Consider the following 113,779-nt stretch of genomic DNA (forward strand, 5'->3'; position numbering starts at 1 on the left):
GTGTCCCAGTCACCATCCATGTAGGCTTCTGCCGCCCCCACCGTGCCGCCCAGGGCGAAACGCCGCCAGGCCCGGGGGCGGTGGATGTGCAGGGTGACACAGCGTTCGTCACCCTGGCCAAGCTGCTGTTGCTGTGCTTGCTCGACGAGGGTCAAGCGCCCGCCTTTCAGGCTGGCCAGCTGCGGGATCAGGCGTGCTCGGCACCAGCGTGAAAGCCGGTCTTCCTTGCCCGAAAGTCGGGGAGTCTCAAGGGTACGGGGCGAATTCACGGGGGTGTCTCCTCATGCGTGGGACGGGAATACCAGGGGATGCGTTTCAGCCATAGACGCAGTGCCTCGAAATGGATGCCGGCCAGAGTCTTCAGCGGCATGCCGGGATGCCGTGCCAGGGTCGCCAGCAGGTGCCGGCGGGTGGCCGGCATGGCGCTCAGCGACAGCGTCGCGTCGAAATGTCGCCGGGCGTCCTGCAGGATGTCCATGTGCAGCTCCAGTGCCTCGCCGGGCGTGTTGAAGCGCCACTGATACTCCATTTCCATGGGCAGAAAGGGCGAAACGTGCATGGCCTTGAGAAAGGCCGCGCGGTGACCATGACGCTCCGGGTTCACGCGACACGCATAGTGCGTGCGTTCCCCCCAGGGGGTGTTGGTCACCTCGCCCAGGACGGCGCATAGCCGGTCCTCGGCATCGTAGGCGTAGTACAGCGAGATCGGGTTGAAGCCCACTCCCAGGGTGCGCAGTTGCGTCAGCAGGCAGATACGTCCCTCGGGTGCCTCGCCGAGCTGGCGCTGCAGCTCGGCGCGCACGGCCTCCTTCAGGCAGGGGGTCTCCGGCGACAGGTAGTCTGCGCGACGGAAGCGCACCAGCGCCGGCCGGCGGGCGCTGAAGCCGGGCACGCCATCGAAGAGCTCGGGCAGCTCGTCCAGGTCCAGCCAGGCCATCCACAGCCGATAGCGAAAGGCGTGATAGCGGGGCGTGAAGCGCCGGTGCTGCAGCCAGCCACGGTAGAGGCACGAGCGCGGCCGGGTCAGCATGGCGAGGTCTCCGCGGCGGGTTCCTCGGCGCCCAGCGCCCTGGCCACGCGCAGGGCGCTCCAGACGCCATCCTCATGGAAGCCGTTGCGCCAGTAGGCACCACAGTAATGGGTCAGGCCCCGGGGGCCGGAAATCTCCGCATGACGTTGCTGGGCGGCCTGACCGGCCAGCGTGAAGCGCGGGTGCGCGTAGCGATACTGCCCCAGGATGGTCTCGGGGACCATGGCGTCATCATCGTTGAGCGTCACGCACAGTGTCTTTGGGGCCTGAAGACGCTGGAGGATATTCATGTTGTAGGTGACCGAGGCACGCGCCTCACGACCCCGGCCATCCAGGCGATAGTTCCAGCCCGCCCAGGCGCGCGGCCGACGCGGCAGCAGGCGCGTATCGGTATGCAGGACCACGCTGTTGTCCTGATAGGGCAGGGCCCCGAGGATCTCGCGTTCGGCGTCGCTGGGGTCTTCCAGCACGGCCAGCGCCTGGTCGGCATGGCAGGCCAGCACCACCTGGTCGAAGTGCTGGCGACCCGCGGCCGTGCGCACCTCGGCCTGCTCGGCATGGCGCCTGACTCCCAGCACCGGTGTGTCGAGATGGATGCGCTCGGCATAGGGCGCGGTCAGGGCCGGGATGTAGGCGCGTGAGCCACCGACGATGGTGTACCACTGAGGGCGCTGGGTGACCGACAGCAGGCCATGGTGATGAAAGAAGCGCACGAAGAAGCGCAGCGGAAACTGGCGCAGGTCCTCGATGCTGGCCGACCAGATCGCTGCCCCCATGGGCAGCAAGTAGCGGTCCTGAAAGGCCTGCCCATAGCCACGCGCATCGAGGTACTCGCCGAGGGTTAGGTTCTCGGCCAGGCGCTGCTCGCTCAGCTCGCGGGTGGCTTCGCGGTTGAAGCGCAGGATGTCGCGCAGCAGCCCCAGGAAGGACGGCTTGAACAGGTTGCGGCGCTGGGCGAAGAGTGACGTCAGGGTATGGCCGTTGTACTCGAAGTCGCGCCGGGTCTCGTGTACCGAGAAGCTCATCTCGGTGGGCTGGGACTCGACCCCCAGGGCCGCGAGCAGCCGCTGGAAGTGAGGGTAGGTGCGATCATTGAAGACGATGAAGCCGGTGTCGACCGCATACGGCTGGCCCTCGAGGGTCACATCGACGGTCGCGGTGTGGCCGCCCAGCCGCGGGCCGGCCTCGAACAGCGTGACCCGGTGGCGCTGTGACAGATACCAGGCGGCCGCCATGCCGGCGATGCCGCTGCCGATGACCGCGATACGCTGACCGGGTCGCGTGGCGTCGGCGGACGTCATGACGTGGTCTCTCCTGTGGTGTTCTGCCGGCTCATGCGGCGTCCCAGCCGAAAGCGCAGCCCGGGGGGCAGGATGCCCAGGAGTTTCAGCATCAGGGTGAAACGGCGCGGGAAGTGAATGTCCAGTCGGCGTGCCGCCAGGCCGCGCAGGATGGCGTCGGCCGCGGTCTCGGTATCGATGCGCATGGGCATGGCAAAGTCGTTGCGATCGGTCAGCGGTGTCTTCACGAAGCCGGGGTGAATGATGCTGACGCCGATACCCTCCTGGTCCAGATCGAGTCGCAGCGACTCGAGGAAATGGCTCAGGGCCGCCTTGGACGCCCCGTAGGCCTCGGCGCGCGGCAGCGGCAGGTAGGCAGCGGCACTCGAGGTGGCCGCCAGCAGGGGCTGGCCGCCCTCGGCTCGGGCCTGTCGCAGCAGGGGCAGCGCGGCCTCGATACCGTAGAGGGTGCCGGTGAAGTTGGTGGTGAAGACGCGCTCGATCAGGGCCGTGTCGAAGTCCCGAGCCTCCAGGTACTCGCAGGTACCGGCATTGAACAGCGCCATGTCGAGGCCGCCGAAGTGGGCGCGGATCTGCTCGGCGGCCTCCAGCAGGGCGGCCCGGTCGGTGATGTCGACCGGCAGGATCAGCGCATTGTCGCGCCCCTCGGCCAGCTCCGCCAGATCCTCCTGGCGGCGGGCGCTCAGGGCGACACGATGCCCCTGGTCGAGCAGCCGCCGGGCCAGGCTGAGGCCGATCCCGGAGGTGGCGCCGGTCAACCAGATGCGTTGTGTCTGTGGCAGTGACCCCATAGTAGTCTCCCGAGGCGGAATTTATTGGCAATTCTGCAGTTACGTCCCGGCCGCGCCCTGGGTTTCATGCCGCGGCACGCTGCTTCAGGCGGCGGATGACCCGCCCCAGAATCGGTAACTGCTCATAAAGTAGCTCACCGGCATCGAAATAATCCCGGTGGTCACAGACCTTGTCGGATCCATCCGCGGCGAAAGTCAGTCGTGAACAGCCCTCCACCCTGTAGGATTTGCCCCCGGCCAGCCGTGGATGCGCCACCGACATGGTCCACACCACGAACGCCTGCTCCTGCTGACGCAGCCCCTGGTGAAAGGTGAAGTGGCACTGGCTGACGTTGGCGTACAGCGCATCGAAATACGCCTGCAGCGAGTCGAGGCCAGTGACCTGATGCAGGGGGTCGCGAAAGCACACGTCGTCGGTGTAGATCTCGCCCAGCCTGTCGGTGCTCGCCTTGTCCAGTTCATGGTAGACATCACAGAAGCGGCGAAGTGACATGTCCTGCAGCATGGAATACCTCCCTTGTTGCCCGCGAGCGTTCAGGCACTCAGGTTCTTGAAGGCGTCGAGTGCCCGAGCCCGAGCCGCACGATGCTCGACTAGCTGAGCGGGATAGCCTGCGGCCTTACGCTGCTGGGCCGAGGGTTCATGGCGCGCCTGGGCCGGTAGAGCAGCCAGCTCCGGCACCCAGTGGGCAATGAAGCGTCCGTCCGGGTCGAAGCGCCGGGACTGGGTCGTCGGGTTGAAGATGCGAAAGTAGGGCACCGCATCGGTACCCGTCGAGGCCGCCCACTGCCAGCCCCCATTGTTGGCCGCGAATTCGCCGTCCACCAGGTGCTGCATGAAGAAGGCCTCGCCTCGGCGCCAGTCGATCAGCAGGTGCTTGGCAAGAAACATGGCCGTGACCATGCGCAAGCGGTTGTGCATCCAGCCGGTGTGACGCAGTTGACGCATGGCGGCATCCACCAGGGGGTAGCCGGTGCGGCCTTCCTGCCAGGCCTTAAGGCTCTCGTCGTCCGACCGCCAGGGCAGGGCTTCGGTATGTGGCTGAAAGGCATGATGCCGGCATACCTCGGGAAAGCCGACGGCCACATGCTGATAGAACTCGCGCCATATCAGTTCGTTGACCCAGGCCACCAGACCGGCATCGCCCTCGGCCAGCCGCCCGTCATTCTCGGCGAGCACCGCCTGCATGCACTGCCGATAGGAGATCATGCCCAGCGCCAGGTAAGGCGACAGCGTGCTGGTCCCCTTCACGGCGGGAAAATCGCGCTGCTCGACATAGTGACGCCCGCGGAAGCGCAGGAATCGCTCCAGTCGGTCGCCCGCCGCCTCTTCACCGGCTGGCCATTCCTCGGCGGCCGCCGGCGCATCCTGCCAGGCCGGGGCCTCGGGGGGCGGGTCCGTCGCCACGGGAAATGCCTGTTGCGGAGCCGGGGCGTCGCGCAGGGTCAGGCGCTCGCCGCTGAGCTGGCGATGCCAGGCCTTGGCGAAGGGCGTGAACACCTTGTAGTAGTCGCCCCCGCCGGTCAGCAGTTCACCGGGCGCGTAGGCCACCGCATCATGATGGCCGATGGCCGTCAGGCCGGCTTCGTCGAAGGCCCGGGTGACACGGGCATCGCGTCGCGCCTCGTTCCAGGGATACTCGCGGTTGAAATGCAGGCGCTTTGCGCCGACCTCGCGGGCGATGTCCAGCAGCGTCTGCGGCACCTCGGTGTCATCCTCCAGGTCGCGGTGCAGCAGGGGAATATTCAGCCCCTGAAGCGTCTCGCGCAGCGCCAGGACGCCGCGATGCCAGAAGTCCAGCTTGTTGTCACCATGGCCATGCTGGCGCCACTGCCCCGGGGTGCGCAGGAAAACGGCCACCGCCGGGCCTTCCCGAGCGGCCTGTGCCAGGGCCGTGTTGTCGTGTACGCGCAGGTCGCTGCGAAACCAGATCAGGCTTGGTGTCATGCGGGCTCCGGGAGTCGGTTGTCGAGTGAAGGGAGCATCAGCGCGGGGCATCCGCCGTGGGTGGCCTGTCGACCAACAGCGCTTCCAGCCGGCCGATGGCCTCGGCCAGCTGGTCACCCAGCGAGATGACGTGCCGGTTGTCGATGTCGTTAGCACGGATGCGGGCCACCGGGCCGCACAGGGCCAGCGGTGCATCCAGCTGCTCGGCCAGGCGGGGCAGCTGGTGCTTGATCAAATCGGACTTTTCGGCCTTGCCGCTGGTCATCACGATCAGGTCGATGCCCAGTCGCTCGGCGGCCAGGTTCATACCCCGGGGCGGCAGCGGCGCATCCAGCAAATGCACGCGGTGGCCCTGCTCGCTGGCCAGCAGAGCGATGAGCAGCCCCCAGAGCGGGCTGTCGGCGTCCGGCAGAGAGGTCACAAGCACCTGGCGCGGCCCCGCCTGGGGATTGGCGTGGTACAGCCGTGTGCCGATCCGGGTCCGCAGGAAGGCCTCCAGTACCCGGCGCTGCAGCGCCATGCCCTGGTGCTCGTCGGCGCTTTCCTCCAGCGCCTCGACGACCGGCTGCCAGAGCCGTTCAATGCACACCCGAGCGGGGTACAAGGCCAGCACCTGGTTGAACAATGCATCCAGGCGCGGGCTGTCCAGCGCCTCGATGGCCGCCATCAATTGCTCACGCTGATGGGCCCAGTCATCCGTCTCGGGGCCAGGACGCGCCGTGAGCTCTGGCTTGTCGAGCAGCTCGCGCACCTGGCTGACGGGGACCCCACGATTCAGCCACTGCAGGATGGCCTCTACGCGTTCGATATCCTCGCGGGCATACAGGCGGTGTCCCTTGGGGGTTCGGTGCGGCCGCAGCAGGCCATAGCGACGCTCCCAGGCGCGCAGGGTGACGGAGTTGACGCCGGTGAGTCGCGATACCTCGCGAATCGGGTAGCGTGGCGTATCACCGGGGAGATTCGCCTTTTGACTCATGATGGCCTCATGATGGGGGGCTGGAGGGGCGAGCGCTTCAGGCCAATTGTTGTACAGCGCTGAGGCATTGTACAACTCGTGTCTCAACGCTGCACTCAGCGGGCATCATGCTCGGCGATCACCCCCGCCAGCGCCTCGATGAAGGCCGGGTGCTCGCCCACCGGGTCCAGCAGGTCAAGCTTGACATCGGGATGCTGGGCGCTCATGGCCTCCACCTTGGCGGGCACGTCCTTGCGTAGATGGCGGCCGGCGGCAAAGAATAAGGGCAGGATCTCGACATGCTCGAAGCCTTCCGCGGCGAGCTGGGCCACCGTGTCTTCCAGCGAGGGATCGCAGAGCTCCATGTAGGCCAGGTGTAGAGGCTGGCCCAGGCGTTCGGCCGAGGCCTGGTGGATGCGCTCGAAGGGCTCGCGCCAGCGCGGGTCGCTCGATCCGTGAGCCATCAATATCAGCGCCTTCTTCATCATGCGGTCTCCAGAGAGTAGTGTGGCCGGAATACATTCAGGGTGCGATCAAGCTTTTGCCATGCAGACTAGCAAAGGTGTATAACCGTTGTATAACACAGCTCCATCAAGGAGAACTTCATGCGTGTATTGATCACCGGCGGAAGCGGGTTCGTGGGCCAGGCCCTGTGTCCGCTACTCAAGGAGCAGGGGCATCGCCCGATGGTGGTGTCGCGCTCCCCCGAGCCCGCACGGGCCGTGCTGCCCAGTGGCACGGACATTCGGCGCTCGGCGCTGGATTTCGTCGATACCCCGCCGGATGCCATCGTCAACCTGGCCGGCGAGTCGATCGCCGGCAAGCGCTGGAGCGAGGCCCAGAAGGAACGCCTGGTGAACTCGCGGGTCGAGACGACCCATGAACTGGTCAGACTCTGCGAGCAGCTCTCGCACACCGGCCATGCCCCCGACGTGATGGTATCCGCCTCGGCCATGGGGTATTACGGGGATCAGGGGGACCAGGAGGTCGACGAGGATACGACACCGCATGACGAGTTTGCCCACCGCCTGTGTCAGCGCTGGGAAGAGGCTGCCCAGGGGGTTACCGAGTTCGGCGCCCGGCTGGCGATTCTGCGCATCGGGCTGGTGCTCGACAAGGACGGAGGCACCCTGAAGAAAATGCTGCCGGCCTTCCGTTTGGGGCTGGGCGGACGACTGGGGCACGGCGAGCAGTTCATGCCCTGGGTACACCGCCACGACCTGGTGCGCATGATCGTCTTCCTGCTCGACGGCGACCAACATACGGGTGCCTTCAACGGCAGTGCGCCGCATCCGGTGACCAATGCCGAGTTCACTCACCAGCTGGCACAGCACCTCAAGCGCCCCGCCCTGATGCCGGTGCCCTCCAGAGTGCTGGAGGTGATGCTCGGCGAGATGTCGCGCCTGCTGCTGACCGGCGCCGACATGCTACCGCGTCGCCTCGAGCAGGCAGGCTTCGAGTTCACCTACCCGACCCTCGACAAGGCGCTGGACGATATCCTCGGCAGTTCCTGAGAGGGCGCCCGCGCTCAGCCGGGCCAGCGCGAGCGCCCCGGGCGGTCGGGCTAGCGGGCGTTCTGATCCACGGTGACAATCACCCGCACGGCGTCGAGGCGTAGCCGTGTGCCCTCGATGGCCGCTTCCAGGGTCTCGCGTTCGTGGCGCAGTGAGCTCAGCTCATCCTCGCGCACCGAAGGGTTGCGCCGTGCCAGGGCTTCCAGGCGCGCCAGCTCGGCGTCGAGCGTGTTGCCCATGCGCTGCCGGGCGGCCTCGACGATGCCCGGCAGTTCGCGCTCGGCTTCCTGCTCGGCGCTGTCGAGCAGCTCCCGCAGCTGACCATGGCGGCTCTTGATCAGGTCGCGTGCGGCCGCCTTCTTGACCTTCTGCAGGTTCTTCGAGAGCCCGGTGAAGGAAATCCTGTCGGTGAGGTTGGCGCCGGATTCATCCAGCAGCACGCGCACCGCGGTGGGCGGCATGAAGCGGTTGAGGTGCAGTCGCCGCGGGGCCGGGCAGTGGGTGCGAAAGACCAGCTCGACCATCAGGCGGCCGGCCGGGATGGACGGGTGCCGGAGCAGCGCCAAGGCCGTGTTGCCCATCGACCCCTCGAGAATGCGCGCCATCATCTCGCGGGTCAGCGGGTGCTCCCAGGTCAACTGCTGAACGTCGTCCCTGGCCAGGGCTCGCGCCCGGGAAAAGGTGGCCGTGAAGCCTTCCTCGCCCTTCACCAGCCCCGGCAGGCCGTCCAGCATGTGCGGGCTGGGGCTCAGCAATTGCAGGTCGCCGCCCAGGTCCTGGCTGTCGACCCCGAAGATGTCCAGTGCCTGGTCGATATAGCGCCGCAGGGCACGGTCGTTATCCAGTCCGTGGATGGCCTCGGCGACCGCCTCGGCACGTTCGGGGCGGCAGGCGTTGAGCTCCAGCAGGCGATTGCGGCCGGCGTCGCGCTCGGCCAGGCGCGCCTCGAAGAAGCGACGCGTTTCGTCGGTGATTTCATCCAGTGCGGTGTCATCCAGCAGAGCGTCCGCCAGGTCATCGCCGAAGGCGGCGTAGAGATCGCTGCCCAGGCCGTGCGGGGCGCTGAAGGCATCCATGCCTTCACGATACCAGCGCAGCAGGCGCTCGCCCGGGCTGTCCGAAAACACCGGTACATGCAGCTCGATCGGGTGACGCTGGCCGATACGGTCGAGGCGGCCGATGCGCTGCTCCAGCTGGTCAGGGTGCAGGGGCAGGTCGAACATCACCAGATGATGGCAGAACTGGAAATTGCGACCCTCCGAGCCGATTTCCGAACATACCAGTACCTGACAGCCGTCTTCCTCGTCGGCAAAGGCTGCGGCGGCACGGTCGCGTTCCAGCAGGGTCAGCCCCTCGTGAAAGACCGGCGCATGCAGTCCGCCCAGCACCCGCAGGGCTTCCGACAGGCCGGCGGCGGTGTCGCGGTCATGGGCGATCACCAGCAGCTTGTCGTTGCCCAGCTCGGTCAGGCGCTCGAGCAGCCAGGTCACGCGTGGGTCGATCTGCCACCAGGGCTCGGCATTCAGCGGGTCGTCGGCCATGGCCTGGTACATGAGATCGAGATAGATCAGCACCTCGGGGTGGTCCAGCCCGCTCTCGATGAGCAGCTCGTCCAGGTAGTCCTCGTCACGCTCCAGTCGACGCAGCACGCGGCGATAGGCGGCGGGAGGCTCGAGGCGCTCGACATGCAGGCGCCGTTCGGGGAAGCCGCCGACATGGCGCCGGCTGTTGCGGAACATGACGCGCCCTGTGCCGTGACGGTCGAGCAACTGGTCGCGCAGCTGATCGCGGGCGGCATCGCGCTCGGCGCTGCCCTGCTGTGCGTCGGCCAGGGTGTCGAGCAGGGCCTGGCTGTCATCCTCGTCGATCACGGCCGCCACGCGAGGCTTGTCTTCGGGGTGGTCGGGCAGGCGCTCCAGGGCGTCGATGGCCTCGGCGACCTCCACGTAGTGAAGCTCTTCTTCCTGAAAGTCGGCCAGGCTGTGATAGCGGTCCGGGTCGAGCAGGCGCAGTCGAGAGAAGTGGCTCTGCTGGCCCATCTGTTCGGGCGTGGCGGTGAGCAGCAGCATGCCGGGCACATGGGCGGCGAGGCGCTCGACACAGGCATAGCCGGGCCCCACGCGCTCGTCTGACCACTCCAGGTGGTGGGCCTCATCGACGATCAGCATGTCCCAGTCGCAGGCCTCGGCCTGCCCCTGACGGTGAGGGTCGGCAAACAGCCAGTCCTGGCTGGCCAGGATCAACTGGCCGGCTTCGAAGGGATTGGCATTGCCGTGGGCCTCGCACTGCTGTTCATCGAGCAGGGTCACCTCCAGCGAGAAGCGCCTCAGCAGCTCGACCAGCCATTGGTGGGTCAGGCTGTCCGGGACCAGGATGAGGGCGCGCTCGGCCCGCCCGGTGAGCAGCAGGCGATGCAGGATCAGGCCCGCTTCGATGGTCTTGCCCAGGCCGACCTCATCGGCCAGCAGGACCCGCGGCGAGCTGCGGCGAGCGACCTCGTCGGCGATGTAGAGCTGATGAGGCACCAGGTCGATGCGCGGACCGGCCAGACCCAGCGCCGGGTTCTGCTCGATGCGATGATAATGGTGCAGAGTGCGGTAGCGCAGGTCGAACCAGTCATTGCGGTCCACCTGACCGGTCATCAGGCGATCGCGGGCCTGGTCGAACTTCATGCTGTCGGCCAGCTTGGCCTCGGGCAGCTCGCAGGGTTCCCCCGCGGCATCCTCGCCGATATAGGTGATCAGTCCCCCGATTTCCTTGCTGTCATCGACGATCATCTGCCAGCCCTCGGTGGACTGGATACGATCGCCACTGCCGAATACCACCCGGGTCAGCGGGGCCTGTCGGCTGCTGTAGGTGCGGGTTTCCTGGCTGGCGCCGAACAGCACGGTCACGCTACGGTTGTCGCAATTGAGGATGGTGCCCAGGCCGAGTTCGGCCTCGCCGTCGCTGATCCAGCGTTGGCCGGGAGAGAAGTCGCTCATGATGCCTCGGGATGCTAGAGATCGTGTCTTGGGAAGCGCTGATTAAATCGCCGAGCATAGTGAAGCGCGAGGCGCACGGAGCGCAGAAAGCGAGGCATAACAATTGGTTAGGCGAGCTTTCGAGCGCCGCGTAACGAAGCGATTTGCATGCGCAGGCATTTAAGCAGTGTTTCCCTTGCGTCACGGCCGGGACAGGGGCCGCGAGATACAGGGCGCGGTATCTTACAGCAAAGCGGGGCGCGGCTTAAGCCTTTTGCCGGCCTAGTCGTCGGCCAGCCAGCGGTTGAGGATGGCCGGGGTCAGCTCGCCGACATGCTGGGTCACGGCCCGGCCCTGGTCATCGAACAGCAGGGTCATCGGCAGACCCTGGGCATCGCTCTGCACCATCAGCGACTGGCGGGGGTCGAGCAGGGCATGTTCGAACGCCAGCCCCTGTTCATCCAGGTAGCGCACTACGGGCATCAGGTCCTCGCCCTGATTGACCACCACCACGCTGACGTCCTCGCGCTGGTCGGCCTCCTGCAGCAACGGCATCTCGCGCCGGCAGGGCGGGCACCAAGTGGCCCACAGATTGACCACCACATGCTCGTTGCGTATCGCGGCCAGTTCGACCGTCTCGCCCTGCAGGTTCTCGAGACTGAGCGCGGGTAGCTGGCGCAGCGCCAAGCCGCCACCCAGCGGCGCCCAGGCCATCAGCGCCAGCCAAAGCAGGGCGGTGCCGAGGATCAGGCCGCTGGCGCCCAGCAGAGCCGCCAGCCGGTCGCGCAGCGCCCACAGGGTCCAGGCCAGCCCCGCCAGCAGGCCGATCACGCCGTGAAAGCCGGGAAGCCAGAGCTTGATGATATCCCAGGGCGCCTGGGCATAGGCCTCCAGGTTCAGGGCCACATGGCCCAGGTGCGCCGCCACCAGCCAGACGATGATCAGGCCATTGAACCAGCGTACATGGCGCTGGCGGGGCAGGCCCAGCAGAAAGACGCTGAGCGCGAGCAACAGCAGTGTCACGGCGAGCGTGTAGAGACGGGGTAAGGGGACCAGTACGGGCCCCAGGGCAATGGCATCCATGGGTGACTTGGATTCCGTGGCAAGGGTCGGCGCGGTGCGCCTGACCGGTTACACTTGGCGCATTCGTTCGCCAAGCCTACTGCCGGTGGGCGGTTCTGTCATCCTGCAGGAGCCTTCATGGCCAAAGATGCCTTCGACACCCTTCGCGCCCTGGCCATCGCCAGCCAGGCGATCGGTTTCATTCTCATCATCACCCTGGAAACCGTGATGGACGACGCGGCGCGCCCCTGGCAGGGCTGGACCCTGGCCGCCATGATCGTGGTGGCTCTGGGCATTGCCCTGGCGCGCCTGTATCGCCGTAACCGGGCGCGCAAGCAACGCGACCAGGCCTGAGACCATGGCGGCTCGGGCCCTCCGGGCCGCCAGGACGGTCAGTCTCGCCCCTTACTGATCCCAGTCCGGGGCAATGCTCGGGTTGGCGATGCGCTCGCCACGATCCAGGGTTGCGATCTCGGCCATCTCCCGGTCGCTCAGGGTGATATCCAGAGCCTCGATGTTGCGCTTGAGGTTGGCTTCCCGGGTGGATGACGGGAAGGTCACGATGCCCAGCTGGTTCAACCAGGCAATGGCGATCTGTGCCGGGGTGGCGTCGTGCGCGGTAGCGATTTCCTGCAGGGTGGGGTCCTCCATGACCTTTCCCACGGCCAGCGGCATGAACGCCGAAACGGCGATATCGTGGCTCTGGCAGTGGGCGACCAGGTTGCGGTTCTGCAGAAAGGGATGCACTTCGATCTGGTTGGTCAGCAGCGTATCCGGGCCCAGGATGTCCAGCGCCTGGTCGATCTGCGCCCGGGTGAAGTTCGAAACGCCGATATGCCGGGTCTTGCCGTCCTTTTGAACGTCGCTCAGCGCCAGCAGATAATCCTCCATGGGCACTGCGTCGTCCGGTGAAGGCCAGTGAATCAACAGCAGGTCAACCTGCATCATGCGCAACCGCGCCAGGCTCTCCTCCACACTCGCCTTGAGGTCATCCGGACGCAACCGGTCATGCCAGACCTTGGTGGTCACGAAGATCTCTTCGCGGGGGACGTCACTTTCGGCAATGGCCGCGCCGATATCGGCTTCGTTGCCGTAGAACTGGGCGGTATCGATATGGCGATAACCCAGCTTGAGGGCGGTGTGAATCATCTGTTTCACGGTGTCACCCTCCAGCCGGAAGGTGCCTAGGCCGGGGTTGGGCATAGTGGGAACTGGGCTCATGTTGGCTCCGTGCTGAGCGACTGTACTGGCGTTATAAGGGGCGTGACGGGACGGACCGGCGATCGGTCCGATCCTGCGCACAGGCCGGTTGTTTTTCACCAATTTTGCGCTTTCGTGGCAGACAGGTCGAGAGGTCGTGATACGCATGACGCTGGCCTCAATCGACCAGGCGGTCCAGCTCCTCGAGGAAGCTCTCCAGCACCAGGTTGGGTGGCGCCCCCTTGCGGGTGATGGCGCTGTAATGCGTCAGGTACTGCCAGTGGCGGGGATTCAGGGCCCGCATGCGCCCCTCGCCCACCCAGCGTTCGGCATAGTGGGTCGGTAGATAGCCGAGGTAACGGCCGGAAAGAATGAGAAAAGCGATGCCCTCACGGTCGGTGGCCGAAGCAGCGGCCTTCAGGGGCTCATGCATGGTCTTGATCTCGGGGGTCTGAGCATAAGCGGGCAGCACAGCGTCGTGCTCGGCCAGCTGCCCGGCGGTCACCCGTCGGGCATGGAAAAGCGGGTGCCCGACCGCGCAGTAGAGTCGCGACTGCTCGGCGTAGAGCGAGCGGTAATGCAGTCCGGGCAGGGGTTTGAGGCGGGGAATCACGCCGGTGTGCAGACGGCCGTCGAGCACCGCCAGCTCGATGTCGTTGGGCGGAATCATGCGGATATTCAGGTGCACATCCGGCCCGCGCGCCTTGAGGGCACTCAGGGCATCGGTAATCAGCATCTCAGGCATGGTCACCAGGTTGTCGGTGATGCCTATGTTCAGCTCGCCCTTGAGGCGGGCATGCAGGCTATTGATCCGGGTACGAAACTCTTCCGCCGCGGCGAGCAGTTGCAGGGTGGCTTCATAGGCCTCGGCGCCCTCTTCGGTCAGCGCAAAGCCGCTGCGCCCGCGCTGGCAGAGCCGCAGACCGAGCCGCGTTTCCAGGTCGTTCATGGCCATGCTGATGGCAGCGCGGCTGATGTTCAGCTCCACTTCGGCCGCGGAGAAACCGCCGCACTCCACCACCTTGCGATAGATGCGCAGCAGGCGCAGGTCGCTGTCGCTGACCGGCCCCGTCAGCGGTGCGGGACGTCGAGACATGGTGGCGCTCCTGTCGATGCAGCGGGGCGATGAGCCCGCAGCGCGGGCCTTTTTCCGGGAAAGTTAAGCGGAAGCTTACGCGAGATTCAGTATATCGACATTTACTGGCTTGTGGGGCCTGCTAGCTTGAAGGCACCACGCCATGTCCATCACGCCCGGAGGGCCGACATGTCAGCTCAAGGTTCCGCTCTGGCCGGCCTCAGTGCCGAGCAGCTCGATGCCTACTGGATGCCCTACACCGGCAACCGACAGTTCAAGCGCGACCCACGCCTCATCGTCGGCGCCGAGGGGGCCTATCTCCAGGACGCCAACGGGCGACGCATCTTCGACGGCCTCTCCGGCCTCTGGACCTGCGGCGCCGGCCACTGTCGCCCGGAGATCACCGAGGCCGTCAGCCGCCAGCTGGGCGAGCTCGACTATTCACCGGCCTTCCAGTTCGGCCACCCCCGGGCCTTCGAGCTGGCGCACCGCCTGCGCGAGCTGATGCCGGAGGATCTGAACCATACCTTCTTCACCGGCTCCGGCTCGGAGAGTGCCGATACCTCGCTGAAGATCGCGCGGGCCTACTGGCGCAAGCAGGGCAAGCCGGGCAAGACCAAGTTGATCGGCCGCGCCCGGGGCTATCACGGGGTGAATTTCGGCGGCATCAGCCTGGGCGGTATCGGCGCCAACCGCAGTCTCTTCGGCCAGGGCGTGGATGCCGACCACCTGCCCCACACCCTGCTCAAGGACAACGCCTTCAGCCGAGGCATGCCCGAACGCGGCGTGGAGACGGCCGACGAACTGCTCGAGCTGATCGCCCTGCACGATGCCTCGAACATCGCCGCGGTGATCGTCGAGCCGCTGGCCGGCTCCACCGGCGTCATCCCGCCGCCCGTCGGCTATCTGCAGCGCCTGCGCGAGATCTGCGACCAGCACGACATCCTGCTGATCTTCGATGAAGTCATCACCGGCTTTGGCCGCATGGGCGCGATGACCGGCGCCGAGGCGTTCGGCGTGGTGCCGGATATCCTCAACGTGGCCAAGCAGTTGACCAATGGCGCCGTGCCCATGGGCGCTGTCGTGGTGCGCGAGGGCATCTATCGGACCTTCATGGAGCAGGGTGGCCCCGACTACATGCTCGAGCTGCCCCACGGCTATACCTACTCGGGTCACCCGGTGGCCTGTGCCGCCGCCATGGCCGCGCTGGACGTGCTGGAGAACGACCGCCTGATCGAGCGGGTGCGCGAGATGAGCCCGATCTTCGAGGCGGCGCTGCACAGCCTCAGGGGCTCGCCGCATGTCAGCGACATCCGCAACTACGGCCTTGCCGGCGCCCTGCAGATCGCGCCCTATTCCGGCGAACCGGCACGACGTCCCTTCGAGATCGCCATGAAGTGCTGGGAGAAAGGCTTCTATGTGCGCTACGGCGGCGACACCATCCAGCTCGGCCTGCCGTTCATCGTCGAGCGCGAGGAAATCGACCGGCTCATCAACGCACTGGGCGACGCGCTCGCGGAGCAGGGTTGAATCAGGCGACGCCTGTCGAGATGCGCTGCTCCCTGCCACTGGGCGATGAGCTTACCCGTCGACAAGCCTACGCGAGGGCGCTGTGAACCCTTCCATGGGCGCTACTTTTGCCATCCATGGCAAAAGACCCTCGCTTCGCCTCGTCCCCGGCGCTCATCTTGCTTACTCCTTACTCCTTACTCCTTACTCCTTACTCCTTACTCCTTACTCCTTACTTATAACGAGGTACCCCATGACCAAACTCGGCCATCTGATCAACGGCTCACGCGTCGCCGGCGAAGGGCGCACCCAGGATATCTTCAATCCCTCCACCGGCGAGGTCGGCAGCCGGGTGAGCCTGGCCGGCAAGGCCACCGTCGAGGGCGCCATCGCCGCCGCCGAAGCCGCCTTCCCGGCCTGGCGCGATACACCCCCCGCCAGGCGCGCCCGGGTGATGTTCAACTTCAAGCAACTGCTGGAACAGCACGCCGACGAGATCGCTCGCCTGATCGGCCTGGAGTACGGCAAGATCGTTCACGACGCCAAGGGCGAGCTGCAGGGCATGGGTTGATGGTCCCCAGATAGCGAAAAACCTCGATGAAGCTCACCGAGGTTTGGACGCCGACCGGGCACTCCCAGTCCATTTACCTGAACCTTGGGCCAGCCGGCTTTCAAAGTCAACGTATCTTCAAGCTGGCTCATTATGCTGGGGCTGTTTGATCAGCACCTTTAGTTCCACCACGCAGCGGGGGGTATCGGCGCAGACAGATTCGACGCGGGTCGGGTTGGACTCGAAAGATGGCGCCTGAGCATCACCCTAACTTTGAAGCGGAGTGATGGTATCAGTCATTGTCCTGCGCGCCGGCACCGGCGCCGTCCCGCGAGGCGTCGGTGGCTTCCACCAGCATGCGGCTGGCCAGGTGCTTGAGGCGGGCCCACACGGCTTCATCCACCTCGATGCCTTCCGTCAGGGACTGGTTGCGGCTGGCCAGCAGGGTGGATTCGTCGTGGTGGGCCAGCAGGTCGTAGCGGTAGTCGGAGCGCATGGCCGGCAGCAGGTCGACGTGGTTGGCCATGACAATGGTGATGGCATTGTTGGGCTCGTTTTCCTCCGGGATCTCCTGCACGGCATAGACGCGGATCTCCGGGACCGAGCTGTTGGCGCGAAAGCCGACGACCTGCTCGGTCAGCGGTTGCTGGGCGTTGCGCCAGAAGGCGGTGACGTTCATGCCGCGGCCGGCGAGTCGGGCCAGGTAGCCCATGATCAGTTGGCGGTTGTGGCAGTGGCGTACCTTGATGACCGCCAGGCCGCGGGCGCGGGCCTTGGCAAAGCCGAGCTCCAGGGCCAGGGTGGAGCTGCGCAGCACGCTCTGGCCATGGCCGTCGATGACCGCCAGGTCGCCGTCCTGGTAGAGCACGCTGGGCAGGTCGTCGGGGTCATCCTCGAGCAGGAAGTCGAGGCCACGACTCAGGGCGGCCAGGCCGCCGAGGCCGAAACACTGCATCCAGGCGACCATGTCTGCCGCATCGGCGGCGTCACCCTCCTCGAAGCCCATGCCGATGAAGGCCTTGAGACACAGGCCCTGCAGCTCGTTGTAGGATGCTTTCATGATGGTTTCCCTGCAGAGTGGTGTATTCATTCATGGGCCCGTCTCAGCGGGCCTTGGCGGACTCTTCCGGTAACTCGGGTTCCAGCGGGAAGCTCCAGTCATCGAAGTCCTGGAGGTCGTGGGGCTCGGCATTCAGCTCCTCGACCAGCGGGGCGCCCTGAAACAGCGTGATGCGCACCCAGCGGTCCGACTTGGGGTCGAAGCGACTGGCGCCGAAGAACGACAGCTTGGTGCGCAGCAGGTGCATGGGTTTCATGTCGCGATGCCAGAGGTTGGCGCGAATTTCGCCGTAGGCAGTATCCACCATGGTCTGGATGCGTCGCACGATGTCCTTGTGGCGCGGGTGCGCGATCAGGAACTCGACCACCAGGGCGCGCGGATTGGCCTCGAGGAACTCGCTCAGCACGCCATGGGTGTGCTGGACCCGCGGGGCAATGGCCAGATGCAGCTCCTTCTCGGCACCCGGCTCCCGGTCGCGCACGCCCAGCCGCGGCTCTTCCTTCTCCACCGAGCGATACCAGAACCAGTAGCGGGCTTCCGGGGTCGTGAAGTCCTCGTTCAGGGCCCAGTCGTAGTGGGTCTCGATCAACTGCTTGAGACGCACCAGGGGCATGTCCGGGGTCATTTCCAGGCGCTCGATGACACCCATCTGGTCTTCCAGGTAGTCGACCCGCTCGGGGTAGAGCTCGATCAGCAGGGTGTGGATCAGCTCCTGGGCCTCGAGCGGCAGGGTGCGGGTGCTCCAGGCCGTCAGCTGCTGCCAGAGATCCTCCTCCAACGGCATTTCTTCCAGCCAGGCAATGACCTCGGGCAGGGCCGCCACGGTCTGCGCGTTGCGTTCCCCCTGTTCGATGTCTTCGCTGACCGTCTGCTCGAGGTGCTGCATGGCGCGTCGCGTCAGTGTCAGCAGGCGCTGGCGCCGGTCTTCATCGGGGGCCTGACGCAGCGCGGCCACCAGGGCGCTTTCACGACAGGTGACCCATTGCTGGATCAACTGCGGGTGATTGATCAGGAAGGGCGCCATGCCGAGCCCGGTGGAGTTGCCGATGCCCAGATAACGCCGCAGTTCGCGGGCCAGTGGCACGGCGTCAGCGGGGTTCTGGTGACAGGCAATATGCTCGACCTGCTCGATGGAGAAATGGCGCAGCAGATAGACCGCCATCATCTGCGCTGAGAAGGGGCGGTGAAAGTCGGCATTGTTCTGCAGGCGCACGAAGTCGGCGATGCCGAACTTGCCATTGCCGTAGACGGCGGTGGTTCGGTAGAGGTAGCCGACCCGGGTGATCTGGCCAGGGTCCGGCTGGTGGCCGCCGGACAGGGCCTCGACGAAGTGCGCGAAATTGCGCAGGCTGCGATTGGCGCGCGACAGCACCAGCAGGCGCGGGTGCTGCCGGCCGGCTTCCTGCAGGGGCACATTGGCGGCCATCTGCTCGAGCAGCCCGTCGTCGACATCGCCTTCCACCAGGCCGAAGGTCACGTCCCAGGCCTGGGCGATGACCCGGTCGGAGCGCTGCTCCGGCTCCAGATGCTGGGAGAAGATCACCCCGTGGTAACGGCCCTGGGGCGTCTGCAGGCGGTAGATGGCCACGCCATGGCCCCCGGCATCCAGGTCGAAACGCGCACAGCTCACCTGCCAGCGCTGGCGCGCCATCTGGCGCACCAGGCTACGCACGAAGCTGAGTCGACTGGCATGCAGGCTGCCCAGGCGCTCGAGCGTCATCGCTTCATCGGCAGGGCGCAGCGCCACCGGGGTGGCGCCGACCGTGGTGACATCAAGCATGGTCATGGTCCAGTACGCGTCGAGCGGAAAGGCCCTGGGCGCGAGCCATGGCATAGGCGGCCTGCGGGCCGGTCCACAGCGATGGCAGCAGCACCAGCGAGACGGGAATGGCGGTCAGCACGATGAACTGCTGCAGCACGCTGATCTGGCCGGACCCCATGTACAACAGGATGCCCGCCATGAGCGCCATGGCAATGCCCCAGAAGGCGCGCACCAGGGCGTTGGGTTCATCATGCCCGGAGCCCACCACGGCAATCGCATAGCTCATCGAGTCGCCGGTGGTGGCCACGAAGATGGTGGTCAGCAGCAGAATCGCGAGTGCCATCACCGTGCCGCCGGGCAGGGCCTGGGCCACGGTCAGGGTGGCCACGTCGAACTGGAAGTTGTTCAGGGCCTCGGTGAGGTCGATGGCGCCGGTGAGCTGATAGTGAATTCCCGAGCCGCCCAGCAGGGTGAACCAGACCGTGGTGGCGATCGGCGCCATGACGGCGACGGCGAGGATCATCTGGCGGATGGTGCGGCCACGCGAGATGCGCGCCACGAAGATGGCCATCAGCGGGCCATAGCCGATGAACCAGGCGAAGAAGAAGACCGTCCACCACTGCATCCACCAGGCCGGCGCGGTCTCGGCGGTCATGGTGCCCATGGTGAAGAAAGACGTCAGATAGGTGCCGAAGCCCTGGGTGAAGGCGTTGGTCAGAAAGAGGGTGGGGCCGAACACGAAGATGACTGCGGCGATGGCCAGGGCCAGGAAGACATTGAAGCGGCTGAGGATCTGGATGCCGCGCTGAATGCCGGTCATCGCCGAGGTGACATAGACGGCAGCCAGGGCCGCCAGCACGATCAACTGGGTGGCGAAGCCTTCCGGCATGCCGAACAGGTCATGCAGGCCGAAGCTGACCTGGGTGGCCAGAAAGCCGATGGGGCCGACGGTGCCGGCGACCACGGCGATCACGCACAGGGCATCGACCACACCACCGAACCAGCCGCTCATGATGCGTTCGCCCAGCACCGGGTAGAGCAGGGTGCGCGGCTGCAGCGGCTGCCCCTTGTCATAATGGGCATGCGCCAGCACCACCGCGGTCAGCGAGCCGAGCACGGCCCAGGCCAGAAAGCCCCAGTGCATGAACGACTGGGCCAGGGCGCCGGCGACGGCCTCGGGGGTGCCGGCCTCGGTGGAGAAGGCCGGCGGCGTGACCACGAAGTGATAGACCGGCTCACCGGCGGCGAAGAAGACGCCACCGCCGGCCAGCAAGGTACACATGATGATCGAGAGCCACTTGAAGGTGCTCAGCTCGGGCTTGTCGAGATTGCCGATCTTGGCGCTGGCCGCCGGCGCGAAGGCCACGCCCATGGCCACGAAGAAGGTGATCAGCAGCAGCAACTGGAAGTAGGCGCCCAGGGTACGCGCCGTCCAGGCGAAGCCGTTGCTGATGGCGTCGGCGACCATCTTGATGTCATACAGGGACAGGCCGACAAACAGCAGAATGAAGCCGATGCTCAGCGTCAGCACGACAGGGTCGCCCAGGCGGCGCTGCGCGCTGGACGAGGCATGAGAGTTGGCGTTTTGTTGTGTCATGGTTCCAGCCTTTTGCTGTGGGGCCCGTGGCCCTTGTTGTTGTCAGTCAAGCTGTGGTCCGTCGATCAGGTGCCGGGCCCTGGCCCGTCGTCAGGCCGCGACCTCCCTTGAGGCGGGCACTGCGGCATTCTTCAGCAGCGCCAGCCAGTTCTGCCCCATGATGCGATCGATCGATGCCTCGTCGAAGCCGCGCCGGCGCAGTCCGTCGATCAGATTGGGGAAGTCGCGATTGTCGCGCAGCCAAGCCAGCGGCTCGGGCCAGCCGGCGTTGTGCTGGCTGCCTTCGCCGTAGTCCATGTCGCGCGACCAGCGGCCGTTGCGCATCCACTCCAGCACCGAGGTGGGTTGTCCCTGGCACAGGTCGGTACCGATGCCCAAGTGCTTGATGCCCATCAGGTCGGCGGTGCGCGCGATCATGTCGCAATAGTCCTCGAGGCTGCAGTCCGGCCCGTTCTTCAGGTGGAAGGGGTAGGCCGAAAAGCCGAGCAGGCCGCCCGACTCGGCAATCGCCGCGAGCACCCGGTCCGACTTGTTGCGCTTGGCGTCGCGAAAGAAGCTCGGGTTGGCATGCGAGATGATGACCGGTTGCTCGGAGAGCTCCACGGCCTCCAGGGTCGAGCGTTCGGCACTGTGCGACATGTCGATGATCATGCCCACGCGGTTCATCTCGCGGATGACCTGGCGGCCGAAGCGGGTGATGCCGCTGTCGTCACTCTCGTAGCAGCCACAGGCCAGCAGGCTCTGGTTGTTGTAGGTCAGCTGCATGATCAGCAGCCCCAGGTCGCGCATCAGCGCGACCATGTCGATGTCGTCCTCGATGGGCGAGCAGTTCTGGGCGCCGAAGAAGATGCCCACCTTGCCCGCCTGGCGCGCCCGATCGATATCAGCGGCCTCGCGGACCGGCATGATGAGGTCACCATGCGCCTCGAAGCGGCGATTCCATTCGCCCATGCGCAGCAGGGTTTCCCGAATGTTCTCGTGGTACACCAGGGTGGCGTGGACGGCATCCACACCGCCCTCGCGCATCTGCTCGAAAATTTCCCGCGACCAGTTGGAGTACTGCAGGCCGTCGATGATCAGTCTTTCCTGCGACATGGTGACCTCCTCGGCGCGGTTCACTGCAGCTTGACGTAGCTGGTCTTGACCACGGTGTAGAACTCGCGGGCATAGCGACCCTGCTCGCGGGGGCCGAAGCTGGAGTTCTTGCGACCGCCGAAGGGCACATGGTAATCCGTGCCGGCGGTGGCCAGGTTGACCATCACGCAGCCGGTCTCGGCGCGCGCCTTGAAGTCATTGGCCAGCTTGAGGGAGTCGGTGATGATGCCTGCGGTCAGGCCGAACTGGGTGTCATTCAGGGTGTTGATGGCCTCTTCGTAATCGCGCACCTTGATCACGCAGGCGATCGGCCCGAAGACTTCCTCGCGGTTGACTGCCATGTCATTGGTGGTGCCGGTGAACAGGGTCGGCGCCATGAAGTAGCCGTCGGTGGCACACTCCACGCGCTCGCCACCGAAGGCCAGGTGGGCGCCTTCCTCGCGGGCATGCGCCACCCATGCCAGGTTCGACTCCAGCTGGCGGGCATCCACCGCCGGACCCATCTGTACGCCGTCTTCCAGCGCATGGCCGACGCGAATGGTCTGCAGCTTGGCGACCAGCTTCTCAACGAAGGCATCATGCACCGCCTCGGTGACGATCAGCCGCGAGGAGGCCGTGCACTTCTGCCCGGTGCCGGAATAGGCGCCGGCATAGGCGGCTTCCACGGCCAGGTCCAGGTCGGCGTCGTCGGCCACGATCAGGGCATTCTTGGAGCCCATCTCCAGCTGGCACTTGACCAGGTTGCCGGCGGTGGCGGCGGCCACGCGGCGGCCCACGTCCAGCGAGCCGGTGAAGCTCAGGGCGTGGATGTCGGGGCTGGAGATCAGGGCATCGCCGACGCTGCTGCCGGCGCCCATCAGCAGGTTGAAGGTGCCGGCGGGCAGTGCCTGGCGGCTGATGATCTCGGTCAGCGCCCAGGCGCTGGCCGGCACCAGGTTGGCGGGCTTGAAGATCACCGCGTTGCCGAACGCCAGGGCCGGCGCGATCTTCCACACGGCGGTGGCCATGGGGAAGTTCCAGGGGCTGATGATGCCCACGATGCCCACTGGCTCGCGGCGGGTATCCACCTCGATGCCCGGGCGCACGGAGTCGACCCGCTCGTCGATCTGGCGCAGCACCTCGGCCGCGTAGTAATGGAAGAACTGGCCGGAGCGATAGACTTCCCCGACGCCCTCGGCCAGCGCCTTGCCTTCCTCGCGGGCCAGCAGGCGACCCAGTTCATCCTTGCGTGCGATCAGCTCGTCGCCGATGGCCATCAGCACGCTGTAGCGCTGTTCCAGCCCGCTGTGGCGCCACTCGGCCAGCCCCTGGCGGGCCGCCTGAATGGCCTCGCCGACCTGGTCACTGGTGGCCTGTGCGTACTGGCCGATGACGTCGCTGGTGTCGGACGGGTTGATGTTGGCGATGCTGTCCTGGCCTTCAACCCAGGTGCCGTTGATGTAGAGAGCGTGAAGGTGAGACATGGAATTCTCCTTTGGACGTTGCCGATATGCTAGGCAAGCGTTCAGTATAAGAATAATCAATAATAAAAATTTTATGATAAGGCCTGTTTACCACGTGAGGACGCCATGCTGCCCGAGCTCAAGATCCAGCCCCTGCGCTATGTCCTGGCGATTGTCGACGAGGGCGGCTTTCATGCCGCGGCCCGCCAGTTGCATCGCACCCAGCCGGCGATTTCCATGGCGGTCCGCGAGCTCGAGCGCCAACTCGGCGAGCCCCTCTTCGAGAAGGGCGGCAAGGCCGCGCTGACGCCCTTCGGCACCTACTGCCTGCCGCGGTTTCGCGAACTGATCACCCAGCATGACCGCCTGAGCCGCGAGCTGGCCGCTCAGGTGCACCAGCAGGCCGGGCATGTCGACATGGCGGCCGTGCCCTCGGTGGCCAGCCGCCTGATGCCGCATTTGCTCAATGACTTCACGCAGCGCCATCCTGCCCTGCGGGTCAGTCTGCAGGACGGCAATGCCGACTTCGTGCGCCAATTGGTGGTCAGCGGCGATGTCGAGCTGGGCCTGACCAGCCTCTGGCAGAGCGAGGCCGAGCTTTCCTTCACGCCGCTGATGCGCGACACGGTCGGCGTGGTCTGCCGCGATGACCATGTCCTGGCCAGTCGCCGGCAGGTGAACTGGGAGGCCCTGCAGGGCCAGGTGCTGATTCGCAACGGCACCTCGCGGCTGCTCGAGGGCACCGTGGCGGAGCCTCTGCTGCAGCAGAGCGCCTTCGATATCTCCAACATGATCTCGCTGACCGCCATGCTGGTGGCCGGGATCGGCGTGACCACCCTGCCGCGCCTGGCCTTCGCCGAGGAATACGAGCGCCTGCGTTTCATCCCCCTGGCGAACCCCCGCGTCGAGCGCGAGATCGGCCTGCTGCGCATGAGCCAGCGCAGCCTTTCGCCGGCCGCCAAGGCCATGGAAAGCTTCATCATCGAAGAGCTGGCCTCGACCGGCGAGGTATAGCGCATTGGCAGCGCCGGCCGTTTACACCAGCGACATCAGGGCGGTCGCCAGCAGGTCGGGGTCGTAGCGCGAGGCCGTGGCGTCCTTGACCAGCCTGGTATCGATCAGGGTGATGCCCCGTTCGGCCAGGAAGTCGGCGGACAGCGAGCCGGTGTAGTCACCGTGGCGGCTGTCGAGAAGCACGAAGTTCAGCAGGTCATGGGCCGGACAGTCCGCGCCGGCGTCGCGGCGCAGGGTCTCGAGCAGGATGGTGATCTGCTGCGCCAGGTCGATGCCGGTCAGCTCCGGGTCGGGGCTCGAGTTGGGAATGAACACCTTGGGGCAGGGCGTGGCCTGAATGGCCCGCCCGACGCCCCCGGGCAGCAGGTTGGCCAGCAGGCTGGAGTAGAAGCTGCCCGGTGGGTAGCAGATCAGCTCCGCCGAGGCGATAAGCTGCTGGTTCTTGGGGCGCAGCCGGGCGCTGACGGGAACGTCCTCATCGCGGCTGGCGGAGAGTGCCAGGCGGGCGATGGGCGATGTCAGCGGGGCGACCTCCTTGCCGGTGATGCGATGCTGGCCGATCACCCGGCGACCATCCGCCAGGGTCACCGCCAGGTGATAGTCCTTGTTGACCACGGCGCGCACCGTGCCGCGCACATGCACCAGCTTGGAGAACAGGAAGATGATCTGGTCGAGCTGCTGGTGGTTGTTCAGGTAGCCACCGGCGAGGATCAGGTTGCCGATGCTGGCGCCACGCAGGTCGAAGCCCTCGGGCATGGCCTCGCGGAAGAAGCCGAGCTGATTGCAGATCAGCCGCCGCATGGGGTTGGAGATGTTTGCCGTTAGGGAATGGCAGCCGGCCACCAGTTCGTCCAGGGTGGCCAGCAGCGTGGCCGGGCTGGCCTCCGCGGGAAGGCGATGGGTGAATAGCCGATAGACCTCCGGGTGGCCGAGGATCGAATCATCGGCCAGTGCCATCAGCCGGCTGCGCAGGTCGCCGATGGCCGGCATGGCGAAGGCCTCGCGCAGCTTGGCCGAGCTGCCGCCGGAATCGAAGGGCGTGACCAGGTGAATGGAGTTGTGAGTGTAATGCTGTAGCCGCCGCGACAGCCCGTTGAGCGCCGACCCGCCGCTGAAGAAGAGAATTGGCGGGCCCAGCTCGGGGGCCTTCTGGTAGCGCTTAACACGCAGCGCATCGGGAATCTGCGCGGTGCGCGTGACACGGATTGCGGTCATGCCATCGACCCTTTTCTCGATAGTCTCCTGATCGACAGAGTGCCTTTTTTGGCCGGGCTTGTCGCCCTTGTCGGCTCCCGGCCGGGCCGGCCGCGCCGGGTCTTAACGGAAATGTCATCGAAACTGTGGCAAGCTTTTGCCTGTTAAAGACCGAGTATGCCGAGTATGGCCGAACTGATTCCCGGCGTGCGCAACACGGCCAGAGCAGTGATTGTGCGCGATTCCCATCTGCTGCTGTTGCAAAAGCAGGGCGGCCTCCATGCTCTGCCGGGCGGTGGCCAGGAGACCGGCGAAAGCCTGCTCGAGGCCCTGCAGCGCGAATGTCGCGAGGAAATCGGCGGCGAGGTATTGGCCCCCGAGCTGCTGGGCGTCAGCGATTATTTCAAGCTCAAGCAGAGCGACCCGCCCACCCGGCGCCACCAGGTGGACTTCCTGTTCCGCTGCCGGGTAGCGGCCGACTATGTGCCCCGCAATGGCCCCAGCCCCGACAAGCGCCAGACCGGTGTCGCCTGGCTGCCGGTAACCTCGCTGGCGGACGTTCGCTTCTCGCCGGCTCATCTGGGCGAGGTGCTGCCGGATCTGCTGACCAGCGAGCGGGCCACGCCATTCTACCTGGGCGAGTTTCATGACCGCGCGACTGCCTGACAGCCTGCAGGACAACCTGCGTTTCCTGTGTGTCGAGGTCGACTCGCAACTGGCCAATCTGCAGGCCTTCCTGGAAGCGCCGAGCGCCGCTATTGCCCGGCGGGTTTCCGACCGCGATGGCTATGCCCGCAACCTCAAGATGCGCATTCACGCCGAGTGCGTGCGCCTGCTGTCGCGCAAGAAGACCAGCGAGGCCCGGCGGCGCATCCTGCGCAGCCTGGAAATGATGGCCACTGATCTCGACCGTCTGACTGAGCTTGGCCGCGCCAGCATCCGTCAGCTCGGCGGCGTGGACGATCTCTCGGCGTTGTCGCCGGCCGCCTTCGGCGCCATGATCGAGCTGGTGCGCTCGGGCATCGGCCAGACCGAGTCGGCCCTGATCGCCGCCGACACCCAGCGTGCTCTGGAAGTCGGGCGTCTGCAGGAGAAGCTGCAGAAGCGCGCCCGCAAGCGCATCGACGAGGACGTAGCGGCCCTCAAACAGCCCGGCAACAACACCGAGGACCTGACGCGGGCGCTGTTCGTGGCCCAGATCAGCCAGCAGATGGGGGATGTGCTGGGCCATCTCAGTGAAGTCATCATCTCGGCCAATCTCGGCCAGTCGGTGAACTTCGAGCGCTACTATTCCCTGCAGTCGCTTGTCGAGGAGCTGGCGACCGGCGAGGGCGATGACTTCAGCCTGGCGCCCATCGCCGAGACGCGTTCCGGCAGCAGTATCTCGGGCATCTCGAGCGGCGATGACGACGACTATGTGGCGGTCTTCAAGGATGGCCAGAAGCGCAAGGTCAAGGAAGAGCGCCAGGGCGTCGAGAGCTGGCACGAGATCTATCCGGGCCTGGCGCCGAAGATTCTCTCCTACCAGAAACGCGGGCAGTCCGCGGCTCTGCTCATCGAGCATCTGCCGGGCCTGACCTTCGAGAACATCCTTCTCAATGAGTCCCCCGAACTGCTCGATGAAGCCCTCAAGCGCCTGACCCGAACGCTCAAGTCGGTGTGGCGCGAGACCCGAACCGCTCAGTCGGTGGCGGCGTGCTACATGCAGCAGCTCGAGAAGCGGCTCGACGAGGTCTACAAGATTCACCCGGAATTCAGGAGCAGTGGCGCTTCGCTGTGCGGCGTCGAGCTGCTGGCCTTCGATGACCTGGTCACGCAAGCCAAGCACCGTGAGGCCGCTCTGCCGGCGCCGTTTTCGGTGTATATTCACGGCGACTTCAACGTCGACAACATCATCTATGACCCCCTGGAGCGGCGCATCAACTTCATCGACCTGCATCGCTCCAGCTACATGGATTACGTGCAGGATGTTTCGGTGTTCATGGTCTCCAACTACCGCCTGCAGATCCGCGATGCCCCGCTGCGTCAGCGCATCATGGGCCTGGCCCGGGAGTTCTATCGCGTGGCGCGTCGCTACGCCGTCAGCCAGGGCGACACCACCTTCGAGCTGCGGCTGGCGCTGGGGCTGGCGCGCTCTTTCGCCACCTCGACACGTTTCATCCTCGACCCGTCACTGGCCAACGCCATGTTCCTGCGTGCCCGCTATCTGCTCGAGCGGGTGCTGGCGGCCGACCTCGACAAGGCGGACCGTTTCCGACTGCCCCTGAAGGAGATTTTCGTTGACTGAACCCAGAATCGGCGTTGTGGGGATTCCCGGCAAGTGGTCCACGGAAGTGCTGGCCGATGCCATCGAGCAGCGCACCGGATTTCGCGCGGTGATCGACCTGCAGGGCGTCAGCCTCGACCTGGCAAGCGGCCGTCTCGAGCATGCCGGCCGGGATATCGGCGAGCTGGATGCGCTGATCGTCAAGAAGATCAGCGCCGACTACAGCCCGGCGACACTGGATCGCCTGGAGCTGCTGCGCATGGCCGAGGCGCGTGGCGTGCGCGTGTTCAGCAGGCCGGAGAAGATGCGCGGCCTGATCAATCGCCTGGATGGCACCCTGACGCTGCGCCAGGCCGGCATCCCCATGCCCGAGACGCTGGTCACCGAGGACATCGACAGCGCTTGCCGCGCCGTAAAGCGCTATGGCGAGGCGGTGTTCAAGCCGCTGTTCTCCACCAAGGCGCGAGGCATGAGCGTGATTACCGCGGATCAGCCCGAAGAGAGGCTAAGGGCGGAAGTGGCGGCCTTTCAGCGCGACAACCCCATGATGTACCTGCAGCGCCGGATGGAGCTGCCCGGTCGCGATCTGGGCATGGTGTTCGCCGGTGGCTGCTATCTCGGCACCTATGCGCGGGTGCCGCAGGCTGGCGCGAGCTGGAACACCACCATCCACAGCGGCGGGCGCTACGAGGCCTTCACCCCGGACGCCGCGCTCATCGACCTGGCCACCCGCGCCCAGGCGCCGTTCGGGCTGGACTTCACCACCGTGGACGTGGCGGAGCCCCCCGAGGGCCCGGTTGTCTTCGAGGTCTCGGCCTTCGGCGGCTTCCGAGGCGCCCTGGAAGGCGCGGGCATCGATGCCGCCGGCGCCTACCTCGACCATGTGCTGAGCCGGCTATGAGCGTGCCGCACGCCAGCCCGGCGCGATATGCCGAGATACTGCGCGGCGAGGCGCGCCTGCTCGAGACCCCGCTGGTGCTGGCCATGGGCGACTGCAGCCTGCGCCTGCGCAGCAACTCGCCGGCCATGCTCGAGCGCCTGGCCGAGTACTTTGCGCACTACCAGTGCGACGCCGCCGAGGTGGGGCGGGAGTGTCTCGACATCGAGATCATCGAGGGGGCACCACCGGCCTTGGCGGTCGACTTCATCGACTGGTCGCGGGAGCCCGGCAAGCATGGGCGCAAGGACAGCTACCATGACCTGCCGGGCGGGCGTCTGGTGCGCAAGGTGCGCACCGGCCTGGTCTTCCTGCAGAGCGCCGAGCAGCGCATCGCCGCCGGCCCCTGCCTGGCGCATGACAACCAGGTGATCAACTTCATCCTCGCCCAGACCATGAACCATCTGCAGCAGCGCGGCTGGCAGGTCTGTCATGCCGCCGCGCTGGTGGGCGCCGGCGGGGCGGTGGCCATCGCCGGCTTCTCCGGCGGCGGCAAGTCGACCGCCATGCTGCACGCCATGGACACCCCCGAAGCGCGCTTTCTGACCAATGACCGGCTCTTCATCAAGCGCCGGGGCGCGACCCTGCAGGCTGTGGGCGTGCCCAAGCAGCCGCGCATCAACCCCGGCACCGCCCTGCACAATCCCCGCCTGGTGGAGCTGCTGCCCGCGGCGCGTCGAGCGGCCCTGCAGGCGCTGCCCAGCGCCGAGCTGTGGTCGCTGGAGGAGAAGTACGATGTGCCCGTGGCCGATATCTACGGCCCGGAGCGCCTCGTCTCGCGAGCGCCGCTGGGGGCCCTGGTCATCCTCGACTGGCAGCGCGACGCGGCGCAGCCGCTGACCATGACGCGCATCGACCCGCGGCAGCACTCCGAGCTGCTGGCCGCCGTCATGAAGTCGCCGGGGCCCTTCTATCAGGCACCGGACGGCAACTTCCAGGCCGATGGCGAGACGCTCGATGCCGGGCCCTATCAGGACCTGCTGGCGACGACACCCGTCTACGCTGTCAGGGGTGGCGTTGATTTTGCCGCCCTCGTCGAACATCATCTCAAGCCCTTGATGGAGCGCCCGGCATGACACGCGAACTCCTCCTGCTGCGCCACGGCAAGTCCGACTGGTCGAAGCCCGTCAGTGATTTCCAGCGCCCGCTGAAAAAGCGCGGCAAACGCGGTGCCCAGCGCATCGGCGACTGGCTGGCCGAGCATGAGTGTGTGCCTCAGCGCATACTCAGCTCGCCCGCCGAGCGGGCACGCGCCACCGCCGAGAAGTGTGCCAAGGCCATGGGGCTCGGCGTGGATGAGGTGACCGTCGAGCCCAGCCTCTACGAAGCCGATGCGGAGGAGCTGGCGCGCCTGGTTGCCGCCAGCGGCGACGAGATAGAGCGGCTGATGGTGGTGGGCCACAACCCGGCACTGGAAGAGTTTGCCGACTGGCTGCTGCCCGAGCCGCTGCCCGAGGGCGAGGACGGCAAGCGCCTGCCCACCGCCACCCTGGTGCGAGTGGCGGTGGAGGGCGGCAGGTCATCCCTGACCGCCGGCCATGCCCGGCTGCTGGAAGTGCAGCGGGCCAGGACCCTGCCCGAAGGCTTCGTCTTTTCCACGCCTCACGGCATCGAGCGGCGGCCACGGCCAGCCTACTACTACACCCAGTCCGCCGTGATGCCGTTTCGTTGGCGCGACGGTCGGCTCGAGATACTGTTGATCGGCTCCAGCAGCAACCGCCACTGGAGCCTGCCCAAGGGCATCGTCGAGCCCGGCCTGAGCGCGGCGCAATCGGCCCTCAAGGAAGCGCTCGAGGAAGCCGGCATCAGCGGCGAGATCCTCGAGGTGACGCCCGGCCATTACCCGCATGCCAAGTGGGGCGCCCGCTGTGGGGTGACGCTGTTCGCCATGCGCGTCACCGACGAGCTCCCGGAGCACGAGCGCGAAGAGCCGCAGCGCGCCCGCCGCTGGGTGTCTGCCGAGCAGGCCGCGGAGCATCTGCAGCAGCCGGCCCTGGCCGTTGAGCTGTACGCGCTGATCGAGCGACTCCAGGCCGAGGGGCCGGCATGACGCGTCCGCCACGCACCATTGCGGCGCTGATCCGGCATGGTGACTACCATCAGTTGCCGGACACGCCCAGCGCCCACCAACCCTTCCCGCTGAGCGAACTCGGCCGACGCCAGTCACGTGCGGCCGGTGAACGGCTGGGCAGCCTGCTGCAGGGTGAGGGCTGGCATCTCGCCGAGGAGGTGGATGCCTCCGAGCTGTTGCGTGCCTGGCAGACCGCCGCCTACTTGTGCGACGGCCTGGTGGCGACCACCCGTCATCTGCGCATCGCGTCCTTCATGGCGCTGGCCGAACGCGGCCTGGGCACGGCCGCCAACCTGAGCGCCGAACAGATCCATCAGGTCGTGGCCGCCGATCCGCGCTGCGGGGAGCTGCCCGAGGACTGGAAGTCGAGCCCGCACTTCTGCCTGCCGCTGCCGGGCGCCGAGTCCCTGACGATGGCCGGCGAACGCGTCGCCCGACACCTTGAGACGCGCATGCAGGCGCTGGCCGAGGAGGTCTCGCGGGATACCGTCAAGCTGTTCGTCGGCCATGGCGCGGCCTTTCGTCATGCCGCTCATCATCTGGGCGTGCTGGCCGCCGAGGATATTCCCCGCCTGAGCATGTATCACGCCGCTCCGGTGCTGGTGGAGCGCCTGACGGATGGCCGCTGGCAGCGCATCGCCGGGCACTGGAAGGTACGTCAGCGTGATGAAGGGCACGTCGACTGAGCCGCCTGCCCCGGGAGTTTTCATCCCCTCGTCATCCGGGTGCAATACGCTGCCCAGTTGGACCCATTTCGCGTTTTCCGGAGCCCGCGCATGGCGAAAGGCAAGGCCAGCAGGAAGGTCGACAGGAAGGCTGAAAAAAAGGCCGGCAAGAAGGCAGCGGCCGCGGTCGAGCGCCGGCTTTCACGGCATCTGCCGCGCTACCGGAGTGGTGACGACCTGTCGCATCCCCTGCCGGCCCGGGCGGAGGCCTGGACGCCCGATGGCGCGCCGGCTCGCCTCCAGCAGACCCTGGCCGGCAACGCTGCGAGCTGGCCTAAGCGGCGCGTCTTCTTCATCTCCGACCCGCATGCCGACGCCGAGGCCTTCGAGGCCTCGCTGGTGGCCAGTGGCGGTGTCAGCAAGACCGGCTCCGGGCTCGGCGACTTCACCCTCACCGGGCCGGGCCGCAAGGGGCGTTTCATCATCGGCGGCGACTGCCTCGACAAGGGGCCCAGCAACCTGGCCATGCTGCGCAGCCTGCAGCAACTCATCGACAGCGGTGCCCGGGTCACCCTGCTCGCCGGCAACCACGACATGCGGCTGCTGATGGGCCTGATGGCGCTGGAACGGCTACGCTCGCCGCGCACCGAACACCTCTTCGTGCGCATGGGCCACAAGGTCATCCCCTTGCTGCAGGAGGTCCATGCCGAGTACCTGGACGACCGGGCCGACGCGCTTTCCGGGATTCCCTCGAACAAGGTCTGCCGGCGTCGTCTGTTCCCCCGCGACTCCTGGTTCGAGACCTTTCCGGCGCAGGCCGAGAGCGTCATGCCCGAAGGGGCCATCGACAAGGAGCTGGCCCGCCTGCGCAAGAAGGTCGGCCACTTCGAGGCCGCCTGCAGCAGGGCCGGCCTTTCGCTGCGTCAGGTCTACGCGGCCGCCCTCAAGCTGCGCGAGCTCTTTCTGCATCCCAAGGGCGAGTTCGCCTGGTTCTTCCAGCGCATGTGCCTGGCCCATCGCGAAGGCGCCTTTCTGTTCGTGCATGCCGGCCTCGATGACCGGGTCGCCGGGATCATCGCCACGGAAGGCGTGGCAGGGCTCAACCGGCGATTCGACAGGGCCCTGGTGGAAGACCCCTGTGGCTTCTACTACGGCGCCCTGGCCAATACCCTGCGTACCAAGTACCGCCGGGTCGACTTTCCGCTGACCGAGCCCGGGGTGGCGAGCCTGCACAAGCAGGGCCTGCATGTGGTGGTGCATGGCCACATCAACCTCACCCGCGGCCAGCAATGGCGGGTGCGCTCCGGCATGCTGCACCTCGACGGCGATATCACCCTGGACCGCCACTCACGCCGCAAGGAGGGCCTGAGTGGCCCGGGCATGGGCGCTACCCTCATTCATCCGGCGGGGCAGGTGATCGCCATCAGCAGCGATTACCCGCATGCCCGGGTCTTCGACCCGGCGCACGAGCTCGCCGCCGCCCCTCGGGCGTCGTCCCCCAAGTCAAAGGCTGCATCGTCATGAAGACCGAAAAGAACCTCTTCCGGCACGAATCCCTGCAGAGCATCAAGGGCGCCCAGGACATCCTCAAGGCCATCACCAAGGGGCTGGCCAAGGGCGTGCTGTCCTTCTCCGATGACCACGGCGAGATCCGCCTGGCACCCAGGGGGCTTTTGCACCTCAAGGTCACGGCCCGCAAGGAAGACGACTACCACCGGCTGGACATCCGCCTTTCCTGGCAGGCCAACAACGGCGCCTCGAAGAAGTCCAATCTGCAGATCAGCCATGACGAGTGACGGGGCCGCCCTCAGCCTTTGAGCCATGGTGACATCTTGCACTTAGCCGGTCTTGAATATCGGGGGTCAGGGGTAGTGTTGGCGAGCGTGGACCACGGACGCGTTCTCGATGATCGCGTCGGCTCTGGCCATGACGTGGTCATGGGGCTGCCCCTGTCCCGGGTTATCGAGGCTGTGCTGGACCTTGGCTCGAAACCAACGATCATGGCGGTCGGCCTGCTCCTGGGTCGCGAACTCCGAGACGCTCGGGTCTAGTTGGTCGCTCATGAGCTCGTTTCCTTGGTTGCTACCAGTCTAGGGAACCGGTAACGACCGAGACGGTCATCAAAACATTTGACCAGTTTGCGGCCCAGAAAGACCCCGATACATTCGCCGTCGTGGTGCTCGACAATGCCCGCATGCATCGCTCTAAGGCCTTCAGACGAAAGGTTGTGGAGTGGAGGTCGCATCGTGTGCACCTGGTCTATATATCGTCTTACTCGCCGGAGTTGAACCTGCTTAAGATTCTGTGGCGGAAGATGAAGTACGCATGGCTACCGCTGAGTGCCTATCTCTCGTTTGATCGCCTCTGTATCGAGGCCTATCGCCTACTTGGTGGTTACGGAGCTGATCAAGCGATTAATTTTAATAAGCACTTAGTTGCCAGTATGACAGCGATTTTGCTCGGGACAAGACGTTTGCTGACATACTTAACCAAAAAAGACTTAATCTAATAATTCTCTTTCCATGAAAAAGCATTAATCCATTAATTTACAAAAATTTATACAGGGCTTTTATTCTGCATGCTAAGCTTCTGCTGCTCTTAAAGGGTATTTGGTAAACTTCTTTTCATTAGAGAGCACGCATGGAATGCAACCGCCAGCCCCGATTGGCAGCGAAAAGTGGCTGGAACTCCACCCCAGATCTTTTAAGGTATTTATGATGCGCATTAAAGCGATTACCTCAAGCGTTATGGCCTTCGGCCTGATGGCCAGTGCTTCTACCATGGCCGCCGGCACCGGCACGGTTCACTTCGAAGGTGAAATTACCAGCAGTACCTGCGAAGTCGTCACCGGTGATCAGAACAAGACAGTTACCCTGCCGACTGTTTCCACCAACACTCTGTCTGCTGATAACGACACGGCCGGCCTGACACCGTTCACCATCAGCCTGGAAAACTGCAGTGTGGAAACCGACCAGGGCGTTAGCGCCTATTTTGAGCCGGGTGCCAACGTCGACCTGAACACTGGCCGTCTGCTCAACGCCTCCGGTGATGCAACCAACGTTCAGATCGGTCTGCTGAGCGGCTCTCAGGAAGAAATCACCATTGGCGCCATTGGCAGCAACGGCCTGCAGGACGGTGCCGAGTGGTACAACGTCGAGGGTAATGCGGCGACCATGAACTACTTCGCCCAATACCACGCCACCGGCGGCGCCGCGACTGCGGGTAGCGTCAGCACCAGCGTCGACTTCACCGTCACTTACGAGTGATGGCGATGGTCCGGGGCGTCATGCCCCGGACCTGTTTGAACGCAAAATTGCCTCCCACCAGCCTCGGATGAAGAGATGAAGCGTCTTTTTGTTGCGTTAATGACCGCATCAACCCTATGGACGGGCATCGGCATGGCCCAGGCCAGTGTGGTGATCGGTGGAACGCGTGTGGTCTACCCCTCAGAGGATCGTGAAGTGTCGGTTCAGCTGCAAAACGCAGGCGACACACCGTCACTCGTTCAGGCCTGGGTGGACAGCGGCAACCCCGATGTCAGCCCTGACGAAAGTCAGGCTCCCTTTGTGATTCAGCCGCCCATCTCCCGCATCGAGCCCGACCAGGGCCAGGTGCTGCGTATCTCATATACCGGCGCGGCGAATCTGCCGAATGACCGCGAATCGGTCTTCTGGCTCAACGTGCTGGACGTACCGCCCAATCCTGAATCGATGGAGGGCGAAGCGCCGCAGAACTTCCTGCAGCTCGCCATACGTTCACGCATCAAATTGTTCTACCGCCCCGAAGGCCTGGAAGGCAGTGCTCGCCAGGCAGCGGAGCAGGTTGAGTGGACGCTGAGTGGTGGCAACGTCCTGCGTGCTCACAACACCTCGGCGTATCACGTCACCATGACACAGTTGACGCTCGCCAACGGTATCAACGTCCCCATTTCGGCGGGCGAAGGCATGTTAGAACCCAACGAAACACGCACCTTTGAACTGCCTGGCAATGCCCATGGCAGCATTCGCGAACTGCGCATGACCACCATTAATGACTATGGGGCACGGGTCGAGCAGGACGTCACACTTTCCCGGTAAATCGCGCGCTTTGCTGCCAGGGCCGGCGGCGCACATGCACCGATTGGAACCATGACTATTACAGGGTGGGTCGCATGGATAAGCGACAATTAATCGCTTGCTGCACAGGGTGCTCTCTCGCACTTCTGCCGATCGCCACGCTGGCACAGGCCAACGCCAATGTCACGGTACCTTCGTCAGACTCGGCATCCGAGCCACGTAGGTCCGATATACCCGGCAACACCACTACTTCGTCTACCAGCAGTGGCCAGGAAGTGTCGTTCAACAGTGGTCTGCTGCGAGGCGGCGCGCGTGGTGCCGATTTATCACGCTTTGCCACGGGCAACCCGGTCATGGCGGGAGACTATTCTCTCGACGTCTACATGAACAACAACTGGCAGGGCCGCCAGCAGTTCACCTTTCGCGCTACCGAAAGTCATGGCGATGCCGAGACCTGCTTTACACTGGAAGACCTCGCCAATCTCGGCGTGGACACAGCCTCTCTCGACACCGAGAACCAGACGGACGCCTGTCTAAGCATTGACGAGTGGATACCCCAGGCGTCTCTCGAGGTCGACACCAGCAATCTGCGCCTCGACCTGAGCGTTCCGCAAACTCATGTTCAACGCCGCGCCAGGGGTTATGTGGATCCTTCATTGTGGGAGCCCGGCATCAACGCCGGCTTTCTGAACTATAATTTCAATGCGCGCCACACCGAGACCGATCAGGCAGGCGGCTCCACCCTGGCCACCGACTCGGCGTACCTGAGCCTGAACACCGGCATCAATATCGGCGCCTGGCAGTTTCGTCACAATTCGACGGTCACCCAGCAAGACAACCAGGACCGCAACTGGGATTCACAGAACACCTACCTGCGTCGTCCGCTGCCCTCGCTGGAAAGCGAGCTGCTGATGGGTGACAGTTACACCACCGGTGATGTCTACGATGCCATCGGCTTCCGGGGCGCGAAGCTATCCTCCGACAGCCGCATGCTGCCCGACTCCCGACAAGGTTATGCGCCCACGGTTCGAGGCACGGCACAGACCAATGCCATTGTGGAAGTGCGTCAGAACGGCCAACTGATCTATCAGACCTCGGTGGCACCCGGCCCCTTTGTGATTGACGACCTCTACCCGTCCGGTTACGGCGGCGATCTGGAGGTCACCATCGTCGAGGCCGATGGCACCGAGCGCACCTTCACCGTGCCCTTTGCCTCCGTGCCGCAGATGCTGCGTCCCGGCACGAAACGCTACAGCGTGACAGCTGGCAAGGTGCGCAGCGGTACCGGTGAAGAGGAGCCATGGTTTACCCGTGGCACCTATCGCTATGGCATCAGCAACAACCTGACTGGCTATACGGGTGTCACCGTCGGCGAATCCTATCAATCCGTACTCGGCGGCCTGGCCCTCAGCACCCCGATCGGGGCATTCTCGGCCGATGTCACGCACTCACGCGCCTATTTCGAGCGCTATGACGACGTACAGGGCGAAAGCTACAAGATCAGCTACAGCAAACGCCTGGCAGACCTAGGCACCAATTTCACCCTGGCCGCCTACCGCTACTCGACCGCCGGCTACCTGTCTCTGGAAAACGCCGTTAATTCACTGGAGTACGAAAACGACGGTGGCAGCTTTGATGACCTGCGCCGCCAGAAAAGCCAGTTCCAGCTGACATTGAACCAAAATCTCGGCGAGGACATGGGTAATCTGTACATCACGGGCTCCACGCGGAACTACTGGAACGTCGATGGCAAGGTCAATCAGTACCAGGTTGGCTACAACAACCGCTACGAGCGGATTAATTACGGCATTTCGGCACTCAAGACCGAAGACCAGTTCGGCGACACCGACACCCAGTGGACACTGGACCTTTCCATGCCGCTCGACAATATGCCGGGACGCCCCAGCTTGAGTGCCTCGACCTCGACGCGCAATGGCGATTACGACAGCAGCCGTATCGGCCTGGCGGGTAACGCCGGCGTGGATGGCAATGTTACCTACAACCTGTCGGTCAGCGACAATGCTCAAGCCGGTTCTTCCGGTCAGTTCAGTGGCGAATACAGCTCGCCCTATGCCTCTTTCCGTGGCTCCTACAGCCAGGGCAACGACTTCCGGCAGGTAGGCGTCGGCATGTCCGGCGGCATGGTCGCCCACAGCGGTGGCGTGACACTGACGCCTCAGCCAGGGGAAACCATGGTCCTCGTGGAAGCGCCCGAAGCCAAGGGCGCCAGGGTCACCAACTCGGTCGGCGTGCGTGTCGACGGCAACGGCTACGCCGTGGTGCCCTACGTGACTCCCTATCGCCTGAATGCCGTGCAGCTCGACCCCAATGGCATGGACAAGAACGTCGACCTGCTGGCCAGCAGCAAGAAGGTTGCCCCCTATGCAGGCGCCATTGCCCGACTCAGCTTTGAAACGAAATCCGGTCGGGCGCTGCTGATCAAGACCACCGACGCCAACGGACAACCGCTTCCCTTCGGTGCCGATGTGAACAATGAGGATCAGCAGCCTGTGGGCTTTGTGGGGCAAGGCGGTCGTATCTATCTGCGCACCGAGCAGACGTCAGGTACCCTGAACGTCTCGCTGGCCGACGGCGAAAGCTGCTCGGTAGACTACCGAGTTCCCGAGACCACTCAATCCCGGAACAATGCCGCAGCCATCACGCATCTGGAGGCACGTTGTGACTAAGCGATTCAACCTGAAGCGAGTGATGGGCCAGTCAGCCATGCTCTTGACACTGACAGCACTGCCTACACTTGGCTGGGCAGGCTGCTACATCAACAGTGGCTTGAATCCCCAGCGTATCGACATGAATGTGGGTCGCGTCATTGTCCCCGCAGATGCGCAGATCGGGGATGTATTGGCCGAAAAAAACTTTCCCATCTATCGCACCAATGAGATTGGTGGCTGCAATGGATCTGGTTATCTGTACGGCGAAATACTGCAGGGGCAGCAGAGCCAGTTCAGCGATGTTTACACCACCAGCATCCAGGGGATAGGTGTGCGGCTGGCACGCGAGATTGTCGACCTGGGACTCATAACGTATTACCCCCATAGCTTAAGGCGTGACAACTCTCGCCTGTACTTGGGCTCGGGCCAGTTTACCGTAGAAGTCATCAAGACTGGCCAGCAAACAGGCTCCGGCCCCATTGCACCCGGCCAGTACACCACTTATTACGCCGGCGACACGGGGCGTTCCAGGCCAATCCTGACCTCCTATCTCAGCGCCAATGCCATCACCGTGATTTCACCCACCTGCAACATCGAGGCGGGCTCCAGGAACATCCCCGTCAACTTCGGTCAGATTTCCACCACCGAATTTGCGGGTATCGGAACGACCAACAGAGAACGTAACTTCGAGATTGGCATGCAATGCAGCGGTCCCAATGTGGGTCAGGCCTATCTCGACCTCGGCTTCGACTATACGCCGGACAACAACGCCCCAGCGGGCGTCATCCAGATAGAGGGCGGCAGCGAAGCGGCCAGTGGTGTCGGTATTCAGTTGATCAACCGCAACGACAACAGCCCAGTCGAAAACGGTGAATCCGTGCGCGTCGGCACCCTGACACCCGGCTCCTACCGCATGACGCTACCGATGATGGCCCGCTACTACCAGACCGCTCAGACAGTTGAACCCGGCCAGGTCAACGCCACCGCCGCATTCACCATCGAATATCAATAAATCATCGCTCAAAATGCCGTGTGGTTACTGGATATCAGCCATTTAAGGGGTTCTTCGTCACATCATGTGGATTTGGCTTGATCCAGCAGGCGTCCTACGGGGCTACCAATCAGGTAGATCATCGCGATGAAGTTGGCTTCGTTCCGGTAGCCACGTGCGCGTGACCGAGCTGCTTGGAATAAGCCATTCATACCTTCCAGCCGCGCGTTGGTCAGCCTCGTTATCCAGCGCCTCACGACCTGCTCGGCATGCCGTTCAAGCGTGGCCAGGGCCTTCCCTATGGGCTTGAGCAGTGGCTGATCGGTGATCGCCTCCCGCATCACCCTTGAGGTAGTTCGTGATACGCCAGCGGGCAGCACGCGGTGTCGAGGCCTGCTGGATCCACCGCAGCTTCTCCTTCATCACCCAGGCATCGGCAGCGGCACCCCGATCGGCCACCAGCTCTTGGAGAGCGGCCAGTTGCTTGGCCGTCAGGTTGCCGTTATCCAGTCTCTTCAAGACGGCCCAGCGCAGCGCCTTGGGATACCCTTTCTCACGGCGCTCTCTTCTTGCGGACTTCGTCCAGCGCCTTGGTGAAGGTTTGCACAATGTGGAACCAGTCGACCGTCACCTCAGCGTTGGGCTGGTGCTCGGCCACCCCGCTCAGGAACGCCTGTGACATGTCGCAGACCACCTCGACCACGTTGTCCGGGTCACCACCATACTCCGCCAGAAAGACGCTGAAGGCCTTGATGGCGGCCTTGCCATGGCCGGGAACGGAGAAGACCACCGGCGCTTGCTTGCGCTGCATGTCGAGAAATACCGTGACATATCGCTGGCCACGCCGAGAAGCGGTCTCATCCACGCCGACAGTGGCCACGCTGGCCAGGTCCAGCTCACCCAACATCCGTCCCACGTAGTGGTGCATGATGCGCCACAGCCGCTTGTCGGAGATCTCTAGTTGTGATCTCTCGGTAGGTTGTTCATCCGGAGCCTACCCGGGAAACTGGGGGTGCGAACCAAACCAACCTCCAGGAGGTCCAGATGAACACCCATAAGAATGCCCGTCTTACTCCGCATGGTCGAGCCCTACTGGCCGCTCGTGTGATCGATGAAGGGTTACGCCCAAGAGAGGTGGCTCAAGCTCAGGGTGTCAGTGTGAGAACGGTCTACAAGTGGGTGCGTCGCTTTCGCCAAGAAGGCCACACGGGCCTTCAGGACCGTATGTCACGCCCAGCACGAAGCCCCTTTGCGACCGACGCGACTACCGTGGACCAGATCATTGAACGCCGTCAGCAGCGCTAGACCTACCGCTAGATTGCCCAGGCGCAGGGGATCGGCCAGAGCACAGTGGCGCGTATTCTCAAGCGCAAGGCGTTGAAACGATTGGCTGCCCTGTCCCCGGCCAGGCCCGACAACCCTACGAACATGATGCTCCCGGGGACCTTTTGCATCTGGACATCAAGAAACTGAGTTGCTTCGAGCGACCGGGGCATCGTGTGACGGGTAATCGCCAACAGAGCACGCCTGGCGCGGGATGGGAGTATATCCATGTAGCCACTCGCGAGTGGCCTTCAGTAGCGTTCACCCGGACGAGAAGAGTTGGAGCGCTTGCATGGCTCTGCTGCAGGCGATGCGCTACTACAGCCTTGGCATCCGTTTCACCCGGGTACTCACCGACCACGGCGCCTGCTATCGCTCCCGTCGCTTTCGGCGTCTGTGCCGACGGCTGAAGCTGAAACACCGCCGGACCAAGCCGTACAGCCCACGAACCAAAGGTAAAGCGGAGCGATTCATCCAGACGGCGCTTGGCGAGTGGGCCTATGCGCGATCATATGCAAGCTCGTATCAGCGCGGCAGACACCTGCCTGCCTGGCTTCATCAGTACAACTGGCACCGCCCGCATGCCAGTCTCGATTACCATCCTCCAGTTAGCCGGCTGGGCCTTTCCGTGAACAATCTGGTGGGTTTAAACACCTAGAAGCGCGCCAACGAAAAACGGCCACCGCTCGTTTGAGCTAAGTGGCCGTTTTTACGGAATTCTTGGTCGGAGTAGCAGGATTCGAACCTACGACCTCTGCCTCCCGAAAGCAAAACTCCCAGATTCACCCATCCATCCATAGACAAGTAAGCCCCCGATATAAAGGCATTTATTGCCTATCCCTTGTCTACACTTGTCTATACCTATCCGTGATTATATACTCCAAACGTGGTTACTGTAGTGGTAACAGCCTGGAGTCATCCATGATTACGACCGACCGCCAAATCCAAGCCCTCAAGCCCAGCAGGCGTGTTTACTGGCAAGGCGTCCAATCACCCCACGGTGGTGGCCTGGCCATTCGCGTAAGCACTGGCGGGAGCCGGAGCTGGTACGTTCGTTATCGCCATGATGGCAAGCAAGATGCCGTGAACATCGGCACCTTCCCCACCATGAGGCTCAAGGAAGCGCGGGATAAACACGAGGAAGTGCGCCGCCTGCTGGCTGATGGATTGAACCCCAAGGCCGTGCAACGCTCCCGGCAAGCGGCCAACACTGCCGCTTGGGACATGAGCACGCTGTTTTCCAAATGGATCGCCAGCTACGCCAAGACACCCTCGACCCGCACCAAACGCCCGCCCAGCCAGCGTGTCGTCGAGCAGACGACCTGGCGCTGGCATTACTACCTACAAGGGCGCATTGGTCGCCTGCTGGTGGCCCATGTGGACGCCAAAACCATCAAGGGCACCGTGTCGGAAGTTGCCGACCAGCAAAGCCGAGAGCAGGCCCGCAAGTGTCTGAGCATGCTGCGAGCCATGCTCGACCACGCCGAAGCCAAGGGGCATATAACGGACAATCCCGCCCAGGGCATCCAGCCATCCAAGATCGGAGCCACCAAAGGAGCATCACGGGATCGAACGCTCGACCTGGCAGAGCTTCGCCGCCTATGGGTGGCCCTGGATGACTCCAATCTGTCAGCCGTGGCCGTGGCCGCCATCAAGCTGCTGATCCTCACCGGCCAACGCCGTGGCGAGCTACTGCTGGCCAAGTGGAATGACATAGACCTGGACGCCGGTATCTGGACGCTCCCGGAAGCCAACACAAAGCCCGGTCGAGCGCATACCGTCTATCTGAGCGACGCCGCCCTGGAGATTCTTCGATCCCTCGACCGGCACGGGGAGCATGTCTTCCCTGGCCGAAAAGCGGGGCAGCCCATCGGGGCGCAAAGCATCACCACGGCCATCCTTCGCCTACAGGGACGCAAGACCAGCCAGCGGGACGACAGCGCCCCGTTGGCCGATATGACGCCTTTCCACGTGCATGACCTGCGCCGGAGCTTCGCCACTGGCTTGGGCGAACACAACGCCGCCCAGCCGCATGTCATCGAGCGGATGCTGAACCATACCCCTGATGACGCCCTGGTAGCCGTGTATCAGCGGCAAAGCTATGCCGAGGAGCAACGCCTGGCCTGGCAGGCATGGGGCAAGCTGATCGACAGCCAGGTAGCGCGTGAGCCTCAGAACGTCATCCCGATGGGTGGCAAAAACAAAAATCGGAGCGCGTAGGGTGGCGGAAGTGGCGGATATGGCGGAAAACGCTCAACGGCGGGGCTTATGGCTGGCGGAAGTGGTGGCGGAAAATGGCGGAAGTGGCGGAAACCCGCCAGCGGCGGAGCAATACGCGCCAGCACGCCACCCCAGGACAGCACCGCCGCCAGCCCTACCAGCTTTTTCCCGGCGTTGCATTTCATCGCATTCCATTGCATTCCGTCGCAAGTTATCGACCAGCACTGCTAATAAGGGATTGATTGTGTTTGGGCAGGATTGGCGAGGATTTGCCAGGCATAGCGGCCTGAAAAGATGTTTAGCAATTTGGTAAAGATTGGCGATACGAAAGCGTATAAAGTTTCGGCACCAAAACGCCGCAACCACGGCGGTTGTAGCCGATTGTGTGTATAGAAAACTATCACCATGAGGGTAAATTGTTGAGGAACATTGGCGAGCTTTCCCTTTACAAGCAATGCTTGTGAACCATGCGTTCACGCATATTCGTATGGGCAAACCCATAGGCTGGCCTATATTATCAGTACTGCTATTACGCGGATTTTTTGGTAAATGACCTTGCGCGATGGCGGTAGCCTGAATTAGGCTAGTGTGGACGCTGATCGACAGCGCATAAAAATGCCCCGACCGGATGGCCAGGGCATTGAAGGAGGGGGGAGAGCAAGGCTCGCGGTCGCCAAACTTTGATCCTTGCTTCCCCTGATCACAAATCCCAGCCATGGGAGGCTGGATGACGCTCGTAGAATGGTCAGACAAGCGGAAACATCACACTCAGCCCTGCAAGGCCCTGCTTTGTACCCGTTATCTGCCGTTCTCTTGTGGCGTCTGTGGTTATGCATCACTGCATACCCACAAGGGGATACTAGCCTTTAAGCACGCTTAAACGCAAACTCAGTTATCCCTTGCCCCGCCTCCCATGCTGCTGGCCCGTGTATTAAGGACAGAGCATGTCTGATACTCCCCGCACGATCCTGACCGAAAAGGAAGCCGCCGAGCTTCTACGGATCAAGCCCGCCACACTCCGCCAGTCCCGCTGGAATGGAAAGCTGGCCGGATTACCCGCTCCCAAGTACCTAACTATTGGCCGAAACATCCGCTACCGCCAAGCCGACCTCGATGCGTGGCTCGACTCTGCCGCCGAGGAGGTTTGCCCATGATCCTCACCAAAGCCCAACTTGCCTACCTGACCATGATCCTCGCGCCCTATCGCGCCGAGCCGATCACCCGCCCAACCATCGAGATCGCCGTTCGTATGGCGAAGGAGCTGGCCCAATGAACGCCGAGGATCGCCGCCACCTGAACCGTGCCGCCTTCCATGGCGACGCTCAATGCATGGAGAAAGCCTCGGTTGCCATACATGGCATCGCCGAAGCCCTGCGAGCCGAGGAGGTGAAGAACAGCGTCTTCACTCGTAGCGCCTTACTGGCCGCCTTGGAGATCGTCGCCGCCGACCTTGAGAACCGTGGCGAGTATGTCCGCGAGCATGTGATCGAGGAGGACGCCGACCATGGATAACCCAACCGAACGCGAGCTTGAACGCCTGGCTGCTGACATCCGCGACGACCTGGCGCGTGCTCAGTACATGGGCAAGGCCACCGTCGGCACATGGATGCTGGAAGTCTACGAACAGCGTATTGAACGGCTGCTGAAGGAGCAGCGGGAGGCGAGCGAATGAGTGTGCAAACGAGAGCGCCCACGCTTGGGGGAGCATGGGCAGCGAGGAAGGCGCTAGGGGATCAACTGGATGTTTCGGCCAAGCTGGCTGATCAAATTTTAGCCGCTACTGGCTTGCGCGTCACCCCTGCTCAGGATGGCCAGATTCACCGGCATGACCACCCCGACGGGAAGCGTGGAAACAAGCGTGTCTGGCTGGTGTGTCGCCACAACGTAGCCGTGTGGGGCGATTGGGGCACGGGCGAACAGAACACCGTCTTTCCCGACGGCCAGCAAGACCCCGAGGCCGCCCGACAGGCCCGACAGGAAGCCGAACGCGCCAGCCGTGAGCGTCAGGCCGAGGTAGAGCGCGAAAGGGCTCATGTTGCCCGACAGTGCCGCCATGAATGGCCCGGCCTCCCTGCTGCTGATCCCGCCCATCCATACCTGGTGAAGAAGGGCATACCGCCGCTGGCACTGCGCCAGGACGGCGGCAAGCTGATCGTGCCGCTGTATCACGAGCTGATCCTGGCCAACTTCCAGACCATCGGCCCGGACGGCTCCAAACGCTTCCGCACCGGAGGCCGGAAGAAAGGCGCCTACTATCCCGTCGGCGGCTTGCGCCCTGGCGTCCCGCTGCTGGTCTGCGAAGGCGTCGCCACTGGCCACACCCTGCATCAAGCCACGGGCTACCCGGTCGCCTGCGCGATGGATGCAGGCAACCTGCTGCCGGTGGCTCGATCCCTTCGCGCCCGTCACCCCGACCTGGCCATCATCGTGGCCGCTGACAACGATCATCGTACCGATGGGAACCCCGGCATCACGGCAGGCAGGGCAGCGGCCAGCGCCGTTGGCGGTCGATGCGTGTGGCCTGAGTTTCCCCAGGGAGCCGAGGGCACCGACTGGAATGACCTGGCGGCAATCGGCGGGGAGGTGAGTCTATGAATACCGCACCCAACCTCCGCCCCGTGCAAAGCCAGATCGAGGATGCCCACCGGCAGCTTGCCGAGGAAGGCCCCACCAGAGGAAAGCGTATCGACCTGTCACCTGAGCCATTGCCCGAACGCGCCGAAGCGCCAGCTTACCCCCTCGATGCCCTTGGCTCGATTCTCGGGGATGCCGCCAAGCGCCTGGCGCATCACGTCCAAGCGCCGGAGGGCATGGCGGGCCAATCCGTGCTGGCGGCTGCATCGCTGGCCATGCAAGCACACTGCGATGTGCAACGCGGCTCGATAGGCACCGGCCCGGTATCGCTGTTCGCCATCACGGTCGCCAAATCGGGGGAACGGAAGACCGCCCTCGACAAGCTGGCGCTGGCCCCTATTCGAGAATACGAACAGGAGCTACGCGAGGCGGAAGGCGCTGAACAGGCCGAGTACAAGGCGAACCTCAAGGCGTGGGAGATGCAACGCGCCAGCATCGAGAATAAATACAAGCCGAAAGGCAAGGAGGCTATATCGGACGCCGACCGCAAGCGTCTGAGTGAGGAGCTTGCGCGGCTTGATCGGGAGATGCCGACACCACCGCCCAGGCCAACCGTCACCTTCGAGGAGCCAACCGCCGAAGGCGTTTATCGACACTTCGCGGAAGGGCGCCCCACGGCGGGCCTGTTCAGTGGTGAAGGGATCGGTTTTTTCGGAGGCCACGGAATGCGGGAGGAAAATCGAGGCCGGATCATCGCCATGCTATCGAAGCTATGGGATGGCGACCCAATCACCCGCACCCGAGGGGCCAGCGGGGAGTCGGGCATCCTGGCAGGCCGCCGGTTATCCGCACACCTGATGATGCAGCCGGTCGTCGCCACGGAAGTGCTATCCGACCCACTGCTGCAAGGCCAAGGCTTTCTGGCGCGTTTCCTGGTGGTACAGGAGCCAAGCATGGTCGGCACGCGGCTGTTAAAGGGACGCGACCTGAGCCAAGGGGCCAGGAATGATCCGGATATCGGTCGATACTGGAGCACCCTGTCCGAGCTGATACGCAAGCCCCTCGATACCGATGAGCGTACCGGGGAACTGCAACTGCGTACTGCCAAGATCGAGGGAAAGGCGTTCGACGCCTGGTGCCAGCTTCACGACGGCATCGAGTCTCAACTCGGGCAGGGTGGTCAACTCGACGGTATCCAGGAAGCTGCCAGCAAAGCCGCCGAGAACGCCGCCAGGATTGCTGCTGTATTGGCGACGGTGGAAGGCTTCGATCACCCGCAAGTGGAGCATGTCGAGCGTGCTGGCCGCCTGATCGGGTATTACCTCGAAAGCATGCACGCCCGCGCCGATGAGGCCCAACAGGATCAACAGGCCATGGCCGCGCGTGACCTGCTGGAGTGGATACAGCATAACGGTGGTGAGATCACAGCCGACGACTTCAACCGGCTGCACCGTGACTACCGAAGCGCCAGAAAGGCTCGATCATTGCTGAGTTTCCTGGTCGATGCAGGCCACCTGGAAATCAGTGCCAGCAACCAACACGGCAAGCCACGTGCCTGGCGGGAGGTGCAAGCATGCTCGACCTAATCGAACAGGGCCGCCGCTTGTGGGAAGCCGATACCCCGGCTGAAATCGTGGATACACCCCAGCCAGAGGAGCAAAGTCTGGCGCGTGAGCAACAGGAACGAGAGCAAAGTGGCGGAAATCCGCCACTCCCGCCACTTATCCGCCACATTCCCGCCACCGATAAAGCCCGTGGTTGTGGGAAATCCGCCACTCCCGCCATTTCCGCCAGCCCCCTCGCTGACATTGAAACGATCATCCAGGCGCTGACAGTGCAGGTAGGCCGCCAGCTTGGGGATGACGTGATCCATGCCATGCGTCAAGCCATGGGGCCGATGGATCGAGCATCACGCGCTGACCTGGCCGCCCGCATCGACGATGCACTGGCGACGGCTGAGACGGATCAACAGGGCCGGGAGAAGGTGCTGGCGCTGGTAGGGGGAGGGAAGCCCCAGGGAGCCAATCACAGCGCCACAACACGCCCTGGCTGGCTGGAATGGATGGCCGATCAATGCCCGCTGGCACCGGAGGACAAGGCGCATATCCAGAGCGGCTTATCCCGTGTGCATCCCCGCATGCAACAACGCCTTGCAGAGCGATACGTCCAGACCTGGCGGGAGGCTGCCGAACAGGAGCCAAGCCCGCCGAAGCGGGAGAATGCAGGCAGGCGAGCGGCCAACCTGTTCATTACCCGCCTGCTGGCCGACGCCAGCATCCAGCCCTGATCACCACGTCGAGAACAGGCCCGTTGCGGCGGGCCTTGCCCTGTTCAGAACAGACATAGAACAGGCGACCGAATAGAGGCATTCACAATGACGACGATCACCCGCGCCAGCATCACCGAAGCCGCCGAGCAGGGCCGTGGCATTGGCCACCTGACGCCCGGCCAGACATGGGCCGCCCATCGCCTCGCCTTGCCGCCAGAACGCCTGGAGAAGCCGCTGGCCGCCCATATTGCCGCCCTGCTGGAGAACATCGAGCGCATGGCCAGCCGTCGATTCTTCGATGGCGTGGCACCAGACGATGCCGAGACGATGATTCACCGGGCGCACGATGAGGACCACCCGATGTTTCTACGCGCCCCCATCCTGGAAACGCTACAAGAGGGAATGGAGACGTTTTTTCCGGGCCTGAAGCCATCAGGCGTCGATGAGAACGGCAAGCCGCTGTTCCACCTGGCTGATGTAGCGCAAGCCCTGGACACCAGCGAGGAGGCGTTGCTGGCCCATGCTGAGGCGGAAGGGATAGCCGACCAGCTACGCACCACACCACCCAACCCGCTGCATTGATTCTGATGGCCCTGGCACCTGCTGGGGCCGAGAATTTACCGACTATAAAAGGGGCCTGAGCATGGATGACGCATTGCCGACCATCGACCTCGATACGCCTTTGGAGCTGGATACCACGCTCCCAGAAATCGACCTCGACACTCCGGTAGAACTGGATATGACACTACCCGATATAGACCTGGAGCCGCCCAGCATCGACCTGGTGTTGCCGACCACTGGCAGGGAGAGTGAAGACGATGAGCCATAACCCGAGACGCCTGGCCGATCCCGTGCGCCTGATCGTGAGCGTGGAGCGTGACCTGGTGGAAGCCGTCGATACCCTGATGGAGCAAACCCAGCACCATCGGCACTGCAACCGTGCCGAGTTTATCCGCCTGGCCATCGAGCGGGAGCTGGCGCGGTGCCGGGATGCCGCACGCCGCCAGTGATAGCCAATGGGGCCGCTACGGCCCCACATTCGCGATGCAGACGGAACAGCTTATTTCTGAATATCCAGCGGCGGAAGCTCTTGCACGATCCGCATGGTTTCCAGGCTGACGGTGACGATGCGCTGGAACAGCTTTAGCGGGTAGGCGGGGTCGCCCATGGTTTCGACGGCGTAGTCGTTGGCGTCGTTGACGATGCCGCTTTTCTTGTCTTCCTTGACGCGCTGCCGCTCCATCACCCACTCCAGCGCTGGTTTGCCGTTGACGACGTAATCATAGGCTTCCAACGGCACGCCTTTCAGGGTGATCAGGTCGTTGTATTTGACGACCGTCTTGTCCTTTTCCTTGCCCTTCTTACCGAACTTCCACGGCTTATCGACGCGCAGCTCGTAAGGCGTCAGCTCGGCGAGGCCGCGACCACCAGAAACCTCGATCTCCAGCTCATGGGGCGTCACTGCTTCGAAATCGACATGCAGATCAGCCAGTTTACGCCCGGCATCAGAGAAGTGGCGGAAAGCTTCATAAGTGCTGACACGCGGGATGCGTGGCAACTGGACCGAAAGATTGTTCTGGTAGCGCTCACGGTACTCCGGCGAATGCAGCAAGCCATAGATGTAATAGAAAACATCTTCCTTGCTGATGGCCTGATCCGGATAGGCACTCTGAAAATGCGCCAGCCCCTCATCGGTGATGCCATCCTCAGCCGTGTAGCCGTCAGGTGAATCATTTTCATCACTGAAGAGGTCGTCACGCCCCTGGGATGCTGCTGGCTCGAAGACCTTGAGAGGAAAAACCTGGCTGGTATCCATAAAATGGAGGTTAGGAACAGAGTCAGCCATCAGTGTCGAAAAATCTGCTCCAGCACCAATGCCAGTGACAGAGATCACCCGATTGCTTGCCTCCGGCGTCGGGAAGAGCCTTTGCATTTGGTAGGTGCGGTTGTTGAAGAAGTTGCTGAAGTAAAGGTATGAACTGGTGAATGGGCGATAAATGCTTTTAACGATAGTGCCATCTTCAAAGTTTCCGTAGCGACCACGTTCAATGCCAACTTTTTGAGCATGGTCCCAACTGATCTGGGTGGGGTCGGTGTCGATAAAGTCGTTGACCTTGAGGCCAGCGTTTTTCCCACCGGCTGCCGCGTAGCGATCGACTTCGCTGTTATAGAAGTCAATCATGCCTCGCATGTTGTCTTTGACCTTGGCTGGGGAGGCGTTGTAGCACCAGGCATCACGATTGGTTTTGACACCCTGCGAGTAATTCCTGAAGAGCTGTGTTTCGTCTTTATTCTTCTTGTCCCCCATCAGGATGAAGTCATTGAAGCTATCATCCCGCTGGTTCAGCCAGTCGCCATACTCGTTCGACTCGACAGTGATCCAGCCATGGGCCTGCTCGATGCCCTTGAGGCTGCGCAGGTGGGTGATGGTTTTCAGCTTTTCTTCACGGCTCAGGTAGTCACCGATGTCGTAGAAGTAGATCTTGCCCTGTGCAGCAGACTGTGGATTCTTGACGAATAGCGTGATGGCAATCGGTGCGCGACTGCCCGAGCCGAAGATCTTCCCGCCTTCTTTGCGAGACTGTTCGCCGCTGGTTCGCTGGTTCCCACGCAAGTGGAAGACATAGAGGCTGCTAAACTCTTCGGCCAGGCACTGGCGCAGGCCATCCATGGCATTGCCGTCCAGCCAGCCCGCATTGGTGACATAGGCCATCACACCGCCATCCTTGCCCAACCGGTCACTACCCCAACGGATAGCGCGAATATAACTGTCATAAAGCGAATTTTTCAGCGTTGCGTTGGAGCGGTCTGCGTAGGATTCGCGAATAGAGCCATCAAGCCGGGGATAACCGATATTGGCGTTATTATCGTTGGCACTGTCCTGGCCGGACGAATAGGGGGGGTTGCCCATGATGACGCGGATGTCCAAGGCCTTCTGGCGCTTTCGGCGTTCCGAGTTATCTTCCAGCAGCCCGGCAATCTGGTCATCGCTTTCATACATCTGGAAGGTATCGGTCAGGCAGATGCCTTCGAAGGGCTCGTATTCGCCCTCATTCAGCTCGTGGTATACCGCTTCGATATTGATGGCGGCGATGTAATAAGCCAACAGGACGATTTCATTGGCATGAATTTCATGACGGTACTTGTGCGCCAGCTCATTGGAGCGTATCAGCCCTGATTGCAGCAGCCGGGTGATGAAGGTGCCCGTGCCCGTGAAGGGGTCGATGATGTGCACCCCCTGGTTGCCCAGTGTCTGGCCAAACTCCTGCTGGAGCACGTCATTCACCGAGTGGAGCATGAAATCCACGACGGCAGGGGGCGTGTAGACGATGCCCAGGCGTTCGGTCAGCCGCGGGAAGGCGCCTCGGAAGAACTTGTCGTAAAGCTCACTGATCAGGCGTTGCTTACCTTCGGATGATTGCACGCCCTCGGCACGACGCCGGACGCTTTCATAGAACTTGGCCAGGGAGTCGGACTCCTTAGCCAGGTTATGCTCGTCCAGGGCGTCGAGCACCTTCTGGATGCCCTGCGAAACAGGGTTGTTATGTGTGAACTCATGGCCCTCGAACAGAGCCTCGAAGACCGGGCGGGTAATGAGGTGCTGGGCCAGCATCTCGATCGCTTCGGTTTCACTAATGGCCTCGTTGAGGTCGTCACGCAGCTCGTTCAGGAAGGCATCGAATGCCTGGCGGGCCGCTCCCTGGTCATCGGCCAGCGTGGTCTCGATTCGGATGATATGGCGGCGGGCAATGTCGGCGATATCGCCGGCCCAGTCTTCCCAATAGTCGCGTGTGCCGCATTTCTTGACGATGCGGGCGATGATGGCCTTGCTGACTTCTTCATTGAAGTTGATGCCGAACTGCTCTTGGATCTGGCCCGTTTCGTCATTATCCGGGGTTGGGTCAGTACCACCATGTCCGCCAATATCGGCACGATCTGATGAGCCGCTGGATCGGGTGGGCAAGCTGTCGCTGACCTGGGTGATGGCATCCAGTTCCTGATTGACCCCGATGATCTCCAGGTTGTCGGACACGTCTTCGCCGAGACCGGCGCGGTTGATCGTGGCATCCATGCGCTCATCGTGAGCACGCAGGGCATTGAGAATCTGCCAGACGACTTTGTAGCGCTCGTTATCATTCAACGCTTCTTCAGGCGTCACACCGTGAGGCACGCCGATGGGCAGAATGACGTAGCCCATTTGCTTGTCGGGCGCCCGGCGCATGACTCGTCCCACCGACTGCACCACGTCGATGGTGGAACGCCGGGGATGCAGAAACATGATGGCATCGAGCGCCGGTACATCCACGCCTTCGGAAAGGCAGCGGGCATTGCTGAGGATGCGGCACTCGTTGCTTTCGCTGTCACCCTTGAGCCAATCCAGCAGTTGATTCCGCGAGCTGGCATCATAGGTGCCATCAACGTGCTGCACCTCGCAGCTCAGGGGCAATGGCTGATCGCCAAAGCTGTGCTGGTGATACTCCTCGATAACCGGGGTGAACTGGTCGGCCATCAGCTTGGAGGACTTGATATCGCGGCAGAAGGCTAGTGCGCGGCGCATGGGGTTTTCGTCGCGCAACCCGGCACCTTCCTTCATCAGCGCCTTGTAACAGCCAACTATTCGAGACGCATCATCCAGCTTGAGTTCATTTTCTTCCGATAGCAGGGTCTGCACACCGCCGCTGACCAGGGTTTCGTCCATGGCCAGTACGATGACCCGATAATCGGTCAGCAGGTTGTTTTCAACTGCCCAGGCGAAGCCACGATGGAACAGCATCTTGCCGAACAGGGATTCATCATCCATGTCGCACAGCGCGGCACCATGCTCGTCGGCCTTGCTGCGTGCCTGCTCACCAAAGATGCGCGGCGTGGCCGTCATATAGAGGCGCTTGCGACCTGCCACATGGGCATTGTTGTGAATGCGCACGAAGTTAGATTCATCTTCCTTCGCTAGCGTCACGCCGGTCGTGCGGTGGGCTTCATCGCAAATGATCAGGTCGAACTCGGGCAGCCCATGGCCCTGGGCATCGCTGACCGCCTGGATCGACTGATAGGTCGCGAAGACGACTGTCATGGCCTCCGGCGCTTCCGGTGAGGCTTCTCGCGCCAGCGCATCGGCACGGGTGGTCGCCGGAAAGGTCAGGTCATGTTGCTGGAGGTCGGCCACATCATCCGATTTACGCTTGCCGACATGGCTATCCGAGCACACGGCGAAGGAGCGCAGCTCGACTTCAGCATCCTGGCTCCATTCCGTCACTGTCTGGGACATCAACGCCAGCGAAGGCACCATGAACAGCACCCGCTTGCCCTGGCCCGCCAGTTTCTCGGCAATACGCAGGCTGGTGAAGGTCTTGCCGGTACCACAGGCCATGATGAGCTTTCCGCGATCCGCCGTGGCCAGTCCCTTTTCGACTCCTTCTAGTGCTTCCTGTTGGTCAGGGCGCAGGGTCTTGCGCGAGCGCAGCGTCACCTTCCCGGACTGGGCGAACAGCGACCAGTCGATACGGCTTTCCTGGAGGTCACGCAGGCCGATACGGCGAGTGGGAATATACTGATCGGCATCACCAAGCAAAGCCGTGACATTGTGGCTGGGGGCCACATCGGTGGTGTCGATGATCAAGCGCTCAACGAAAGGCGAACGGCCCGAGGCGCTGATGAAGGAGTCGATATCGCCGCGTTGCAGCCGGTGGGAGCGGCTATAGAACTTGCACTGGATAGCGCAGTAGTGGTCCTCGGTACCCCGGATGCGCGCCACCAGGTCGATGCCCGTGTCCTGGGCCGACGCTTCGCTACCGACATGCTCAACCCAATCGGCATAGGCCCATACTTGGTCATACTGCTGACGCTGCACGTCATCGTGCTCTATCCAGGCCTGTACCAGCTCCTCGAAGTAGGTTCCGAGTTCACGCGGGGTACGGGCATGCTGGCGATAGCGGTCCAGCAGGTCATGAAGGTCGGCACTCATGGCGATACTCTTGGCAGTCGAGCAAATGGATGGGGCAAGCCTACCAAAGCGAAGCTATATCAGCACTGGCCGTTATGAAGGGGCACGAGACTCTGATGATTTTGATGGTCCCTAAAAGGGCTGGCGCTTCGAACGCCGGCTTCCTCCCCTACTTATTCCTACCTTGCCCGGCACGCCTATGCCGGGCTGATGCCACGCTACTCCCCCTGCATGGCCAGTCTGATGATTTTCGGAACAGTACGCGCACGCGCATGGTGGACAGAGTGGACGCGGCGGACGGCCAGTGCAGTCGTGAAGGTTTTTTCCCGGTCACTAAGCGCGTGTGGCTGGCCTTGGTGGCAGCGTGACTTCCCGTGACCACCTGCCCCGGCCAACCGATGCTAAGGAATGCTAAGGTTCAATCTTATGTTTTCTAAGGTTCGCGAGATCGGTGTGCACTGGTGCGCAGGTAAAGGTGCGAAGCCCGGATGCGTGACGATCGATGTTTCCACCGGAACCCCTCATGGTTATGTTATTGACGGGGCCTGCGGGCCCCTCACCACACAGGGAACTGATAAGGACCAATAATGCGATACCTAACTGCCATGATCATCGCAAGCGCCTTTCTTTCGGGGTGCGCCAATCAACAGACCATGAGCCGCGACGACTTCATCACCACGACGCAGCGCACGTATGACGGAGTAAGCGAGCGCGAGTTCTACAAAGCCGCCGAGGCGGTGTTCAAGCTGTCGGACGAGGACGATACAGACTTCGCCTACCCAGGTGAGCACGCCATGATCGTTGAACACGACTGGTCGCTCTATATGGTCCTGGCGGCAGCCAGGGGCACGCATACTTGGCAGATCAAGACCGAGCCTTCCGATACGGACCTGACAGCCAACGCCTATGTCTCCATGCAGGCAGCCAATATGACAGGAATGCCGACTGGAGGCGGTGGTGCATCGGTGATGACCTCACCTTCCATGCAGAACATGGTCAACACGCCTGCAATCTATGAGCTGTTCTGGGCCCGCATAGACTACCTTCTCGACAAAAGCCAGGACTGGCCAACATGCGAGGACTGGGAAGCGAAGGTGGACCGCGGCGAAACCTACGGCACTCTCGACCCGCTATGCGTGGCCATGAACACCGACGACCTGCTGCCGGAAGACATGCGGTAGCTCTACCCTGCTGAACGAAGGTTTCTTTGCACGTTAGCCAGTGGGTTTAGGTTATGACAGCGCGTCAGAAAGGCACCGTCGAATCGTACCGGAAGCTTCCAGCCGGGAAGCTGAACCGTGAGGGCGCGCTGACACCTGGCCACCAGTGCGAATGGGGCTGGTGGAACCGTGACGGTGAGCACACGTCGTCCATATCGCTAGCGTGCATTGATCGGGAGACGCTGCGTCTTAGCTACAACTGCGCTGGTGAGGCATACGACTACAGCGTGGGGGTGGAGTGGCTGCCTTGCCACATGGGTGGCGAACGGGCCATGTTCCGCTGCCCATGCTGTGGCAAGCGGTGCGCCAAGCTGCTGGCTGACAGGGTCTTCGCCTGCCGATCTTGTGTCGGCGTCAACTACTCGTCCCAGCAGCGTGCGAAGCGTGACGCCGCCCTGGATCAATCGTGGAAGCTGCGCAGCAGGCTGGGCTGTGATCACGGGATGCTGGATACTCCCGCCCCCCTGCATACCCAAGCCGAAGTGGATGCGGTGCCATACCCACCGAACACTGATCCAACGCATCGAGCGTTACGACCAGATGGCTCTGGAGGGGTTAGAGCAACAGCTCCGCCAGATGTTTGGCGAAGCCGGCCCGCTTTGATGGTTTTCTGAGGTACGCACCCGGTACGCACCCGGTACGCAGGAAAGGTGCGCAGTCTGTTAGCAAATGTCAGCACCGATGCAGGGCGGAAATCCGCCACTTCCGCCAGTCCCCTCGCTGGTATTGAGCAGCGGATAAGCTGCGGAAATCCGCAACTTATCCGCAACGTCTCCGCAAGCCCCCTCGCTGACAAACGCCAGCATGTAGTCAAATGCTGACATGAAGAGCGCCGGGCAGCGCCATGCGCCCCATGCGGTAGGTTCTTCCAGCCAGCCGAGGAGTGGTCACGGGGGACGGCAGCCGCGGAATTCGACAAATTTTCGGCAACTCATGGTCGTCAGCAGCACCCGCCATAAACCCGCATGGTTGAGCGGTTTCGTGGTGCCGAAGGTGGCGAATCCCCACCCCGCAATCATCGGCACCTGGATCGGCACCGCCAGCCTGAATACCTCGCCAGGGTGGTCGCTGTTCGCCCTGGTTTGGCTGGTGACTCGATGCCATGTCAGCCGCTTCAAATCCCCGCCCAATAAGCCCCAAAAACGCAGAAAAAAGGGCTATAATGTGCCCTGAGCTGTATTTATGTACAGGTGATTGAGATGACACCAAGAGGCAAGCAAGCCACGCCGACACGAGAGCGCCGAACAGAACTCTATCGGTTGCTGAACGAGATGGCGGCAGAGGGAGACACGCAGGCCGCTGGCTGGCTGCTGTTACTGCATGAGATTCGACAAGCGAGAGAGGTACTGAACCGATGAGCGCACAAGACTGGCATTCATGGCTTGAGCAGTTGGAGCAGACACAGCAAGCGGTCAGGGCCGCGAGCCCGCAAGAAGCTGGGAAGGAAGCAGATCGCTGTCTTCTGGGCGCCCAGGCCGCCACACGTAAAGCGGCGGAGGCCATTGGGGCTGCATGTTCTACCGATCCAGAGGGTGGTGAGCGCCGGACTATCCGCAACACCCTGAACGCCCGCATCAATGAAGTCCCGCGCCGGGATCGCACCAAGATGCACGCGCAGAACGTCAATATCTGGCGTCAGCACCTGGACAGCATCGACGAAAAGGAGGAGGCATTGGCCGACGCCCTGGAAGTGCTTCAGGAAGCCCGAGCAGCCCGCCAGGAAGCGGAAAGCCAGCTATCCCAAGTCCAGAAGCAGCAACCGAAAGCCAGCCACTCGGCACTCGATGCTATCGCTTCTGAGATCCAGGAAGCCGAGGGGGAGCAGGACCGCATTCAGAATGCCCTGGCGTCGATGGGCGATGATGATGGTGCTGCCAGGCTCGCAGAACAGGAAGCCGAGGAGGCACGGGCCAAGCTGGATGACCTGGAAGCGTCAGCGGCGCTTGGGTCACAAGACGACGAAGGCCAGAAAGCGGCATCAACAGCCCTGGCGAGGGCCAGGAAGAAGGCAGAGCAGGCCCGGCAGGATGCGCAACGTCAGGAATCTGCCCAGCGTGGCCTCGAGCGCAGGCTGGCAGAAGTCAGCGACCGCGTGGATTCGCTCCAGAAGGTTCATGATGCGGTGGCAGAACGGGTCTATATGGCCGACCTGGAGAAAGCCGAGCGCCGCCTGATGGACATTCTGCAAGGTGCCGAGCTTCAGGATGCTTTGGCCTCGATCAACGGGATTCGCGAGAAACTGACCCCAGTGATGGATGGAAGCTTCGGACGTGCTGAGCTTGAGGTGAAGATGCCAGTCTTTTACGCCCTGGCCGATGCCAATCGCTGGAGCCAAGAAAAGATCGAACTCCAGTAGGCCCACCGCTTCCGGGTGCCGGGGCTGTAGTTGGCCGCCCCGGCTGCGCGAAGCTGGCGCGTGAAAGTGGCCACCTGCTGAAGTACCACCGAAAAGCGGGATTCCCCCGCATTTCCGAAAAGGTGCAGATTCCCATGTTTTCCCGGCACCATCCTGCTGCTGGGGAGTGGCTGACCGCAAAACGCAACGCAAAACGCAACGCTATCTTGTGACCCTCTTAAAGAGGGCCAGTCGGCAGAGTGTCTTTCAGGGACGCTGTTCCGGGCCACCCAGCGGGCTGAAGCCCAGCCGGTCGAACTGACCGCCTCGATGCGACGATCATCGCAACGCCTGCCAAGTGTATTTCCAAAACGCAGATGGCCAGCGTCAGCGAGGGTCACACAATCTGTGGCAACCGCCACGCCCAGGCCCGCATTGACCTCGCCACTGGCGGCGTTCGCTACCAAATGTGAGCCATGGCCACATTTACCCTGCTGGCTGGGGTGGGCGCACTGTTCGCGTCACCAACCTCGATAGCTAAAATCTATCTATTACAAATTTCTGATAGCTGTTTCACTCGTTTGCCCTGGCCTAGAAAAGCACCTTCGAGGAGCCGAGTCTTGCAGCGAGTGATTACCAGAGTGGTTACAAATGGCGGGGCAGCAATAGAAAAGGGCCTGCGATTGCTCGCAAGCCCTTGATATTCCTGGTCGGAGTAGCAGGATTCGAACCTACGACCTCTGCCTCCCGAAGGCAGCGCTCTACCAAGCTGAGCTATACTCCGTTTTTTGCATTTGCGGGCCTTGTGGCCGACAACGGATGCGTATTATACGTTTTTTGGGGCTGTGTGCAAGCCCCTGTTGCGCTGTGGTGCCTCTGCGGCGGGGTCAGGTCTGACGGTCGACGGCCTGTCGGGCGAGCATGGCCATGCGGTCGCGGTACTCGGAGGGCGGCAGCTTGTCGAGCTCGGCGAGGGCCTTGTCGGCCATGTCGTCGGCGCGGCGCTGGGTATAGTCCAGTGCGCCGGTCTCGTGCACGATGCCGAGCACTTCGTCGAGCCGCTCGAGGCCGCCCTGGCGGATCGCTTGGCGAATCATCTTGGCCTGTTCGGGTGTGCCGGTGGCCATGGCCTGGATCAGCGGCAGGGTGGGCTTGCCTTCGGCGAGGTCGTCGCCGACGTTCTTGCCCATGGCTGTGGCGTCGCCGCGGTAGTCTAGGAGGTCGTCGACGAGCTGAAAGGCCAGCCCCAGGTAGCGGCCATAGGCCTGCAGGGCGGCTTCCTGTTCGGGGGTGGCGTCGGCAATCAGGGCGCCGCAGTGGGAGGCCGCTTCGAAGAGCATGGCGGTCTTGCCCTGGATGGTCTCGAAGTAGGCGGCTTCGTCCACGTTCGGGTTGCCCACATTGGTCAGTTGCTGGACCTCGCCTTCGGCGATGGTGCAGGTGGCGGCGGAGAGCACTTCCATAATGCGCATGGAGCCGACGCCGACCATCATCTGGAAGGAGCGCGAGTAGAGGAAGTCGCCCACCAGCACTGAGGGGGCGTTGCCCCAGGCGTCGTTGGCGGTGGCGCGGCCGCGGCGCAGGTGTGACTCATCGACTACGTCGTCATGCAGCAGTGTGGAGGTGTGCATGAACTCGATTAGGGTGGCCAGGCTGATGTGCTTGTCGCCTTCATAGTCCAGGGCGCGCGCTGCCAGCAGGACCAGCAGGGGCCGCATGCGCTTGCCGCCGCTGTCGACGATGTACTGGGCGATGGCCTCGACCAGCGGGATGCGCGAGGCGAGCTGGGTCTGGATGGTGCGATTGACGGCGTCGAAGTCTTCGGCGACCACCGCGTGGATGGGCGTGTCGGGCGTACTGAGAGGTGTCGGCGCGGTGGTGGCGGGCATGAGGGCAATATTCGTGGCAGTACGATGAGAGGGGGGATGACAGGCCGCGCTGGCAGGCGGCATGATCCATTGAGTGTCATGCTATGGCCCCCCCTGTGGGGCGTCAAGCGTGCCCGTTCGAGGTCGCTGGGTCCAGCGCTCAGGGCAGTTGAAGGCGGGCGTTTTCATCGTTATAATCCGCGACCCACTCATCTCGCTCCCTGTCAGATGGTACCGGAACGGGTGCCACTCGAAGCAGGCCGACGAAGAGCCAACCCCTGATGAGTCCTGGAGAGAGATATGTACGCAGTTATCAAGAGCGGTGGCAAGCAGTACCGCGTTCAGGAAGGCCAGACGCTCAAGCTCGAGAAGCTAGAAGTGCCGACCGGCGACACCATCGAGTTCGATGATGTCCTGCTGGTGGGCAACGATGACGACGTCACGGTCGGTGCGCCGAACGTCGACGGTGCCAAGGTGTCGGCCGAGGTCGTGTCTCACGGCCGTGGTGACAAGATCAAGATCATCAAGTTCCGTCGCCGCAAGCACAGCATGACGCGCAAGGGCCACCGCCAGTGGTTCACTGAAGTCAAGATCACCGGGATCTCCGCGTAAGCGGTCCATCCCCTGCAAGAGCGAGGTATTTGCAATGGCTCACAAGAAGGCAGCGGGTTCTACCCGTAACGGTCGCGACAGCGAATCGAAGCGCCTTGGCGTCAAGCTCTTTGGCGGCCAGGCAGCAGTTCCGGGCAACATCATCGTCCGTCAGCGTGGCACCAAGTTCCACGCCGGCGCGGGCGTCGGTATCGGCAAGGACCACACCCTGTTCGCGCTGGACGAGGGTCACGTCAAGTTCGAGACCAAGGGTCCGAAGAACCGCAAGTTCGTGAGCATCGTCTCTGCCTGAGGCGACGCGGACTTCTGGGAGTCGGCCGGGCCGGGTGTCGCGATGCGTCAGGCAATGCCCTGATGATGCACACTAAGTCTTTGCCGGCTCTCCGCAGGAAGGCCCCGCCACGGCGGGGCCTTCTTGTATCATGGCGACATGATTCGCCGGGAGAATAGGTAATGCAGTTCGTCGACGAAGCATCGATCATTGTGGAGGCTGGCAAGGGTGGCAATGGCTGCCTGAGCTTTCGCCGCGAGAAGTACGTCCCCAAGGGCGGGCCGGATGGCGGCGATGGCGGCCATGGCGGCAGTGTCCATCTGATCGGGGACGATGCGCTGAACACCCTCATCGACTTCAAGTACCAGCGCTTCTACAAGGCCGAGAACGGCCGGCCGGGGCAGGGGCGGCAGATGAGCGGCCGCACCGGCGAGGACCTGCTCGTCAAGGTGCCGGTGGGCACCACGGTGATCGATGAAGACACCCTCGAGGTCATCGCCGACGTGACCGAAGCCGGTCAGGTCGTGCTGGTGGCGCATGGCGGGCGTCGCGGGCTGGGCAACATTCACTTCAAGTCGTCCACCAATCGGGCGCCGCGGCGGACCACGCCGGGTACCGAGGGCGAGCGCCGCAATCTGCGCTTCGAGATGAAGGTGATGGCCGATGTTGGCCTGCTGGGCATGCCCAATGCCGGCAAGTCGACGCTGATTCGGTCGGTCTCGGCGGCCAAGCCGAAGGTCGCCAACTATCCCTTCACGACCCTGGTGCCCAACCTCGGAGTGGTCAAGCTGGGCCAGCATGAGCACTTCGTGATGGCCGACGTGCCGGGCCTGATCGAGGGCGCTTCGGATGGCGCCGGGCTGGGCCTGCGCTTTCTGAAGCACCTGACGCGGACCCGGCTGTTGTTGCATGTGGTCGATGTGGCGCCCTTCGACGAGAGCGACCCGGTGGAGTCGGCTCAGTCGATTGCGCACGAGCTCGGGCAGTTCTCGCCCACGCTGGCCGAACGGCCGCGCTGGCTGGTGCTCAACAAGCTCGACCTGCTGCCGGAGGACGAGCGCGAGTCGGTAGCCGACGCGATCATCGAGCGTCTCGACTGGCAGGGCCCGGTTTTCCGTGTCTCGGCGATCAGTGGCGATGGCACCGATGCGCTGGTGCAGGCCGTGCACCGCTGGCTGACCGAGCAGCGTCAGTTGGAAAACGAGGACACCGAAGCCGCCGAGCACGAACGTGCCATGCAGCGCCGCATGGAAGACGAGGCGGTGGCGCGTGCCGAGTCGCGGCTGGGTCGCAAGCGCAAGCGGGCCGATGACGACGACGATGACTTTGATGATGATGAGTACGACATCGAAGTCGAGTACGCACCCTGAGAAAATGCCTGCGCGCCTGGTTCCGCTGAAGAAGGAAGAGGGAAGAGGGAAGAAGGAAAGTCTGACCTCTGACCTCTTACTTCTTACCTCTTATAGCCCGCAGCCCGTATCTTGAACACCGAGGAGCCGATGAACGATCTCGAACAGGTGCCTGACCGCGAGGCGCTGAAGCGCATGCGGCGTGTCGTGGTGAAGATCGGTAGTGCCTTGTTGACCAACGATGGCCGGGGGCTCGATGAGCCGGCGATCGGTCGCTGGGTCGACGAGATCGCTGCCTTGCATCGCCAGGGCGTCGAGGTGGTGCTGGTCTCCTCCGGGGCCGTGGCGGCGGGGATGGTACGCCTCGGCTGGCAGACCCGGCCGTCCGAGGTGCATGCGCTGCAGGCGGCGGCGGCCGTGGGCCAGAATGGCCTCACCGAGTGCTATGAAGGGCATTTCGGGCGTCATGGGCTGACCACGGCCCAGGTGCTGCTGACCCATGATGACCTGTCCAATCGCAAGCGTTACCTGAATGCGCGCTCGGCGCTGCGCACCCTGGTCGAGCTCGGGGTGGTGCCGGTGGTCAACGAGAATGACACCGTGGTCACCGACGAGATCCGTTTCGGCGACAACGATACCCTCGGTGCCCTGGTGGCCAACCTGCTGGAGGCCGATGCGCTGGTGATCCTCACCGACCAGGAGGGGCTGTATGATGCCGACCCGCGGCATGACCCGAAAGCCGGTCTGATTGCCGAGGGCCGGGCGGATGACCCGCGCCTGGCGACCATGGCCGGGGGCGGTGGTGCCCTGGGGCGTGGCGGCATGTCGACCAAGGTGCGCGCGGCACAGCTGGCGGCGCGCTCTGGTGCCGTCACGGTGATCGCCAGCGGGCGTCAGCTCAATGTGCTCGGTCGGCTGCTGGGCGGCGAGCGGCTGGGCACCCTGTTGCTGCCCGAGCGGGCGCCGATGGCGGCGCGCAAGCGCTGGCTGGCGGGGCAGTTGCAGGTGCGTGGCACTCTGACCCTGGACGATGGCGCGGTCTCGGTCCTGCGCGACCGTGGCTCCAGCCTCTTGCCGGTGGGGGTGAAGGGCGTCTCCGGTAACTTCGTGCGCGGCGACATGGTGGTCTGCGTGGATCCGAAGGGGCAACGCGTCGCCAAGGGGTTGGTCAATTACGGCAGCGAGGAGGTGCACCGCCTGCTCGGCCAGCCCAGCCAGCGGATCGAGGCGATACTGGGCTATATGGAGTCGCCGGAGGTGATTCATCGCGACAACCTGGTCGTCATCTAGGCAATGTCTGAAAACTGCCTGTGCTCGGCTATACGGCGTTGAAAATCTTCTCGCGCGCGAGTCCGATCAAATTGCTCATTTACTCCTTGTAAACTCCGCATTTTCAAAGATTTTCGCCTTGTCTAGCCTTCGCTCGCCGATTTTTCAGACAGTGCCTAGGCCGTCCCGCCGGCACTTGACAAGGCTGGCAAGCCCGTTCGCGGCATGATAGTATACGCCATCCTCTCAGACACGGCCCATCAGCGATTGCGCCCAGCGGCGTGATCGGCCGGATGGCCAGGCCCGCAGGGCTGAGGTTTTTTCTGCGGGATCAATACGTTATTTAAAACCGTCGTAGCCGGCGGTGACAACTTTCTCCAAGGAGACAGTCAGTGGCTAACAGCAAGCAAGCCCGCAAGCGCGCCCGTCAGGCGGAAGAGCGTCGTGTCCATAACGCCAGCCAGCGCAGCATGGTTCGCACCTACGTCAAGAAGGTCATCAAGGCGATCAAGGGCGGTGACCACGCTCAGGCCATGGATGCTTTCAAGCAGGCTCAGCCGGTGATCGACCGCATTGCCGACAAGGACGCGCTGTCTAAGAAGAAGGCCGCTCGCATCAAGAGCCGTCTCAACAAGCGCATCAAGGCCCTGGCCGCGTAACGCCGCCGGATGCCCATGAGGCGCGCGGGCGTTTACCCGCGCCTCATCGAAAAACCGGCTGCGGCCGGTTTTTTTATGGGCGTCTTTCGCGAACCGACACTTCCCATGAAACGAAACGCCGGGCACGGCGAGGAAACGCTTCGTGACTGATCCCCAACCGCCTTCCGAGCCGACGCCCGAGCCGGCCGCCAATGAGGACCCCGCCCAGCAGGTGGCGCCGCGCCGCGGCGGCCTGATGCGCTCCGGTATGGTCGTCAGCAGCATGACCATGCTGTCGCGGGTGATGGGGCTGGTGCGCGACATGGTCATCGCCACCCTGTTCGGCGCGGGGCAGGGGGCGGATGCCTTCTTCGTGGCTTTCAAGGTGCCCAACTTCCTGCGTCGCTTGTTCGCCGAGGGGGCCTTCAATCAGGCCTTCGTGCCGGTGCTGTCGGAATATGCCACCCAGCGCACTCAGGAAGAGGTGCGCGAGCTGCTGGACGCGGTGGCCGGTAGCCTGGCGGCGGTGCTGCTCTTGATCACGGCCCTGGCGATGCTGGCCGCGCCCTGGCTGGCCTGGGGGTTTGCTCCGGGCTTTGCCCGCGACCCGGAAAAGCTGGCGCTGACCGCCGACATGCTGCGCCTGACCTTTCCGTACCTGTTGCTGATCTCGCTGACGGCCTTTGCCGGGAGTGTACTCAACACCTGGGGGCGCTTCGCCGTGCCGGCCTTCACGCCGGTGCTGTTGAATCTTTCCCTGGTGGGGGCGGCGATGCTGCTCACGCCGCTGGTCAGCGAGCCGGCCATGGCGCTGGCCTGGGGCGTGATGATCGCCGGGGCGGCACAGCTCGCCTTTCAGGTGCCGTTTCTGGCGCGCCTGCGCCTGCTGCCCAGACCCTGGCCCAACTTTGCCCACGAGGGGGTGCGGCGCATTCTCAAGCTGATGGCGCCGGCAATGTTCGGGGTCTCGGTGGCCCAGATCAACCTGCTGCTGGATACCGTGCTGGCCTCGCTGCTGGCAGCCGGCAGTGTGTCCTGGCTGTATTATTCCGACCGTCTGGTGGAGCTGCCCCTCGGGGTGTTCGGCGTGGCGATCGGCACGGTGATCCTGCCGGCCCTGTCCAAGCGGCACGCCGAGCAGTCGCCGGAGCACTTCGCGAAGATGCTCGACTGGGCCATCCGCGCCGTGCTGCTGCTCGGTATGCCGGCGGCGCTGGCGCTGGTGGTGCTGGCCGAGCCGCTGCTGATCACGCTCTTCCACTATGGGGCGATGACAGATCACGACATCCAGATGGCGGCCATGAGTCTTCGCGCCTACTCGGTGGGGCTGGTGGCCTTCATGCTGATCAAGGTGCTGGCGCCGGGCTTCTTCGCCCGCCAGGACACCAAGACCCCGGTGACCATCGGTATGATCGCCATGGGCGCTAACATGGTCTTCAACCTGATGCTCATCTGGCCGTTGGCGCATGCCGGCCTGGCACTGGCCACGGCGCTGTCGGGCTTCGTCAACGCTGGCCTGTTGGGCACGCTGTTGTACCGGCGCGGGATCATGGTCTTTCAGTCCGGCTGGGGGCGCTATGCCATCCAGTTGCTGGGGGGCTGCCTGGTCATGGGGCTGCTGCTGGTCTGGCTTTCGCCGGAGTGGCGCGAGTGGCTGGCCTGGTCGCTGCCGTGGCGGGCCGGCTGGATGGCGCTTCTGGTGGTCAGCGGGGCGGCGGTGTATTTCGCCTGGCTGGCCGCCACCGGGGTGCGGTTGCGTCATTTCCGCATGAAAAGCTGACCATAGGACGTCGCGGGTGACGCCGTGAAGCGCCGTCGGACCGCGGCGGCTGTCAGCAGGCGTCGGGTCCGTTATAATCGACTCTCTTACGAAAGGCTGGCACACCTGGATGACCGGGTGGCCGGCCGAGGATGCTGTCCACCCATGCTGTCTCTGCGCGAACATCGCCTATGCAAGTGATTCGAGGGTTGCACAATCTGCGCGACGAACATCGTGGCTGCGTGGCCACCATCGGCAATTTCGATGGGGTGCATCGCGGCCATCAGGCGATTCTCGAGCAGTTGCTCGAGCGCGCCCGGGTGCTCTCCCTGCCGGTGACGGTGGTGGTCTTCGAGCCCCAGCCTCGGGAATTCTTCGCCGGTGATCAGGCGCCGCCGCGACTGACCCGGTTGCGCGACAAGGTGCGCCGGCTCGCCGAGCTGGGGGCCGACCGGGTGCTGTGCCTGCCCTTCAACGACGCCCTGCGCAGCCTGACCGCGCATGAATTCATCGAGCGGGTGCTGGTGCAGGGGCTGGGCGTGCGTCATCTGGTGGTCGGCGACGATTTCCGCTTCGGCTGCGATCGCCGTGGCGATTTCGAGTTGCTGCAGTCCGTCGGGCCGGAATCCGGCTTCGAGGTCGAGCATACGCGGACCTTCCTGCTGGACGGTGAGCGGGTCTCCAGCACGCGGGTGCGGACCATGCTGGCCTGCGGTAACTTCCAACAGGCCGCCGACATGCTGGGGCGCCCGTATCAACTGGCGGGCCGGGTGGTGCGTGACCGCCAGCTCGGCCGCACCATCGGTGTGCCCACCGCCAATCTGCCGCAGCCGCCCTTGCCGCTGGCTTTGCAGGGTGTCTATGCGGTGAAGGTCGAGCTGCCCGATGGCCAGATGGCCGATGGGGTGGCGAATATCGGCTGGCGCCCCACGGTGGGCAGCGTCTGCCCGGTGCTCGAGGTGCATCTGTTCGACTTCGAGGGCGAGCTGTATGACCAGCGGCTGACGGTGACGCCCTGTGCCAAGCTGCGTGGTGAACTGAAATTCGATGGCCTCGAAGCGCTCAAGGCCGAGATTCGTGCCGATCAGGCGCGGGCGCGGCGTTTCTTTGCCGAGACGGCGAGCGCCTATTCTCTCCCTCTGGCATCGGCGCCGCTGGCGCGCGAGGCCGTGTGTTCCGATTCCTCGGCGGGCTCGCCCGCCGACCCTGATGACGGCTGACCCCCAGGATATGAGCGATTACAAGCACACTCTGAATCTGCCCGAAACCGATTTTCCCATGCGCGGCATGCTGCCCAAGCGCGAGCCGGCTCGGGTGGCCCAGTGGCAGGACATGGACCTCTATCATCGTCTGCGCGAGGCTCGCCGGGGACGCGAGCCCTTCGTGCTCCACGATGGCCCTCCCTATGCCAATGGCGGCATTCATATCGGTCATGCGCTCAACAAGATCCTCAAGGACATCATCGTCAAGTCGCGCAACCTGGCGGGCTTTGATGCCCCCTATGTACCGGGCTGGGACTGCCATGGCCTGCCCATCGAGCACAAGGTGGAAACCACCCACGGCAAGCATCTGGCGCCGGAGCAGGCGCGGGCGCTGTGCCGCGAGTATGCCGCCGAGCAGATCGAGGGGCAGCGCGACAGCTTCATCCGCCTGGGGGTGATCGGCGACTGGGCCAAGCCGTATCGCACCATGGACTTTGCCAACGAGGCCGGCGAGATCCGCGCCCTGGCCTCGCTGGTCGAGGGCGGCTATGTGTTCAAGGGGCTCAAGCCGGTCAACTGGTGCTTCGATTGCGGCTCGGCGCTGGCCGAGGCCGAGGTGGAGTATGCCGACAAGCAGTCCGATGCCATCGATGTGGCCTTCCCCTGCGCCGAGGACGACAAGCTGGCGGCGGCTTTCGGGCTGAGCGAGCTGGCCAAGCCGGCCGCCGTGGTGATCTGGACCACCACGCCCTGGACCATCCCCGCCAACCAGGCGCTGAACGTGCACCCCGAGGTGACCTATGCGCTGGTCGACATGGGCGAGCGCCTGCTGTTGCTGGCCGAGGAGCTGGTCGAGAGCTGCCTGGAGCGCTTCGGCCTGCAGGGCGAGGTGCTGGCCACGACCCCGGGGCAGAACCTGGAGCTGATCCAGTTCGCGCATCCGCTCTACGAGCGTCGTTCGCCGCTGTTTCTGGCCGACTACGTCACCGTCGAGGAAGGCAGCACGGGCATCGTCCACTCGGCGCCGGTGCATGGCGTGGATGACTTCGAGTCCTGCCGCCGCTACGGCATCGAGTTCCAGGACTTCATCAGCATCGTCAAGGGCGATGGTCACTATGTGGACGACCTGCCGCTGTTCGGTGGCCAGTTGATCTGGAAGGCCAACCCGCAGATCGTCGCTCAACTGGATGATGCCGGGGCGCTGCTGGCGCGCCAGCCGATCACCCACAGCTACATGCATTGCTGGCGCCACAAGACGCCGGTGATCTATCGCGCCACGGCCCAGTGGTTCGTGGGCATGGACGTCACCGGCCACGACGGCCGCACCCTGCGCGAGCGCGCCCTGGCGGGGATCGAGGCGACCACCTTCACGCCTTCCTGGGGCAAGGCGCGCCTGCACTCGATGATCGCCAATCGGCCGGACTGGTGCATCTCGCGTCAGCGTAACTGGGGGGTGCCGATTCCCTTCTTCCTGAACGAGCAGAGCGGCGAGCTGCATCCACGCACCGTGGAGATCATGGAAGAGGTCGCCCAGCGCGTCGAGGCCGAGGGCATCGATGCCTGGTTCCGCTTGGACCCGGCCGAGCTGCTGGGTGACGAGGCGGGCGACTACGAGAAGGTGACCGATACCCTGGACGTCTGGTTCGACTCCGGTACCACGCATCGTCACGTGATGCGCGGTTCTCACCCCATGGGGCATGATCAGGGGCCGCGTGCCGATCTGTACCTCGAGGGCTCGGACCAGCACCGCGGCTGGTTCCATTCCTCGCTGCTGACCGGCTCGGCCATTGACGGCCACCCGCCGTATCGGCAACTGCTGACCCATGGCTTCACGGTGGACGAGAAGGGGCACAAGCAGTCCAAGTCCAAGGGCAATGTGGTCGATCCCCAGGATGTCATGGACCAGTACGGCGCCGATATTCTGCGTCTCTGGGTGGCCTCCACGGACTATTCCGGCGAGATGGCGGTCTCCGACCAGATCATCAAGCGCACCGCCGATGTCTATCGTCGCATCCGCAATACCTCGCGCTTCCTGCTGGCCAACCTCAACGGCTTCGATCCGGCGCGCGACGCCCTGGCCTTCGAGGACATGCTGGCGCTGGACCGCTGGGTCGTCGACCGTGCCGGCCAGTTGCAGGCGCGCATTGCCGAGGCCTACGAGGAGTATCGCTTCTTGGATGTCTACCAGCAGGTGCATGGGTTCTGCGCCCGTGAGCTGGGCGGCTTCTACCTGGATGTGATCAAGGATCGCCAGTACACCACCCAGGCGGATTCGGTGGCGCGGCGCAGTGCCCAGACGGCGTTGTATCACGTCATCCAGGCGCTGGTACGCTGGGTGGCGCCGATTCTCAGCTTCACCGCCGAGGAAATCCACGAGCATATTCCGGGCGAGCGCGGCGAGAGCGTGCTGCTCGAGGAGTACTACACCGAGCTGGGCGTGCTGGAGGACGAGGCCGAGCTGGGCCGCGATTTCTGGGAGCAGGTGCTCAACATCAAGCAGGCGGTCAACAAGTGCCTGGAGGATGCGCGCAACGCCAAGGTCATCAAGGGCAACCTCGCCGCCGAGGTGACGCTCTACGTGGATGACGCGCTGCATGCCACGCTGAGCCGTCTCGGTGATGAGCTGCGCTTCGTGATGCTGACCAGCGAGGTGCATCTGGCACCGCTCGGCGAGGGCAGCGCGGCCGAGGCCACCGAGCTCGAGGGCCTGCGGGTGGCAGTGGTCGACAGCGCCCATCGCAAGTGCGAGCGCTGCTGGCACCATCGCCCGGATGTCGGTCAGCATGCCGGGCATGACGACCTGTGCGGACGCTGCATCAGCAATCTGCCGGAAGGCCCCGGCGAGACGCGTCACTATGCCTGAGGTGGGCCACATGGCCGAGCAGGATTCGTCCCCGGGCGCCGCGTCGGCGCCCATGCAACGCCCGTTGCGCTGGCTGTGGCTGGCGGCGGCGGTGCTGGTCCTCGACCTGGCGACCAAGGCGCTGGCGACCCATTTCCTGGCCTATGCCAGCCCGGTCGAGGTGCTGCCGTTCTTCAACCTGACCCTGCTGCACAACACCGGTGCGGCCTTCAGCTTCCTGGCCGATCATCCGGGCTGGCAGCGCTGGTTCTTTGCCGCCATCGCGGTGGCGGCGACGGTCGGCCTGACGATCTGGATGCGCCGCCTGCGGGCCGACGAGAAGTTGCTCGGCGCCGCCCTGGCGCTGGTCATCGGCGGTGCCCTGGGCAACCTGCATGACCGGCTGCTGCACGGCTATGTGGTGGACTTTCTGTCCTTCCATGCCGCCGGCTGGTATTACCCGGCCTTCAATGTGGCGGATATCGGCATCACTCTGGGCGCCATCGGCCTGATCATCGAGTCGCTGCTCGGTGATCGGCGGCGCCGCTGAGGCTTTTCGGCCGCCCCCTGGAGCCCGCAGAATCCTCTGACCGAGAATCGTGAGAGACGTCCATGAGCGATGAACACGCGAACGCCCAGTATATCGACGAGGGCATGCAGGTCACCCTGCATTTCACCCTGAAGCTGGAAGATGGCACCGTGGTCGATTCGACCCGCGACAAGCAGGCGGCGACCTTTCAGGTCGGCGACGGCAACCTGCCACCTGGCTTCGAGCGTCCCATCATGGGCCTCACGGCCGGTGAGCAGGGCTGCTACGAGATCTCCCCGGAGCATGCCTTCGGTCAGCACAATCCGCAGAACGTGCAGATGATCGCCGTCGATGACTTCGGCGACCAGGTGCCCGAGCCGGGCATGGTCATGTCCTTTGCCGATGCTGCCGGCGGCGAGTTGCCCGGGGTCATCAAGGAGGTCGGCGAGAAGCAGGTCGAGGTGGATTTCAACCATCCCCTGGCCGGGCGTACCCTGACCTTCGAAGTGGAAGTCATCGAGGTGTCGCCGGCGACCACCCATTGAGGCGGTCGGGGCAGCGGCCGTGTTCTGCTACCCTTGTCGTCATCATGTGTTTTCATCATGTCCAGAGGTGCGTGAGCACCGAGGCTAGGCAATCATGCAAATCAAGCTGGCCAATCCCCGTGGTTTCTGCGCGGGCGTCGACCGGGCCATCGAGATCGTCAACCGGGCGCTGGATGTCTGCGGCCCGCCGATCTATGTGCGCCACGAGGTGGTGCACAACCGCTTCGTGGTCGACAGCCTGCGCGAGCGCGGGGCGATTTTCGTCGAGGAGCTCCATGAGGTACCCGACGACGTCATCGTGATCTTCTCGGCCCACGGCGTCTCCCGGGCCGTTCAGGAAGAGGCCGACCGGCGGGGTCTGAAGGTTTTCGATGCCACCTGCCCGCTGGTCACCAAGGTGCACATGGAGGTCCTGCGCTATGCTCGGGACGGCCAGGAGTGCATTCTCATCGGCCATGCTGGACATCCCGAGGTCGAGGGCACCATGGGCCGTTACGACACCTCGCGCGGCGGCCAGATCTATCTGGTCGAGGACGAGCAGGACGTCGAGCGCCTCGAGGTCAAGGACCCAACGAAGCTGGCCTTCGTCACCCAGACCACGCTGTCCATGGATGACACGGCGCGGGTGATCGACGCCCTGCGCGAGCGCTTCCCCGAGATCGAGGGGCCGCGCAAGGATGACATCTGCTATGCCACCCAGAACCGTCAGGATGCCGTGCGCGACCTGGCCGCGGGCAGTGACCTGCTGTTGGTGGTGGGCAGCCCCAACAGCTCCAACTCCAACCGCCTGCGCGAGCTCTCGGAGCGTGTCGGCACCCCGGCCTATCTGATCGACAATGCCGAGCAGATCGATCCCGCCTGGCTGGAGGGCATCCAGACCGTGGGTGTCACGGCCGGCGCCAGTGCTCCCGAGGTGCTGGTCAACGGCGTCATCGAGCAGCTACGCTCGCTGGGCGCCGAGGCCCCCGAGGAAATCGCCGGCCGCGAGGAGACGATCACTTTCTCTATGCCCCGCGAGCTGCGCGAGCAGGTCATCGTCAGCGAATGACCCCGGCGCCGCCTCCCTGACCGCACGACGCCGGGCCATGCGCCCGGCGTTTTGTAGGTAGGGGCATCAGCCTGTTCATGTGCCGCCCATCCGAGGATGCGAACGCTGCATGTGGCTCGCCTGTCGGTCTGGCCATTCTTGTTCCATATTGGGGGCAGGATGCCGTGCCGGGGACAGGGATATGTGCCACTCGCCATTGCCGGATGCACACCGCTCGGGTGTTGCTGGCCGCCACGCCGGCTTCACCCTGCTCGAACTCCTGGTCGTGCTGGTCATTGCCGGCACGCTCATGGCGGTCGCCTATCCGCGTTATCAGCATGCCATGGCCGAGACCCGGCTGAGTGATGGCCAGGCGGCGCTGATGCGGCTGGCGACGCGGCTTGAGCGCTGTCATGCGCGCTCGCATTCCTATCAGGGGTGCCTCGACACGCCGCGGCTTTCCGCCGCCGGCCACTTTCGCATTACCGCCCGTCTGGATGCCAACGCCTACCAGCTTACGGCCACCCATGACGACACGGCAGTGTTCTCGGCCTGCCGTGTGTTACGCCTGGATGCTCGCGGGCGACAGCAGCCGGTCGAGTGCTGGTGACGTCGGGGGCCTGATCATGCATGGCGTCGATGCGCAACGTGCCTTCACCCTGCTGGAAGCCTTGATCGCCCTGCTGGTGCTGTCGGTGGGCTTGCTGGGCATGGCGTCGCTGCAGCTGGAATCTCTGCGGGGCGCGCATCTGGGCTATCAGCGTGGACTGGCCAGCCTGGCGGCGCAGGACGCGGTGGAACTGCTCTGGTCGCGCCTTGAGGCGGGTGGCTGCCCGCGTCTGGGCGCGGCGGAAGCGGCCTGGCAGGACCGCTGGCAGGAGCACCTGCCGGGTCTGCAGGGCGAGGTCAGCGCGCTCGGCGGGGGCTGTCGCTACCGGATCCGCCTGGAGTGGTCGGGGGCCGCCCGCGAGGCGGCGACCACGCTGGTCTATCGGGCCCGCTTGCCCGAGGTGTCGCCATGAGCGCCGGACGATCCGCCCAGGACGGGGTCACCCTGGTCGAGCTGATGGTGGCGATGGCCATCGGCATGCTGGTGCTCCTGGGCGCCGGGCGGCTCTATCTGGCCGGCGTCGACAGCCTGGGGCGGGTAGAGGCGCTGGGGCAACGCCAGCAGAGCGTGATGCTGGGCGCGCTGTTCATGCTCGAGGAGATTCGCCGGGGCGGTGTCGAGCCGGGACGTTATGAGCTGGTCGCGGCGCCCCAGGGGGAAGGTTGCAGCCTGCGTGACAGCCTGTCCGGGGAGCCGCTGGTGGATGGTCTGGCGGCGACCGCGGGCAGTTGCCGGGCCAGCCGTCCGGTGGAGGCAAGGGTGGCCGGTCGCGATGGCCTGTATCGGGTGCGCCTGCGACCGCTGGGCGAGCCTGCCCCCGTGCTGCTGCACGGCATGGACCGCCAGCGGGCCCTGGACCGGGCCACGCAGGTGGCCCCATGAAGCGGCGCCAGCACGGACTCGCCCTGCCGGTAGTGCTGATCCTGCTGGCCCTGGGGGCGATGCTGGGCGTCGCAGGTATGCGCACGGCCCTGACCACCGAGCAGTTGGCTGGCAACCTCGGCCTGGCGGCACAGGCCCGTCTGAGCGCTGAGACGGCGGCGGCCAGCGGACTGTCGGCACTGGCAGGGCCTGCGGCGATGCGCCCCCAGCCGGCCGATATCGAGGTGGCGACGCTTACCTGGGAGGCCTTCAAGGATCCGGCCCGCTTTGGTGGAGAGCCGGCCGCTTCCGGTGGCTGTGTGGCCCCGCGGCAGTGTGTCTATCGTTATCTGCAGGCTTCCTCGGGGCATTGGCGGATCCTGGCCATGGGGGCGCTGGTGGCGGCTGATGGAGCGGTCAGGGCGCGCAGCCGGCCCGTGGTGGTTGAGGTGGCGTTCTCGCCCGCCGCCCAGCGGCTGACGCGCTATGCGGCACTGGCGGCGGGTCGTGTCGAGGTGGCGTCAGGCGTCTCGCTGCAGGGTGAGGTGCAGGCCAATGGGGACGTGCCGCCGGTGAACACCACCCCGCCCGCTGATGCCGTGGCCCTGAGCGTGGAGGTCGACGCACAGGGCAAGGCCTATTGTCGTTTTGCGGCCAGTGGTGACCTCGACGGCCGGGTCTATCATTGCCCGGGGCGGCTGGAAGTGACCCCCATTGCGGATTTTCATCATGCGACCCTGATGGCGTCGGGGGATGTGCAGGTGCAGGGCAGCGCCGGACGGAACGAGACCCTGGATGTGGCGATCCTGGCGGGGGGCACGGTGCGTGTCACGGCGGCGGGCGAGGGCAATGCCTGGCTGCTGGCGGCCGCCGATGTTGTGCTCGAGGCCGGGGCGGCGCTCCAGGGCGCGGTGATGGCCGAGGGGAATCTGCGCATCGAGGGCGCGCTCAGCCACCGGGTCGGCCACCCGCGCCTGCCCGATTCTCCTGTCGAGACGCGGCTGGTAAGCTGGCGCTGAGGCAGTGGTTGATGGCTATTCTGACGGCTTCAACAGTCGGTCGGGGTGGCCTCGTCCACTCGCACGCGTCCGAAGTTGCTGACGATTACCGAGGCGCCTTCACCGTCCCGGCCACACAGCCGGAAGGTACCGTTGTGCCCGGTGGCGCTGCCATCGGGCTTGTAGCGTACCGGTCGTTGGTCCCGGCGATAGTCAATGGCCTCCAGTCGGCTGGGGCGACGTCGGCCGAGAAGGCGGCGCTGCTCCGGGGGCTGGTGCATCTCGCCGGCCAGGATGCTCAGTGGGCCTGTCCAGTTCTCGCCACAGGTCACGCCATCGTCACTGGGGCAGAGGGTGATCACGGTGCCGCGGCTGATGGCGGTATGCCGGGCTGTCGCCAGGCTTTCCTTGAGCCGCATGACGTCCGTGGCGACGTCCTGGCGTGCCATCAGCGTATCCAGACCGGGCACCGCCCAGCCGGCGGCCAGCGCCACGATGCCCAGCACCAGGCAGAGCTCAAGCAGCGTCACGCCGGCCTGGCGGCGAGGCGCCTGGCCGGTGCCCGGAGGCAACCGGGGGCGAGGGCGGCTTTGCAACCTGTCCATGGGGGCTCCCGCTAGGGCTTTCCCTCTGACAATAGCCGCTGACGGCTACTCTTCCATCAGTGATTCGGGATAGCGAATGTGAGTGATTTTCTTGTCGTAGGGGGCGGCGTCATCGGCATGTTGACGACGCTGCAACTGGCCGATGCCGGGCACTCGGTCACCCTGGTCGAGCGCGGGCAATGTGGTCGCGAGGCCTCCTGGGCCGGTGGCGGAATCGTTTCACCGCTTTATCCGTGGCGCTACACGACGCCGATTTCGCGGCTGTCCGCCTGGTCGGAGGGGCGCTATCCGGAACTGGCGCTGCGTTTGCTGGAAGAGACCGGCGTGGACCCGGAGTATCGCCAGAAGGGGCTCTTGTATCTGCGGGTCGAGGATGCGGAGGCGGCGCTGGCCTGGGCGCGTGAGGTGGGCAAGCCGCTGGCGTCCGTTGGCGCCGATTTTCTCTATACACGGGAGCCGCAAGCGGCGCCGGGCTGTGACGGTGCGCTATGGATGCCGACACTGGGCAGCCTGCGCAATCCACGCCTGGCTCGTGCCCTGGTCAAGCGTCTGCAGGCGATGCCCGGTGTCACCCTGCGCGAGGGATGCGAGGTCGAGACGCTGCTGGTGGAGGGCGAGCGGGTGGTCGGTGTGCAGACGCCGCTGGGCCGTCTTCAGGCCGATCGGGTCGTGGTGTGTGGCGGGGCCTGGGCGGCGCGCATCCTGGTGACAGCGGGAGTGGAACTGCCGGTACGCCCGGTCAAGGGCCAGATGATTCAGTTCCAGGCGCCGCCCGGGCTGGTGAAACGGGTGGTGTTGATGGACGGGCGCTATGTGATCCCGCGCGCCGATGGTCGCGTGCTGGCGGGCTCGACTCTCGAGGAAACGGGCTTCGACAAGTCGTTGAGCACCACGGCACGAGAGTCTCTATGGGACTCGGCGACGCGCATCGTGCCGGCTTTGGCCGAGTGTCCGGTGGTGCATCACTGGGCGGGGCTGCGGCCGGGCTCGCCGTGTGGTGTGCCGTTCATCGGGGCCGTGCCGGGAGTCACCAACCTGCACGTCAATGCCGGGCACTATCGCAATGGGCTGGTGCTGGCGCCCGCGGCAACTCGCCTGCTGGTCGATGAACTGCTTGGACGCGAGCCGATCGTCGACCCGCGCCCCTATCGCCCGGGCCACCGCGGCGCCGGGCGGGCCGGCGCATAGCGACGGGTTATTCGGCGTCGTCTTGCTCGGCGAGATACTTGTCACGGTGCTCGGTGGAGCAGAACCACTCCCGGCGCTCGCGCAGGGCGTCGCTCTCGGGCAGATGCACCTGGCACCAGGCGCAGCGCACCATGGCATTGGCCGGGGCGTCGCTCTGGTCGTCGGCCTGGCGGTCCTGCTGCCATTCCCGGTACATGCGGTAGAGCTTGAGACCGGCGAAGAACAGCACGGCGAAGATGATCAGGCGAATGAGCAAGAGATTCATCCTTTGAAGGACTCCCTGATAGTGGGATCTTGGGCGGCCGGCTTTGCCTGATGGCCGCCCTTGCGGGACAATGGTCCTATTGATGGATTCTCGAGAGATTTGGACGCCCATGCAAGACCTGACGTTGGTGATGGCTCAGCTCGACCCCCTGGTTGGGGATATTCCCGGCAATACCGAGACGGCGATCGAGACGGTACGCGAGGCACGCATCGAGCACGGTGCCGATGTGGTGGTGTTGCCCGAGCTCTTTCTGACTGGCTACCCGCCGGAAGACCTGTTGCTGCGCCCCTCTCTGGAGACGCGGCTACGCGAGGCACGCAGTCGCATGGCGGAGAAGGTGGCCCGCGATGTCATGGTGATCGTCGGTTATCCGGGGCGTCGCGAGGGCGGCAACTGGAACCTGGCGGGGGTGCTGTACAACGGCGAATGGATCGGCGAATACGCCAAGCAGGCCCTGCCCAATTATGAAGTCTTCGATGAGCAGCGCTATTTCGGTGTCGGTGACGCGCCGCTGGTGGTCGAGCACAAGGGTGCCCGCCTGGGGATCCTGATCTGCGAGGACGTCTGGGAAGAAGGCCCGGTGCAGCAGGCGCGCGAGGCCGGCGCCGAGGCCCTGATCACCCTCAATGCCTCGCCCTTCCATCAGGACAAGCCCGCCGAGCGTCTGGCGCTGCTCGAGCAGCGTGCCGGCGAGGTCGGCTTGCCGATTGTCTACGTCAACCAGATCGGTGGTCAGGACGAGCTGGTCTTCGACGGCGGCTCGGCTTGTGTGGCCGCCAATGGCGAGCTTCGTGTGCAGGCGCCGCACTGGTCGGTCGGCCTGATGCCGGTGCTCTTCGTGAAGGAGGATGGCGCCTGGGTGCCTCGGGTCGGTGAGATCGATGAAGACGTCAGCGCCGAGGAAAACCTTTACTGCGCGCTGGTCACGGGCCTTCGTGACTACGTCAACAAGAGCGGCTTCCAGGGCGTGGTGATGGGGCTCTCCGGCGGCATCGACTCGGCGTTGTCGCTGGCCATCGCCGTGGATGCCCTGGGGCCGCAGCGCGTGCATGCGGTGATGATGCCCTATCACTACACGGCCGACATTTCCCGGCAGGATGCCGCCGAACAGGCCCGGATGCTCGGGGTCGAGTACGAGGTGCTGCCCATCGAGTCGATGGTCGAATCCTTCATGGAGACGCTTTCCGCCAGCTTCGCGGGCACCGAGCGCGACACCACCGAGGAAAACCTGCAGTCACGCTGCCGCGGGGTGCTGCTGATGGCGCTTTCCAACAAGAAGGGCCTGATGGTGCTCTCCACCGGCAACAAGAGCGAGATGGCGGTCGGCTACGCGACCCTCTACGGCGATATGGTGGGTGGCTACAACGCCATCAAGGATGTCTACAAGACCTGGGTCTATCGCCTGGCACGCTGGCGCAACAGTCAGGAGCCGGCGATTCCCGAGCGGGTCATCGAGCGTCCGCCCTCCGCCGAGCTGGCGCCGGACCAGCAGGACAGCGACTCGCTGCCGGATTACGGCGTGCTCGACGCCATCCTGGTGCGCTACATCGAGGGCGACATGAGCGCCGAAGCGATCATCGCCGCCGGCTTCAACCATGATCAGGTCTATCAGGTGGTGCGCCTGGTCGACCGTTGCGAGTACAAGCGTCGCCAGGCGCCGGTGGGGGTGCGGGTGACCCGCCGCGGCTTCGGCCGCGATCGCCGCTACCCCATCGTCAACGGCTGGCAGCCGGGGGACTGACCCCGGCTGCGCCGGGAGCTTGAAGAACGGCGCTGCGCGCCTGGAAGAGTTAAGAACGCGGCTAGCGCCGCTTGAAGAGGGAAGAACGGCGCTTCGCGCCTAGAAGAGGGACGAACGCGGCTATCGCCGCTTGAAGAAGGAAGAAAACCCTTGACACCATACACCCTGGTATCAGCCTGGCTTCTTCCTTCTTCCTTCTTCCTTCTTCCTTCTTCCTTCTTCCTTCTTCCTTCTTCCTTCTTCCTTCTTCCTTCTTCCTTCTTCCTGCCTTACGCTGACACCTCGGCGTCGACGTAGCGGGGGTCGAAGGTGCGACCGTCGAGGCGTTCGTGGTCCGGGGCGTTGTCGATCAGCACCTGCAGGCTTTCCCTGGCGCGTTCGGGCATGTTGAGGCCGAGGTAGCCTTCCACCATGACCGCCAGGGCGTCGCGGGTGCCTTCGGACTCGGGGTAGTTCTCGATGACCCAGCGGCCCCGTTTGACGGCGGCCAGGTAAGCGCCCTTGCGCAGATAGAAGTCGGCGACCTCCAGCTCGTGGCGGGCCAGCAGGTTGCGCAGGTAGACGATGCGCTGACGGGCGTCCGGTGCGTACTGGCTGTTGGGGTAGTTGCGTACCAGGTCGCGGAAGTCCGAGTAGGCATCGCGGGTGGCGCCGAGATCACGCTTGGCGATGTCGATCAGGCGCAGAGACTCCAGGCTGAAGCGGCCGGCTTCCCAGGCGGCGAGACCGCGCAGGTAGTAGGCATAGTCGACCTGGGGGTGGTCGGGGTGCAGGCGTATGAACCGACTGGCCGCCGCGCGTGCCGCTTCCCAGTCATTGGTTTCATAATAGGCATAGATCAGTTCCAGCTGCGCCTGCTCGGCATGCTCGCCGAAGGGGTAGCGGGTATCGATGGCCTCCAGCCGATTGACGGCGGTGGTGTAACGGCCATCTTCCAGCGCCGCACGGCCTTCCTGGTAGAGCTGGCCTTCGGCAACATCCGGTGCCTGTTCTTCCTTGGTGCTGGCGCAGCCGGCCAGCAGGGCAGTCGCCAGCAGCATAGCGGCCAGGCGAGTTCCGGTCGTGAAAACGCGCATCGTGTTCCTCGTGTCAAACAACCCAGTGCAGCCGTGCTAGAATCGGCTCTTGATCCGCTCACTATAAAGCACCTTGCGCTGAAACGCAGTCATATCAGACGCATTGTACCCAACGCTTGGCGGGCAGTGCTTCATTCTCTCAGATGGACCCATGACGCGCCCATGTCTCAGACCCTCGATGCCCAGGAACGCATTCCCGACCACATGGCGGGCTACCGCCTTGACCAGGCGGCGGCCGAATTGTTCAGCGACTATTCCCGTGAGCGCCTCAAGGGCTGGATCAAGCAGGGCGCCCTGAGTGTCGACGGGCAGCCGGCCAGACCCCGGGACCGGCTGCATGGAGGGGAATGGCTGGTGCTGTCCGTGGAACTCGAGGAGGAGGCACGCTTCGAGGCACAGGACATTCCGTTGACGGTGGTGTACGAGGATGACGTCGTGCTGGTCATCGACAAGCCGCCCGGTCTGGTGGTGCATCCCGCCGCCGGCAACCCGGATGGCACTCTGCTCAATGGCCTGCTGCATCACTGTACCGCTCTGGCGTCAGTTCCCCGGGCGGGCATCGTGCATCGCCTGGACAAGGACACCAGCGGGCTCATGGTGGTCGCCAAGACGCTGGCCGCCCAGCATGCCCTGGTGGAACAGCTGCAGGCGCGCACGGTGTCGCGGGAGTACGATGCCGTCTCGGTGGGTCAGATGACGGCGGGGGGCAGCGTGGATGCGCCCATCGGACGTCATCCCGCGGATCGCAAGCGTCAGGCGGTCAATGCCTCCGGCAAGCCGGCGGTCACGCACTATCGGGTCGTCGAGCGGTTTCGCGCCCACACCCATGTGCGCTGTCGGCTGGAAACCGGCCGCACGCATCAGATCCGGGTGCACCTGGCACACCTGCGCTACCCCCTGATCGGGGATCCGGTTTACGGTGGGCGGCTCAAGCTGCCTGCTGGTGCTGGTGATACGCTCAAGGAATTGCTGCGCGAGTTCCCCCGTCAGGCGCTGCATGCCCGCAAGCTGGCGTTTGTGCATCCGACCAGTGGCGCAACCATGACCTTTCGAGCCCCCTTGCCGGATGATCTGCTGATGCTGCTCGACTTTCTGCGCGACGACCGGGAGACCATGGGATGAGTGATGCGCTCCACCTCGACCCGACACTGGTCGAGCCGGACTGGCCGGCCCCGGCCAGCGTGGCCGCCTGTGTCACGACCCGCGAGACAGGGCCCAGCCAGGGTGACTTTGCTGCCTTCAATCCGGCGTCGCATGTTCAGGACAATGCCGATCATGTCGCCCTGTGCCGTCGCCAGCTGGGCAAGGTCGTGGGCGATGAGCGGCCCCTGCTGTGGCTGGACCAGGAACATGGCGGCCGGGTTCAGCAGCACTATGCCGACCCGGCGCCGACGGCGGACGCGGCGGTGGCCCGTGACCGAGGCCATGCCTGCGTGGTACTGACCGCCGATTGCCTGCCGGTGTTCTTCTGTGATCGGGATGGCCAGCGAGTGGCCGTGGCCCATGCCGGCTGGCGGGGGCTGGCCAGTGGCATCCTCGAGGCCACCGTGGCAGCGTTGGGGGTGCCCGCCGAATCCCAGATGGCCTGGCTGGGGCCGGCGATCTCCAATGCCCAGTTCGAGGTCGGCCCGGAAGTGCGCCAGGCCTTCGTCGCCGTGCAACCCGAGGCCCTGGAAGCCTTTCATCCCAGCCCCTATCGGTTGGGCCATTACATGGCCGACATCTACAAGCTGGCGCGTCTGCGTCTGGAACGCCTGGGCCTGACCAACATCAGCGGCGGCCACTTCTGCACCGCCTGTGAGCCCCGCTTCTACTCTCACCGCCGGGATAACGGCGTCACCGGCCGCATGGCCAGCATGATCTGGCTTCGCTGAAGCTTGAAGAACGGCGCTGCGCGCCTGGAAGAACCCCTTGACGTCACAACCCCTTGCACCAGCCTGGCCTCTTCCCTCTTCCCTCTTCCCTCTTCCCTCTTCCTTCTTTCAGTAATGCGGCGGCCGTTCGTCGTCGGGGCTGGGGGCGTTGTCGCTTTCCTGCAGAGCGCGTTGCTGTTCGCGGATCTTGCCCTGCATCAACTGATTCATGCGTTCCAGCTGCGCCAGGCGTTTTTCCTGGGCGGCGATGGCCTGGTCCAGGCTGTCGATCCAGTCTTCCTGATAGGCGTAGCGGCTTTCCAGGGCGGTCAGGCGCGTGTCCAGATCGGAAGGCGTGTCATCGTGTTTCATGGTAGAATTCCGTGGTTGTTGGCCGCTTTTCGAGGCGGCAGCGGGGGCGGTATCGCGTGCCGTATTGTGCCTCGACACCGCGTCATGGAAACACGGCTTGAACCGCCAGCGCGTCGCTTCAGCCCGGCGCCTGCCGGGGGCATGCGCCCCGGGGTCTTTGATCAAGCCGTTGCGTTTTTTTACCTTTCCCTTTACACAAGAGAGCATCAAGCGTTTATGAATCGGAAGGTTGTTTTACGTTGTAGTCTTATCAGTCTGTTGCTGGCCGCGCCGGCGCCTCTGCTGGTGACCCTGTTCGTGTCGCTCGCCGGTGGCACGGTCTCTGAGGAGCTCCTGGCGAGCCTCGAGCTGGGCAGCGTTGGTGTGGCCTACCTCGCCACGGCGCTGGCCGTATTCGTGCTGTTGCTGGCCGCCACCCTGGCCGTCAATGCCCTGACTCCGCAGCTGGTCAATCTGGCCGAGGTCGAGGACGATGACCGCGAAATCGGTGAGGTCAAATGGTTCAATGTCAACAAGGGCTACGGCTTCATTACCCGCGACAGCGGCGAGGATGTGTTCGTGCACTTTCGCGCCATTCGCGGCCGTGGCCATCGCACCCTGGCCGAGGGCCAGAAGGTGAAGTATCAGGTCTCGCGTAACGAACGCGGGCTGCAGGCCGACGACGTGACGGTGATTACCTGAAGACGGCTCGCCCGGCCATCCGGCCGGGCGAAGCCCGTAGCTGTAAGCTTGAAGTTGGAAAAACGGCGCTTCGCGCCTTGAAGAGGTAAGAACGCGGCTAGCGCCGCTTGAAGAAGGAAGAAAACCCTTGACACCATACACCCTGGTATCAACCTGCCTTCTTCCTTCTTCCTTCTTCCTTCTTTCTTCTTTCTTACTGCCCCGAATCCGGCCATTCGATGGTTGTTTCCTGACCGTCGGGCATGATCTGCAGGAAATGGTCCGGTTCGTCGCCGGGTTGCCAGCCGCCCAGTGAACATCTTACCTCGCAGCCGAGTCGCCTGGCGGCTTCGTGGGCACAGTCGCTGTCCGTCGTCCAGGGAGTGTGGGCGCTGTCGAACCACAGGCTGGCAAAGCCGTCGGCGGCCTTTGCGATCAGCAGGATGTTGATTTCATGGCCGTCACGCTGAGTGGTAGCGCGCCAGCGGTTCTTGCCGGCCCTGGCCAGCGGCGGGGTGGCGAGCACCTCGTCTAGCCAGGCATTGAGGGGCTCAAGTTCCAGCTGCGCGAGGTAGATCTCGATATCGGGATAGGCTTCCATGATGCGTCTTCCTCTCAGGCATTGCCCTTGGTGAACAACCGGTCGAGCACGGCCTCGTAGACGCGACTCAGGTCGTCCAGGTCGGTGGCGCGAATCCGCTCGTTGACCTTGTGGATCGTGCCGTTGCTCGGCCCGAGCTCGACCACCTGGCTGCCCAGGGTGGCGATGAAGCGACCGTCCGACGTGCCACCGGCGGTGGACAGGGTCGGGGCGTAGCCGAGAACGTCCTCGACGCCATGCACGGCGGCATCCACCAGCTCGCCCTCGCGGGTCAGGAAGGGTTCGCCGTTGAGTGTCCAGTCGATGGAAAAGTCCAGGCCGTGGGCGTCGAGGATGGCTTCGGTGCGGTCGCGCAGGGCCTGCTGGGTGACTTCCGTGGAGTAGCGGAAGTTGAAGGTGGCCTGCACCTCGCCGGGAATCACGTTGGTGGCCCCGGTGCCGGCGCGCAGGTTGGAGACCTGGAAACTGGTGGCGGGGAAGCAGTCATTGCCGGCGTCCCAGTGCTCACGGGCCAGGGCATCGAGGGCCGGCGCGATCTGGTGGATGGGGTTGCGGGCCAGATGCGGGTAGGCCACATGCCCCTGGATGCCATGCACATGCAGCACGCCGCCCAGTGACCCGCGGCGCCCGTTCTTGATGGTGTCGCCTAGGCGTTGCGCGGAAGATGGCTCGCCGACGATGCAGTAGTCCAGTCGCTCGTGGGCTTCGCGCAGGTGCTCGACCACGGCGCGAGTGCCATCCACGGCGGGGCCTTCCTCGTCGGAGGTGATCAGAAAGGCGATTCGCCCCGGGTGGTCCGGGTTCGCGCTGACGAAGCGTTCCACGGCGGTCAGCATGGCGGCAAGGCTGCCCTTCATGTCGGCGGCGCCTCGCCCGCACAGCATGCCCTGGTCATCGATGCGCGGTTCGAAGGGCGGGTACTCCCAGTGGGCCTCGGGGCCGCTGGGCACCACATCGGTATGGCCGGCAAAGGCAAGCACCGGGCCGTGATGACCGTGCACGGCCCAGAAATTCTCGACATCGCCAAAGGGCAGCGGCTGGATGTGAAAGCCGAGCTGCGCCAGGCGCTCGGTCATCAAGGCCTGACAGCCCTGGTCATCGGGGGTGACCGAGGGCCGCCGCAGCAGTTCCATGGCGAGCTCGAGGGTGGCAGACAGACGGTCGGATGGATCGGGTGAGGACATTCGGGTTTCCGGCAGGTCGCCCCCGGGCGTCGTGGCGCCCGGGGGTGCGACTCAGTTGTGGGCGTGTAGCGCTTCGTTGAGCGCAATGGCGCTCTTGTTGGTCAGGCACTCGATGCGCCCGTTCAGCGAGTTGCGACGCAGCAGCAGGTCGTCCTGGCCGGCCAGCTCGCGAGCGGCGACGCGGCGCACTTCCTGGCCTTCATCATCGAGCAGGGTCACCTTGGCGCCCGCTGTGATGTAGAGCCCGGCCTCCACGGTGCAGCGATCGCCCAACGGGATGCCGATGCCGGCATTGGCGCCGATCAGGCAGCCCTCGCCGACCCTGATGACGATGTTGCCGCCGCCGGACAGGGTGCCCATGGTCGAGCAGCCGCCACCGAGGTCCGAGCCCTTGCCGATCACCACGCCGGCCGAGATGCGCCCTTCGATCATGCCCGGGCCTTCGGCGCCGGCATTGAAGTTGACGAAGCCTTCGTGCATGACGGTGCTGCCTTCACCCAGGTAGGCGCCCAGGCGAACGCGCGCGGTGTCGCCGATGCGCACGCCGGCCGGCACCACGTAGTCGGTCATCTTGGGGAACTTGTCGACGCAGTCGACCGACAGCTGACGGCCTTCCAGGCGGGCCTTGAGGCGGCGCGCCGGCAATTCCTCGACATCGATGGCGCCTTCGTTGGTCCAGGCGATGTTGCGCAGCAGGCCGAACATGCCGGTCAGGTCGGTGCCGTGGGGCTTGACCAGACGGTGCGACAGCAGGTGCAGCTTGAGGTAGACCTCGGGGACACTCTGCGGCGGCGCGTCCTGGTGGATGAAGGTGGCGACCAGTGGCCGCTGGCTGGCGGCCAGCGCTTCGGCGAGCTCGGCCTGGGTCTCGTGACCCGCCGAGCGCAGGGCGTCGGTCAGGGCGCTGCAGTGTTCCGGCAGAAAGCTCACGGCGGCGGTGCCGGCGGGCGCATCCAGTACGCCGGCGGCCGCCTCGACCAGGCTCGGGTCGGGATTCAGCAAGGGGGCCGGATAGTAGATTTCCAGCCAGTCACCCTGGGTGTTCTGGGTGCCGATGCCGAGGGCGAAGCTGAGCATGAGTGAATCCTCTTGGGTTCAGGGCGCCGGGCGCCTCATAAGTTGTCGTAGTCGCCGTCCTTGAAACCGACAATGACGGTGTTGCCGGTATCCAGCAGCGGGCGCTTGAGCAGGGTCGGGTGGGCCAGCATCAATTTGCGTGCCTGGTTGGAGTCGATATCGGCCTTGTCGGCCTCATCCAGTTGCCGCCAGGTGGTGCTGCGCTTGTTGAGCAGGGTCATCACCGGCACATGTTCGAGGATGTGTTCGAGCAGGGCCGCGGACAGGCCGTCCTTGCGCAGGTCGTGGGTCTGGAAAGGGATACCCCGGCTTTCCAGAGCGCGGCGGGCGCGCCGGCAGGTGTCACAGTTGTGAATCAGCATCAGTGTCATCATGGTTGGATCTCCTGACTGATGGTGTCCTCGATCAGGCGGCGCATGCGCTGTGCCGCTTCGCGGGTGGCCTCCAGCTCATCCACCAGCGCCAGGCGGACTCGTCCACTCCCGGGGTTGCGGCCCTGCGCTCCCGGACGCCCCATGTAGCTGCCGGGCAGCACGCTGACGTTTTCGCGGCGATAGAGGTCACGAGCGAAGGCTTCATCATCGCCGCCCGGCACGGCCGGCCACAGGTAGAAGCTGGCCTGTGGAGCGGGGAAGTCCATGACCGGCGCGAGGATCTCGGTGACCGCGGCGAACTTGTCGCGATAGGCGTCGCGGTTGACGCGGACATGGGTTTCGTCGCGCCAGGCGGCGATGGAGGCGTGCTGCACGGGCAGCGACATGGCGCAGCCATGATAGGTGCGATAGCGGCGAAAGGCGCCGATCAGCTCGGCATCGCCCGCCACGAAGCCGGAGCGCAGGCCCGGCAGGTTGGAGCGCTTGGACAGCGAGTGAAAGACCAGGCAGCGTCGATAGTCATCACGCCCCAGCCGCGCACAGGCCTGCAGCAGCCCGGGCGGTGGTGTGGCTTCGTCGAGGTAGAGCTCGGAGTAGCACTCGTCGGCGGCCACGATGAAGTCGTGCTCGTCGGCCAGCCGGATCAATTTCTCGAGCTCGTCCAGCGGCGTGACGGCGCCGGTGGGATTGCCTGGCGAGCAGACAAAGACGACCTGCACGTCCTGCCAGGTGGCGGCCGGCACGGCGTCGAGGTCGGGGCGGAAGTCGTGGTCGGCGTGACAGTCCAGGGTCAGGGTACTGCCGCCGGCCAGCAGGGTGGCGCCTTCGTAGATCTGATAGAAGGGGTTGGGCACCGCCACCCTGGCAGGACGGCTGCGGTCCAGGGCGCACTGCACGAAGGCGAAGATGGCCTCGCGGGTGCCGTTGACCGGCAGCACCTGCTGATCGGCATCCAGCCCGCGCAGCGCGAAACGCGACACGGCCCAGTCGGCAATCGTCTGACGCAGCTCGGGGAGTCCGGCAATGGTCGGATAGCGCGCCATTTCCCGGCAGTTTTCGTTCAGTGCCTCCAGGGCGCCGGCATAGGGCGCATGGCGAGGCTCTCCGATGGTCAGCTGGATATGCGTCCGCGACTCGGGGGGCGCGATGCCCGCCTTGAGGGCCGCGAGTCGCTCGAACGGATAGGGTTGCAGCGCGTCGAGATCAGGGTTCATGAGTGTCCAGTCCGGCCGGGGTCGGCGTCGTTGTGCGGTGCAGGCAAGCCACCGATTATAGGGAAGCCCTGCAGGGGCCTCAAACGCGCCGCTCAGCCGCTGACATCGAGGGTCTCGATCAGTCGCTGGCGAAGACGCCGCAGTCGTTGTGCGTCGCGAATCGGGTGGCCGGCCTTGTCGGTGATGAAGAAGACGTCCTCGACCCGCTCGCCCAGGGTCGCGATCTTGGCGGCCGAAAGCGCAATATCCTGCTCCATGAAGATGCGCCCGACCCGGGCCAGCAGACCGGGGCGGTCCGGTGCCGTGAGCTCGAGGAGGGTGCGTTCATTGGCCGGGTCCTGGCGGATCTCGACTTCGGTGGCGACACGAAAGTGCTTGAGCTGCCGGGGAGTGTGGCGGGTGACGATCTTCGGGTAGTCGTCGGGGTCGTCGAGTTCTTCCTGGAGGTGGCGGCGGATGGACTCGAGTCGTTGGGTGTCGCGAATCGCCTCGCCGTCATCATCGAGCACGATGAAGGTGTTGAGGGTCCAGTTGTTGCTGGAGGTGGCGATGCGTGCGTCATGGATCGACAGGCCGAGCTGCTCCATGGCCGCCGAGGTGGCGGCGAACAGGTCGTCCACCGAGCGGGTGTGGATGAAGACCTTAGTACCGCCTTCGGCCATGTCGCTGGTCGGGGCGCTGAGCAGGATGAGCGGCAGGCTGCTGCCTTCGTGGGCGAGGATGCCCTGGGTTTGCCAGGCGATCTCGCTGGGCGCGTACTGCAGAAAGTAGTCTTCGCCGAGCGATGCCCACAGACGGTCGACACGCGTCATGTCGGTGCCCACCGTGGCCAGCAGTGAATGGGCCTCGTGCCAGGTCTCGCGAATCGAGTCGTTGCGCTCCATGGGGTTCTCGAGCCCGCGGCGCAGGGCACGCTTGGTCTCGCCATGCAACTGGCGCAGCAGGGTGGCCCGCCAGCCGTTCCAGAGGGTCGGGTTGGTGGCGTTGATATCGGCGACGGTCAACACATAGAGGTAGTCGAGGCGCGTCTCGTCGCCAACTTCGCGAGCAAATTCGCTGATGACCTCGGGGTCGGCGATATCGCGCTTCTGCGCCACCATGGACATCAACAGATGATGCTCGACCAGCCAGCTGACCAGGCGGGTGTCGCGTTCGGGGAGATCATGCTCGCGGGCAAAGGTCTCGACGTCTTCGGCGCCGATCAGCGAATGATCTCCGCCGCGGCCCTTGCCGATGTCATGAAAGAGTCCGGCGATCCACAGCAGATCGAGGCGTGGCAGTTGCTGCACCAGCTCCACGGCCACCGGGAAGCTTTCCCGAGCGCTGGACTTGCGGAACCCGTGGATGCACTTGAGCAGCCGCAGGGTGTGAGCATCGATGGTGTAGATATGGAAGAGGTCGTGCTGCATCAGCCCGACCGCCTGGCCGAACACCGGCAGGTACTTGCCCAGCACGCCATAGCGGTTCATGCGTCGCAGCTGGCGGGCCACATTGCCACCTGAGCGCATCAGTGCCATGAACAGGCGCTGGTGGTGCGGGTTGGCGCGATAGCGGTCATCGATCAGGTGGCGATGGTCACGGATCAGGCGAATGGTGTCGGCGCGCACGCCCTCGATCTCGGGGTGCTCGGCCATGAGCAGGAAAAGCTCGAGCAGGGCCGAGGGGTGCTCCTGGAAGAGGCTGCGCGAGCGGGCCTGGATGTAGTCACCCTTGACCTCGAAGCGCTCGTTGAGCGGCCGGGTTTCCACGACTTCACCGCGGTGCAGGATGGCTTCGTCGAAGTGCTGCAACAGCATGTCATTCAGCCCGCCCAGGGCGGTGACATGCCGGTAGTAGCGTTTCATGAACTGCTCGACGGCCAGGCGTTCGGGGGTGTCATGGTAGCCGAACATGGTGGCAATGGTTCGCTGGTGGTCGAACAGCAGACGATCCTCGGCGCGCCCTGTGAGCATGTGCAGGGCGTAGCGCACCTGCCACAGGAAGGCCTGACCCTGGCTGAGGATATGCAGCTCGGCATCGTTCATGAAGCCGTGGGCCACCAGGTCCTCGTAGCGCTGGGTGGCGAAGTGACGCTTGGCCACCCAGCCGATCATCTGGATGTCGCGCAGCCCACCCGGGGAGCTCTTGATATTGGGCTCCAGGTGGTACTCGCTGTTGTTGAAGCGGGAATGGCGGTGGATCTGCTCCTGGCGCTTGGCCTCGAAGAAGTGGTCGGCGGGCCACAGCGCCTGCGGCGACAGGCGCGCCTGCATGGCTTCGCGCAGGCGTTCGGGGCCGGCCAGGGTGCGCGACTCGATAAGGTTGGTGATCACCGTGACATCGGCCGCTGCCTCGTGCGAACAGTCATTTAGCGAGCGCACGCTGTGGCCGATTTCCAGGCCGATGTCCCAGAGGAAGGTGATGAAGGCCGACAGCGGCTCGCGGTAGGCCGAGTCATCGTCGTGCTCGAGCAGCAAGAGCAGGTCGATGTCCGAGCGAGGATGTAGCTCGCCGCGCCCGTAGCCGCCGACGGCGAGCAGGGCAATGCCGTCATCCGGCCAGTCATGCTGCTGCCAGGCGATGGCCAGCAGTTCATCCAGGCAGCGTGCCCGGCCGTGCACCAGGTCGCGGATGTCCGCGCCGGCCCGGAAGCGTTCGTCGAGCCGTGTCTGTATCTCGCCCAGCGCTGCCTTGAATGGCGCGATGGGTGAGCGACTGCCACTCAGTTCGGCATGGAACTTGTCGATGTCGAAGAGGCTTTCGTCGGCTTCGAAGCGATAGTGATGAAGCAGCATGGGCCGGCTCAGCGGTCGAGGAAGGAGAGGTCTTCATCGCTGCGTGCCGTCAGGACCTCCACGCCCGTGGCGGTTACCAACAGGGTGTGCTCCCACTGGGCGGTCAGGCCCTTGTCCTTGGTCACGGCGGTCCAGCCATCGCGCAGCACTCGGGTGCGATGGTCGCCGGCATTGATCATGGGTTCGATGGTAAAGCACATGCCCTCGGCGAGGGTGATGTCGGCTTCGGGCGAGTAGCCATCGTAGTGCAGAATCTGGGGCTCTTCGTGAAAGCCGGCGCCGATGCCGTGGCCGCAGAAATCGCGCACCACGGTATAGCCGTTGGCCTCGGCGTGCTGCTGAATCACTCGCGCCAGATCGGAAAGCCGGGCGCCCGGGCGCACGGCCTGGATGCTGCGGTACAGGCACTCCTGGGTGACGCGACACAGGCGTTCGCCCTGGATGGTCTGGCCGACGATGAACATCACGCTGGAGTCGCCATGATAGCCGTCCACGGTCTTGACGGTGATGTCGATGTTCATGATGTCGCCGTTCTTGAGCTTCTTGCCGTGATCCGGGATGCCATGGCAGACGACATGATTGATCGAGGTACAGATCGACTTGGGAAAGCCGTGGTAGTTCAGCGGTGCCGGCGTGGAGCCGAGCTCCTTGACGATATAGTCATGGCAGCGCTGGTCCAGTTCACCGGTGCTGACCCCCGCCTTGACGTGGGGGGTGATCATTTCCAGCACACTGGCGGCCTGGCGGCCCGCTTCACGCATCTTGGCGATTTCGTCGGGGGTCTTGATGGGGACGTTCATGGCAGCTCGAATTCAGGGGTGGCGTGGTCGTCGACGCTGCACCATCCTGAGGCGGAGGTGTCCGACGACTTCATTTCGAAGGTAATCCATGGTATAAAGCTGCGCGCTTTCCTGCAATCGCCGATCCCGTTCGTCCCCAAGGTGTCGAGTACCGGAGTCGGCCGGAAAGCGTCAATTTACGCACAACGCCTTGAAAACACACACGTACCGGCACATGGTCCCGGGTGCTGTCGGCGCGACCGATAGTCGGATCCATGGGGTGCGTGGAGGCCTAACCCGATTTTTTCAGGAGTCATCCACCATGGCACACGTCAATATGCGTGACCTGCTGAAGGCAGGCGCTCACTTCGGTCACCAGACCCGTTACTGGAACCCGAAGATGGGCAAGTACATCTTCGGCGCACGTAACAAGATTCACATCATCAACCTCGAGCATACGCTTCCGGCCCTCAACGAAGCGATCGACGTGGTCGAGAAAATGGCGGCCGCGAACAACAAGATCCTGTTCGTGGGCACCAAGCGCAGCGCCAGCAAGATCGTCAAGGAAGAGGCCAACCGCGTCGGCCAGTCGTTCGTCAACCATCGGTGGTTGGGCGGCATGCTGACCAACTTCAAGACGATTCGTCAGTCGATTAAGCGTCTGCGCGAACTCGAGACCATGCACGAGGACGGCACTTTCGAGAAGCTGACCAAGAAGGAAGTGCTGATGGCGACCCGCGAGCAGGACAAGCTCGAGCGTTCCATCGGTGGTATCAAGAACATGGGCGGCCTGCCCGATGCGCTGTTCGTGATCGACGTCGACCACGAGCGGATCGCCATCAATGAGGCGAACAAGCTGGGCATTCCGGTCATCGGTGTGGTCGATACCAACTCCGATCCGGATGGCGTCGACTACGTGATCCCGGGCAACGATGACTCCATCCGCGCCATTCAGATCTACGTCAAGGCCGTTGCCGATGCCTGCGCCCGTGCGAAGGAAGGTCGTCCCGACGAGTTCGTCGAGGTCACCGAGGAAAGCGCTGGCGACGCCGCCGCGGCCGAGTGATCGTGACCCCGGCGGGGTCATGAGTATCGCGCCGCTTGTCGGCGAACCGTCACCGTGACGGCGCAAGGGGGCTGCGGCCCCCTTGCTTGCGCCCCGGGACGGCAAGGGGAATGGCCGGGTGATACCGGCGCCCATCTTCCAGGTCGAACCATTCAGAGGACACTACCATGGCAGCTATCAGCGCCTCTCAGGTCAAGGAACTGCGCGAGCGTACCGGGCTCGGCATGATGGAGTGCAAGAAGGCACTCACGGAAGCCGGTGGCGACATCGAAACCGCCATCGACAATCTGCGCAAGAACTCCGGTCTCAAGGCCGCCAAGAAGGCCGGCCGCACCGCCGCCGAAGGCGCCATCGTCACCCGCGTGGCGGAAGATGGCAGCTACGGCGTGATGGTCGAAATCAATTCCGAAACCGACTTTGTGGCGCGTGACGACAACTTCGTCGCCTTTGCCAACAAGGTCACCGATGCCTTCTTCACCGCCAAGAGCGAAGACGTGGCGGCCATCATGGAAGGCGATCTCGAAGGCGATCGCGAGCTTCTGGTGCAGAAGATCGGCGAGAACATCAGCGTGCGTCGTTGCGTGGTCGTCGAGGCCGGCGATCAGGGCGGCAGCCTGGTGGGCGCCTATGTGCACGGCAGCCGCATCGGCGTGCTGACGGTGCTCAACGGCGGTACCGCCGAAGCCGCGCGCGACGTGGCCATGCATGCTGCTGCGCTCAACCCGGCCGTGGCGCTGCCCGAGAACATGCCGCAGGACAAGCTGGACGCGGAAAAGGCGATCATCCTGGAGCAGCCGGACATGGCCGGCAAGCCCGAGCAGATCGCCGAGAAGATGGTCCAGGGTCGCCTCAAGAAGTACCTGGCCGAGAACAGCCTGGTCGAGCAGGCCTTCGTCAAGGATCCGAACCAGACCGTGGCCGAGTACGTCAAGGCGGCCGGCGGCGAAGTGCTTGGCTTTACGCGCTTCGAGGTCGGCGAGGGCATCGAGAAGGAAGAAGTCGATTTTGCCCAGGAAGTCATGGAACAGGCCAACCGTAGCTGAGGTTCCTCCTTCCTGCATGATGATGGCGTGCGCAGTTGCGCACGCCATCGCGTATCCGGCCGGCTGGTCCGGCCCCACGTCCATTCGACGCGTTCCGGGAGATCCACGCATGAGCAGTGCCGAGCAAGCCTCTACCACCAAGTCTGACAAGCCCCGTGCCGCTGTCTCCAAGTACAAGCGCATTCTGCTCAAGCTGTCCGGTGAGGCGCTGACGGGGGATGCCGAGTTTGGTATCGACCCCCAGGTGCTGGACCGGATGGCGCTGGAGATCGGCCAACTGGTCGGTATCGGTGTGCAGGTCGGCATTGTGGTCGGGGGCGGCAACCTGTTCCGTGGTGCCGCCCTGCACGAGGCTGGCATGGAGCGCGTCACCGGTGACCACATGGGCATGCTGGCCACTGTCATGAATGCCCTGGCCATGCGCGACGCCCTGGAACGTTCCAATATCCGCTCACGCGTGATGTCGGCGATTCCCATGAGCGGCGTGGTCGAACACTATGACCGCCGCACGGCGATCCGCTACCTGACCTCCGGCGACGTGGTGCTCTTCTCGGCGGGGACCGGCAACCCCTTCTTCACCACCGATTCCGCGGCCTGCCTGCGCGGTATCGAAATCGATGCGGATGTCGTGGTCAAGGCCACCAAGGTGGACGGTGTCTATGACAAGGACCCCGTGGAGCATCCGGATGCCGAGAAGTACGAGCAACTGAGCTATGACGACGCACTCGACCGCAAGCTCGGCGTCATGGATTTGACCGCCATCTGTCTGGTGCGGGACCATGACATGCCGGTTCGCGTGTTCGACATGAACAAGCCCGGTGCGCTGCTGAATCTGGTAGTAGGCGGCCGGGAAGGCACGCTGATTGACAGAGGGTGACATCGTGATCGACGACATCAAGAAAGATGCGGAAAGCCGCATGAGCAAGAGCCTCGAGGCTCTGCACAGCAACTTCAATAAGATTCGCACCGGTCGGGCGCATCCGAGCATTCTGGATGCGGTAATGGTCGAGTACTATGGCGCTCAGATGCCCATCAACCAGGTCGCCTCGGTGAATGTCGAGGATGCCCGGACGCTGGCGGTGGTTCCCTGGGAACAGAGTATGGTGCCCAAGGTGGAAAAAGCCATCATGACCGCCGAGCTGGGCCTCAATCCGGCTAGTGCCGGTAACGTGATCCGCGTGCCGATGCCGATGCTGACCGAGGAAACCCGTAAGGGCTTTATCAAGCAGGCCCGCCAGGAAGCAGAGAATACCCGTGTGGCCGTGCGCAACGTGCGTCGTGATGCCAATAACGATATCAAGGCGCTGCTCAAGGACAAGTCGATCACCGAAGACGATCAGCGCCAGGCGGAAGAGGCGATCCAGAAGCTGACCGACAAGACCGTCAGCGAAATCGACAAGGCCCTGGAAAGCAAGGAGCACGACCTGATGCAGGTGTAAGGCGTTGGCGCCGCACCTGCCGGCGCCACTCCCTGCGTGACAACCGTGCTTCCCCTTCGCCATGCGAGACCTCATGACTTCAGCGCAATCCCGCCACTCCCCCTCTCCCGGGGAGTCCTCACTGCCACGTCATGTGGCGATCATCATGGACGGCAATAACCGTTGGGCAAAGTCGCGCGGCATGTCCGGTTTACGTGGCCACCATGCGGGGGTCGAAGCGGTGCGTGCGGTGATTCGTCGGGCGGCGCAGCGGGGTGTTGGCACTCTGACTCTGTTCGCCTTTTCCAGCGAGAACTGGCGTCGCCCTGCCGCCGAGGTCGAGGCGCTCATGGAGCTGTTCCTGATGGCGCTCAAGCGTGAGGTCAGAAAGCTGCATGACAACGACATCAAGCTCTCGGTGGTCGGCGCCCGGGAAAGCTTTTCCTCGACCCTGCGTAAGCACATTGCCTCGGCGGAAGCGCTGACCGCGGACAATACCGGCCTGCATCTGGTGGTGGCCGCCAATTATGGCGGGCGCTGGGATATCACGCGTGCCGCTCGGCGGCTTGGCGAACGAGTGGCGGCCGGCGAGCTGGCGCCCGAGGCGATCGATGAGCAGGCGCTGGAAGATGGGCTCTGCTTGGGCCACGAGCCTCCGGTGGACCTGTGCATCCGCACCAGTGGCGAGCGGCGCATTTCCAACTTCCTGTTGTGGCAGATGGCCTACGCAGAGCTCTACTTTACGCCCGTGTTGTGGCCGGACTTCGGGGCCGAGGCCTTCGATGATGCTCTGGCCGACTTTGCCGGTCGCAAGCGGCGGTTCGGCAGGACAGATGAACAGGCCGAGGCCAACGGTGCTTAGACAACGTGTGATCACGGCCGCCTGGCTGGCGCCTCTGAGCCTGGTCGGGCTGTTCGTCCTCGAGGGCGCGGCCTTTGCTGTCTTTACCGGGCTGGTGGTGGTGCTGGCCGGCTGGGAATGGAGTCGTCTGGCCGGCCTGGAGGCGTCCTGGCAGCGTGGTGGCTGCAGCCTTGCGCTGGGCGCGACCCTGGCCGGACTGGCCTGGCTGGGGTCGGCTCAGTCGGTGTGGCTGCTGGGCATCGGTGCGCTGGGTTGGCTGGTCAACCTGTACTGGGTAACCGGCTACCCGCAACGGCTTGACCACTGGCGCCCGACCGGGGTTCGGCTGGCCATGGGCGCCTGGGTGCTGGTGCCCACCTGGGTCGGCTTCAATGTTCTGCGTGATGCCGGCGCGGCCTGGCTGCTGCTGGTGCTGCTGCTTGTCTGGGGAGCGGACATCGGCGCCTATTTCGTCGGGCGCGCCCTCGGGCGTCGCAAGCTGGCCCCGAGTGTCAGTCCGGGCAAGACCTGGGAGGGAGTGGTCGGCGGCCTGCTGGTCAGCTCGCTGCTGGCCGTAACCTTTGCTGTCTGGCAATCGTTGAGCCTGAGTGCCGCCCTGGGGCTGCTGGTAGTGGTTGCTATCGTCACCCTGGCCTCCGTGCTGGGGGATCTGCTGGAAAGCATGCTCAAGCGCTTTCGCGGTCTAAAGGATTCCAGTCAGTTGTTGCCGGGGCACGGTGGCATTCTCGACCGGATCGATAGCCTGACGGCTGCGGTGCCGTTGTTCGCGCTTCTTTATCCGGGAGGCTGGTAGTCATGGTGATGGCAGCGTCCTGCACTGCTTCCGCGGCCCCTGGGCACAAGGGCGCCACGGCCTCGGCCGGTTCGCTGCCGGTAAATGTGACGGTGCTGGGAGCCACCGGCTCGATCGGTACCAGCACCCTGGACGTGATCGACCGCCACCCCGGGCGCTACCGGGTTTATGCCCTCTCGGCCCATCGCTCGCGGCAGGCGCTGCTGGATCAGTGCCGGCGGCACCAGCCGCGCGTGGCCGTTCTCGAATGTGAGCGGGATGCCGCCTGGTTGCGGGAAAAGCTGCTTGAAGCCGGTCTGGATACCGAGGTGAGGAGTGGTCGCGAGGCCCTGACCGAGGTTGCCCGGGCCGCAGAGGTGGACGTGGTGATGGCGGCCATTGTGGGGGCCGCCGGCCTCCTGCCGACCCTGGCGGCCGTGGAGGCGGGTAAGCGGGTGCTGCTAGCCAACAAGGAAGCCCTGGTGATGTCAGGCGGGCTCTTCATGGAGGCGGTCGCCCGCTCGGGGGCGACTCTGTTGCCGATCGATTCTGAACATAATGCCATCTTCCAGTGTCTACCCTCCGAGCATCGTGGAGGCCTGGCGCGGCATGGCGTGACCCAGTTGCTGCTGACCGCCTCCGGGGGCCCTTTTCGCGACTGGACGGCCGACCAGCTCGCCACCGTGACACCCGACCAGGCCTGCGCTCATCCCAACTGGTCGATGGGCCGCAAGATCTCGGTGGACAGCGCCACTCTGATGAACAAGGGGCTCGAGTTGATCGAGGCCTGCTGGTTGTTCGATGCGCGGCCCGAGCAGATTCAGGTGGTCGTGCACCCCCAGAGCGTGATTCACTCCATGGCGGCCTACGCGGACGGCTCGGTCATTGCGCAACTCGGCAATCCCGACATGCGTACGCCGATTGCCCATGGCCTGGCCTGGCCGGAGCGTATCGCATCGGGGGTCGAAGCACTGGACCTGTTCGCGGTGGCGCGGCTCGATTTCCAGCGCCCCGACGACACGGCCTTTCCCTGCCTGCGCTTGGCCCGTCAGGCCATTGCCAGTGGCGGAACGGCGCCGGCGGTGCTCAATGCCGCCAATGAAGTGGCCGTCGAGGCGTTTCTCGACGGGCGCTTGAGCTTCAACGGCATCGGTGAGCTGGTGGAGCGTGTGCTGGCAGACCGCCCGCTCGAGTCGGCTAGCGAGCTCGAGGTGATCCTGGCCGCGGATGAGCGGGCACGACACGACGCCAGGCAATGGCTTGGTGATTCTTGAACCGGCCGGAACATTCACTCAGGAGGCAGCGATGGGCCTGATCCAAAATGTGCTGGCGGTGATCGTGGTCCTGGGCCTGTTGGTCACCTTCCACGAGTTCGGTCATTTCTGGGTCGCGCGTCGCTGTGGCGTCAAGGTGCTGCGTTTTTCGGTCGGCTTCGGCAAGCCGCTCTGGTCGCGTCGCGATCGCCATGGCACCGAGTTTGTCGTGGCGGCGATTCCGCTGGGCGGCTATGTCAAGATGCTGGATGAGCGCGAGGGGCCGGTGCCTGCCGACGAGCAGCATCTGGCCTTCAACCAGAAGACGGTCTGGCAGCGTATTGCCATCGTGGCCGCAGGGCCGGTAGCCAACTTCCTGTTGGCGCTGGTCGCCTACTGGGCGCTCTTCGTGGCCGGTACCACGGCCGTGGCGCCTGTCGTCGGCGAGGTGACGCCCGACTCGCCCGCCGCCCAGGGCGGTTTGCGCAGCGGCCAGGAAATCGTCGCCATCGAGGGTGAGACGGTGCGTTCGTGGGAGAACGTCAACCTAGCTCTGGTTTCGCGTATCGGCGCCTCCGGAGTGCTGGAGGTCGCGGCACGTGCCGAGGCCAGCAGTGTGCCGCGGGCCTACCAGCTACCGGTACAGGACTTCATGGTGCGCCAGGATCCGCCGCGCCCCCTGCAGACGCTGGGGATCAGCCCCTGGCGCCCTTCGGTGTCACCGGTGATCGACCGCCTGGCGGAGGGTGAGCCGGCTGCCGATGCCGGGCTGCAGAAGGGCGACCGGGTGCTGGCACTGGGTGGCCAGGCAGTCGACACCTGGAGCGACTTCGTCGCCCGTGTGCAGGCACGCCCCGGGGAGACGCTCGAGGTCGAGATCGAGCGCGGTGGCCAGCCCCTGACGCTGACATTGACACCGCGTGCCCGTGAGCAGGCCGATGGTAGTCACGTGGGTTATATCGGGGCAGGTGTCGCGGCGGTATCCTGGCCCGAGGAGAACCTGCGCGAGATTCGCTATGGGCCCCTGGCCGCTCTCGGTCAGGCGGCTCAGCGCACCGGCGACATGACCCTGTTGACCCTGGATGCCATCCGCAAGATGTTGGTGGGGCTCATCTCGCCCTCCAATCTTTCCGGCCCGATAACCATTGCCCAGATAGCCGGGGATTCGGCACGTTCCGGTCTGGAGAGTTTCGTGGGCTTTCTGGCCTACCTATCGATCAGCCTGGGCGTGCTCAACCTCTTGCCCATCCCGGTGCTCGATGGGGGGCATCTTCTGTATTACGTCGTCGAGGTCGTCCGCGGTCGACCGGTCTCCGAACGCGCCCAGGCGTTTGGCCTGAGGATCGGCCTGGCGCTGGTCGGAACCCTGATGTTGATGGCGCTGTATTTCGACCTGATGCGGCTCTGGTAAAACCGCGCTGCGGCTTGTCAGTTGACCGTACAAATGTATAAGGTGCCTGTCTGGACAGGTAGGCAGATCAACGCGAGCGAATGACTGCATGAAGATCAAGACCATCGGAATGGCGGCGCTGCTGCTTGCCGGTGCCAATTCGGCACAGGCGGAATCCTTCAATGTATCCGACATCCGAGTGGAAGGCCTGCAGCGGGTCTCGGCCGCTTCGGTGTTCAATGCGTTCCCGGTCAGTGCTCGCGAGCGAGTGGATGACCGGGAGTTGGCGGCGGCAGCGCGAGAGCTGTTCTCTACCGGCTTGTTCGACGATATCCATCTGGCCCGTGAGGGTGACGTCCTGATCATTCAGGTGGAAGAGCGGCCGACCATCACGCGACTCAACATCGAGGGCAACGAGCAGATCAAGACCCCGGATCTTCGCAATGGCCTCAGCCAGGCCGGTCTGGTCGAAGGCCAGGTACTGCAGCTTTCCACTCTCGAGGAGATTCAGCGCGAGCTTTCCGGGCTTTATCAGTCCCAGGGTCGCTACAATGCGACCATCGATGCCGAGGTCGAGCAGGTCGGAGCCGGGCAGGTCGCGGTCAACATCGACATTGATGAGGGGGATATCACCAAGATCCGTCAGATCAATATTGTCGGCAACCAGGCCTTCGACGACGAGACCCTGAAAGACGTCTTTGAGCTCGAGGATCGCCCCGGCTGGTTCTTCGGCTGGTTCACCAACGACTCCTATTCGCGCGAGGCGCTGTCCGGCGACCTGGAGCGCCTGCGTTCCTATTACCTGGATCGTGGCTATGTGAATTTCGCCATTGACTCGACCCAGGTGTCGGTGGCGCCGGAAGAGTCGCGCATCTTCGTAACCATCAATGTCACCGAGGGGGATCGCTTCAAGCTGGGCGACATCAACTTCGACGGTGACTTGCGTATCTCCGAGGAAGAGGCTCGTGGGCTGCTCGAGACGCAGAGTGGCGAGATCTTCTCGCGCAGCGACGTCATTGCCTCCTCCGAGGCCATTCGCTCGCGTCTGGGGGCCGAAGGCTTCGCCTTCGCCGAGGTCAATGGCATTCCCCAGACCGGTCGCGATGGCGAGACAGTTGACCTGACCTTTCAGGTTGAGCCGGGGCGTCGCGCCTATGTGCGTCGTATCGAGTTCGTCGGCAACACCACCACCCAGGACGAGGTGCTGCGCCGGGAGCTGATCCAGATGGAAGGCGCGCCGGCCTCCACCGAGTCGATCAGCCAGTCCCGACAGCGCCTCGAGAGGTTGGGCTTCTTCAAGCAGGTCGAGGTGCAGACCGAGCCGGTGGCGGGTGCCAATGACCAGCTGGACGTGACCTACCAGGTCGAGGAGCAGCCGTCCGGCTCGATCTCCGCCAGCCTCGGTTTCTCGCAGAGTGCCGGGGTCATCTATGGCGCGTCGCTGTCGCAGAACAACTTTCTGGGCACGGGTAACCGGGTCAACATCGGCGCGCAGAAAAGTGACACCTACACCGATGTCAACTTCGGCTTCACTGACCCTTACTGGACGCTGGACGGTATCTCGCGGGGGTATAACCTGTACTACCGCAAGACCGACTACGAAGATTCGGACATCTCGACCTACTCCACGGATGCCCTGGGCGCCGGGATCAACTTCGGTTACCCGATCAACGAGCTGACGCGAGTCAATTTCGGTGCCACCGTCGAGGACCTGACAGTCAAGACGTATCGCGATACCCCCTCTGAGATCGAGCGGTACGTGCGTGATGAGGGCAAGCAGGCGCAGACCCTGCAGCTCACCACCAGCTGGACCCGGAACGAGCTCAACCGCGGCATCATGCCGACGGCGGGCAATTACCAGCGTCTCTCCCTGGAGGCTTCCGCTCCTGGCAGCGATGCGGAGTACTACAAGGCACGCGCCCAGGCCCGGCACTTCTTCCCGCTCAATGAGGAAGAGACCTGGTCGCTCAAGTTCCGTGGCGAGGTGGGCTATGCCGACACCCTGGGCGGCGATTCTCCCTATCCGTTCTACGAAAACTTCCTATCAGGTGGTCTGGGCTCGGTGCGTGGCTTCACCACCAACACCCTGGGCACGCTCACCACGCCGCGCGAGCGCGGCGACGACCGGACCCTGGGCGGCAATGTGCTGGTTGAGGGCACGGCGGAAGTGATCTTCCCCATGCCGTTTGTCGAGGACAAACGCTCCGTGCAGCCCTCGGTGTTCATCGATGCCGGTAATACCTTTCTGACCGAATGCTATCCGGTTCTGGAGCAGGATGAAGGTCGCTCGCAGTGCCAGTCCGGTGTCGACCTCGGCGATCTGCGCTATAGCGCCGGTATCGGCTTTTCCTGGCTGACGCCGGTAGGCCCGCTGACCTTCAGTGTGGCGCGACCGATCAATGATCAGGAAGGTGATGACACTCAGTTCTTCCAGTTCTCGCTGGGTCAGAGCTTCTGACCCGGCTCCACGTCAAAAGGAGTTGTCATGATGCGCAAGTGGACCTTCGCAGTGATGGTGGGAATGCTGGGGGCGCTCAGCGTCCCCGCGCAAGCGGCCGATGTGGCCGTGCTGGATTGGCAGAAGGCGCTGCTGGATACCCAGGTCGCCCAGCGTTCGATGAATCAGTTCCGCAACAGCACTCACGGCAAGCAGCAGGAAGCGGAGTCGCTGGGCCAGTCCCTGCAGTCCATGCAGGAGCGTTTCCAGGACGGTGGTCAGCCCACCCAGGCCGAGCAGCAGGAGTTCCAGACCAAGCGGCAGCGCTTCGAGCGGCTGCGTCGCGAGATTCTCGAGGCGCGTCAGCAGGCGGAACAAAAGTTCCTGGAAGGTGCCAAACCGAAACTGGACCAGGCAGTGGAGCAGGTCATCCAGCGTCATGACGTCCAGGTGCTGGTGGCCCCCCAGGGTGTCGTGCATGCGGAAGGTGACCTCCCCAACCTGACCGGCGAGGTAACCGAGATTATCAATTCGCTCAATTGAGCGAGCCACGTTGATCAGATCCGGAACTCCATGACTCAAGATGCCCACTCTCTGACACTCGCCGAGATCGCCACGCGCCTGGGAGCCGAGCTCTGGGGCGATGGCGCGCGTTGTGTCAGTGGTCTGGCGACGCTGCGCGATGCCGGCCCCGAGCACATTACCTTTCTCGCCAATCGTGCCTACCTCAAGGACCTGGGCGAAACCCGCGCTGCGGCCGTTTTGCTGCACCCCGCCCATGCCGGGGAGTGTCCGACCACCTGCCTGACGCTGGAAAACCCCTACCTGGGCTATGCCGAGCTGTCACGCCTCTTTGATCCGTTGGCCAATCGCGAGTCCCCCGGGGTGCATGCCTCGGCCGTGGTGGCCGGTGATGCGCGTCTGGGGGAGGGCGTGTGCATTGGTCCTCAGGCGGTCGTCGAATCCGGCGTGACCCTGGGCGACGGCGTCGTGGTGGGCCCGGGCTGCGTGATCGGAGCCGATACCCGGGTCGGGGCGGGGAGTCGTCTGCATGCCAATGTGACGCTTTACCATGGTGTCGTCATCGGCGAGCGCGCCATTCTGCACAGTGGCTGTGTGATCGGCGCGGACGGTTTCGGTTTCGCCCATGATGGCGGTGGCTGGCACAAGATCGCTCAGTTGGGCGGTGTGGTGCTGGGCGATGATGTCGAGATCGGCAGTTGTTCGAGTATCGACCGGGGGGCCCTGGGTGACACCCTGATCGCCAATGACGTCAAGATCGACAGTCAGGTACAGATCGCCCACAACGTGCAGGTTGGCGAGCACAGTGCCCTGGCGGGCTGTGTCGGTATTGCCGGCTCGACCCGGGTCGGCCGCCATTGCATGCTGGGTGGCGGGGTCGGGCTGTCTGGCCATCTGACAATCTGTGACGGTGTCCAGGTCACCGGCATGAGCCTGGTGACCAACTCCATTCTCGAGCCGGGCATTTATTCGTCGGGCACGGGGGCCATGGATAACGCCCAGTGGCGCCGCAATGCCGTGCGTTTCAAGCAGCTCGACGAGATCGCGCGTCGCTTGAATCGCCTCGAAAAAGCCGGGCGGGGCGCTTGAGGCCTCGTCGCGGGGCGGTATAATTCGCCCCACCCATCGGTACCCGGGCCGGTGGATGTGCCCGTCGCGTGGGGCGGGCTTTTGTCATCTCAGAGGTTGCTACGATGGAAATGGACATCAACGACATTCGCGAATACCTGCCCCACCGTTACCCTTTTCTGTTGGTCGACAGGGTGATGGAGCTGGCGGTCGGTGAATCCATCGTTGCCTACAAGAACGTCAGCGTCAACGAGCCATTCTTTAATGGCCACTTTCCCCATCATCCCATCATGCCCGGTGTGCTGGTTATTGAAGCCTTGGCTCAGGCGTGCGGTATCCTGGGCTTCAAGACCGTGAACAAGCTGCCCGCGGACGGCTATGTCTATTACCTGGTGGGCAGTGACAATGTGCGCTTCAAGCGTCCGGTGATGCCCGGCGATCAACTGCGCCTGGAAGCCGTGGTGATCCGCGGCAAGCGGGGCATCTGGAAGTTTGACTGCAAGGCCAGCGTGGACGGCGATGTGGCCTGTGAGGCCGAGATCATCTGTGCCGAGAGGAAAGTCGCTTGATTCATCCCAATGCCATCGTCGACTCCGACGCCCGCCTGGCCGATGACGTCGAGGTCGGTCCCTTCTCGGTGATCGGTCCGAACGTCGAGATCGGTGCCGGCTCGCGCATCGGGCCTCATGTGGTCATCAAGGGGCCCACGGTGCTTGGTGAACGTACCCGTGTCTTCCAATTCGCCTCGGTGGGCGAGGATTGCCAGGATAAGAAGTATGCCGGTGAGCCGACACGCTTGGTCATGGGCGACGACAATGTCGTGCGCGAGGGCGTGACCCTGCATCGCGGCACCGCTCAGGATCGCGGCGAGACCACCATCGGCTCGCGCAACCTGTTCATGGCCTATGCCCATGTCGGGCATGACTGCGTGATCGGTGATGACTGCATCCTGGCCAACCAGGTGACCCTGGCCGGTCATGTCACCCTGGGCAACTTCTCGATCCTCGGTGGTCTCTCGGCCGTGCACCAGTTCTGCCATTTCGGTGAACATGCCATGGCCGGCGGCGGGTCGATCATCACCAAGGACACACCGGCCTATGTGATGATCAACGGCAACCCGGCCCAGGTGCATGGCCTCAATCTGGTCGGCATGCGTCGCCGTGGCTTCAGCAATTCCTCGCTCAAGGCGCTGGGCGATGCTTATCGTCTGGTATATCGCCAGGGGCTGACAGTCGAGCAGGCGCTGACGACCATTCGTGAGCGCTACTCCCTGCCGGAGACCGATACCTTCGCGGCCTCCATCGAAGTGTCTTCCCGGGGCATCATTCGCTGAGCGAGGTCTGCCATGGGCATTCAACGCATCTATGTGGTCGCCGGGGAGCTCTCCGGCGACCTGCTCGGGGCCGGTCTGATCCGTGAGCTCAAGGCGCGCCATCCGGGGGTGGAATTCCGCGGCATCGGCGGACCGCGCATGATCGCCGAAGGCATGGACAGCCGCTTTCCGCTGGAGACGCTGTCTGTCATGGGGCTGGTCGAGGTGCTCAAGCACCTGCCGCGTCTGCTGCGGGTTCGGCGTGCCCTGCGCCGCGATGCCCTGGCCTGGCGGCCGGACATCATGATCGGTATCGATGCGCCGGACTTCAACCTTGGCCTCGAGCGGCAGTTGCGCGATGCCGGCGTGACCACTGCCCATTATGTCAGCCCCTCTGTGTGGGCCTGGCGTCAGGGGCGGGTCAAGGGCATCGCCCGCGCCGTAGATGCCATGCTGACCTTCCTGCCCTTCGAGGCAGCCTTCTATGTGCACCACCGGGTGCCGGTGGCCTATGTCGGCCATCCGCTGGCGGACGAGATGCCGCTGGTCAATGATCGCGTGGCGGCCCGCCAGGCACTGGGCCTGCCGGCCGAGGGCAGACTGCTGGCCATCCTCCCCGGTTCCCGGGCCAGCGAAGTCCGTTTTCTCGGGGCGACCTTCCTGGACGCGGCCGAGCGTCTGTGTAACGAGCGTGCCGAGCTGAACCTGGTGATTCCCGCCGCGACCCCGCAACGCCGTGAGGAGCTCGCGGCATTGCTGGACGAGCGCGACCGCCTGCGCGGGCGGGTGACCCTGATCGATGGTGGTTCGCGGGAGGCCATGGTAGCAAGCGACCTGGTGCTGCTCACCTCGGGCACGGCGGCGCTGGAGGCCATGCTCTGTCATCGCGCCATGCTGGTGGCCTATCGCATGGCGTCGATGAGTCACTTTCTGGCCCGGCATCTGGTCAAGACCGAGTGGATTTCGCTGCCTAATCTGATTGCGCGTGACCGCCTGGTTCCGGAGCTGATCCAGGACGCGGCGAACGCCGAGACCATCGCCGATACCCTGGCCGGGCTGCTCGATGATGACGAGGCTCGGACGGCGCTGGAGGCGCGCTTTGCCGCCATGCACGAGGCATTGCAGCGAGGCGCCAGTCGGCGCGCCAGTGATGCCGTGGAGGCGCTGGTGGCTGGCAGGCCTCTGCCGGCGTCGGTGGTACCGGCGCGGCTCGAGGCCCCGCATGGCGAGGGAGGGCCGTCATGAGCAAGCCTGCACTGCCGCCGCTGGTGATCGACTATCAGGGAGACCGGCTGGCGGGGGTCGACGAGGTCGGCCGAGGCCCGCTGGTCGGCTCGGTGGTGGCGGCGGCGGTGATCCTCGACCCGTCGCGCCCCATCGAGGGGCTGACCGACTCCAAGAAGCTGACGCCCCGTCGACGCGAGGCCCTGGCGGACTGCATCCGCGAGCAGGCGCTGACCTGGGCGGTGGCCGAGGCCTCGGCCCAGGAAATCGACGGCCTGAACATCTACCATGCCACTCACCTGGCCATGCGCCGTGCCATCGATGCCCTGACGCCGGCGGCCGAATATCTGCTGGTGGACGGTAATCGTCTCCCTGGGCATCATGTGCCGGGACAGGCCGTGGTCAAGGGCGACGCCCGCCACCCGGCGATCGCCGCCGCCTCGATACTCGCCAAGGTGGCGCGGGACGCGGCCATGCTGGAGCTCGACGCCTGGCACCCCGACTATGGCTTTGCGCGTCACAAGGGCTATCCGACCCGCGAGCATCTGACGGCCCTGGAGCGTCTCGGGCCATTGCCCGCGCATCGGCGCTCCTTCGGCCCGGTCAAACGCCTGCTGGCGCTGGACTAGTTCGGCACCCCGGGGCAGGGCGCGCCCCCTGCCGGAGCGGCGTGAATTGGCCTGTCCGCCCGGTGCCAACTCACACCCATGCGGTCACAAGTCCCGATCATGCAACGACAACCCCCGAGTTCATCATGACCACACCCTTTGTTCATCTGCGCGTGCACAGTGAGTTTTCCCTGGTCGACGGCCTGGTAAGGCTCAAGCCGCTGATCAAGACCGCCGTGGACCAGGGGACACCGGCCATTGCGCTGACCGACGAGGCCAACCTTTTTGCTCTGGTCAAGTATTACACCGGGGCTCAGGGCGCGGGCCTCAAGCCGATCATCGGAAGCGACCTGTGGCTGGCCAACCCGCATGATGCGGACAACCCGTATCGCCTGACCCTGCTGGCGATGAATGATGTTGGCTATCGCAATCTCACCGAGCTGATTTCGCGGGGCTGGGTTGAGGGCCAGCGCCAGGGCAGGGCGGTCCTGCAGCGGGCCTGGGTCATGGCGCAGAGCGAGGGGCTGATTGTGCTCTCCGGTGGTCGCGAGGGCGATGTCGGCCGTCATTTGCTGGCGGATCACCACGCTGAGGCGCGCGCCCTGCTGGACGAGTGGAATGCCGCCTTCCCGGGGCGCTACTACCTGGAGCTGACGCGCACCGGGCGAGCCCTGGAGGAAGAATGCGTACACCGCTCGGTGGATCTGGCCCTGGCGACACGGACCCCGGTGGTGGCGACCAATGATGTGCGCTTTCTCGAGCGCGAGGACTTCTGGGCCCACGAGACGCGCGTTTCCATCGGTGAGGGCAAGCCGCTGGACGATCCGCGGCGCGAGCGGCGTTACAGTGAAGAGCAGTATCTCAAGAGCCCCGAGGAAATGGCCGAGCTTTTCTCGGACATTCCCGAAGCGCTGGAGAATACGGCGCTGATTGCGGCGCGCTGTAACGTCGATATCCGTCTCGGCGAGATCTTTCTGCCCGAATACGGCATCCCCGAGGGCATGACCCAGGAGGAGTTCTTCTGCAAGGTCTCGCATGATGGCCTGACCGAGCGCCTGGACTTTCTCTATCCGGCGGCGCGCTATCCCCGCGACGGCGCCGAGTACGCCGAGATCGATGCCCGCTATCGCGAGCGCCTCGATTTCGAGCTCAATATCATTCTGCAGATGGGCTTCCCCGGCTACTTCCTGATCGTCATGGACTTCATCCAGTGGGCCAAGGACAACGATGTGCCGGTCGGTCCCGGACGCGGCTCGGGCGCCGGCTCGCTGGTGGCCTATGCCCAGAAGATCACCGACCTCGATCCGCTGCAGTATGACCTGCTGTTCGAGCGCTTCCTCAACCCGGAGCGTGTCTCCATGCCAGACTTCGATGTCGACTTCTGCATGGAGAAGCGTGACCGGGTCATCGACTATGTGGCGGAGCGCTACGGGCGCAATGCCGTCTCGCAGATCGTCACCTTCGGCACCATGGCGGCCAAGGCGGTGGTGCGCGATGTGGCGCGGGCGCAGGGCAAGCCCTACTCGCTGGGCGACAAGCTGTCCAAGCTGATCCCCTTCGAGGTCGGCATGACGCTGGGCAAGGCGATCGAGGACGAGCCCCAGCTCAAGGACTTCCTCGAAGCCGATGACGACGCCCAGGAAATCTGGGACATGGCGCTCAAGCTGGAAGGCATCACCCGCGGTACCGGCAAGCACGCTGGCGGCGTGGTCATCGCGCCGACCAGGCTGACCGACTTCTCGCCGCTGATCTGCGACGAGGACGGCAGCGGCCTGCGTGTCCAGTACGACAAGAACGACATCGAGGAAGCCGGCCTGGTCAAGTTCGACTTCCTGGGCCTGCGCACCCTGACCATCATCGACTGGGCCCTGGAGATGGTCGACAAGGTGCGCGCCGCGCAAGGCGAGAGGGCGCTGGACATCGACACCATCCCACTGGATGACGTGCCCACCTTCGAGATGCTCAAGAAGGCCGAGACCACGGCCGTCTTCCAGCTCGAATCGCGTGGCATGAAGGAGCTGATCAAGCGCCTGCTGCCCGACTCCCTGGAAGACATGATCGCGTTGGTGGCGCTGTTCCGTCCCGGCCCGCTGCAATCGGGCATGGTCGATGACTTCATCAACCGCAAGCATGGTCGGGCCGAGGTCGCCTATCCGCACCCCGATTATCAGCACGACCTGCTCAAGCCAGTGCTCGGGCCGACCTACGGCATCATCCTCTATCAGGAGCAGGTGATGCAGATTGCCCAGGTCATGGCTGGTTACAGCCTCGGCCAGGCCGACATGCTGCGGCGTGCCATGGGCAAGAAGAAGCCCGAGGAAATGGCCAAGCAACGCGCCGGTTTCATGGAAGGCTGCGAGGCCAATGGCCTGGATGCCGACCTGGCGGGCAATATCTTCGACCTGGTGGAAAAGTTCGCCGGCTATGGCTTCAACAAGTCGCACTCGGCGGCCTATGCCCTGGTGTCCTACCAGACGGCCTGGCTCAAGGCCCACTATCCCGGCCCTTTCATGGCCGCTGTGCTATCCACCGAGATGGACAACCTTGACAAGGTGGTGCCGCTGATCGAGGAGTGCCGTCATCTGGGTCTCACCGTGACGCCGCCGGACGTCAACATGGGTGGCTACAAGTTCACCGTGGACGTCGAAGGGCGGGTCATCTATGGCCTGGGAGCCATCCGCGGGGTCGGCGAAGGCCCCATCGGGGCCATTGTCGAGGCCCGCGACGCCGAGGGCGAGTTCCGCGACCTGTTCGACTTCTGCCGGCGCATCGATCCGCAGCGCATGAACAAGCGCACGCTCGAGGCGTTGATTCGCGCCGGCGCCCTAGACAACCTCGGTCCCAGCCGCGCTGTGCTCACGGCGGCCCTGGACGACGCGCTCAAGGCCGCCGCCCAGAACCAGACCAACCAGAACATCGGCATGATGGACATGTTCGGCGACGCCTTCAGCGGGGCCCCCGGTGACGCTGACGCCGACGTCTACGCGGATTATCGGCGGGTGCGCGAGTGGACGGACAAGCAGCGCCTGGGGGGCGAGAAGGACACCCTGGGGCTCTACCTGACCGGGCATCCCATCGATGAATATGAGCAGGAACTGTCGCGTTTTGTCTCCACGCGCATCGTCGACCTCAGCCCCTCCCGCGAACCGCAGCGCGTCGCCGGTCTGGTGGTCGGGGTGCGCACCATGAAGTCCAAGCGGGGCGACACCGTGGCGTTCGTGACTCTGGATGACCGCACCGGGCGCATCGAGGCGTCGCTGTTCGGCGAGCTCTTTGATGCCCTGCGCGGACGCCTGGATACCGATCAGGTGCTGATCGTCGAGGGCGAGGTCTCGTCCGACGAATACTCCGGCGGCCTGCGCTTGCGCGGCAAGGACATCACGCCCATGGTCGATGCGCGAACCCGCTACGGCCAGGCCGTCGAGCTCTCGCTGGATGCGAGCGCGATCAATGGTCGCCTGGTGGAGAGCCTCCGGGATAGCCTGACGCCCTATTGTGACGAGGCAGGCCTGCCGGTGCGCCTGCGCTATCGCAATGCCCGTGCTTCGGGCTGGCTGGAGCTGGCTTCCGAGTGGCGCGTCAGGCCGGCCGATGAGCTGCTGGTCGCGCTGCGTGAGGTGCGGGGGCAGGATGGGGTGCGTCTGAAGTACCGCTAGGCAATCTCTGCTCTCGACGGCATCAAGCGTCGCGCTGTAACGGCGCCCTTCCCGGTATCCGGTGATGTGTCTTGCGTGGGATTGTCAGGGTGCGATAATGCGCGACAATCGATGTTTTCTCTCCGGTCATTCTGCGGCCGATGAAACAAGGCTAGACCATGAATCCCAACTACCTAGATTTCGAACAACCCATCGCCGAGCTTCAGGCCAAGATCGAAGAGCTGCGCATGGTCGGTACCGACAGCCAGGTCAGCCTGAGCGACGAGATCGGCCGGCTCGAGGACAAGAGCCGCAAGCTCACCGAGTCGATCTTCAAGGATCTCAGCGCCTGGCAGGTCTCCCAGCTTTCGCGTCACCCCCAGCGTCCCTACACCCTGGATTACCTGGAGCACGTCTTCAGCGACTTCGACGAGTTGCACGGTGACCGTCGCTTTGCCGATGACGCGGCCATCGTCGGGGGGGTGGCACGCCTCGACGACAAGCCGGTGATGGTGATCGGTCATCAGAAGGGACGCGACGTTCACGAGAAGGTGCGCCGCAATTTCGGCATGCCGCGTCCGGAAGGCTATCGCAAGGCCTGCCGGTTGATGGAGATGGCCGAACGCTTCCGCATGCCGGTGTTGACCTTCATCGACACCCCGGGCGCCTATCCGGGCATCGATGCCGAGGAGCGTGGTCAGAGCGAAGCCATCGCCCATAACCTGGGTGTGATGTCGCGGCTCAAGACGCCCATCATTTCCACTGTGGTCGGTGAGGGTGGCTCCGGCGGTGCCCTGGCCATCGGCGTCTGCGACGAGCTGGCCATGCTGCAGTATTCCACCTATTCGGTGATCTCGCCGGAGGGCTGCGCCTCGATTCTCTGGAAGAGCTCCGAGAAAGCCTCCGAAGCCGCGCAGGCCATGGGCATCACGGCCGAGCGCCTCAAGGAACTCGGCTTCGTCGACACCCTGATTGCCGAGCCGTTGGGCGGTGCGCATCGCCAACCTGAGATCATGGCCGAGCGCATCAAGACCACCCTGCTGGCCAGCCTGGAGCGTCTCGAGGCCATGGAGACCGAGACACTGCTGGAGCGCCGCTACCAGAAGCTGATGAGCATCGGCGCTCCCTCCTGAGCCCTGTTGGCGCTTGGCCATTGCCATGAGCTCTGAGGCCTCCTCCCTGCAGCATCGTGTCGATATTGCCCTGGCGGAAACCCCGCCGGGGCATTGTGTCTGGGTGGCGCTGTCCGGCGGGCTGGATTCGTCCCTGTTGCTGACGCTGGCGGTGGATGCGAGTCGTCGTCACGCGCGGCCGCTGCGGGCCCTGCATATCCACCATGGCCTGCAGCCGGCCGCCGATGACTTCGAGCGTCACTGTCGCCTCCTGTGTGATGCCCTGGCGGTACCGCTGCATGTCGAGCGCGTGAGCGTCGACACCTCCACCGGTGAGGGCTTGGAGGGGGCGGCCCGGCAGGCGCGTCAGGCGGTGTTCCGCCAGTGCCTGTCAGCCGGCGATACGCTCTGGCTGGCCCAGCATCGCGATGACCAGGCCGAGACCTTCCTGCTCGCCGCCCTGCGTGGTGCCGGCACCCGGGGGCTGGCCGGCATGTCGCAGCGCCCGCCACGCATCGGCCTGCCACATCGGCGGCCCCTGCTGGGGATGCCCCGGGCCGCCCTGGAAGCCGAGGCGGCGAGGCGGGGCATCGACTGGATCGAGGATCCCTCCAACCGGGACACGCGCCAGGATCGCAACTTCCTGCGTCACCGGATTGTTCCGCTGCTCCGCGAACGCTGGCCAGCCGCCGAGCGCTCGCTGGCGCGCAGTGCGGCCTGGGCCGCGGAAGCCGAGGGCTTGCTCGGCGAGCTGGCGGCCGAGGATCTGGCTCGGCTGGGTGGACAGGCGGGGTGCTTGAGGGTGGCGTCACTGCGCCGGCTGTCGGCCGCGCGCCAGCGACTCCTGATCCGTCACTGCCTGGATGTACAGGCCCTGGCCCTGCCGCCGGCCGCTCGGCTGGAGAGCCTGATGGCGCAGCTGGAAGCGCGCCCGGATGCCGAGGTCTGTGTTCGTTGGCCGGGGGCCGAGGCCCGGGTATGGCGCGGCGCTCTTTACCTGTTGCCGACGCTTGCGCCCCTGCCGATGGCATGGCGGTTCGACTGGGACGGGCAATCGCCGCTGGTCACCCCGCTCGGTGCCTTTGCCTGGCGGCTGCAGCGCGACGATGGCCAACCTGTGCGGCTCCGGCTGGCGCCCCGCCAGGGTGGCGAGCGGCTGCAACTGGCGCGGCGGGGGCAGCGCGATCTCAAGCGTCTGTTGCAGGAGCAGGGGGTGCCGCCCTGGGAGCGCCAACGCTGCTGGGTGGTCTGGCATGCCGGCGTCGCGGTGGCCGCCGGCAGTCCGGCGGGGTGGCTGGCGCTCGCCGAGGGCTGGCGAGCGTCCTGAGTCGGGGCGGGGCGAGTCAGGTGATCGTCAGGGACAGGTCGGCAGCCCGTTGGTAGGCCACTTCATCCTCGAGGTCGGCCAGCAGCAGGTTGAGATCCTCGCTTTCGTCACAGTGCAGCGACAGCGACTCTCCCGAGGCGCTCAGCTTCGGCAGGGCGGGTGCCTGCTCCGGCCGTGAATGATTGATCACCACTGCCAGTCGCAGCAGACGCGCCAGGCGCGCGTGGGAGCGCTGTTCCGACCTGGGCAGGGCCTGCCACTCCTTGGTCGGGAACTTGCGTCGATGGGCGCGTACCAGGAAGGCGAGCAGTCGTTGTTCCGGCTTGGAGAAGCCCGAGAGGTCGGAATGCTCCAGCAGGTAGGCGCCATGACGATGAAACTGGCTGTGGGAAATGGCCTGGCCGATTTCATGCAGCCGACTGGCCCAGGCCAGAAAGCGCGCCTGGTCGTCATCCAGCTGCCAGGCCTCGCGCACCTGCTCCAGCAGGCCAACGGCCGTGGTGGCCACGTTCTCGGCCTGGCGGAGGTCGACATTATAGCGCTGTGTCAGCGCCTCGAGTGCCTGGTGGCGCGGGTCTTCCGGGCTGTTGCGACCGACCAGGTCATACAGCACACCTTCGCGCAGGGCACCTTCCGAATAGCGCATTTCCTCCAGGCCGAAGGCCTCGAAGATGGCGCTCAGGATGGCCACCCCGGCCGGGAAGACGCGTGCCCGGTCGGCCTTGAGGCCGCTCATCGAGACCTTGCTCAGTCGCTTGCACTTGATCAGTCGCTTGCGCAGGTCGAGCAGCCCCTTGCGGGTGATCACGCCCTCGGGCGACTTGCCTTCCGCGGCAATGACGGCAGCCGTTGCCTTGATGGTCCCGCTGGAACCCACCGGGTCGAGCCAGCCGACCTTCTGATAGGGCCGGCGGATATTGGCCAGCTCCGACAGGGCAGCCAGTTCGGCGCGGCGCATGCGTTTCTCGCTGAGCTCACCATTGGCAAAGAAGCGTCGTGTGAAGGTCACGCAGCCCATAGTCAGGCTCTCCAGCGCCATTGGCTCGAAGCGTTCGCCGATGATCAGTTCGGTGGAACCGCCGCCGATGTCGACGATCAGCCGGCGGCCATCCTCGGCCAGGGCATGGGCGGCGCCGAGATAGATGAGGCGTGCTTCCTCGCGACCGGCGATGATCTCGATGCGGGTTCCCAGCAGGGCTTCGGCGCGGTCGATGAACTCCTGGCTGTTGTCGGCGCTGCGCAGCGCATTGGTGCCCACCACTCGCATGTCTCTCAGTGCAATGCCCTCCAGAAAGGGGGCGAAGCGAGCCAGGCAGTCGAGCGCTCGGGTCATGGCTGCCTCGTCGAGGAGGCCATCGTCGCCGACACCATCCGCCAGCTGGACCTTCTCGCCCTTGCGCGCCACGACCTGGAGTTCCCCGTTGGCGTAATTGGCGACCAGCAAGTGAAAGCTGTTGGACCCCATGTCGATGGCAGCGAGCCGCCTGGGTTCTTCAGCTAGTGGGGGCGTCTGGCCGGCAGGGTCGGCCTGGCTGTCCTTGAACGCGGTCATGATGAGTCCTTAAGGTTGACTGGCTAAAGGTTGCGGGCCCCCCTCGGGCTTGTCAATCGCATCACGATGACATAAGGAGGGGCTTGCGTTTCCTTCACGCCTTGACTAGTATCGGGTCGTTCGCCTGTTCTCAATGCTTCCCGACCGCTACACGGCGACAGCGCCGCGGTCATGCTCCAAGTCGTCAGAAAGCCCACTGCATCAGTTGGTGTTCCAGGCCCCAGGCCACCTACCACTGATTCAGGCGAATTAGCCTGCTCCCTCGATATATGCCCTTGGTCGACACCGCTTTTCAGTGGCTGTCCCGGCAGGGCAAACGAATGTTGACACGCATGAGCAGCCTGCCCGGTTTCTGAACGCATCCCAATGGCGTAATCGTCTCGCCAACAGTCCATCTCGGCGCATATCGCCCGGCTTTCAAGAGCAACGTCTGAACACACCGATGAATCTTACCGAACTCAAGCAAAAGCCCGTGCCGGACCTTCTGGAGATCGCCCGTGAAATGGGCATCGACAATCTGGCGCGCTCCCGCAAGCAGGACATCATTTTTGCCATCCTCAAGAAGCACGCCAAGAGTGGCGAGCCGATCTTTGGAGATGGTGTTCTGGAAATCCTGCAGGACGGGTTCGGCTTTCTGCGCAGTGCCGACAGCTCCTTCCTGGCTGGCCCCGACGACATCTACGTCTCACCCTCGCAGATTCGACGCTTCAATCTCCGCAAGGGTGACTCCATCTCCGGCAAGATTCGCCCGCCTAAGGATGGGGAACGCTACTTTGCGTTGTTGAAGGTCAGTCAGATCAATTTCGACAAGCCTGAGAACGTCAAGCACAAGATTCTCTTCGAGAACCTGACGCCGCTGTTCCCCCAGGAACGCATGCGCATGGAGATCGGCAATGGCTCTACCGAGGATCTGACCTCGAGGGTGATCGATCTCACTGCGCCCATTGGCAAGGGTCAGCGCGGGCTGCTGGTGTCGCCGCCCAAGGCGGGCAAGACACTGATGCTGCAGAACATCGCGACCTCGATCACGCGCAACAACCCGGAATGTCACCTCATCGTGCTGCTGATCGACGAGCGGCCCGAGGAGGTCACCGAGATGTCGCGGACGGTGCGCGGTGAAGTGGTGGCGTCGACCTTCGACGAGCCGCCGGCGCGCCACGTTCAGGTCGCCGAGATGGTGATCGAGAAGGCCAAGCGGCTGGTCGAGCACAAGCGTGACGTGGTGGTGCTGCTCGACTCCATCACCCGCCTGGCGCGCGCCTACAACACCGTCGTGCCCTCCTCGGGCAAGGTATTGACCGGTGGTGTCGACGCCCATGCGCTGGAAAAGCCCAAGCGCTTCTTCGGTGCGGCGCGTAACATCGAGGAGGGTGGCAGCCTGACCGTCGTCGCCACGGCGCTGGTCGATACCGGCTCGAAGATGGACGAGGTGATCTTCGAGGAGTTCAAGGGCACCGGTAACATGGAAGCCCATCTGGATCGCAAGCTCGCCGAGAAGCGTGTCTATCCGGCGCTCAACATCCGCCGCTCGGGCACCCGCCGCGAGGACCTGATTGCCTCCGAGGACGAAATGCAGCGCATGTGGATCCTGCGCAAGCTGCTCGACCCCATGGAGGATGTGGCCGCTACCGAGTTCCTCATCGACCGCTTGAAGGATACCAAGACGAACCTGGAGTTCTTCGAGGCCATGAAGCGACGCTGATCGGCGCTATTGCGCTTGCGGATACGGTGTTGAAGCCTCGCTCGGCCTGCTCATGTACGGCTCGTACACTCCGCGGTCCTTGGTCCTCGCTCGGACGCGAGCCCGGTCGGATTCGCCTTGTCTCCGCTGCGCTCATGGCGCGCCGATGGCCAGCTAACCGAGCTCGACAGGTCAGAGGTTGGGCTCATGGCGGCCAAGCGCAGCATCCTGGAGGGGCGGCATGCTATGCTGCCCCTTTTGCATGTCTGGAAACGGGATAGCCCCATGAAATACAAGGATCTGCGTGAGTTCATAGCGGCCCTGGAGGCACAGGGCGAGCTGCAGCGCGTGACCGCCGAGGTGGATCCCTATCTCGAAATCACCGAGATCTGCGACCGCACCCTGCGGGCTGGTGGGCCGGCCCTGTTGTTCGAGAACGTCAAGGGACACGACATGCCCCTACTGGGCAACCTCTTCGGTACGCCGAAGCGGGTGGCCATGGGCATGGGGCAGGACTCGGTGTCGGCCCTGGGCGAAGTCGGCGAGCTGCTGGCCTTCCTCAAGGAGCCGGAGCCGCCCAAGGGCTTTCGTGATGCCCTGGACAAGCTGCCGGTCTTCAAGCAGGTGATGCGCATGGGGCCCAAGACAGTGCGCCAGGCCGCGGTACAGGAGCGGGTCTTCGAAGGCGAGGATGTCGACCTGGATCGTCTGCCGATCCAGCACTGCTGGCCGGGCGATGCGGCGCCCCTGGTCACCT

General features: G+C 64.2%; 103 protein-coding genes, 1 tRNA gene and 5 pseudogenes (2 of these 109 cut by a window edge). 72 read left to right on the forward strand and 37 right to left on the reverse strand.

What is annotated here, in order from left to right; translation table 11 throughout:
• From QWY74_RS07105 to QWY74_RS07140, 8 genes are all read right to left on the reverse strand, one after another.
• Window positions 1–269: the beginning of an SAM-dependent methyltransferase gene (locus QWY74_RS07105; protein ID WP_290314041.1), read on the reverse strand. 1,000 nt of this gene lie to the left of the window's left edge; 269 of the gene's 1,269 nt are visible here — the first part of the coding sequence; the start codon lies at window positions 267–269; its stop codon lies off the left edge, out of view.
• On the reverse strand, window positions 266–1,030 hold the full coding sequence (locus QWY74_RS07110; protein ID WP_290314042.1) for a DUF1365 domain-containing protein: 765 nt from the start codon (window positions 1,028–1,030) through the stop codon (window positions 266–268). Before QWY74_RS07110 ends, QWY74_RS07105 begins: the two co-directional genes overlap by 4 nt.
• Window positions 1,024–2,331 (reverse strand): NAD(P)/FAD-dependent oxidoreductase, encoded by a 1,308-nt coding sequence (locus tag QWY74_RS07115; protein ID WP_290314043.1) that lies wholly within the window; start codon window positions 2,329–2,331, stop codon window positions 1,024–1,026. Before QWY74_RS07115 ends, QWY74_RS07110 begins: the two co-directional genes overlap by 7 nt.
• Window positions 2,328–3,122 (reverse strand): SDR family NAD(P)-dependent oxidoreductase, encoded by a 795-nt coding sequence (locus tag QWY74_RS07120; protein ID WP_264824332.1) that lies wholly within the window; start codon window positions 3,120–3,122, stop codon window positions 2,328–2,330. Before QWY74_RS07120 ends, QWY74_RS07115 begins: the two co-directional genes overlap by 4 nt.
• 64 nt (window positions 3,123–3,186) lie before the next feature.
• The gene (locus QWY74_RS07125; RefSeq protein ID WP_290314045.1) at window positions 3,187–3,627 is read right to left on the reverse strand and encodes a nuclear transport factor 2 family protein; all 441 of its coding nucleotides are present in this window, start codon (window positions 3,625–3,627) and stop codon (window positions 3,187–3,189) included.
• 29 nt (window positions 3,628–3,656) lie between these two features.
• A complete protein-coding gene (gene phrB / locus QWY74_RS07130; protein ID WP_290314046.1) occupies window positions 3,657–5,069 on the reverse strand; it encodes a deoxyribodipyrimidine photo-lyase in 1,413 nt (470 codons plus the stop codon).
• 37 nt (window positions 5,070–5,106) lie between these two features.
• Window positions 5,107–6,045 carry a MerR family transcriptional regulator gene (locus QWY74_RS07135; RefSeq protein ID WP_264824329.1) on the reverse strand — a complete coding sequence of 313 codons (939 nt, stop codon included), beginning with the start codon at window positions 6,043–6,045 and terminating at the stop codon, window positions 5,107–5,109.
• A gap of 95 nt (window positions 6,046–6,140) precedes the next feature.
• The gene (locus tag QWY74_RS07140; RefSeq protein WP_320109311.1) at window positions 6,141–6,512 is read right to left on the reverse strand and encodes a sirohydrochlorin chelatase; all 372 of its coding nucleotides are present in this window, start codon (window positions 6,510–6,512) and stop codon (window positions 6,141–6,143) included.
• A gap of 117 nt (window positions 6,513–6,629) precedes the next feature.
• On the opposite strand from QWY74_RS07140, the gene QWY74_RS07145 reads away from it, so the two are divergent.
• The gene (locus QWY74_RS07145) at window positions 6,630–7,538 is read left to right on the forward strand and encodes a TIGR01777 family oxidoreductase (RefSeq protein WP_290314047.1); all 909 of its coding nucleotides are present in this window, start codon (window positions 6,630–6,632) and stop codon (window positions 7,536–7,538) included.
• A gap of 50 nt (window positions 7,539–7,588) precedes the next feature.
• On the opposite strand, the gene rapA is transcribed toward QWY74_RS07145, so the two are convergent.
• On the reverse strand, window positions 7,589–10,522 hold the full coding sequence (gene rapA / locus QWY74_RS07150) for an RNA polymerase-associated protein RapA (protein WP_290314048.1): 2,934 nt from the start codon (window positions 10,520–10,522) through the stop codon (window positions 7,589–7,591).
• Between the two features lie 261 nt (window positions 10,523–10,783).
• Window positions 10,784–11,584 (reverse strand): TlpA disulfide reductase family protein, encoded by an 801-nt coding sequence (locus QWY74_RS07155; protein WP_264824326.1) that lies wholly within the window; start codon window positions 11,582–11,584, stop codon window positions 10,784–10,786.
• Between the two features lie 117 nt (window positions 11,585–11,701).
• Here QWY74_RS07155 and QWY74_RS07160 point away from each other — a divergent pair, with 117 nt between their 5' ends.
• The gene (locus QWY74_RS07160) at window positions 11,702–11,917 is read left to right on the forward strand and encodes a hypothetical protein (RefSeq protein WP_264824325.1); all 216 of its coding nucleotides are present in this window, start codon (window positions 11,702–11,704) and stop codon (window positions 11,915–11,917) included.
• A gap of 51 nt (window positions 11,918–11,968) precedes the next feature.
• On the opposite strand, the gene dkgB is transcribed toward QWY74_RS07160, so the two are convergent.
• The gene (dkgB, locus tag QWY74_RS07165) at window positions 11,969–12,784 is read right to left on the reverse strand and encodes a 2,5-didehydrogluconate reductase DkgB (protein WP_264824324.1); all 816 of its coding nucleotides are present in this window, start codon (window positions 12,782–12,784) and stop codon (window positions 11,969–11,971) included.
• Window positions 12,785–12,941: 157 nt separating this feature from the next.
• Entirely contained in the window at window positions 12,942–13,859 is a 918-nt protein-coding gene (locus tag QWY74_RS07170) for a LysR family transcriptional regulator (protein WP_264824323.1), read from the reverse strand.
• Window positions 13,860–14,027: 168 nt separating this feature from the next.
• Here QWY74_RS07170 and aptA point away from each other — a divergent pair, with 168 nt between their 5' ends.
• On the forward strand, window positions 14,028–15,368 hold the full coding sequence (aptA, locus tag QWY74_RS07175) for an omega-aminotransferase AptA (protein ID WP_264824322.1): 1,341 nt from the start codon (window positions 14,028–14,030) through the stop codon (window positions 15,366–15,368).
• A 232-nt stretch (window positions 15,369–15,600) separates the two neighbouring features.
• Window positions 15,601–15,906: pseudogene (locus QWY74_RS07180) on the forward strand (aldehyde dehydrogenase family protein); the annotation flags it as partial.
• Window positions 15,907–16,189: 283 nt separating this feature from the next.
• Here the strand turns inward: QWY74_RS07180 and QWY74_RS07185 are convergent.
• The 5 genes from QWY74_RS07185 to QWY74_RS07205 form a co-directional block, all read right to left on the reverse strand.
• Window positions 16,190–16,957, reverse strand: a complete 768-nt coding sequence (locus QWY74_RS07185) for a DUF3726 domain-containing protein (protein WP_264824321.1) — start codon at window positions 16,955–16,957, stop codon at window positions 16,190–16,192.
• A gap of 43 nt (window positions 16,958–17,000) precedes the next feature.
• Entirely contained in the window at window positions 17,001–18,737 is a 1,737-nt protein-coding gene (locus QWY74_RS07190) for a hypothetical protein (protein WP_264824320.1), read from the reverse strand.
• A complete protein-coding gene (locus QWY74_RS07195; RefSeq protein ID WP_264824319.1) occupies window positions 18,730–20,316 on the reverse strand; it encodes a BCCT family transporter in 1,587 nt (528 codons plus the stop codon). Before QWY74_RS07195 ends, QWY74_RS07190 begins: the two co-directional genes overlap by 8 nt.
• Window positions 20,317–20,406: 90 nt before the next feature.
• On the reverse strand, window positions 20,407–21,411 hold the full coding sequence (locus QWY74_RS07200; protein ID WP_290314049.1) for a dipeptidase: 1,005 nt from the start codon (window positions 21,409–21,411) through the stop codon (window positions 20,407–20,409).
• Window positions 21,412–21,431: 20 nt separating this feature from the next.
• Window positions 21,432–22,874, reverse strand: coding sequence for an aldehyde dehydrogenase family protein (locus QWY74_RS07205; RefSeq protein WP_264824317.1), 1,443 nt, complete (start codon window positions 22,872–22,874; stop codon window positions 21,432–21,434).
• Between the two features lie 105 nt (window positions 22,875–22,979).
• Here QWY74_RS07205 and QWY74_RS07210 point away from each other — a divergent pair, with 105 nt between their 5' ends.
• Window positions 22,980–23,867: a LysR family transcriptional regulator gene (locus tag QWY74_RS07210; RefSeq protein WP_264824316.1), complete on the forward strand. Its 888-nt coding sequence runs from the start codon at window positions 22,980–22,982 to the stop codon at window positions 23,865–23,867.
• A 21-nt stretch (window positions 23,868–23,888) separates the two neighbouring features.
• On the opposite strand, the gene QWY74_RS07215 is transcribed toward QWY74_RS07210, so the two are convergent.
• Window positions 23,889–25,082 (reverse strand): GAK system CofD-like protein, encoded by a 1,194-nt coding sequence (locus QWY74_RS07215; RefSeq protein WP_264824315.1) that lies wholly within the window; start codon window positions 25,080–25,082, stop codon window positions 23,889–23,891.
• Between the two features lie 165 nt (window positions 25,083–25,247).
• On the opposite strand from QWY74_RS07215, the gene QWY74_RS07220 reads away from it, so the two are divergent.
• From QWY74_RS07220 to QWY74_RS07255, 8 genes are all read left to right on the forward strand, one after another.
• Entirely contained in the window at window positions 25,248–25,727 is a 480-nt protein-coding gene (locus QWY74_RS07220; protein ID WP_290314050.1) for an NUDIX domain-containing protein, read from the forward strand.
• A complete protein-coding gene (locus QWY74_RS07225; protein WP_290314051.1) occupies window positions 25,708–27,348 on the forward strand; it encodes an aminoglycoside phosphotransferase family protein in 1,641 nt (546 codons plus the stop codon). The genes QWY74_RS07220 and QWY74_RS07225 overlap by 20 nt, the downstream gene beginning before the upstream one ends.
• Window positions 27,341–28,228 (forward strand): GAK system ATP-grasp enzyme, encoded by an 888-nt coding sequence (locus QWY74_RS07230; RefSeq protein ID WP_264824312.1) that lies wholly within the window; start codon window positions 27,341–27,343, stop codon window positions 28,226–28,228. The genes QWY74_RS07225 and QWY74_RS07230 overlap by 8 nt, the downstream gene beginning before the upstream one ends.
• Window positions 28,225–29,340: an HprK-related kinase B gene (locus QWY74_RS07235; protein ID WP_264824311.1), complete on the forward strand. Its 1,116-nt coding sequence runs from the start codon at window positions 28,225–28,227 to the stop codon at window positions 29,338–29,340. The genes QWY74_RS07230 and QWY74_RS07235 overlap by 4 nt, the downstream gene beginning before the upstream one ends.
• Complete coding sequence (locus tag QWY74_RS07240) at window positions 29,337–30,314, forward strand: histidine phosphatase family protein (RefSeq protein WP_264824310.1); 978 nt, start codon at window positions 29,337–29,339, stop codon at window positions 30,312–30,314. The genes QWY74_RS07235 and QWY74_RS07240 overlap by 4 nt, the downstream gene beginning before the upstream one ends.
• Window positions 30,311–31,021: a histidine phosphatase family protein gene (locus QWY74_RS07245; RefSeq protein WP_264824309.1), complete on the forward strand. Its 711-nt coding sequence runs from the start codon at window positions 30,311–30,313 to the stop codon at window positions 31,019–31,021. Before QWY74_RS07240 ends, QWY74_RS07245 begins: the two co-directional genes overlap by 4 nt.
• 90 nt (window positions 31,022–31,111) lie before the next feature.
• A complete protein-coding gene (locus QWY74_RS07250) occupies window positions 31,112–32,524 on the forward strand; it encodes a metallophosphoesterase (protein ID WP_290314053.1) in 1,413 nt (470 codons plus the stop codon).
• Window positions 32,521–32,796: an amphi-Trp domain-containing protein gene (locus tag QWY74_RS07255; protein ID WP_290314054.1), complete on the forward strand. Its 276-nt coding sequence runs from the start codon at window positions 32,521–32,523 to the stop codon at window positions 32,794–32,796. Before QWY74_RS07250 ends, QWY74_RS07255 begins: the two co-directional genes overlap by 4 nt.
• Window positions 32,797–32,862: 66 nt before the next feature.
• Here the strand turns inward: QWY74_RS07255 and relB are convergent, their stop codons facing one another.
• Window positions 32,863–33,063: a type II toxin-antitoxin system RelB family antitoxin gene (gene relB, locus QWY74_RS07260; protein ID WP_264824306.1), complete on the reverse strand. Its 201-nt coding sequence runs from the start codon at window positions 33,061–33,063 to the stop codon at window positions 32,863–32,865.
• Window positions 33,064–33,098: 35 nt separating this feature from the next.
• Here relB and QWY74_RS07265 point away from each other — a divergent pair.
• The 5 genes and pseudogenes from QWY74_RS07265 to QWY74_RS07285 all read left to right on the forward strand — a co-directional run.
• Window positions 33,099–33,422 (forward strand): annotated as a pseudogene (locus tag QWY74_RS07265) (transposase); the annotation flags it as partial.
• A gap of 295 nt (window positions 33,423–33,717) precedes the next feature.
• A complete protein-coding gene (locus tag QWY74_RS07270) occupies window positions 33,718–34,266 on the forward strand; it encodes a fimbrial protein (protein WP_290314055.1) in 549 nt (182 codons plus the stop codon).
• Window positions 34,267–34,341: 75 nt separating this feature from the next.
• On the forward strand, window positions 34,342–35,076 hold the full coding sequence (locus tag QWY74_RS07275) for a fimbrial biogenesis chaperone (protein WP_264824304.1): 735 nt from the start codon (window positions 34,342–34,344) through the stop codon (window positions 35,074–35,076).
• Between the two features lie 254 nt (window positions 35,077–35,330).
• Window positions 35,331–37,742 (forward strand): fimbria/pilus outer membrane usher protein, encoded by a 2,412-nt coding sequence (locus QWY74_RS07280; protein WP_290314056.1) that lies wholly within the window; start codon window positions 35,331–35,333, stop codon window positions 37,740–37,742.
• Entirely contained in the window at window positions 37,735–38,736 is a 1,002-nt protein-coding gene (locus QWY74_RS07285; RefSeq protein ID WP_264824302.1) for a fimbrial protein, read from the forward strand. The genes QWY74_RS07280 and QWY74_RS07285 overlap by 8 nt, the downstream gene beginning before the upstream one ends.
• A 62-nt stretch (window positions 38,737–38,798) precedes the next feature.
• Here QWY74_RS07285 and QWY74_RS13040 read toward each other — a convergent pair whose 3' ends face one another.
• Together QWY74_RS13040 and QWY74_RS13100 are read right to left on the reverse strand one after the other, a co-directional pair.
• The gene (locus QWY74_RS13040) at window positions 38,799–39,056 is read right to left on the reverse strand and encodes a transposase (protein WP_353960319.1); all 258 of its coding nucleotides are present in this window, start codon (window positions 39,054–39,056) and stop codon (window positions 38,799–38,801) included.
• Window positions 38,992–39,643: pseudogene (locus tag QWY74_RS13100) on the reverse strand (ISL3 family transposase). The gene QWY74_RS13040 and the pseudogene QWY74_RS13100 overlap by 65 nt, the downstream one beginning before the upstream one ends.
• Before the next feature lie 116 nt (window positions 39,644–39,759).
• Between QWY74_RS13100 and QWY74_RS07295 the strand changes: the two are divergent.
• From QWY74_RS07295 to QWY74_RS07350, 12 genes and pseudogenes are all read left to right on the forward strand, one after another.
• Window positions 39,760–40,696 (forward strand): annotated as a pseudogene (locus tag QWY74_RS07295) (IS481 family transposase).
• 263 nt (window positions 40,697–40,959) lie between these two features.
• Window positions 40,960–42,258 carry a tyrosine-type recombinase/integrase gene (locus QWY74_RS07300; protein ID WP_290314058.1) on the forward strand — a complete coding sequence of 433 codons (1,299 nt, stop codon included), beginning with the start codon at window positions 40,960–40,962 and terminating at the stop codon, window positions 42,256–42,258.
• A 944-nt stretch (window positions 42,259–43,202) separates the two neighbouring features.
• Entirely contained in the window at window positions 43,203–43,412 is a 210-nt protein-coding gene (locus QWY74_RS07305) for a helix-turn-helix transcriptional regulator (RefSeq protein ID WP_290314060.1), read from the forward strand.
• Entirely contained in the window at window positions 43,409–43,531 is a 123-nt protein-coding gene (locus QWY74_RS07310; RefSeq protein WP_290314061.1) for a hypothetical protein, read from the forward strand. The genes QWY74_RS07305 and QWY74_RS07310 overlap by 4 nt, the downstream gene beginning before the upstream one ends.
• A complete protein-coding gene (locus tag QWY74_RS07315) occupies window positions 43,528–43,770 on the forward strand; it encodes a hypothetical protein (RefSeq protein ID WP_290314062.1) in 243 nt (80 codons plus the stop codon). The genes QWY74_RS07310 and QWY74_RS07315 overlap by 4 nt, the downstream gene beginning before the upstream one ends.
• Window positions 43,763–43,930: a hypothetical protein gene (locus QWY74_RS07320; protein WP_290314064.1), complete on the forward strand. Its 168-nt coding sequence runs from the start codon at window positions 43,763–43,765 to the stop codon at window positions 43,928–43,930. The genes QWY74_RS07315 and QWY74_RS07320 overlap by 8 nt, the downstream gene beginning before the upstream one ends.
• Window positions 43,931–44,043: 113 nt before the next feature.
• On the forward strand, window positions 44,044–44,853 hold the full coding sequence (locus QWY74_RS07325; protein ID WP_290314065.1) for a toprim domain-containing protein: 810 nt from the start codon (window positions 44,044–44,046) through the stop codon (window positions 44,851–44,853).
• Window positions 44,850–46,418, forward strand: coding sequence for a YfjI family protein (locus QWY74_RS07330; protein ID WP_290314066.1), 1,569 nt, complete (start codon window positions 44,850–44,852; stop codon window positions 46,416–46,418). Before QWY74_RS07325 ends, QWY74_RS07330 begins: the two co-directional genes overlap by 4 nt.
• On the forward strand, window positions 46,406–47,119 hold the full coding sequence (locus tag QWY74_RS07335; protein ID WP_290314067.1) for a hypothetical protein: 714 nt from the start codon (window positions 46,406–46,408) through the stop codon (window positions 47,117–47,119). Before QWY74_RS07330 ends, QWY74_RS07335 begins: the two co-directional genes overlap by 13 nt.
• Window positions 47,120–47,206: 87 nt before the next feature.
• Complete coding sequence (locus QWY74_RS07340) at window positions 47,207–47,683, forward strand: hypothetical protein (protein WP_290314068.1); 477 nt, start codon at window positions 47,207–47,209, stop codon at window positions 47,681–47,683.
• Between the two features lie 61 nt (window positions 47,684–47,744).
• Complete coding sequence (locus QWY74_RS07345; RefSeq protein WP_290314069.1) at window positions 47,745–47,930, forward strand: hypothetical protein; 186 nt, start codon at window positions 47,745–47,747, stop codon at window positions 47,928–47,930.
• Window positions 47,920–48,111: a ribbon-helix-helix domain-containing protein gene (locus QWY74_RS07350; RefSeq protein ID WP_290314070.1), complete on the forward strand. Its 192-nt coding sequence runs from the start codon at window positions 47,920–47,922 to the stop codon at window positions 48,109–48,111. The genes QWY74_RS07345 and QWY74_RS07350 overlap by 11 nt, the downstream gene beginning before the upstream one ends.
• Window positions 48,112–48,161: 50 nt before the next feature.
• Here QWY74_RS07350 and QWY74_RS07355 read toward each other — a convergent pair whose 3' ends face one another.
• Entirely contained in the window at window positions 48,162–52,568 is a 4,407-nt protein-coding gene (locus QWY74_RS07355; protein WP_290314071.1) for a DEAD/DEAH box helicase, read from the reverse strand.
• A gap of 69 nt (window positions 52,569–52,637) precedes the next feature.
• Window positions 52,638–53,063: pseudogene (locus tag QWY74_RS13050) on the reverse strand (restriction endonuclease); the annotation flags it as partial.
• A 584-nt stretch (window positions 53,064–53,647) separates the two neighbouring features.
• On the opposite strand from QWY74_RS13050, the gene QWY74_RS07365 reads away from it, so the two are divergent.
• On the forward strand, window positions 53,648–54,223 hold the full coding sequence (locus QWY74_RS07365; RefSeq protein WP_290314073.1) for a hypothetical protein: 576 nt from the start codon (window positions 53,648–53,650) through the stop codon (window positions 54,221–54,223).
• 1,393 nt (window positions 54,224–55,616) lie between these two features.
• Complete coding sequence (locus QWY74_RS07370) at window positions 55,617–56,618, forward strand: hypothetical protein (RefSeq protein WP_290314074.1); 1,002 nt, start codon at window positions 55,617–55,619, stop codon at window positions 56,616–56,618.
• Window positions 56,619–57,304: 686 nt separating this feature from the next.
• On the opposite strand, the gene QWY74_RS07375 is transcribed toward QWY74_RS07370, so the two are convergent.
• Window positions 57,305–57,381: transfer RNA gene (locus tag QWY74_RS07375), tRNA-Pro, on the reverse strand.
• Between the two features lie 103 nt (window positions 57,382–57,484).
• On the reverse strand, window positions 57,485–58,486 hold the full coding sequence (gene ispB, locus QWY74_RS07380) for an octaprenyl diphosphate synthase (protein WP_264824301.1): 1,002 nt from the start codon (window positions 58,484–58,486) through the stop codon (window positions 57,485–57,487).
• A 279-nt stretch (window positions 58,487–58,765) separates the two neighbouring features.
• On the opposite strand from ispB, the gene rplU reads away from it, so the two are divergent.
• From rplU to QWY74_RS07455, 15 genes are all read left to right on the forward strand, one after another.
• Window positions 58,766–59,077: a 50S ribosomal protein L21 gene (gene rplU, locus QWY74_RS07385; protein WP_141320709.1), complete on the forward strand. Its 312-nt coding sequence runs from the start codon at window positions 58,766–58,768 to the stop codon at window positions 59,075–59,077.
• Between the two features lie 34 nt (window positions 59,078–59,111).
• Window positions 59,112–59,369 carry a 50S ribosomal protein L27 gene (gene rpmA / locus QWY74_RS07390; RefSeq protein ID WP_264824300.1) on the forward strand — a complete coding sequence of 86 codons (258 nt, stop codon included), beginning with the start codon at window positions 59,112–59,114 and terminating at the stop codon, window positions 59,367–59,369.
• Between the two features lie 161 nt (window positions 59,370–59,530).
• Window positions 59,531–60,718 carry an Obg family GTPase CgtA gene (gene cgtA, locus QWY74_RS07395; RefSeq protein ID WP_264824299.1) on the forward strand — a complete coding sequence of 396 codons (1,188 nt, stop codon included), beginning with the start codon at window positions 59,531–59,533 and terminating at the stop codon, window positions 60,716–60,718.
• Window positions 60,719–60,847: 129 nt separating this feature from the next.
• On the forward strand, window positions 60,848–61,987 hold the full coding sequence (gene proB, locus QWY74_RS07400) for a glutamate 5-kinase (RefSeq protein ID WP_264824298.1): 1,140 nt from the start codon (window positions 60,848–60,850) through the stop codon (window positions 61,985–61,987).
• 371 nt (window positions 61,988–62,358) lie between these two features.
• On the forward strand, window positions 62,359–62,625 hold the full coding sequence (rpsT, locus tag QWY74_RS07405) for a 30S ribosomal protein S20 (protein WP_141320701.1): 267 nt from the start codon (window positions 62,359–62,361) through the stop codon (window positions 62,623–62,625).
• A 235-nt stretch (window positions 62,626–62,860) separates the two neighbouring features.
• Window positions 62,861–64,384, forward strand: a complete 1,524-nt coding sequence (gene murJ, locus QWY74_RS07410) for a murein biosynthesis integral membrane protein MurJ (protein WP_264824414.1) — start codon at window positions 62,861–62,863, stop codon at window positions 64,382–64,384.
• 170 nt (window positions 64,385–64,554) lie between these two features.
• On the forward strand, window positions 64,555–65,583 hold the full coding sequence (gene ribF, locus QWY74_RS07415) for a bifunctional riboflavin kinase/FAD synthetase (RefSeq protein WP_264824297.1): 1,029 nt from the start codon (window positions 64,555–64,557) through the stop codon (window positions 65,581–65,583).
• A 10-nt stretch (window positions 65,584–65,593) separates the two neighbouring features.
• On the forward strand, window positions 65,594–68,428 hold the full coding sequence (gene ileS, locus QWY74_RS07420) for an isoleucine--tRNA ligase (protein WP_264824296.1): 2,835 nt from the start codon (window positions 65,594–65,596) through the stop codon (window positions 68,426–68,428).
• 10 nt (window positions 68,429–68,438) lie between these two features.
• Window positions 68,439–68,957, forward strand: a complete 519-nt coding sequence (lspA, locus tag QWY74_RS07425) for a signal peptidase II (RefSeq protein WP_290314075.1) — start codon at window positions 68,439–68,441, stop codon at window positions 68,955–68,957.
• 62 nt (window positions 68,958–69,019) lie between these two features.
• Window positions 69,020–69,481 (forward strand): FKBP-type peptidyl-prolyl cis-trans isomerase, encoded by a 462-nt coding sequence (gene fkpB, locus QWY74_RS07430; RefSeq protein ID WP_264824294.1) that lies wholly within the window; start codon window positions 69,020–69,022, stop codon window positions 69,479–69,481.
• A gap of 94 nt (window positions 69,482–69,575) precedes the next feature.
• Entirely contained in the window at window positions 69,576–70,529 is a 954-nt protein-coding gene (ispH, locus tag QWY74_RS07435) for a 4-hydroxy-3-methylbut-2-enyl diphosphate reductase (RefSeq protein WP_264824293.1), read from the forward strand.
• A gap of 181 nt (window positions 70,530–70,710) precedes the next feature.
• Window positions 70,711–71,118 (forward strand): type IV pilin protein, encoded by a 408-nt coding sequence (locus QWY74_RS07440; RefSeq protein WP_264824292.1) that lies wholly within the window; start codon window positions 70,711–70,713, stop codon window positions 71,116–71,118.
• Window positions 71,119–71,134: 16 nt separating this feature from the next.
• Complete coding sequence (locus tag QWY74_RS07445; RefSeq protein WP_264824291.1) at window positions 71,135–71,530, forward strand: type IV pilus modification PilV family protein; 396 nt, start codon at window positions 71,135–71,137, stop codon at window positions 71,528–71,530.
• A complete protein-coding gene (locus QWY74_RS07450; RefSeq protein WP_264824290.1) occupies window positions 71,527–72,000 on the forward strand; it encodes a PilW family protein in 474 nt (157 codons plus the stop codon). Before QWY74_RS07445 ends, QWY74_RS07450 begins: the two co-directional genes overlap by 4 nt.
• Window positions 71,997–72,998: a pilus assembly PilX family protein gene (locus QWY74_RS07455; protein ID WP_264824289.1), complete on the forward strand. Its 1,002-nt coding sequence runs from the start codon at window positions 71,997–71,999 to the stop codon at window positions 72,996–72,998. Before QWY74_RS07450 ends, QWY74_RS07455 begins: the two co-directional genes overlap by 4 nt.
• 29 nt (window positions 72,999–73,027) lie before the next feature.
• Here QWY74_RS07455 and QWY74_RS07460 read toward each other — a convergent pair whose 3' ends face one another.
• A complete protein-coding gene (locus QWY74_RS07460) occupies window positions 73,028–73,582 on the reverse strand; it encodes a GspH/FimT family pseudopilin (protein WP_264824288.1) in 555 nt (184 codons plus the stop codon).
• A 78-nt stretch (window positions 73,583–73,660) separates the two neighbouring features.
• Between QWY74_RS07460 and thiO the strand changes: the two genes are divergently transcribed.
• The gene (gene thiO / locus QWY74_RS07465; RefSeq protein WP_264824287.1) at window positions 73,661–74,770 is read left to right on the forward strand and encodes a glycine oxidase ThiO; all 1,110 of its coding nucleotides are present in this window, start codon (window positions 73,661–73,663) and stop codon (window positions 74,768–74,770) included.
• Window positions 74,771–74,777: 7 nt separating this feature from the next.
• Here thiO and QWY74_RS07470 read toward each other — a convergent pair whose 3' ends face one another.
• A complete protein-coding gene (locus QWY74_RS07470; protein ID WP_264824286.1) occupies window positions 74,778–75,035 on the reverse strand; it encodes a PP0621 family protein in 258 nt (85 codons plus the stop codon).
• Window positions 75,036–75,144: 109 nt separating this feature from the next.
• Between QWY74_RS07470 and QWY74_RS07475 the strand changes: the two genes are divergently transcribed.
• Window positions 75,145–76,776 carry an NAD+ synthase gene (locus tag QWY74_RS07475; RefSeq protein ID WP_264824285.1) on the forward strand — a complete coding sequence of 544 codons (1,632 nt, stop codon included), beginning with the start codon at window positions 75,145–75,147 and terminating at the stop codon, window positions 76,774–76,776.
• 269 nt (window positions 76,777–77,045) lie between these two features.
• On the opposite strand, the gene QWY74_RS07480 is transcribed toward QWY74_RS07475, so the two are convergent.
• Window positions 77,046–77,852, reverse strand: coding sequence for an outer membrane protein assembly factor BamD (locus tag QWY74_RS07480; RefSeq protein ID WP_264824284.1), 807 nt, complete (start codon window positions 77,850–77,852; stop codon window positions 77,046–77,048).
• A 162-nt stretch (window positions 77,853–78,014) separates the two neighbouring features.
• Here QWY74_RS07480 and rluD point away from each other — a divergent pair, with 162 nt between their 5' ends.
• Entirely contained in the window at window positions 78,015–78,974 is a 960-nt protein-coding gene (gene rluD, locus QWY74_RS07485; RefSeq protein WP_264824283.1) for a 23S rRNA pseudouridine(1911/1915/1917) synthase RluD, read from the forward strand.
• Window positions 78,971–79,726 carry a peptidoglycan editing factor PgeF gene (gene pgeF, locus QWY74_RS07490; RefSeq protein ID WP_264824282.1) on the forward strand — a complete coding sequence of 252 codons (756 nt, stop codon included), beginning with the start codon at window positions 78,971–78,973 and terminating at the stop codon, window positions 79,724–79,726. Before rluD ends, pgeF begins: the two co-directional genes overlap by 4 nt.
• A gap of 108 nt (window positions 79,727–79,834) precedes the next feature.
• Here pgeF and QWY74_RS07495 read toward each other — a convergent pair whose 3' ends face one another.
• Window positions 79,835–80,077: a SlyX family protein gene (locus tag QWY74_RS07495; RefSeq protein ID WP_264824281.1), complete on the reverse strand. Its 243-nt coding sequence runs from the start codon at window positions 80,075–80,077 to the stop codon at window positions 79,835–79,837.
• Window positions 80,078–80,293: 216 nt separating this feature from the next.
• Between QWY74_RS07495 and QWY74_RS07500 the strand changes: the two genes are divergently transcribed.
• Window positions 80,294–80,758: a cold-shock protein gene (locus tag QWY74_RS07500; protein WP_290314077.1), complete on the forward strand. Its 465-nt coding sequence runs from the start codon at window positions 80,294–80,296 to the stop codon at window positions 80,756–80,758.
• Window positions 80,759–80,951: 193 nt separating this feature from the next.
• Here the strand turns inward: QWY74_RS07500 and QWY74_RS07505 are convergent, their stop codons facing one another.
• The 7 genes from QWY74_RS07505 to map form a co-directional block, all read right to left on the reverse strand.
• Complete coding sequence (locus QWY74_RS07505; protein WP_264824279.1) at window positions 80,952–81,338, reverse strand: hypothetical protein; 387 nt, start codon at window positions 81,336–81,338, stop codon at window positions 80,952–80,954.
• Between the two features lie 14 nt (window positions 81,339–81,352).
• Complete coding sequence (dapE, locus tag QWY74_RS07510; protein ID WP_264824278.1) at window positions 81,353–82,522, reverse strand: succinyl-diaminopimelate desuccinylase; 1,170 nt, start codon at window positions 82,520–82,522, stop codon at window positions 81,353–81,355.
• Window positions 82,523–82,573: 51 nt separating this feature from the next.
• Window positions 82,574–83,599, reverse strand: coding sequence for a 2,3,4,5-tetrahydropyridine-2,6-dicarboxylate N-succinyltransferase (gene dapD, locus QWY74_RS07515; protein WP_264824277.1), 1,026 nt, complete (start codon window positions 83,597–83,599; stop codon window positions 82,574–82,576).
• A 35-nt stretch (window positions 83,600–83,634) separates the two neighbouring features.
• Entirely contained in the window at window positions 83,635–83,973 is a 339-nt protein-coding gene (locus QWY74_RS07520; protein ID WP_264824276.1) for an arsenate reductase, read from the reverse strand.
• Window positions 83,970–85,187 (reverse strand): succinyldiaminopimelate transaminase, encoded by a 1,218-nt coding sequence (dapC, locus tag QWY74_RS07525; protein ID WP_264824275.1) that lies wholly within the window; start codon window positions 85,185–85,187, stop codon window positions 83,970–83,972. Before dapC ends, QWY74_RS07520 begins: the two co-directional genes overlap by 4 nt.
• Window positions 85,188–85,279: 92 nt before the next feature.
• Window positions 85,280–87,961: a [protein-PII] uridylyltransferase gene (locus tag QWY74_RS07530; protein ID WP_264824274.1), complete on the reverse strand. Its 2,682-nt coding sequence runs from the start codon at window positions 87,959–87,961 to the stop codon at window positions 85,280–85,282.
• An 8-nt stretch (window positions 87,962–87,969) separates the two neighbouring features.
• On the reverse strand, window positions 87,970–88,761 hold the full coding sequence (gene map, locus QWY74_RS07535) for a type I methionyl aminopeptidase (RefSeq protein WP_264824273.1): 792 nt from the start codon (window positions 88,759–88,761) through the stop codon (window positions 87,970–87,972).
• A gap of 301 nt (window positions 88,762–89,062) precedes the next feature.
• Here map and rpsB point away from each other — a divergent pair, with 301 nt between their 5' ends.
• The 18 genes from rpsB to tilS all read left to right on the forward strand — a co-directional run bounded on the left by rpsB (window position 89,063) and on the right by tilS (window position 109,789).
• Window positions 89,063–89,806, forward strand: a complete 744-nt coding sequence (rpsB, locus tag QWY74_RS07540; protein WP_264824272.1) for a 30S ribosomal protein S2 — start codon at window positions 89,063–89,065, stop codon at window positions 89,804–89,806.
• A 167-nt stretch (window positions 89,807–89,973) separates the two neighbouring features.
• Window positions 89,974–90,849 (forward strand): translation elongation factor Ts, encoded by an 876-nt coding sequence (gene tsf, locus QWY74_RS07545; protein ID WP_264824271.1) that lies wholly within the window; start codon window positions 89,974–89,976, stop codon window positions 90,847–90,849.
• 109 nt (window positions 90,850–90,958) lie between these two features.
• Window positions 90,959–91,726: a UMP kinase gene (pyrH, locus tag QWY74_RS07550; protein WP_264824270.1), complete on the forward strand. Its 768-nt coding sequence runs from the start codon at window positions 90,959–90,961 to the stop codon at window positions 91,724–91,726.
• Window positions 91,727–91,730: 4 nt separating this feature from the next.
• A complete protein-coding gene (gene frr, locus QWY74_RS07555) occupies window positions 91,731–92,288 on the forward strand; it encodes a ribosome recycling factor (protein ID WP_264824413.1) in 558 nt (185 codons plus the stop codon).
• Window positions 92,289–92,361: 73 nt separating this feature from the next.
• Window positions 92,362–93,129: a polyprenyl diphosphate synthase gene (gene uppS / locus QWY74_RS07560; RefSeq protein WP_264824269.1), complete on the forward strand. Its 768-nt coding sequence runs from the start codon at window positions 92,362–92,364 to the stop codon at window positions 93,127–93,129.
• A complete protein-coding gene (locus QWY74_RS07565; protein WP_264824268.1) occupies window positions 93,122–93,922 on the forward strand; it encodes a phosphatidate cytidylyltransferase in 801 nt (266 codons plus the stop codon). The genes uppS and QWY74_RS07565 overlap by 8 nt, the downstream gene beginning before the upstream one ends.
• A gap of 2 nt (window positions 93,923–93,924) precedes the next feature.
• Entirely contained in the window at window positions 93,925–95,175 is a 1,251-nt protein-coding gene (ispC, locus tag QWY74_RS07570; protein ID WP_264824267.1) for a 1-deoxy-D-xylulose-5-phosphate reductoisomerase, read from the forward strand.
• A gap of 31 nt (window positions 95,176–95,206) precedes the next feature.
• Complete coding sequence (rseP, locus tag QWY74_RS07575; RefSeq protein ID WP_264824266.1) at window positions 95,207–96,565, forward strand: sigma E protease regulator RseP; 1,359 nt, start codon at window positions 95,207–95,209, stop codon at window positions 96,563–96,565.
• Window positions 96,566–96,653: 88 nt separating this feature from the next.
• A complete protein-coding gene (gene bamA, locus QWY74_RS07580) occupies window positions 96,654–99,002 on the forward strand; it encodes an outer membrane protein assembly factor BamA (protein WP_435389138.1) in 2,349 nt (782 codons plus the stop codon).
• Window positions 99,003–99,029: 27 nt separating this feature from the next.
• On the forward strand, window positions 99,030–99,524 hold the full coding sequence (locus tag QWY74_RS07585; protein WP_320109310.1) for an OmpH/Skp family outer membrane protein: 495 nt from the start codon (window positions 99,030–99,032) through the stop codon (window positions 99,522–99,524).
• A 30-nt stretch (window positions 99,525–99,554) separates the two neighbouring features.
• Window positions 99,555–100,592, forward strand: a complete 1,038-nt coding sequence (gene lpxD, locus QWY74_RS07590; RefSeq protein ID WP_264824265.1) for a UDP-3-O-(3-hydroxymyristoyl)glucosamine N-acyltransferase — start codon at window positions 99,555–99,557, stop codon at window positions 100,590–100,592.
• A gap of 104 nt (window positions 100,593–100,696) precedes the next feature.
• Window positions 100,697–101,140 (forward strand): 3-hydroxyacyl-ACP dehydratase FabZ, encoded by a 444-nt coding sequence (gene fabZ / locus QWY74_RS07595; RefSeq protein WP_264824264.1) that lies wholly within the window; start codon window positions 100,697–100,699, stop codon window positions 101,138–101,140.
• Complete coding sequence (gene lpxA / locus QWY74_RS07600; protein ID WP_264824263.1) at window positions 101,137–101,904, forward strand: acyl-ACP--UDP-N-acetylglucosamine O-acyltransferase; 768 nt, start codon at window positions 101,137–101,139, stop codon at window positions 101,902–101,904. The genes fabZ and lpxA overlap by 4 nt, the downstream gene beginning before the upstream one ends.
• A gap of 12 nt (window positions 101,905–101,916) precedes the next feature.
• Window positions 101,917–103,128, forward strand: a complete 1,212-nt coding sequence (gene lpxB / locus QWY74_RS07605) for a lipid-A-disaccharide synthase (RefSeq protein WP_264824262.1) — start codon at window positions 101,917–101,919, stop codon at window positions 103,126–103,128.
• On the forward strand, window positions 103,125–103,736 hold the full coding sequence (rnhB, locus tag QWY74_RS07610; protein ID WP_264824261.1) for a ribonuclease HII: 612 nt from the start codon (window positions 103,125–103,127) through the stop codon (window positions 103,734–103,736). Before lpxB ends, rnhB begins: the two co-directional genes overlap by 4 nt.
• 125 nt (window positions 103,737–103,861) lie before the next feature.
• Window positions 103,862–107,371 carry a DNA polymerase III subunit alpha gene (gene dnaE, locus QWY74_RS07615; RefSeq protein ID WP_264824260.1) on the forward strand — a complete coding sequence of 1,170 codons (3,510 nt, stop codon included), beginning with the start codon at window positions 103,862–103,864 and terminating at the stop codon, window positions 107,369–107,371.
• 158 nt (window positions 107,372–107,529) lie between these two features.
• Entirely contained in the window at window positions 107,530–108,483 is a 954-nt protein-coding gene (gene accA / locus QWY74_RS07620) for an acetyl-CoA carboxylase carboxyl transferase subunit alpha (protein ID WP_264824259.1), read from the forward strand.
• Window positions 108,484–108,508: 25 nt separating this feature from the next.
• The gene (tilS, locus tag QWY74_RS07625; RefSeq protein ID WP_264824258.1) at window positions 108,509–109,789 is read left to right on the forward strand and encodes a tRNA lysidine(34) synthetase TilS; all 1,281 of its coding nucleotides are present in this window, start codon (window positions 108,509–108,511) and stop codon (window positions 109,787–109,789) included.
• A gap of 16 nt (window positions 109,790–109,805) precedes the next feature.
• Here tilS and ppx read toward each other — a convergent pair whose 3' ends face one another.
• Window positions 109,806–111,341, reverse strand: a complete 1,536-nt coding sequence (ppx, locus tag QWY74_RS07630) for an exopolyphosphatase (protein WP_264824257.1) — start codon at window positions 111,339–111,341, stop codon at window positions 109,806–109,808.
• A gap of 442 nt (window positions 111,342–111,783) precedes the next feature.
• Here ppx and rho point away from each other — a divergent pair, with 442 nt between their 5' ends.
• On the forward strand, window positions 111,784–113,043 hold the full coding sequence (gene rho / locus QWY74_RS07635) for a transcription termination factor Rho (RefSeq protein ID WP_264824256.1): 1,260 nt from the start codon (window positions 111,784–111,786) through the stop codon (window positions 113,041–113,043).
• 264 nt (window positions 113,044–113,307) lie between these two features.
• Window positions 113,308–113,779, forward strand: the beginning of a protein-coding gene (ubiD, locus tag QWY74_RS07640; RefSeq protein WP_264824255.1) for a 4-hydroxy-3-polyprenylbenzoate decarboxylase. 1,022 nt of this gene lie beyond the right edge of the window; 472 of the gene's 1,494 nt are visible here — the first part of the coding sequence; its start codon is at window positions 113,308–113,310; its stop codon lies beyond the right edge, outside the window.

The sequence above is a fragment of the Halomonas almeriensis genome (assembly GCF_030409235.1).
Classification (GTDB): Bacteria; Pseudomonadota; Gammaproteobacteria; order Pseudomonadales; family Halomonadaceae; genus Halomonas; species Halomonas almeriensis.

Coding starts and splice junctions, on each gene's coding strand:
- QWY74_RS07530 (WP_264824274.1), bottom strand. CDS start 87,961: ATGCTGCTTCATCACTATCGCTTCGAAGCCGACGAAAGCCTCTTCGAC.
- QWY74_RS07505 (WP_264824279.1), bottom strand. CDS start 81,338: ATGGAAGCCTATCCCGATATCGAGATCTACCTCGCGCAGCTGGAACTT.
- QWY74_RS07270 (WP_290314055.1), top strand. CDS start 33,718: ATGCGCATTAAAGCGATTACCTCAAGCGTTATGGCCTTCGGCCTGATG.
- murJ (WP_264824414.1), top strand. CDS start 62,861: ATGCGCTCCGGTATGGTCGTCAGCAGCATGACCATGCTGTCGCGGGTG.
- QWY74_RS07445 (WP_264824291.1), top strand. CDS start 71,135: ATGCATGGCGTCGATGCGCAACGTGCCTTCACCCTGCTGGAAGCCTTG.
- QWY74_RS07460 (WP_264824288.1), bottom strand. CDS start 73,582: ATGGACAGGTTGCAAAGCCGCCCTCGCCCCCGGTTGCCTCCGGGCACC.
- lpxD (WP_264824265.1), top strand. CDS start 99,555: ATGACTCAAGATGCCCACTCTCTGACACTCGCCGAGATCGCCACGCGC.
- QWY74_RS07245 (WP_264824309.1), top strand. CDS start 30,311: ATGACGCGTCCGCCACGCACCATTGCGGCGCTGATCCGGCATGGTGAC.
- QWY74_RS07185 (WP_264824321.1), bottom strand. CDS start 16,957: ATGAAAGCATCCTACAACGAGCTGCAGGGCCTGTGTCTCAAGGCCTTC.
- QWY74_RS07145 (WP_290314047.1), top strand. CDS start 6,630: ATGCGTGTATTGATCACCGGCGGAAGCGGGTTCGTGGGCCAGGCCCTG.
- QWY74_RS07170 (WP_264824323.1), bottom strand. CDS start 13,859: ATGTCTCGACGTCCCGCACCGCTGACGGGGCCGGTCAGCGACAGCGAC.
- QWY74_RS07315 (WP_290314062.1), top strand. CDS start 43,528: ATGAACGCCGAGGATCGCCGCCACCTGAACCGTGCCGCCTTCCATGGC.
- phrB (WP_290314046.1), bottom strand. CDS start 5,069: ATGACACCAAGCCTGATCTGGTTTCGCAGCGACCTGCGCGTACACGAC.
- lspA (WP_290314075.1), top strand. CDS start 68,439: ATGGCCGAGCAGGATTCGTCCCCGGGCGCCGCGTCGGCGCCCATGCAA.
- ispC (WP_264824267.1), top strand. CDS start 93,925: ATGGTGATGGCAGCGTCCTGCACTGCTTCCGCGGCCCCTGGGCACAAG.
- rho (WP_264824256.1), top strand. CDS start 111,784: ATGAATCTTACCGAACTCAAGCAAAAGCCCGTGCCGGACCTTCTGGAG.
- uppS (WP_264824269.1), top strand. CDS start 92,362: ATGACTTCAGCGCAATCCCGCCACTCCCCCTCTCCCGGGGAGTCCTCA.
- QWY74_RS13040 (WP_353960319.1), bottom strand. CDS start 39,056: ATGCGGGAGGCGATCACCGATCAGCCACTGCTCAAGCCCATAGGGAAG.
- QWY74_RS07235 (WP_264824311.1), top strand. CDS start 28,225: ATGAGCGTGCCGCACGCCAGCCCGGCGCGATATGCCGAGATACTGCGC.
- QWY74_RS07205 (WP_264824317.1), bottom strand. CDS start 22,874: ATGTCTCACCTTCACGCTCTCTACATCAACGGCACCTGGGTTGAAGGC.
- rapA (WP_290314048.1), bottom strand. CDS start 10,522: ATGAGCGACTTCTCTCCCGGCCAACGCTGGATCAGCGACGGCGAGGCC.
- rseP (WP_264824266.1), top strand. CDS start 95,207: ATGGGCCTGATCCAAAATGTGCTGGCGGTGATCGTGGTCCTGGGCCTG.
- QWY74_RS07115 (WP_290314043.1), bottom strand. CDS start 2,331: ATGACGTCCGCCGACGCCACGCGACCCGGTCAGCGTATCGCGGTCATC.
- cgtA (WP_264824299.1), top strand. CDS start 59,531: ATGCAGTTCGTCGACGAAGCATCGATCATTGTGGAGGCTGGCAAGGGT.
- QWY74_RS07585 (WP_320109310.1), top strand. CDS start 99,030: ATGATGCGCAAGTGGACCTTCGCAGTGATGGTGGGAATGCTGGGGGCG.
- map (WP_264824273.1), bottom strand. CDS start 88,761: ATGAACGTCCCCATCAAGACCCCCGACGAAATCGCCAAGATGCGTGAA.
- fkpB (WP_264824294.1), top strand. CDS start 69,020: ATGAGCGATGAACACGCGAACGCCCAGTATATCGACGAGGGCATGCAG.
- QWY74_RS07195 (WP_264824319.1), bottom strand. CDS start 20,316: ATGACACAACAAAACGCCAACTCTCATGCCTCGTCCAGCGCGCAGCGC.
- ppx (WP_264824257.1), bottom strand. CDS start 111,341: ATGACCGCGTTCAAGGACAGCCAGGCCGACCCTGCCGGCCAGACGCCC.
- QWY74_RS07320 (WP_290314064.1), top strand. CDS start 43,763: ATGGATAACCCAACCGAACGCGAGCTTGAACGCCTGGCTGCTGACATC.
- QWY74_RS07340 (WP_290314068.1), top strand. CDS start 47,207: ATGACGACGATCACCCGCGCCAGCATCACCGAAGCCGCCGAGCAGGGC.
- QWY74_RS07370 (WP_290314074.1), top strand. CDS start 55,617: ATGAGCGCACAAGACTGGCATTCATGGCTTGAGCAGTTGGAGCAGACA.
- QWY74_RS07310 (WP_290314061.1), top strand. CDS start 43,409: ATGATCCTCACCAAAGCCCAACTTGCCTACCTGACCATGATCCTCGCG.
- pgeF (WP_264824282.1), top strand. CDS start 78,971: ATGAGTGATGCGCTCCACCTCGACCCGACACTGGTCGAGCCGGACTGG.
- dnaE (WP_264824260.1), top strand. CDS start 103,862: ATGACCACACCCTTTGTTCATCTGCGCGTGCACAGTGAGTTTTCCCTG.
- QWY74_RS07450 (WP_264824290.1), top strand. CDS start 71,527: ATGAGCGCCGGACGATCCGCCCAGGACGGGGTCACCCTGGTCGAGCTG.
- rluD (WP_264824283.1), top strand. CDS start 78,015: ATGTCTCAGACCCTCGATGCCCAGGAACGCATTCCCGACCACATGGCG.
- QWY74_RS07135 (WP_264824329.1), bottom strand. CDS start 6,045: ATGAGTCAAAAGGCGAATCTCCCCGGTGATACGCCACGCTACCCGATT.
- QWY74_RS07190 (WP_264824320.1), bottom strand. CDS start 18,737: ATGCTTGATGTCACCACGGTCGGCGCCACCCCGGTGGCGCTGCGCCCT.
- QWY74_RS07305 (WP_290314060.1), top strand. CDS start 43,203: ATGTCTGATACTCCCCGCACGATCCTGACCGAAAAGGAAGCCGCCGAG.
- QWY74_RS07480 (WP_264824284.1), bottom strand. CDS start 77,852: ATGCGCGTTTTCACGACCGGAACTCGCCTGGCCGCTATGCTGCTGGCG.
- QWY74_RS07300 (WP_290314058.1), top strand. CDS start 40,960: ATGATTACGACCGACCGCCAAATCCAAGCCCTCAAGCCCAGCAGGCGT.
- ispH (WP_264824293.1), top strand. CDS start 69,576: ATGCAAATCAAGCTGGCCAATCCCCGTGGTTTCTGCGCGGGCGTCGAC.
- dapE (WP_264824278.1), bottom strand. CDS start 82,522: ATGTCCTCACCCGATCCATCCGACCGTCTGTCTGCCACCCTCGAGCTC.
- QWY74_RS07220 (WP_290314050.1), top strand. CDS start 25,248: ATGGCCGAACTGATTCCCGGCGTGCGCAACACGGCCAGAGCAGTGATT.
- QWY74_RS07330 (WP_290314066.1), top strand. CDS start 44,850: ATGAATACCGCACCCAACCTCCGCCCCGTGCAAAGCCAGATCGAGGAT.
- QWY74_RS07350 (WP_290314070.1), top strand. CDS start 47,920: ATGAGCCATAACCCGAGACGCCTGGCCGATCCCGTGCGCCTGATCGTG.
- QWY74_RS07475 (WP_264824285.1), top strand. CDS start 75,145: ATGCAAGACCTGACGTTGGTGATGGCTCAGCTCGACCCCCTGGTTGGG.
- QWY74_RS07140 (WP_320109311.1), bottom strand. CDS start 6,512: ATGATGAAGAAGGCGCTGATATTGATGGCTCACGGATCGAGCGACCCG.
- QWY74_RS07215 (WP_264824315.1), bottom strand. CDS start 25,082: ATGACCGCAATCCGTGTCACGCGCACCGCGCAGATTCCCGATGCGCTG.
- QWY74_RS07210 (WP_264824316.1), top strand. CDS start 22,980: ATGCTGCCCGAGCTCAAGATCCAGCCCCTGCGCTATGTCCTGGCGATT.
- pyrH (WP_264824270.1), top strand. CDS start 90,959: ATGAGCAGTGCCGAGCAAGCCTCTACCACCAAGTCTGACAAGCCCCGT.
- QWY74_RS07500 (WP_290314077.1), top strand. CDS start 80,294: ATGAATCGGAAGGTTGTTTTACGTTGTAGTCTTATCAGTCTGTTGCTG.
- QWY74_RS07225 (WP_290314051.1), top strand. CDS start 25,708: ATGACCGCGCGACTGCCTGACAGCCTGCAGGACAACCTGCGTTTCCTG.
- dapD (WP_264824277.1), bottom strand. CDS start 83,599: ATGCTCAGCTTCGCCCTCGGCATCGGCACCCAGAACACCCAGGGTGAC.
- QWY74_RS07125 (WP_290314045.1), bottom strand. CDS start 3,627: ATGCTGCAGGACATGTCACTTCGCCGCTTCTGTGATGTCTACCATGAA.
- QWY74_RS07275 (WP_264824304.1), top strand. CDS start 34,342: ATGAAGCGTCTTTTTGTTGCGTTAATGACCGCATCAACCCTATGGACG.
- QWY74_RS07455 (WP_264824289.1), top strand. CDS start 71,997: ATGAAGCGGCGCCAGCACGGACTCGCCCTGCCGGTAGTGCTGATCCTG.
- QWY74_RS07240 (WP_264824310.1), top strand. CDS start 29,337: ATGACACGCGAACTCCTCCTGCTGCGCCACGGCAAGTCCGACTGGTCG.
- QWY74_RS07440 (WP_264824292.1), top strand. CDS start 70,711: ATGTGCCACTCGCCATTGCCGGATGCACACCGCTCGGGTGTTGCTGGC.
- rnhB (WP_264824261.1), top strand. CDS start 103,125: ATGAGCAAGCCTGCACTGCCGCCGCTGGTGATCGACTATCAGGGAGAC.
- QWY74_RS07250 (WP_290314053.1), top strand. CDS start 31,112: ATGGCGAAAGGCAAGGCCAGCAGGAAGGTCGACAGGAAGGCTGAAAAA.
- tilS (WP_264824258.1), top strand. CDS start 108,509: ATGAGCTCTGAGGCCTCCTCCCTGCAGCATCGTGTCGATATTGCCCTG.
- ribF (WP_264824297.1), top strand. CDS start 64,555: ATGCAAGTGATTCGAGGGTTGCACAATCTGCGCGACGAACATCGTGGC.
- QWY74_RS07120 (WP_264824332.1), bottom strand. CDS start 3,122: ATGGGGTCACTGCCACAGACACAACGCATCTGGTTGACCGGCGCCACC.
- aptA (WP_264824322.1), top strand. CDS start 14,028: ATGTCAGCTCAAGGTTCCGCTCTGGCCGGCCTCAGTGCCGAGCAGCTC.
- QWY74_RS07495 (WP_264824281.1), bottom strand. CDS start 80,077: ATGAAACACGATGACACGCCTTCCGATCTGGACACGCGCCTGACCGCC.
- QWY74_RS07200 (WP_290314049.1), bottom strand. CDS start 21,411: ATGTCGCAGGAAAGACTGATCATCGACGGCCTGCAGTACTCCAACTGG.
- rplU (WP_141320709.1), top strand. CDS start 58,766: ATGTACGCAGTTATCAAGAGCGGTGGCAAGCAGTACCGCGTTCAGGAA.
- QWY74_RS07335 (WP_290314067.1), top strand. CDS start 46,406: ATGCTCGACCTAATCGAACAGGGCCGCCGCTTGTGGGAAGCCGATACC.
- bamA (WP_435389138.1), top strand. CDS start 96,654: ATGAAGATCAAGACCATCGGAATGGCGGCGCTGCTGCTTGCCGGTGCC.
- lpxB (WP_264824262.1), top strand. CDS start 101,917: ATGGGCATTCAACGCATCTATGTGGTCGCCGGGGAGCTCTCCGGCGAC.
- QWY74_RS07160 (WP_264824325.1), top strand. CDS start 11,702: ATGGCCAAAGATGCCTTCGACACCCTTCGCGCCCTGGCCATCGCCAGC.
- QWY74_RS07470 (WP_264824286.1), bottom strand. CDS start 75,035: ATGAATCTCTTGCTCATTCGCCTGATCATCTTCGCCGTGCTGTTCTTC.
- QWY74_RS07365 (WP_290314073.1), top strand. CDS start 53,648: ATGATCATCGCAAGCGCCTTTCTTTCGGGGTGCGCCAATCAACAGACC.
- QWY74_RS07255 (WP_290314054.1), top strand. CDS start 32,521: ATGAAGACCGAAAAGAACCTCTTCCGGCACGAATCCCTGCAGAGCATC.
- accA (WP_264824259.1), top strand. CDS start 107,530: ATGAATCCCAACTACCTAGATTTCGAACAACCCATCGCCGAGCTTCAG.
- tsf (WP_264824271.1), top strand. CDS start 89,974: ATGGCAGCTATCAGCGCCTCTCAGGTCAAGGAACTGCGCGAGCGTACC.
- rpmA (WP_264824300.1), top strand. CDS start 59,112: ATGGCTCACAAGAAGGCAGCGGGTTCTACCCGTAACGGTCGCGACAGC.
- ispB (WP_264824301.1), bottom strand. CDS start 58,486: ATGCCCGCCACCACCGCGCCGACACCTCTCAGTACGCCCGACACGCCC.
- proB (WP_264824298.1), top strand. CDS start 60,848: ATGAACGATCTCGAACAGGTGCCTGACCGCGAGGCGCTGAAGCGCATG.
- dkgB (WP_264824324.1), bottom strand. CDS start 12,784: ATGAGCCCAGTTCCCACTATGCCCAACCCCGGCCTAGGCACCTTCCGG.
- relB (WP_264824306.1), bottom strand. CDS start 33,063: ATGAGCGACCAACTAGACCCGAGCGTCTCGGAGTTCGCGACCCAGGAG.
- dapC (WP_264824275.1), bottom strand. CDS start 85,187: ATGAACCCTGATCTCGACGCGCTGCAACCCTATCCGTTCGAGCGACTC.
- fabZ (WP_264824264.1), top strand. CDS start 100,697: ATGGAAATGGACATCAACGACATTCGCGAATACCTGCCCCACCGTTAC.
- ileS (WP_264824296.1), top strand. CDS start 65,594: ATGAGCGATTACAAGCACACTCTGAATCTGCCCGAAACCGATTTTCCC.
- QWY74_RS07520 (WP_264824276.1), bottom strand. CDS start 83,973: ATGATGACACTGATGCTGATTCACAACTGTGACACCTGCCGGCGCGCC.
- QWY74_RS07155 (WP_264824326.1), bottom strand. CDS start 11,584: ATGGATGCCATTGCCCTGGGGCCCGTACTGGTCCCCTTACCCCGTCTC.
- QWY74_RS07110 (WP_290314042.1), bottom strand. CDS start 1,030: ATGCTGACCCGGCCGCGCTCGTGCCTCTACCGTGGCTGGCTGCAGCAC.
- QWY74_RS07345 (WP_290314069.1), top strand. CDS start 47,745: ATGGATGACGCATTGCCGACCATCGACCTCGATACGCCTTTGGAGCTG.
- rpsB (WP_264824272.1), top strand. CDS start 89,063: ATGGCACACGTCAATATGCGTGACCTGCTGAAGGCAGGCGCTCACTTC.